Source organism: Nocardia yamanashiensis NBRC 100130 (assembly GCF_001613325.1).
Classification (GTDB): domain Bacteria; phylum Actinomycetota; class Actinomycetes; order Mycobacteriales; family Mycobacteriaceae; genus Nocardia; species Nocardia yamanashiensis.
This window is the reverse complement of the sequence record NZ_BDCD01000037.1, coordinates 1-100,704: the sequence shown is the minus strand read 5'-3', so window position 1 is coordinate 100,704 and position 100,704 is coordinate 1. Positions and strand designations below refer to the sequence as shown.

Sequence of the window (100,704 nt, the reverse complement as noted above, 5' to 3'; positions counted from 1 at the left end):
GGACAGTTCGGCGCGCGCCTCCCGCCCGAGCGCGCACGCGGGTGCGGTGGCGGCCACCAGGCTGCACCGCCGCGGCATCCCGGCGGTGGTCTCCCGCCAGTACCGCTCGTCGCCGGCGAACCGGGTGGAATCCCGGTAGGCCAGCTCCGCCTCGTGCACGTCGAGCAGGGACGCCGCGGTGCCGGGAGGCGCCATCTGCCCGTGCACCGCGGCGTTGTACAGCTCGGCGACCCGGTAGAGCATGGTCACCGAACCGAATCCATCGATGAGGATGTGGTGTGCTCGGGTGTACCACAGGTGATGGTCCTGCCCGACCCGAATGACGGTTGAGATACCGGCTTGTGCCCCTAGCAGGTCGATGGGCGCGGCCGCGTCGGCGCGCATCCAGTCCAGGGCCGCCGCGATCGGATCGGGCCGGTCCCGGAAGTCCAGGAAGCCCACGGCAGGCACCAGATTGGGGTCCACCACCTGGTACGGGCGACCCTCGATCTCGGCCAATCGCAGCACGCCGGAACCGAATTCACGCCCCGCGAGCTTGCCCGCGTCACGCAGCGCCGCCAGGTTCAGCGGCCCCCGCATCTCGATGTACTGCGCTTCGGCCAGCGGCACGCTCGGATCCAGTTGCTGCGCAAGCCACATGCCGTGCTGCGCCGGGGACAGCGGGAACACCGTCGCGGTCTGTTCTGCCGCGAGTTCGCGCGTCATGGCCGGTCACCGTCTGCCGGTCGCGCACGAATCGTCCGGCGCCTCGCGATAGGCCGGAACATAGCTGTCGGGGCGAGAAGTCAAGCGCGCCACCATTACCGAACGGACGTGCGCGGGCAGCATCGGTGCGAACTTGCGCACATATGCGTCCATCCATTCGCGGCGATCGACCAGGAAGGGGAAATCCGTTGTCATCATGCTGCGCACCACCAACATCGGCATCGGCGCGTCCAACGGCCGAAAGTCCTTGTTCCACAGGCCGGGTTGATCGCATCCCGGGTAGAATTGCCCGAACATCGTTCCGCGCTCGACGAATTTGCTCTTGAATTCGTTGTGCATCTCATCGATCAAGGAATAGTCGGTCAAATTCGGGAAGACCGTCACCAGTCCGCGCAGCACCGAAGTGGAACTGCCGTTCCCGGTGGGCAGTTCCGGATACAGCTCCAGTGCGTCCTCGATGATGGCGCGCACCCAGACCCGGCGCGGCGCGGCGGCCGGTACCTGCGCCAACCACAGCAGATCGCGGCGGATAGAAGGACGGACGTACGGACACACGGGCCCGTCGCGTCCCAAGTCGTCATGCGGCTGGGTCAGAAACGAATCTGCCCAAGATCGAAATTCCGCTACCGTGGATCGGGCAGCGGGACAAGAGGATCCGGTGTCCCCCAGTGATACCCATTGCAGCCCCGAGCGGGGGCCGATAACACGCTCGCTCATGACTCACCTCGGCAGATCGACAAGCACCAGCGCCCCCGCGCCGTGCTCGTACATATATAAATAGTGCCCTGGTCATGGGTCGTTAACACGAGTAGCGGCCTACCCAATTTCGCTATACCGCCCCAAATTCGGGGGGCACGCGAATAAAGAAAAGACCGGTCAATCTATGACCGGTCTTTCTGAGACAGCTGGAATTACGCGCCGAGCAGGCGAGTAGCCAGGTAGCCCTCTACTTGATCAAGCGCGATCCGCTCCTGCGCCATCGAGTCGCGCTCACGCACGGTGACCGCGTGATCCTCGAGGGTGTCGAAGTCCACCGTGATGCAGTACGGGGTGCCGATCTCGTCCTGACGGCGGTAGCGGCGGCCGATGGCGCCCGCGTCGTCGAACTCGATGTTCCAGTTCTTGCGCAGCTGCGCGGCCAGATCCTTCGCCTTCGGCGACAGCTCGGCATTGCGCGAGAGCGGCAGCACCGCCGCCTTGACCGGGGCCAGGCGGTGATCCAGGCGCAGCGTGATGCGATCCTCCACGCCGCCCTTGGCCGTCGGCACCTGCTCGACGTGGTACGCGTCGACCAGGAAGGCCATCAGCGAACGGGTCAGACCGGCCGCGGGCTCGATCACGTACGGCGTGAAGCGCTCGCCGGCGGTCTGATCGAAGAAGCTCAGATCCTGGCCCGAATGCTCGGAGTGGGTCTTCAGGTCGAAGTCGGTGCGGTTGGCCACGCCTTCGAGCTCGCCCCACTCGCTGCCCGCGAAGCGGAAGCGGTACTCGATGTCCACCGTGCGGGTGGAGTAGTGGGACAGCTTCTCCTTCGGGTGCTCGTACAACCGCAGGTTCTCCGGATCGATGCCCAGGTCGGTGTACCAGGCCAGGCGGGTGTCGATCCAGTACTGATGCCACTGCTCGTCTTCACCCGGCTTGACGAAGAACTCCATCTCCATCTGCTCGAATTCACGGGTGCGGAAGATGAAGTTGCCCGGGGTGATCTCGTTGCGGAACGACTTGCCGATCTGCGCGATGCCGAACGGCGGCTTCTTGCGCGCGGTGGTCTCGACGTTCTTGTAGTTCACGAAGATGCCCTGCGCGGTCTCCGGGCGCAGGTAGTGCATGCCCTCTTCGGATTCGACCGGGCCCAGGTAGGTCTTCAGCATCATGTTGAAGTCCTTGGGCTCGGTCCACTTGCCCACGGTGCCGCAGTCCGGGCACACGATGAGCTCCATGGACACCGAATCCGGGTCGTCGATCTTGTGCTTCTCGGCGTACGCCTCCTGCAGGTGGTCCTGCCGGTGCCGCTTGTGGCAGTTGAGGCATTCCACCAGCGGATCGTTGAACACCGCGACGTGACCGGAGGCGACCCACACCTGGCGCGGCAGGATGATCGACGAGTCGAGGCCGACCACGTCGTCACGGCTGGTCACCATGGACCGCCACCACTGGCGCTTGATGTTCTCCTTGAGCTCGACACCCAGCGGCCCGTAATCCCACGCCGATCGCGTACCGCCATAGATCTCGCCACTCGGGTACACCAGGCCCCGACGCTTGGCGAGGTTGGCGACGGTGTCCACCTTCGACTTGGGTGCCACTCTGGATATCTCCATCCGGTCCGGAAGATTGCAGGGATGCATCCAGCCTATCTGGCGGGGTCACGTCATTTTTCCCTGGCCCGCCGCAGGAGCGGCGGGCCGGGTATGGCGGGGTGGGCGGCCGATCCCCGCCCGCGGGGGTTCGGGGGCGAAGCCCCTGAGGGGTCAGGGAGTGTCGGATTGACATGCGCACCCTTGCATATAAGAATGGCATCGGTTTCCAATAAGGAGTTGGTACTGATGACCACGGACAGCGGCGCTCCCCTGCGGCGTTCGCACGTTGCGACCGAGGCTCCGGCCGCGATCCCGCACGATCCCTATCCTTACCGGTCTCCGATGCCGCCGGCGGTCCCATCGCGGAACATTCTCGATTCCGCGGGCGAGCTGCTGCGCGCACTGGCCGCGCCCGTGCGCATCGCCATCGTCCTCCAGCTCCGTGAATCCCCGAGATGCGTCCACGAACTCGTCGACACCCTCGGGGTGACCCAGCCGTTGATCTCCCAGCACCTGCGGATCCTCAAGTCGGCGGGCGTGGTCCGCGGCGAGCGCACCGGCCGCGAAGTGATCTACGAACTTGTCGACGAGCATCTGGCGCACATCGTCATCGATGCCGTCGCCCATGCCGAGGAAGGGTGATCCGTGGGAACAACCGAGAAGACGGTCGGCGTGCGCAGCACCCGCCAGCGCAGCGCCATCGCCGCCCTGCTGTCGGATATCGACGAATTCCGCTCGGCGCAGGAGTTGCACGACGAGCTGCGCAAACGCGGTGAGGGCATCGGGCTGACCACCGTCTACCGGACCCTGCAATCACTGGCCGAGGCCGGGCTGGTCGACGTATTGCGCACGGACACCGGGGAATCGGTGTACCGGCAGTGCTCGACCGGGCACCATCACCATCTGGTGTGCCGGCATTGCGGGCGCACCGTCGAGGTCGAGGGCCCGACCGTGGAAGCCTGGGCCGATTCCATCGCGGCCGAACACGGTTTCACCGATATCAGCCACACCATGGAGATCTTCGGCACCTGCCGGGAGTGCTCCGCCGCGCAGGGCTGATACCTGAAAACGAGCAGTGCCCCTTGCGTATCACGCAAGGGGCACTTCGCTTTTCGGGTATGGACCGGCCCGGTCAGGCGGCGGGCACCAACTCCGGCTCCGCCACCGCGGGGGCCGGGCGCGTGGTGCGCAGGTATCCGATGCCGAGCAGCGCCGCCCCGGCGACCGCCCACGCCAGCAGCACCGCGAGCGGGCCGGCGATCGAAGCCTGATCGAAGTAGGCGACCGAGCGGAACAGCGTCGCGGCGGCCCCCGGCGGCATCAACTGGCCGATGGTCCCCCACGGCTGCGGCAGCAGTTCCGGCGCGGACGTGGCCGCGGAGAACGGGTTCGCGACCAGCAGCATGGTCAGCGCCGCGATGCCGATGCCCGCCCGGCCGATGGCGGCGGCCAGGCCCACGACCGTACCGGCGACCGCGAAGGAAACCAGTCCGGCGACGGCGGCCAGGGTCAGGTACGAGCCGGGCAGCAGCGACAACCAGCCCTGCACGATGGTCATGCTGAGCAGGCCGCCGGCGATCGCGAAGGTCAGCAGGCCGGCGCCGCGGGCAGCCACGTTCGGGATCAGCAGGGTCAGCAGGACGCCCGCGGCGATGCAGGACATGACCAGGGGCAGCACCATCGCACCGAAACCGGCGCCGCGCGGGTCATCGGAATCGGCCGCGACCACGTCCTGCACGGCAGCGGCCGGAGTGCCCGAAAGCTGCTGGGCGATGGCCGAAAGCTGTTGCGCCACCATCGGACTGGCAGCGGAGGCGACCAGCACGCGGGGCTGGCCGTCGCCGGTGACGATGGCGCCGTACACATCCCGGGACTCGATGGCGGCCCGCGCCGCGGCGGCGTCCGCGACGGTGCGGATGTCGAAGGCGTCCGCGTCCCGCTCGCCGAGCTTCTGGGCCACCACTCCGGCCTGCGGTCCGGCGACCGCAACGGGTAGGTCACGCGGCCCGACATTGGCGGCGGGCCAGGCGAAGGCGATCAGCATGATCGCCTGGATGAGGGCGGCCACCAGGCCGAGGGCGGCTGCGCGCTGGGTGATGTTCATCAGGCACTCCCCAAGAAAAGCGAATGTTCGTTCTTTGTTGGGACAACCCTGACATCCAGCTGTCACCTTGTCAAGAACGGATATTCGTTTTACTTTGATGGCATGCCCAGAGTCAGTGAAGAGCACCTGGAACGACGCCGGCAGCAGATCCTCGACGCGGCGCAGTCGTGCTTCGCCCGCAAGGGCCTGCACACCACCACCATGCAGGACGTTTTCACCGAATCCGGGCTCTCGGCGGGCGCGGTGTACCGGTACTTCAAGTCCAAGGACGACATCATCGCGGCGCTCACCACCGAGGCCACCGTGGATCTGCGGGCCGCGCTCACCGAAGCCGTCTACAGCGATCCGCTGCCCACTCCCCCGGAACTCATCCGGACCATCGCCACGACCATCGTCCGATTGAGCGAACCGGACGGACCGGTCCGGCTGATCCCGCAGGCGTGGGCGCTGGCCCTCACCGACCCGAATATCGCCGACTACGTGCGCACCAATATCGGCGGCATCCGGCGACTATGGCGGGAGTACGCCGAGCGGATGCGCGAAAGTGGCTGGCTCCCACCCGATACCGATCTCGACGCGGTGTCGATGGCCTTGCTCGGGCTGCTACCCGGGTTCATCCTGCAATATCTCATCCTCGGCGACACCGATCCGGACACCTTCGCGCGCGGCGTCGAACAGCTCTTGCCGGGTTACCGGCATGTCGCGGCTTCGGCGGGTTGATACTGGGCGCATCGTCACATTGAACGGGAGGCAATGTGTTCAGCACACGAACTTCGACCAGGGTGCCCAGGCACCGCCGCGCTGCCCGGTTAGCGGCAGTCTTGCTACTGGGGGTGGCGCCGCTGATATTGGCGGCATGTAACTCCAAGGAAGATCATTCGGGGCATGATCCGAGCGGAACCGCTGCGGCGCAACGGAATGCGAGCAGCACCGCCGGTTCCGGAACCGCGAGCGCCGGTCAGTCGGTGGTGCGCGAAATCGGCAAGACGGGGTGGTGGGACGGGTTCACCATCACGGTCAACAAGGCCACCGTGGTGCCCGGCGGGCCCAACGAGAACTCCAAGCTGCGCATCGATCTGACCTACAAGAACAACACGGGGAAGGCCACCGCCGTGGACTCCTCCATCGTGTTCCTGCAGATCGGCGGCAAGGTCGACAATGTCGCCAACTACGACATCCCCACCGTTCCCGGTAAGGGTTCGGCCGCCGGAACCATCTCCACGACGGTCCCGCAGACCAGCGACTTCGAGCATCTCCTCGATACGGTGAGCGTGGTGTTCGGCCAGGGCCAGGACAATCAGACCAAATTCCCGCTCGCGGCGTCCGCCAAGGCCGAGAGCATTCAGCCCAAGGCCCTGACCGTATCCGGGAAGCTGGTGCAGGCGCCGATCACCGTGGAGATCACCGGCGGGGAACTCGCGCCCAGCTACAAGAAGGGCGAGAACGGGAAGATGACCGTCGCGCTCAATTTCAAGCTGACCTGCGGAACCGGTTGCGCGGCAGGCGGATACAACGTGTGGGACGACGACTTCAAACTGGAGACCTCGGCGGGGACCATCGCGGCGGACGACCGCAGCAATGTGAACGAGCTGCTGTCCTCGGAGAGCCGGACCATCGAGGTGCTGACGCCGGTGGTGTTCGTGCTACCCGCGCCGGGGACCGGGACCTACACGCTGAGCTACAACAACAAGGCGCTCAGCAACGGCGGTGCGACACCGGCCACCCTGGTGATCAACGTCGCCTGAGTGCACGGCGGGTGTGGGGCCCGCGCCCCACACCCCGAGGGCGCGAACCCTTTACGGCACCAGGCCCTTGCGTGCGCGGGCGACGCCGGACAGCACCAGCAGCAGCATGGTGGCCAGCGCTTCGTCGTCCAGGCCGGCGGCAGGGAAGGTGTAGCGCAGCATCACATCCGCCTGCTGGCCGCGGGTGATGACGGTGATCGAGCCGAACTGCAATTCCGCATTGCGGTCGGCGACCTTCTTGTGCAACTGCGCCTTCAGCGGCCGATCCCAGGCCAGCACGCTGGTCAGGGTCAGCACATCCAGGCCCGGAGCCAGATTCACTCCGCGCAGCGAGCACAGCGCGCCGTCGAAGGTGAAGTCCAGCCCGCCGCCTTCGACGCGAACGTTCACGTCGTAATTGGCCAGGACGGCTCCGGCGCGCGCCTGGAGTTCCTCGGCGGAAGTGGGGGCGTCGCTCACTTCACGCCTCCGAACCGGCGATCCCGCTTGGCGTATTCCAGGCAGGCGTCCCACAGGTTCCGGCGATCGAAGTCCGGGAAAAGCGTGTGCTGGTAGACGAATTCGGCGTACGCGGCCTGCCAGATCAGGAAGTTCGAGCTGCGCAGCTCGCCCGAGGGCCGCAGGAACAGATCCACATCCGGCATATCCGGTTCGTCCAGATACTGCGCGAAGGTCGTCTCGTTGATCTTCTCCGGATCCAGCTCCCCCGCCGCCACCCGCCGCGCGATCTCCCGTGCGGCATCGGCGATCTCGGCCCGCCCGCCGTAATTCACGCACATGGTCAAGGTCATCACCGAATTGTCCTTGGTCAGCTCCTCCGCGACCTCCAATTCCTTGATGACGCTGCGCCACAGGCGCGGTCGCCGCCCCGCCCAGCGCACCCGCACCCCCATCTCGTTCATCTCGTCCCGCCGCCGCCGGATGACATCCCGGTTGAACCCCATGAGGAACCGCACCTCATCGGGTGAGCGCCGCCAGTTCTCCGTGGAGAACGCGTAGGCGGACAGCCATTTCACCCCGATCTCGATGCACCCCTCCACCGCGTCCATGAGCACGGCCTCGCCCCGCTCGTGCCCCGCGGTGCGCGGCAGCCCGCGCTCCTGTGCCCAGCGCCCGTTGCCGTCCATCACCAGCGCCACATGCCTGGGCACGAACTCCGCCGGAATATTGGGCGGCGTGGCCCCCGACGGATGCGGCGACGGCGGGCGCACGGTACGTGTCGCCCCGGCTTCGGACTTGCTGCGGTTACCGATCACGCCCCTATCCTGCCCGACGCCCGCCCGCCCTCGGCCCCGACCACGGACTTCCCCCGCAATCTCCACACTCCCCCGACATCCCGAGTCCATCCGCCCAGGTCGTCCCAGCCGCGATAAGCACGGATGACCACTACCCCAGGGCGGCGGCGGATTCGGCGCGTTCGGCCAGTTCGTGCGGGCGGGTGCGTTCGATGAGCGGGAGGGTGCGGAGCTGGCGTTCGAGGTGCCATTGCAGGTGGGCGGCGATGAGGCCGCTGGCCTGGCGGCGGTGGGAGTCGGGGACGGTGTTGACGCCGGACCAGTCGCCGCGGTTCAAGGCGCTCATGTGGTCCAGGACGCCGAGCATCGGGGTGGCCGCGCCGGGCGGACGGCAGTGCACGCAGACCGCGCCGCCCGCCGAGACGTGGAAGGCGCGATGCGGGCCGGGGGTTGCGCAGCGGGCGCAATCGTCCAGAGCCGGGGCCCAGCCCGCGAAACCCATGGCGCGCAGCAGGAATGCGTCGAGGATGAGTTCGGGCGGCCGTTGGGCCAGCGCGAGCGCACGCAACGCACCGGCGGTGAGCGTGTGCAGCCGGGGCGCGGGCGCGCGTTCCTCGCCCGCCAGCCGTTCGGCGGTCTCGAGCACCGCGCAGGCGGTCGTATAGCGCCCGTAGTCGGCGACGATATCGGCGGCGAAGGCTTCCAGCGTCGACACCTGGGTGATGGTGTCGAGATTGCGTCCGGGGTGCAGCTGCACATCCACATACGCGAACGGCTCCAGCCGCGCCCCGAACTTGGACCGCGTCCGCCGCACCCCCTTCGCCACCGCACGCACCAGACCGTGCTGGCGAGTCAGCAACGTGACAATGCGATCGGCCTCGCCCAGCTTGTGCTGGCGAACCACCACCGCATGATCCCGATACAACCGCACCGCAACAGTCTTGCATGCCGTACCGACCGGGTGATGCCGTGTGGGCCGCGAGTTCGCGCGCGGTCGCGAGTTCGCGCCCGGATCGGGGTCAAGTTGAGGCCGACTCATGTTGGACGTGTGACCAGAATCGCGCTACGTTTTGCTGCGACGGCAGGGAGACGGGACTCACATGACGATGGCGTCGATCAGCGAACTCGGGTTGGCCGAGCTGGCGGAGGCTTTGGCGGCGGGCAAGGTCAGCTCGGTGGCGGTGACCACCGCGGCCTTGGATCGGATCGAGGCCAGTCAGGCGGGACTCAATGCCTTCCGGATCGTGCGGCGGGCCGAAGCGCTGGCCGAAGCGGCGGAGGCGGATCGCAAACTCGCCGCGGGTGAGCGGGCTCCGCTGCTGGGCGTGCCGCTGGCGATCAAGGACGACACCGATTTGACCGGTACGCCAACGGCTTTCGGGTGCGGCGGGGATTTTCCGGTGAAGACCGAGGACGCCGAGTCGGTGCGGCGGTTGCGAGTCGCCGGTGCGGTCATCGTGGGCAAGACCAATACCTGTGAGCTCGGGCAGTTGCCGTTCACCAGCGGGGATGCTTTCGGCCACACCCGGAATCCGTGGGGTGCGCAGCACACGCCGGGTGGATCGTCGGGTGGGTCGGCCGCCGCGGTGGCGGCCGGATTGGTGCCCGCCGCACTGGGTTCCGACGGTGCGGGGTCGGTGCGCATCCCGTCGGCGTGGAACAACCTGGTCGGGATCAAACCGCAGCGCGGGCGGATCTCGACCTGGCCGCTGCCGGAAGCCTTCTACGGCCTGACCGTCAATGGGCCGCTCGCCCGCACCGTCGCCGACGCGGCCCTACTGCTCGATGTCGCCGCCGGACCGCATCCCGGCGACCTGCACACCCCACCGGCGGTGAACGCCTCCGCCGCGGTCGGGCGCGATCCGGGCCGCCTGCGCATCGCCCTCTCCCTGCGAATTCCGTTCACCGCCACCCGAACCAAGCTCGATCACGAGGTCGAGGCCCGCGTCCGCGCCACCGCGAATGCGCTGCGCGGACTCGGGCACGAGGTCACCATCGCGGACGTGCACTACGGCGTACTCGCGGGCGCGACCTTCCTGCCGCGTTCGATGGTCGGCATCAATGAAGCGCTGCAACGGCTTCCAGGCGCGAAGGTCGATCCACGCACCGACCACAACGCGCTGGTCGGCCGCATCCTCGCCCCGGCGCTGTTCGCCGCGCGCCGGGCGGAACCGTTGCTGCACAAGCAGATCGGCGGGATCTTCAAGGATTTCGACGTGGTGCTGGCCCCCACCACCGCCACCCCGCCGCCGCGCGTGCACGAGATCGACGGGATCGGCTCCTGGGCGACGGACGAACTCATCACCGCCGCTTGCCCTTACACCTGGCCGTGGAATGTGCTGGGCTGGCCCGCCGTGAACGTTCCGGCCGGGTTCACCGAGACGGGACTTCCGGTCGGCGCGCAGCTCATGGGTCCCGCCAATTCCGAAGAACTGCTGGTTTCCCTTGCCGCGCAATTGGAATCGGATCAGCAGTGGTACCGCCACCGGCCCGCCGCCTGGTGGAACTGATCGGCGGGCGAGTGGGCGCCGCACCCCGGCGCCCACTCCCCGGCCTCAGAAACCGAGCTTGCCCAGCTGCTTGGGGTCGCGCTGCCAGTCCTTGGCCACCTTCACGTGCAGGTGCAGGTAGATGCGCACACCGAGAATGTGCTCGATCTGCTTGCGCGCGTTGGTGCCGACCTCTTTGAGCCGATTGCCGCCCTTGCCGATGATGATGGCCTTCTGGCTGGGGCGTTCGACGTAGAGCAGCGCGTGGACGTCGAGCATGTCCTCGTTCTCCTCGCGCGGCAGCACCTCCTCGATCACCACGGCGAGCGAATGCGGCAGCTCGTCGCGCACGCCTTCCAGGGCCGCCTCACGAATGAGCTCGGCCATGAGCGTTTCCTCGGGCTCGTCGGTCAGCTCGCCGTCCGGGTAGAACGCGGGACCTTCGGGCATCTGGGAGGCGATGACGTCGATGAGCGTCTCGACCTGCTCGCCCTTGACCGCCGACACCGGCACCAATTCGGCTTCGGGACCGAGCAATTGGGACACGGCCATCAACTGATGCGCCACCTGGTCCCGGCTCACCTTGTCGATCTTGGTGACCACGCCGATGAGCTTGGTCTTGGGCGCCATGGTCTTGATCTGCTCGACGATCCAGCGGTCACCGGGACCGATCTTCTCGTCCGCCGGAATGCAGATGGCGATCACGTCGACCTCGGAATAGGTGTCGCGCACCAGGTCGTTGAGCCGCTGCCCGAGCAGCGTGCGCGGGCGATGCAGACCGGGCGTGTCCACCAGGATCAGCTGCGTGTGCGGACGGTGCACGATGCCGCGGATGGTGTGCCGGGTGGTCTGCGGGCGCGAGGACGTGATCGCGATCTTCTGCCCCACCAGGGCATTGGTCAGCGTCGACTTGCCGGTATTGGGCCGGCCGACGAAACAGACGAAGCCGGAACGGAATTCGCCGTCGCCCTTGTTGCCCAGGCTGTCGTTGCTCATTCGAACACCTCCGATTCGGTATCGAGATCGAGTGCGGCCGGAACGTGACGCTCCCCGGCGAGATTGCCGTTTTCGGGTCGCCGCGCGCTGATCGGGTTCTCGACCCCGTATTCCTCCACGGTCTCGAAGACCTTGCCGGTGCGATCGGTGAAGATGACCTTGGCGCCGGCGGTCACCTCGCGCACGGCGAACACGCCCGGATCGGAGAACTTGCCGGCGACCACCACGGCGGCCTCGAAACCCGCGGCGCCGCTGGAGATCGCGGCCGCGACCGCCGCCTGCAATGCGGTCAGCCGCAGCGAATCCAGCGTCACCTCACCGGCCGCGTAGGTGCGCCCGTCGGTATCGCGCACCGCCGCACCGCCATTGCCGCCGGTGCGCCCCATGGCGCCGCGCGCCAGCACCAGCAGCTTGTTGTCCTCGGCATCCAGTTCAGTCATCGCCTTCTCCGTCCTCGTGTGCACCGTTGCCCGGCATGTCTTCCGCCGGTTCGGTTTTCGTCTTCTCGGGCAGCGCCTTGCGCACCACGACCGTGTGCACCCGCACCCGGCCGCGGGCGTCCGCGCCGCCCTCCCCCTTCAATTGCAGGCCGTGGATGACCGCCTTCGAACCGGGCAGCGGCACGCGGCCCAGCGCGTGCGCGAGCAGCCCGCCGACGGTGTCGACGTCCTCGTCGTCGATCTCCATGCCGAACAGCTCGCCCAGGTCCTCGACCGGAAGTCGCGCCGAGACACGGTATTTCCCGTGCCCGATATCCTGTACCGGAGCGACCTCGTGGGTGTCGTACTCGTCGGCGATCTCGCCCACGATCTCCTCGAGAATGTCCTCGATGCTGACCAGTCCGGCGATGCCGCCGTATTCGTCGACCAGCAGCGCCAGGTGATTGCGGCGGCGCTGCATCTCGTCGAGCAGATCGTCGAGGGGTTTGGAGTCGGGCACGAAGACCGCGGGGCGCATGACATCGCGCACCTTCACCTTCTTGCCCCGATCCGCGTACGGGACAAGGTCTTTCAGGTAGACGACGCCGAGAATGTCGTCCACGTTCTCCCCGATCACCGGGATGCGCGAATGCCCGGAGCGCACCGCCAGGGACATGGCCTGGGCGGCGGTCTTGTTGGCTTCGATCCACACCATTTCGGTGCGCGGCACCATGACCGCGCGGGCGGCGGTGTCGCCGAGTTCGAAAACGCTCTGGATCATGCGGCGTTCCTCATCGGCCACCACGCCGCGTTCACCGGCCAGGTCGACCACTTCGCGCAGTTCGATCTCGGAAGCGAAGGGACCGTTGCGGAAGCCCTTACCGGGGGTGATGGCATTACCGATGAGGATGAGCAGCTTGCTGATCGGGCCGAGCAGCCGCCCGATGGCCAGCAGCGGCAGCGACGCGCCCAGGGCGAGGGAGTACGCGTGCTGGCGGCCGAGGGTGCGCGGTCCGACGCCGATGACCAGGTAGTCGACCAGCACCATGACCGCGGCCGTGATGATCAGCGCGGGGGCTTCGCCGAGCCAGTCCAGCAGCACCGCGGCCAGCAGCACGGTGGCGCTGATCTCGCAGGCCAGGCGCAGCAGCACCATGAGGTTCACATAGCGCGGCCGGTCGGCGATGATGCGCGCCAATCGATTCGCGCCGGTGCGCTCGGCGCGCACCAGATCGTCCACCCGGGCCGGGGAGATGGTGTTGAGCGCGGAATCCAGCGCCGCGAACACCCCGCCCGCGGGCACCAGGACAATGGCGAGCAGGAGCAGGACGAACGAATTCACGCGGGGTCCAACGGATCACCGGAGTCGGTGAATCCGGTCTTGCCCAGCAGCCGCCGATCGCGTTCGGCGAGTTCGGCGCGGCGCTGTGCTTCGCGCAGGCTCTCGTACCAGCCTTCCAGGAGCGAGGCCTGGAGGGCGAACATCTCCTTCTCCTCCTCCGGCTCGGCATGGTCGTAGCCGAGCAGGTGCAGGACGCCGTGCACGGTCAGCAGGGCCAGTTCGTGATCCATGGAGTGCCCGGCCTTTTCGGCCTGCTGCGCGGCGAACTCGGGGCAGAGCACGATATCGCCGAGCATGGAGGGGCCGGGTTCGGCGGCGTCGGGCCGCCCGCCGGGCTCCAGCTCGTCCATGGGGAACGACATGACGTCGGTCGGACCGGGCAGGTCCATCCAGCGCTCGTGCAGTTCGGCCATGGTGTCGAGATCGACCAGCACCATGGACAGCTCGGCCGCCGGATGCACATCCATCTGACCGATCGCGAAACGCGCGACGCTGACCAGTTCTTCTTCGGATACCTCGATACCCGACTCGTTGGCGATCTCGATACTCACCCGGTAAGCCTAAACGGCGTTGTCGGGACGGCCGTCCGCAACCCGCGCACGGCCGTCCCGGCGCTCAGTGCCGCGCGGCCCGGCCCGCGGCCCGCCGCTGTGCCCGGTTGCCCGGGTAGTGGACCGCCTGGGGCGCGGATTCGGCCTCGAAGCGGTCGTAGGCGTCGACGATCTCGCCGACCAACCGGTGCCGCACCACATCGCTGCTGGTGAGGTAGGCGATGTGGATGTCGTCGATATCGGTGAGGATCTCGGTCGCCGCCCGCAGCCCGCTGCGCGAGTTGTTGGGTAGGTCGACCTGGGTGACGTCACCGGTCACCACGATCTTGGAACCGAAGCCGAGGCGGGTGAGGAACATCTTCATCTGCTCGGCCGTGGTGTTCTGCGCCTCGTCGAGAATGATGAACGAATCGTTCAACGTGCGACCGCGCATGTACGCCAGCGGCGCGACCTCGATGACGCCCGCGGCCATCAGTTTCGGGATGGCTTCGGGGTCCATCATGTCGTGCAGGGCGTCGTAGAGCGGCCGCAGATACGGGTCGATCTTCTCGTTCAGGGTGCCCGGCAGGAAGCCCAGCCGTTCGCCCGCTTCCACGGCGGGACGGGTCAGGATGATGCGATTGACCTGCTTGGTCTGCAACGCCTGCACGGCCTTGGCCATGGCGAGATAGGTCTTGCCGGTACCGGCTGGACCCACGCCGAAGACGATGGTGTGGGCGTCGATGGCGTCCACGTATCGCTTCTGGTTCAGCGTCTTGGGCCGGATGGTCTTGCCGCGCCGGGACAGGATGTCCAGGCTCAGCACTTCCGCCGGCGAGTCCGAGGACCCCTCGGTGAGCATGGAGTACGTGTGCCGCACGGCTTCGGGGGTGACCACGCGATTGCGCGCGGTGAGCGCGACCAGCTGCGCCACCACCCGCTCCGCGAGGGCCACTTCGGCGGGCTTGCCGGTCAGGGTGACGGAGTTGCCCCGCACATGGATGTCGGCATCGAGGAGACGCTCGAGTTCACGCAGGTTCTCGTCAGCAGAACCCAGGAATCCGAACACCGACTCCGGTGCCAATTCGATGCTGGAACGAACGGTCCGCCCCGCCGGTCCGGACCCGTCGGCGCCGGCCCCGATGCCGGCGATGGGAGTGTTCTGGTCGCCGATTTCGCCTGGTGTTCTCAAAAGTGGCTATAGCCTGCTTTCCGGTCTCGAGCGGTGCGTTATTGATGAAAGTTTAGCGCCGCACACCGACAGCGCCCAGTGAATATGCCGCTACCAGCTGCGCAAACGCGCCGATGGAACACAACCGCCGCGGGCCCGCCGCCATTCCGTCACACACTTCGCCGACGTCGGAACCGGGGATGTCGCTGGGCGGACCTGACGGCAAGCGGCAAGCCGGAGGGGTGCGCGCGGTGCCGGGCGGCCCGCTCGAGCGCGGGCCGGTATACGGACTACCAGCGCGGGGTGAGGGCGCCCAGGGCGCCGAGGGCTACGGCGGCGGCGGTGGAGGTGCGCAGGACCGTCGGGCCGAGAAGCACGATGTCCGCACCTGCGTCGGCGAGGGCCTTCAGTTCCGAGTCGTCCAGGCCGCCTTCGGGGCCGACGATCAGGACCACTTCGGGGACGGCCGTGAAGTCGAGTTCGGTGAGGCGGGCCGCGCCGGATTCGTGCAGGGCGGCGACGATCGCGCCGTTCGCCTTGGCGGTGCGGACCAGCTCCAGCAGTTCACGCGTGGAGTGCAATTCGCCGACGTCGGGGATGTAGGGGCGGCGGGATTGGCGGGCGGCCTGTTTGGCTGCGGCGCGCCATTTCTCGACGCCCTTGCGGGCCTTGGCCTCCCAGTTGGAAACGCAGCGCAGCGCCTGCCACGGGACGATGGCGTCCGCGCCCGCTTCGGTCATCAGCTCGACAGCGAGTTCCGACCGGTCGGACTTGGGGAGCGCCTGGACCACTGTCACCTGCGGGGTGACCGGGTCGGCGGTCCGGCGGTTCAGGACCTTCAGTTCCAGGCGATCCTTCTGGGCCGCGACCACTTCGGAATCGGCGAGAATCCCGTGCCCATCGGAGAGGGTGATGGGCTCCCCGACCCGGATGCGGCGGACGGTCGCGGCGTGGCGGCCCTCCGGGCCGTCGAGGACGGCCGTGGCTCCCGGTTCGGGGATCTCGTCGAGGTAGAAGACGGTGGCGGCCAAGGGATCAGCGCCCGCTGAAGGAAGCGCGCAGGCGGGCGAACAGGCCGGAGTTGTGCTCGGACTGGGCCGAGAGCACCTCGGTGCGTTCGTTGCCGCGCATCGCCTTGTACTTCTCCAGCAGATCCGATTGCTTGGAGTCGAGCTTGGTCGGCACCACGATGTCGAGGTGCGCGATCAGGTCGCCGCGGGAGGTGGCGCGCAGCTTGGGCATGCCGTGACCGCGCAGCACCGATGCCTCGCCGGGCTGGGTGCCGGGCGGGATGGTCAGCTCGACGGGACCGTCGAGGATGGTGTCGACCACGACGGTGGTGCCGAGAGCGGCGTCGACCATGGGCACCCGGATGGTGCAGTGCAGGTCGTCGCCGTCGCGCACGTAGGTGTCGTGCGGCTGTTCGACGATCTCGATGTACAGGTCACCGGCGGGACCGCCGCCGGGGCCGACCTCGCCCTGGGCCGCGAGGCGCACCCGCATGCCGTTGGCCACACCGGCCGGAATCGGCGCGGCGATCTCGCGACGGGCGCGCACCCGGCCGTCACCGCCGCACTTGCGGCAGGGATCGGGAATGGTCTCGCCCGCGCCGCGGCAGGTGGGGCACGGCCGCGAGGTCATCACCTGGCCGAGGAAGGAACGCTGCACCGTCTGCACTTCGCCTGCGCCGCCACAGGTTTCACAGCGCACCGGCTTGGAATTGCCGTTGGTGCCCGCGCCCTGGCACAGATCGCAGAGGATGGCGGTGTCGACGGTCAGATGCTTGGTGACGCCGACGGCGCACTCCTGCAACGACAGCCGGGTGCGCAACAGCGAATCCGCGCCGGCCTGCACCCGCCCGCGCGGCTTGCGCGCACCGCCGCCCTGGTTCATGCCGCCGAAGAACGCCTCGAACACGTCACCGAGGCCGCCGAAACCGGCGCCGGAGAACCCGCCGCCCATGCCGCCGCCCGATTCGAGCGGGTCGCCGCCGAGGTCCACGATGCGGCGCTTCTCCGGGTCGGACAGCACCTCGTAGGCGCTCGACACCTCCCGGAACTTCTCCTGCGCCGACGGATCGGGGTTGACGTCGGGATGCAGTTCACGTGCCAGCTTGCGATAGGCGCGCTTGATCTCCTGGTCGGTCGCGTTACGTGCGACGCCGAGCAGTGCGTAATAGTCCCGTGCCACTTGCGCTCTCTAGTCCTGTTTCGTCTCTCCGCGGCTCACCGTTCGGCGAGCACTTCACCGATGTATCGGGCCACTGCCGCCACCGAGGCGATGGTTCCCGGGTAGTCCATCCGGGTCGGCCCCAATACCCCCATGCCTCCGAGCACCGTACCGGTCACCCCGTAGCCCGTAGTCACCACGGCCGTTCCGCGCATCTGCTCGAGCTTGGTTTCCTCACCGATCTGCACCGTCACGGTACCGGGTTGCTGGGCGGCGGCCAGCAGCTTCAGCACGATCACCTGTTCTTCGAGTGCCTCGAGTACCGAACGCAGAGAACCCGGGAAACCATTCCCCGCGAAATCACCGGCATTGCGGGTGAGGTTCGCGGTGCCGCCCAGCACCAGCCGCTCTTCCGGATGCTCGACCAGGGTCTCCACCAACACCGTGGACACCCGGATCAATACCTCGCGCAGCCGCGGCGGCGCGTGCTCGGGTAGCTCGGCCACCGACGCCGACGCCAATGCCAGCCGTTTGCCGTCCATCGCCTTGCCCAGCATGCCGCGCAGCGCGGCCAGGTCCTCTTCGCTGATCAGATTGCCCAGATCGACCAGGCGCTGATCGACCCGCCCGGTATCGGTGATGACGACCAGCAGCAGCCGCGCCGGATTCAACGCCACCACTTCGATATGCCGCACGGTGGACGCCGACACGGTCGGGTACTGCACCATGGCGACCTGCCGGGTCAGCTGCGCCAGCAACCGCACCCCGCGCCGCAGCACATCGTCGAGGTCGACGCCGCTCTCCAGGAACTCCATGATCGCCCGGCGTTCCGCGTTCGACAGCGGCTTCACCTCGGAGATGTGATCCACGAACTGCCGGTAACCCTTGTCGGTCGGGATCCGCCCGGACGAGGTGTGCGGCTGGGTGATGTACCCCTCGGCCTCCAGCACCGCCATGTCATTGCGGACGGTGGCGCTGGAAACTCCCAGATTGTGCCGTTCCACCAGGGTTTTCGACCCGATCGGCTCTTTCGTCGAGATATAGTCCGCGACGATCGCCCGCAGGACCTCGAGCCGTCGCTGTTCCGTGCTCGACATGGGCCCACCTCCTCGTTCGCCTTCGGGATCCGCCGCGGCCGCCACCGGCTACCGGCACAGGCGTGACCACGCGGATTCCCGGACATCCGAGATCCAGTCTAGTGGCCCGCTTTCCACTTGATACCGCAGCCGATGCTCGGGGTGTGCGGTTCGGGCACCGGCTCGCCGGCCAGCACCAGTTCCACGGCCGCGCGCAGCACCGAACCGTCGGCCGGCAGGCTGTTGCCGGGGCGGGCCTTGTCGAATTCGCCGCGATAGGCCAGCCGGCGCTCGGCGTCGAAGAGGAACAGGTCCGGGGTGCAGGCGGCCTTGTACGCGCGAGCCACCTCCTGGTCCTCGTCGATCAGGTACGGGAAGGTGAATCCGGCCCGCAGCACCTGTTCGCGCAGATGCTCGGCGTCATCGTCCGGATAGTTGACGATGTCGTTGCTCGCGATGCCCACCGTGACCAGGCCGCGTTCGCGCAGTTCGGCCGTCACCTCCCCGAGCCCGTGCTCGATGCGCCGGACGTAGGGGCAATGGTTGGACAGGAACACCACCAGCAGGGCCGGAGCCGCGGCGAAATTAGCGAGGCTGACCTTGGTGCCGTCCACCGCTTCGAGTTCGAAGTCGGGGGCGGGAGAGCCGATCGGGGCCATGAACGATGCGAGCGCCATGGCTCCGATTGTCCGCGAGAGCGCCTGTCAGGCCATCAGTTCGGCGCAGAATGCGCGAATGTCGGCGACCAGCTGGTCCGGGGTCTGCATGGCGGCGAAATGGCCGCCGGAGTCGTAGTCGGTCCAGCGGACGATGGTGTTGAGCTGTTCGGCGAAACGGCGAATGGCCGGGTCGCCCTCGAAATTGGCCACGGCCGTGGGGGTTTTCGAGCGGGTCGGGGTGTGGCGGGAATGCAGGGTTTCGTAATACATCTGCGCGGCGGAGGAACCGGTGTTGGTGAACCAGTACACCGAAACGTCGGCGAGCATGTGATCGCGGTCGATGCGGTCTGCGAGCGTGCCCGTCGTGCCGGTCCAGGCGTGGAACTTCTCGACGACCCAAGCCAGTTGCGCCGCAGGGGAATCCGCGAGACCGAAGCCGAGGGTGTGCGGGCGGGTGCCCTGGATGCGGAAGTATCCGCTGCCGTCGGAGAGGAATTCGCCGAGGCTGGCCAGGCGGCGCTGCTCCAGCGGGGTGAGCGTCGCGGCCACCTCGTCGGGCACCGGGCCGTAGGGGATGAACCCGCCGGTGGCGGCGTTGACGTGCACGCCCAGCACATGTTCGGGGTCGATGCGCCCCAGATCCGGGCCGATGAACGCGCCGTAGTCGCCGCCCTGCACCAGGTAGGCCGGATACCCCAGCCGCCGCATGAGTTCGGCGTAGGCGCGGGCGGTGCGCATACTGTCCCAGCCGGTATCCGGTGCGGGACCGGAGAATCCGAAGTTCGGATGCGAGGGAATGATCAGATCGAAGGCCTGGCTGCCGTCTTCCGGATCGCTCAGCGGCTCGATCACCTCCAGGAATTCCAGCACCGATCCCGGCCAGCCGTGCAGCATGAGCATCGGGGTCGCGCCGGTGCGGCGAGATCTGATGTGCAGGAAGTGAATTCGCGCCCGATCGATGACGGTCGTGTATTGCGGGTAGGCGTTGAGCCGTTTCTCCCAGCCCCGCCAATCGAACCGGTTGGCCCAGTACAACGCCAGCTCCCGGATATCGTCGACGGGCGCGCCGCGCGTCCATCCGACATCGGGAAGCTGTGTGGGCCAGCGGGTTTCACGCAACCGGCGCTGCAGCTGCTCGAGCTGGGCGGCCGGGATCTCGACCCGGAACGGGACGATGTCATCGTCGAACATGACGACTTCCTCTGGGAGGTGGAGTTTGTCTCCACTATCGTCCGCATCCGGTCGGAAAACTGGCGAACGGTCCCGGTTAGGGGAGCAAAACTCCATTCACCCCAGTAAGTCCCTGACCACGGCGTCGGCCAGCAGCCGCCCGCGATCGGTGAGCACCAGGTTTCCGTGCCGGTTCTCGGCCAGTCCGTCGGCGATCACGGCGTCGACGGCCAGTTTCGCGTCCGGCGCGAGGTCGGTGAGCGGCAGCCCCGTGCGCAGGCGGGCGGTGAGCATCACGCGCTCCATGTACCGCTCCGATTCGGTGAGCGTCTCCCATCCCGCGACCGGCAAACCCCCGAGCGCCACCCGATCCGCATAGCGCGCAGGATGTTTCACGTTCCACCACCGCACTCCGCCGACATGACTGTGCGCTCCCGGCCCGGCACCGAGCCAGTCGCCGCCATCCCAGTAACCGAGATTGTGACGGCATCGAGCGGCATCGTTCGCGGCCCAGTTGGACACTTCGTACCACCCCAGCCCCGCCGCCTCGAGCCGCTGATCGATCCGCTCGTACCGCGCGGCCAGCACATCGTCGTCCGGCGCCGGCAATTCCCCCCGCCGCACCCGCCGCGCCAGCGCGGTCCCGTCCTCCACGATCAGCGAATACGCCGACACATGATCGACCCCCGCCGACAGCACCGCATCGAGCGAAGCATCCAGATCCGCATCCGTCTCCCCCGGCGTCCCATAGATCAAATCCAGATTGACGTGCTCGAACCCCGCCGCCCGAGCCTCCTTCGCCGCCGCCACCGCCCGCCCCGGCGTATGCGTCCGATCCAGCACCTTCAACACATGCGCCGCCGCCGACTGCATCCCCAGCGAAATCCGCGTGAACCCACCCGCCAGCAAGGTCTCGAAGAACTCCGGCGAAGTCGACTCCGGATTCGACTCGGTGGTCACCTCGGCCCCGGCCGCCAGCGTGAAGTTCTCCCGCACCGCCCCCAGCACATTCGCCAGCCCGTCCCCACCAAGTAGCGACGGCGTCCCCCCACCCACGAAGATCGTCTCGACCTCCGGCGTAGCACTCGCCAGCCCAGCGAATTGCTCAGCGGCCGTAGCCAATTCCCCCCGCAACGCCTCGAACCACGACTGCGGCGACGCGGAAGTCCCGAGTTCCCCCGCCGTATAGGTATTGAAATCGCAATACCCACACCGCGTCGCACAGAACGGCACGTGAATGTAGATCCCGAACGGCCCGCCGCCGAAATCGCGCAGCACCAGTCCCGGCTGGTCGGCGACAGCAGATTCGGCGGTCTTCGTCATCACACCAGTGTGACGAGTAGCGGTCGTCACACCGCACCGACCCCGGCCGTATCAGCGAGATGGCCGACAACGGCACCGATATCGAACGCGCTGGCGAATACGCTCGCGGGCACATCGCTCGATGGCATCGAATATGTGCTGGTACGGGCACGTGTTCAAGAACTCGAGAAGAATGGGCAAGTCGTCGGCGAACAGTACGGCGGGTACGCGACCAAAACGTTCGACCTAGGGAAGTGAGGAAGACCGTGACCGAGGTGAAGCGCCACCCGATCGAGGTGACGATGTTTGCGGGGCGCGAGCGCGAATATCGCGGATACCTCGCTGAACATCTTCCACGCCTGCCCGAGCGACCCGACAATCTGTACTACGTCCATACCCTCGCCAAGGCCTTGCTGGGTGTGTTGCTGATCGAGGATCCGCAGGCCGGCACGGACGCTACCCAGAGGGCCGCGCGGCTCACCGAACAGGTTGCGACAGGACAGTTCTGGGTGTCCGCAAGCTACTTCGAAAACGGCGCGGAGCCGATCGAGCTGCGATTCGGCGACACCGTCCACCGGATTCCATCGGGTCTCGACAAATCGGCCGATACCGGTGGATGGTTGACGGCGTTCTGGTGGTCGATGATCGCACGCGACGCCGCGTCCGCCGACATGCTTGCCCACTATGACGTGGCCCGCCTGCGAAACACCGGTGGCGTTGCCGATGAATTCCAGTACGAGTGGGTCGCTTCGCTGCAACAGGCACACCTCAGCAGCCCGCTGGAGGTCGCCGATCGGGTCCGCGCGATCGAAACCACCAGTGCGATCGGCGCGCAACAGGTAGTCGACAATCTGATCGAACCCGCCGTCGCCGTGTTCCTTGCCATCGCCGACAGCGATCAGAAACGCTTCGACGCCCTGCTTGCACAAGCGCTGAAGCGACATCGAAAGTACTTCGGGGCCGGCAAGAAACGCACCAGCCTCGACGGCTTCCTTTCCGTTCCGTTGCTCGGTCTCGCATGCTGGGCCCGAGACCGCGGACTGCAGGTGGACGTCGAATCGGAATACATCCCGAAAGGGTTCATCGAGAACCCTAACTGGATGCGGACTTTGGATACTGTCGCTTCGTAGAGCGAGGGCGAGGGGGGACGAATGATGCGGGTCGAGCGCCATCCGACCGGTATCGTGCGGCCGGAGAACAACGGCCTGCTGGTCGCGCGAATGGCGAGTACCTTGCCCGAGATGCGCTCGGATTAAACGCATTTCGTGGATACGCCGGAGCGGGAGGGGCTGGCGGAGCGGTTGGTGCTGGATGATCCGCGCGGGATGGGAACCGGGACCTGGGTGGTGGCGGGCCGGCATGCGGGGCGGTTGGCGGCGGGATATCTGACCGGGACGCCGGTGTCGGGAAGCGATGCGGCTGATCAGGTTCCGGGGTGGGCTAGTGCCTTCTGGTGGGGGTTGATCGCTCGGGACACGGAGACGCTGGTAGCGCTGGCGGGGTATCCGGTGGATCGATTGCGGGGGTTCGACAGCACCGGAGTATTCGGCGAGTTTCAGTTCGAGTGGTTGGAGCTGCTGCAGAGCGCCTGGCTGCACGGGCCGGAAACGGTGGCGAACCGGGTGAACGAGCTGCGGACGGTGGGCCGGGTGGGAACTCAGGAGCATCTGAATCTGCTGTTGCACCCGGTGATCGAGGTGTTCGGACGGTTCTGTGCCGGAGATGAGGCCGGGTTCAATCGGGCATTGGTGACGGCCTTGCACCGACATCGAGAGTTCTTCGATACCGATCGCTGGAGGCAGGAGCTCGACGGCGTCATATCCGCACCGCTGCTGGGGCTGGCCTGCTGGGCACGCGATCGCGGAATACACATCCAGGTCGAATCCGATTACCTCCCTTCTGGATTCCTCCAGCGCCCGGATTGGGCGCGGTCTGCGGAGGTAGCGGCGGCGGAGCAGGCTGAGGCGGCCGCCACCGAGCGAGCATTGCGTCCGTCGCTGCGGGACGAGGCGTATCAGCGCATCAACGCGGTATTGGCCGCCACCGCACCGGCCGATCGCGGCAGCGCGGAGGTGACCGCGACCAGACATGGCCACAAACTGCTGCTGGCCCCGCGCTTCCGGCCGAATGACGGTGAGTCACAACCATTCACGCCGCCACCGGACGCGGTGCGGGAACTGGCCGCCGGATTGTCCCGGCTCTACGCGGACACCAGGGCCGCCGGTGAGCAGTGGCCCCGCAAGTGGCGCTGCGAACTGACCGACGACACCTGGACGGTATGGCACGATCGGCTGTCGCAGCGGTCGAGCCTCCGGAACACTCGCTTCGTTCCAAGTCACGTGGGCAAGGTGGAAGCTCCTAGCCGTACAGCGTGCTTGGACCATTCGACGGCTGCCAACCTTCAGCGGCCGGGCACTAGCACGTTCCCGAGCCACCCCACCCAAACGGACGCCGTCGAAAAGGCCTACGCGCAAGCGGGGTTCGCCACGCTCAGCGATGCACACGGGCGAACGGCGGCGGTGCGGGACGCGATCCGGACGGCGGCGGCAGTTGCGGCGGCCAGGCTGGAGGCGAATCGGACTCCGGCACAGGGGCATCCGGGTACGCCGCCGATCGGTGAATTCTTCGATGCCCTGTGGCCCGCGGTGATCACTCGCGATCGCCGGCTCACCGACTTGCTACTGGGCACCCGCGCCCACACCGGATTCCCACTCGGCGCGGCCGGTGACGATCCCGGGATCCGGTGGGCCGAAGCGTGGAAATCCGTGTGGGCCGAGGGTTTCCGGGCCCAACCGGAGGTCGAGATCGCGCTCGCGGTCGCGGAGGCGGGCGACGACCATGCCCGGCTGATCGTCGCCCCGGCGCTGCGGGTGCTGCACGCCGCGCTGTTCACCTACGGCTCGTTCTACGGCGAACAGCATGTCCTCGACAGCGCCATGGCCGAGGCCCTGGAACACCACCGCGCCTACTGGTCCACACCCGAACGCCGCGACGATCCGCGCGGTTTCATCGCCTGGCCGCTGCTGGCCGTCGCCTGCCAGGCCAGTGACCGCTACCGCGCGCTCGCCGTGGCGTCGGGTTATCTGCCCGCCACGCTGATTCCCGCCGAATGGACTCGCTGGTACCAGCGGGCCTAGTGGTCGACGACCGGGGTGTTCTGGCAGAAGGTGAGCAGCCAGCGGCCGTCTTCCTTGGTCAGGCCGTAGAGCGGGGAGCCTTCGGACTGGAGTTCGCCGTCGTGGTTGAAGTACTGCTGCCGCACCTTCGCCACGGCCACGTCGTCACGAATGAACCGCACGAAGTAGGGCGTGTAGGTGGCGTAGCCGTCCTTGGTCGCGCCGGGCATGACCTGCCGCGTGAAGGCGGAGATCTCGGGGAGTCCGTTGAGGAATTTGCCGCCGCCGGTGGTCCAGATGGCTTCGGGATGGAACAGCGCCAGGAAGGCATCGGCGTCCTCGGCGCGCTGTGCGGCATCGACCGCCGCCACGATGGCGTGGATGGCTTCGATTTCCGCGCTCTGAGCGGCTGTTGTGGTTGTCATGATCAAATCTTGGAACCTGAACCGGGGTATAGGTCAAGCGTCCAGGGGCCATCACGTTCCGATCTATGACTCCTGTCACAAACCGGGCGTGCTATCCAGGGGATTTCCCGGAAAAGTCCGGAAAATCTTGTCGGGCGGTCGGAACGACCCTTCTGACGTGGCACAATAAGCTCCATGACTGGACTTGGAGTACGACTCGTGGCGCGACGCCACGTCGACTTCAAGCGTGTCTGCAGCGCGAGCTGTCTGCCGGGACGCCTCCGGTAGATCGGCTCCCATTCTCTCCGGATACGGCGGACGCACCGCGTCGCCGCACGAGCCGGTTCTGATCTCGGAGGCGTGAGCCAGCCCCTCCCGCCTGCCCGCAAGACCTTCAGGAGCGACCCCCATGACGTCGAGTACCGACGCCACCAGTTCCGATTCCGCTCAGCCCGCCCGGCCCGTCCGACCCGCCTCGGAACGCCGGGTGCGCGCGGACCGTCCGCGTTCGGACGCGCCCGTCGCGCCGCGTGAGCGCACCGGGAAGCCGGTGCGCCGCAAGTCCGAGGGCCAGTGGGCGCTCGGCTACCGCGAGCCGTTGAACGCCAACGAGCAGAGCAAGAAGGACGACAACCCGCTCAATGTGCGGGCGCGCATCGAGAACATCTACTCGAAGGCCGGATTCGACTCCATCGACAAGAGCGATCTGCGCGGGCGCATGCGCTGGTGGGGCCTGTACACCCAGCGCGAACAGGGCTACGACGGCACCTGGACCGGCGACGAGAACATCGACATTCTCGAGGCCAAGTACTTCATGATGCGGGTGCGCTGCGATGCCGGCGCGCTGAACGTGAACCAGCTGCGCACCCTCGGCCAGATCTCCACCGAGTTCGCCCGCGACACCGCGGATCTGTCCGACCGCGAGAACGTCCAGTACCACTGGATCGAGATCGAGAACGTGCCGGAGATCTGGCGGCGGCTCGAAGCAGTCGGCCTGCAGACCACCGAAGCCTGCGGCGACTGCCCGCGCGTGGTGCTCGGCTCACCGCTCGCCGGTGAATCGTTCGGCGAGGTGCTGGACCCGACGCCCGCGATCGAGGAGATCGTCAAGCGCTACATCGGCAAGAAGGAATACTCCAACCTGCCGCGCAAGTTCAAGACCGCCATCTCCGGTCAGCAGGACGTGGTCCACGAGATCAACGACGTCGCGTTCATCGGCGTCGAGCATCCGGAACACGGTCCCGGCCTTGACGTCTGGGTCGGCGGCGGCCTGTCCACCAACCCGATGCTGGCGCAGCGCCTCGGCGCCTGGGTGCCGCTCGACGAGGTGCCGGACGTGTGGGAAGCGATCGTGTCGCTCTACCGCGATTACGGTTACCGCCGCCTGCGCACCAAAGCGCGCATCAAGTTCCTGGTCAAGGACTGGGGCATCGAGAAGTTCCGCGAGGTGCTCGAGACCGAGTACCTGAAGCGGAAGCTGATCGACGGCCCCGCGCCCGAGAAGCCGGAGCGCCCCATCGACCACATCGGCGTGCAGAAGCTGCGGAACGGCTTGAACGCCATCGGCTTCTCCCCCATCGCCGGTCGCGTATCGGGCACCATCCTGACCAAGGTCGCCGACATCGTGGAGTCCATCGGCTCGGATCGGGTGCGGTTCACCCCGTACCAGAAGCTGATCGTGCTCGACGTGCCGGACGACAAGGTGGAGTGGCTGATCGAGGAGCTCGAGCCGCTCGGCCTGCACGGCCGTCCGTCGCACTGGCGGCGGAACCTGCTGGCCTGCAGCGGTATCGAGTTCTGCAAGCTGTCGTTCACCGAGACCCGCAAGCGGTCCCAGGTGCTCGCGCCCGAACTCGAGACCCGCCTCGCCGATATCAACGCCGACCTGGATGTGCCGATCACGGTGAACATCAACGGCTGCCCCAACTCCTGCGGCCGGTCCCAGATCGCCGACATCGGCTTCAAGGGCCAGCTCGTCGACGACGGCGACGGGAATCAAGTGGAGGGCTTCCAGGTTCACCTGGGCGGCAGTCTCGGGCTCGACAGCGGTTTCGGCCGCAAGCTGCGCCAGCACAAGGTGACCAGCGAAGAGCTCGGCGACTACATCGAGCGCGTGGTGCGCAACTTCGTCAAGAACCGGGACGGCGGAGAGCGTTTCGCACAGTGGGCGGTTCGCGCCGATGAGGCCGACCTGCGGTAGTTGGAGGAAACAGCAATGACCACAACCAAACTCGCCGAAGCGGAACTGCGGGCCATCGCGGAAAAGGGCGCGGCCGAACTCGGGCCGGACGCCTCCGCGCAGGATCTGCTGAAGTGGACCGAGGAGAACTTCGGGTCCGGCTACATCGTCGCGTCGAACATGCAAGACGCCGTGCTGGTGCAGTTGGCCTCCCAGGTGCGCCCGGGCGTCGACGTGCTGTTCCTGGACACCGGCTACCACTTCGCCGAGACCATCGGCACCCGCGACGCGGTGGAGCTGGTGTACGGCGTGAACATCGTGAACGTGACGCCGGAACACACTGTGGCCGAACAGGATCAGCTGCTCGGCAAGGACCTCTTCGCCCGCGATGCCGCCCAGTGCTGCAACCTGCGCAAGGTGGTGCCGCTGAAGAAGTCGCTCACCCCGTACAACGCCTGGGTCACCGGCATCCGCCGGGTGGAGGCCCCCACCCGCGCCAACGCTCCCCTCATCTCCTACGACGAAGGCTTCGGCCTGGTGAAGATCAATCCGATCGCCGCCTGGTCGGACGAGGAGATGGCCTCCTACATCGAGGCCAACGGCATCCTCGTCAATCCCCTTGTGGAAGAGGGATATCCGTCCATCGGTTGCGCTCCGTGCACGCGGAAGCCGGAACCGGGATCCGATCCGCGATCCGGCCGCTGGGCCGGGCTCGCCAAGACCGAATGCGGGTTGCACGCCTCATGACTTCAACAGAGACCGAATTCGACACCCTGGCCGCGCTGGAGTCCGAGTCCATCCACATCTTCCGGGAGGTGGCGGGCGAGTTCGAGCGGCCCGTGATCCTCTTCTCCGGCGGCAAGGACTCCACGGTGCTGCTGCACCTGGCGATCAAGGCGTTCTGGCCCGCACCGCTGCCGTTCGCGCTGCTGCACGTCGACACCGGGCACAACCTGCCCGAGGTGCTGGCGTTCCGCGACAAGGTGGTCGAGAAGTACGGCCTGCGTTTGCATGTCGCGAATGTCGAGGACTACATCGCGGACGGCCGCTTGCAGGAGCGTCCGGACGGGATCCGCAATCCGCTGCAGACCGTGCCGCTGCTGGACGCCATCAACGAGAACCGTTTCGACGCGGTCTTCGGTGGCGGCCGCCGCGACGAGGAGCGGTCGCGGGCCAAGGAGCGCATCTTCTCGCTGCGTGACGCGTTCGGTCGCTGGGATCCCAAGCGGCAGCGCCCCGAGCTGTGGAACCTGTACAACGGCAAGCACGCGCCGGGCGAGCACGTGCGCGTGTTCCCCATCTCCAACTGGACCGAGCTGGACATCTGGCGCTACATCGCCCGCGAGGACGTGGAGCTGGCCTCCATCTACTACGCGCACGAGCGCCCCGTGTACCAGCGCGACGGCATGTGGATGACCCCCGGCGTGTGGGGCGGGCCTTCGGACGACGAAGAGCTGCTGATCAAGTCCGTGCGCTACCGCACCGTCGGCGACGGATCCACCACCGGCGCAATCATTTCCGACGCCGCCGACAACGAGGCCATCCTGGCCGAGGTCGCCGCGTCCCGGCTCACCGAACGTGGCGCGACCCGCGGCGACGACCGCGTCTCCGAAGCCGCCATGGAAGACCGCAAGCGAGAGGGTTACTTCTGATGTCCGACCTACTCCGACTAGCCACCGCCGGATCGGTCGACGACGGGAAGTCCACCCTGGTGGGCCGGCTGCTGTACGACACGAAATCCGTGCTGGCCGACCAGATCGACGCCGTCACCCGCGCCTCGGTCGACAAGGGCCTGTCCACCCCGGACCTGTCGCTGCTGGTGGATGGCCTGCGCGCCGAGCGTGAGCAGGGCATCACCATCGATGTGGCGTACCGCTACTTCGCCACGCCCAAGCGCTCTTTCGTGCTCGCCGACACCCCGGGACATGTGCAGTACACCCGGAACACGGTGTCCGGCGCGTCCACCGCGCAGCTGGTGATCCTGCTGGTCGATGCCCGTAAGGGCGTCATCGAGCAGACCCGCCGCCACGCCGCCGTCATGGCGCTGCTGGGCGTGCCGAAGCTGGTGCTGGCCGTCAACAAGATCGACCTGGTCGATGACGCGGCCGGTGTGTTCGACCGGATCCGCACCGAATTCGCCGAGCTCACCGCCAAGCTCGGCTGGGCGCCCGAAGACGTGCAGGAGATCCCGGTCTCCGCGCTCAACGGCGACAATGTGGCCTCGCGCTCGGACAACACCCCGTACTACGACGGGCCGTCGCTCATCGAGCACCTGGAATCCGTTCCGGTGGACGCGGATTCGCACGGCCGCCACGAAATCGGCCTGCGCTTCCCCGTGCAGTACGTGATCCGCCCGCGCACCGCCGAATACCCCGACTACCGCGGCTACGCGGGCCAGGTCGCGGCCGGTGTGGTGAACAAGGGCGACGAGGTCGTGGTGCTGCCGTCCGGCACCCGCACCACCATCGAGCGCATCGACACCCCGGGCGGCGAGCTGGCTTCCGCTCAGCCCGGCCGCTCGGTCACCCTCATCCTGGCCGACAATGTCGACGTCTCCCGCGGCGATGTGATCGCCTCCGCGGCGGGCGCGCCCGAGCCCATCGACACCTTCGACGCCACCGTCTGCTGGCTGGGCGACAAGCCGCTGCGCGCCGGCGCCCGCCTGCTGCTCAAGCACGGCACCCGCACCACCCAGGCCATCGTGGGTGCGCTGGTGGAGCGCTTCGACGAGCAGAACCTGGCCGCCGATCCGAGCCCGGAGTCGCTGTCCCTCAACGACATCGGCCGCATCTCGATCCGGGTCGCCGACCCGATCGTGGCCGACGACTACAGCGTCAACCGCCACACCGGTTCCTTCCTGCTGATCGATCCGGCCGGTGGCAACACCCTGGCCGCCGGGCTGGTCGGCGATGCGCTGACCGCGGTCGAGGTCGGCGCGGAAGTCGGAGTCTGAGGTGAATCCGCCCGGCAACGGCGCAGTTCCGGCCGTCCTGCCGGGCGGAATACGCACCGCCGCAACCACTTCGAGTAGCGCCGGCCCCCGCACGGCCGGATCCCGCGCGGGCGTCGGGTCGCTGTTCGCGGCGGGACCGCTCGCCGAGACCGGCCCCCGCTCCCCCGCCCTGATCGCGGTAGCCCACGGCAGCCGCGATCCGCGCTCGGCCGCGACCATGTACGCCGTCGTCGAGCAGATCGCCGCTGCCCGCCCGGATCTGGACGTCCGCCTGGCGTTCCTGGACCTGAACGCGCCATCGGTCGATCAGGTCGTGGATTCGGTTGCCGCCGACGGCCATTCCCACGCGGTGGTGGTCCCGCTCCTGCTGGGCAGCGCCTTTCACGCCCGCGTGGACCTGCCCGGCATGCTGGACGAGATCCGCGCCCGCCATCCGCGCCTGCGCCTGACCCAGGCCGATGTGCTCGGGGCCGATCCGCGTCTGATCACAGCCCTGCGTGATCGCGTCCTGGAAATGCTCAGCGATCCCGTTCGCAAGGCTGCGCGGCGCATTGGCATCGCGGTGGCGGCGGTGGGTTCTTCGTCCGCCGCGGCGAATGTCCGTACGGCGGAGGTGGCGCGCGCCCTCACGGACCTCACCGGCTGGGATGCCGAGACCTGCTTCGCCACCACGAATCCGAACCTCCCCGAAGCGGTTTCGGCACTGCGAGCCCGTGGCGCGGAACAGGTCATCGTCGCCCCCTGGTTCCTCGCTCCCGGCCTGCTGACCGATCGCCTGATCGCCGCCGCCCCCGACGTCACTCACGCCCCCACCCTGGGCGCGCATCCCCATCTGTCCGAGGTAGTGCTCGATCGCTACCTCGCGGCCACGATCGCCCCGCTGCGCCTCTCGGCCTGACCGCCCGGCGATCTGAAATGCCATCCCGGGAAATCCCTGCTCTTCATGATCAGTGGCACATCAGTGCGGCGACGCGCCGACGGGTCCCACGCTCAGGTGCCACTCGTAGCCCGGCACCGGTAGACGGTGATCGGTTCGTGGCCGACTTGCCATCCGCCGGCTTCCATCGATAGTTTAGGCTTCCCTTACCTGATGGAAGGCCAGACATGCTCCACCCCGGCACCGTTCGCCCGAATACGTGGCTGACGCGCGTTCCCCATGATTCGTGGCGGATGCTGATCGCGTACGGGGTGCTCGCCACCGGCACACTGGCGGGAGCGATTTGGATCGCGGCGCATGCCGCCATCACCCCGGCCGTGCACACCACCGGACTGTTCGTCCACCTCGCTTCACTGGTGCTCGGCTTCGGCGGCGTGCTCGTCGCGGACTCGTTCGCATTGCGCTGGCTGACCGGCCGGGCGAGCCTGGGCGATACCCTGCGGATCGTCAGCGCCCTGCATGTGCCGATCTGGCTGGGGCTGGCCGGACTCGTCGCCAGCGGATGCGTGCTGGAGCCGAACCTCGCCTCCCCGATGACGCAGACCAAGATGGGGCTGGTGCTGGTGTTGACGCTCAACGGCATTCAGGCCTGGGCCTTGGGGCGGCGACTCGATCGGCGCGGTGATGTCCCGCTCACGCCGAAGCTGCTGACCTGGGGCGTCGCGACCGGGGTCGTCTCGCAGGTGTGCTGGTGGGGCGCGACCGCGATCGGGTTCGTCAACGCCCAGCACTGAGCAACAGCCGCACGGCGGGTCGATACGCTGGGCCGATGATCAAGGCTGTGGTGTTCGACGTGGGCGAGACGCTGATCGACGAGACGCGGATCTGGAATCGGTGGGCGGAGCGGATCGGGGTGCCCGGGTTCGCCTTGCTCGGCGCGATCGGCGGGATGGCGGCGACCGGGCGGCCGTTGACCGAGGCGTTCGAATTGCTGCGGCCCGGAATCGATCTGGCGGCGGAGGACGCGGCATGGGCGGCCGCCGAACCGGACAGCCTGCGCAACAACTTCGATGCCGACGATCTGTATCCGGATGTGCGGTCCGCGCTGGATGAGCTGCGGCGGCGGGGGCTGCGGGTGATCATCGCGGGGAATCAACCGCCGCAGGCGAAGTCGGCGCTGGAGCGGATGGAGCTGCCGGTGGATGCCATCTACACCTCGGCGGAATGGGAGCTCGAGAAGCCGGATCCGAAGTTCTTCGTGCGGGTGGCGGAGGTGGCCGGGGTGTCAGCGGCGGAGATCTGCTACGTCGGGGACCGGGTCGACAATGACGTGCTGCCGGTGCTGGCGGCGGGGATGCGGCCGGTGCTGATCCGGCGCGGGCCCTGGGGTTATCTGAGCTCCGAGCTGCCGGATGCCGCCCGGGCCATCGTGATCGACAGCCTCGACGAGCTGCCGGAGCTGCTCGCACCCGCCTGAATCCGAGATACTTGATACGTCAAATGTGAAGGCCGATTACCGCCAGCGACACCCCTCGCGTCCGCGTTGAATATGACATGTCAACGAAAATCGGATCTACCGCAAGGGGAAACGCAGTCATGGGAAATCGCTTCGCGTCCAAGGTTGTCCTGATCACCGGCGCCACCTCGGGAGTCGGCGTCGCCGTAGCGCGGCGCATTGCCGCCGAGGGCGGTGCGGTGGTGCTCGGCGCGCGCGGCAAGGAGGCCGGTGACCGGGTCGCGGAGGAGATCCGCGGCGCGGGCGGCAAGGCGCTGTTCGTGCCCGCCGACGTCACCGTCGAAGCCGATGTGGCGCGGCTGACCGCGGCCGCCGTCGAGGAATTCGGCCGTCTGGACGCCGCTTTCAACAATGCCGGTGCGGTGAACGCGTTCGGCAATGTGGAGACCATCGACGAATCCGGGTGGCGCGCCGACCTCGAACTCAACCTCACCGCCGTGTACTACGGTCTGCGGCATCAGGTTCCGGCGCTGGCGGCATCCGGCGGCGGGGCCATTCTCAACAATGCCTCCAACCTGGGTGTGGTCGGCATGGGGCAGGTCGCGCCGTACGTGGCCGCCAAGCACGGCGTGGTCGGGCTGACCCGGGCCGTGGCGCTGGAGGCCGCGGACCGCGACATTCGGGTCAATGCGATCGTCTCCGGCGCGGTCGACACCCCGGCGTTCCGTAATTCCATGGGCGCCACCCCCGAAGGCGAGGCCGCCATCGCCGCCCTGCATCCCCTGGGCCGCATCTCCCAGCCCGAGGAGATCGCCTCCTTCTGCGCCTACCTGCTCAGCCCGGAAGCGAGCTTCATCACCGGCGCGGCCCTGGCGATCGACGGCGGCTTCACCGCCCGCTGAATCCCCCACGGCCGGAAGGGTATTGAAGCGACCAAGCCCACCACCGCGCTGGGCACATTAGGCGCGGGGTGGGCCGGTCACTTTCGACGCCGGGCTCGATGGAGGGATCGGCTCCACCACCCGTTCGCCGTCTCAGGGGCCGCGACCGAAGTCACGGCCGATCCGGGAAGTCAACGGCCACCACCGTTCACCGCCCGCTCGGGAAGCCGACGGCTACTGTCGTGGTCTGCGAATCGGGTCGCGTACCGCAATGAGCCGTCACCTCCCATTCCGGAAGCCAGCGGCCGCGGGCCGCGACTTCGAGCTCCGAAAGCCAACGGCTGCGGCCGTCACATCCCGCGCGCGGGGCTGACGGGCGCGGCCGCCTCATCCCACGCGCGGGGATAACGACCGAAACCGTCGCTCCCGCAATCGAGTTGCCGGCCGGAGCCGACACCCCCGTATTCGGATTGCCGACCGGGGCCGGCATCCTGCTGTGCGGAGTATTAACGGTGACCACCACCGCCGCCTCCGCCCCCTCCGCCGCCTCCACCGTGCGAACCGCCGGAAGAGGAACCGCCGGAGGAAGATCCACCGGATTTCGAGCCGCCGGAACCGGCGCCGCCCGAGGATGCGCCGCCACCGGAGGAGGCACCGGCGCGGGAACCGCCGCCGGACGCGCCGCCGCCTGCGCCGCCTGAAGCACCGCCGCCGTTGGAGGCTCCGCCGCCGGATGATGCGCCGGCGCCTGCCGAACCTCCGGAAGCGCCGCCGGAGCCGCCCGCACCGGAGCCGCCGGAAGCGCCTCCGCCAGTGGCGGATCCGCCGGACGTGCCGCCACCCGTCGAGCCTCCTGAGGTGCCGCCACCGGTGCTGCCGCCCGTGCCGCCGGTGGAGCCACCCGAAGCGCCACCACCTGTCGCGCCGCCGGACGTACCACCTCCGGTGCCGCCCGATGCGCCGCCGCCTGTGCCGCCACCCGTCGAACCGCCGGAGCCACCGCCTGATCCATCCGAAGCGCCGCCTCCGGTCGAGCCGCCCGAGGTGCCGCCCGTCGAACCGCCCGAGGTGCCACCGCCCGTAGAACCGCCCGAGGTGCCGCCTGTGGAGCCGCCCGTCCCGCCACCGGTGCTGCCGCCAGTGCCGCCGGTGGAACCGCCGTCGGAAGTTCCTCCGCCGGTGGTTGTTCCACCCGAACCGCCGCTCGTCGAGCCACCCGTGGTGCCGCCCGCCGGATCGCCGGTGGTGCCGCCGGGAGTGGTGCTGCCGCCCGTGCCACCGCTCGGGGCCGGTTCGCTGCCGCCCGTGCTGCCGCCTGCGGGATCGCCGGTCGTTCCGCCGGTCGTCCCACCCGTGGTGCCACCGGTCCCGCCGGAAGTCGTTCCCCCGCCGGTGGTTCCCCCAGCGGGGTCACCCGTCGTGCCGCCCGTGCTCGGGGTGCCACCCGCCGGATCGGTTCCGGGAGTGGTCGATCCGGGCTGCGTACCGCCCGGAGTGGTGCCGCCGACGGGCGTGGTCCCGGTTCCCGGCTGGCTGATCGATCCCACCCCGGTGCCAGGCAGGCTCACCGAGGGAATCTGGCCGGGCTGGACGGTGAAGGAGAAGGAGCTGAGGGTGGAGGTGGTGGGGAAGGGCAGGGGATTGGTGAACTGCGCGGGGTTCGCGTAGGTGAGATTCTCGGTGGGGCTGCGGGTTTCGCAGGTGTTGCCGGTGCGGGCGCGTTCGGTGGCGCTGCCGGGCACGGTGCGCGCGATCATCGGGCCCATACCGTAGGGGCGGACCGCGGCGGCGGTGTTGACGGCGTGCACGCGCCCGCCGGAGGTGCCGGCCACGCCGGGCGTGCCGACTTCGTCGAGGAGCAGGACGTCGCCCGCGCCGCTCGTACCGGGGGCGCCGATATCGGCGGGTCCGGGAGCGGCTTGCAGGCCGGGCGGGATGCCCACGGGTCCGCCCAGCACGGTGGCGGCGGACATGGCGAGCGCGGAAGCCACCGCGGCGCCGGAGAACACGGCTGCGCGCGGGGCATAGCGGCCGATGGCCGAACCGGTGTCGGCGCTGCGGTAGGCGGCGATGGCCGCGCCGACCGCCACGGTGTGCGCCGGATCGGGCGACATGATGACGGGGCGGCCGAGATCGGCGAGCACGCGCGCGACTTCGACGGGCCGCGCCGCGCCGCCGATCAGCAGTATTCGGTCGATCTCCCCCATGCCGACGCCGGATCTGTGCACGCAGGCGCGCACCACCCGTAGCGAGTTGCGGATATGCCAGGTGCGCAGCCGGCTGGTGTCGGACGCGGGCACCACGGCCGAAACCGGTTGCGCCGCACCGGGAGCAATACTCCGGGCATAACGGGCGAGAAGGGTACCGAGCGGTCGGCCGCCGTAGTCGTAGGACCGCTCCGCACGACCCAGAATGCCGCGTTCGTCCCGATCCGCCTCGGTCCGCACCACCGCGATATCGAGACTGTTGCCGCCCAGGTCGTAGACCAGCGTCAGCCCGCGATCGGAGATGCCGTACTCGTTGTCGAGCCATTCGACGGCCGCCACCGGTTCCGGCATGAGCAGCACGTCCGCGGCCCCGGACCAGTCCAGCGCGCGCCGCAGGCGATGAATGTGCTTGTCGGAGTAGCAGGCCGGATAGGTGTTGACGGCCGGCGCTTCGGGGGCGTTGGCATGGATGAGCCCGTTGACCACGGCGGCCACCAGGTCGGCGGGCGACCAGATGCGGCCGCCGATGACGACCGGGTCCGGATCACCGGTGAGATCGGCGAAGTCGGTGACCACGGGGGCGAAACGGGGAATTCCCCCGATACTCGGTCCCCCCGCCCGATCGAAGGTGATCGCCGTACGGCGGACACGCACGGCCGGACGTGAACGTTCGCCGGTCGTAGTCGCCCATACGGAGTTCACTGTGCCGATGCTCATGCCAAAGCCAGCAGTCATTCGCTATCCCGTCAACGCACCGAGACCACGGCCCCGAGGGCGTCCCAGCCAGGCGGTCGCGGTCGTTTACCAAACAGCGCGTTCAGGTTAACTGGCACATGCCGGACTCGAATATCGATTTGGGAGAAAAGATTTCGCGTCCAGTAGCGAAGTTGGCGAATCTACAGGTCAGAGAACTGCTCGACCAAGATCGAATCGAACTGGACACCAGCACCATTCGCCGAACCCTGGTTTGTAGCTACAACACAGCGAACGCCGAAGTAATACCAACCGGTATGCGAATGGGGTCCGAAAAAGAAAACCGCAATGTCAGTATGTGCGCGCGGATTACCGATCACTGGTCGGTTGCTGACCCCGAGATCCCAATCCTCGGTGGGTCGCGCCGTCCGTGAGTCGCGGTGTTTTCGGCTCTACTACGCGGGTTGTCGTCGCGAGCAAACGGAGCATTACAACTCGCACAACACATTCCATCGATCGCCTACGAGGGGACGCGTACGGGATCTAACCCATTCGCAGCCGACCGGCTTCCGGATAGGTAGTGACACAAACGAAACCGCCGTCGGCAACAGAGTTGCCGACGGCGGAGGGGATGAGCACCCCGGAAAACGAAACCGCCGTCGGCGATCCGCAGGATCGCCGACGGCGGGGATCGGTGCGCGCTGCCGGCACCCCCGGCAGCCCGACCGATCGGTCTGGGGCGCGGCTCAGCGGCCGCGCACGAGCAATGGCAGGCGACGCCGGGGCGTCTTGTTCACCGCGCCACCGCGGATGGCATGGGGCTGACGCTCACCGACCAGTCGGTCGAATTCACCGGCGGAGCGGGCGGGACGATTCAGGCGGCCCGCGTTGAAATCGTCGACCAGCTGGCGCACGGTCTGCTGGGCGCAGGACTTGTTGGTGCCGATGAATCCGGTCGGACCACGCTTGATCCAGCCGGTCACATAGGACCCCGGGACGACGGCGCCGCCGGATTCCTCCAGCACTCGGCCGTCCAGATTCGGCACCACACCGGCCTTCTCGTCGAACGGCACGCCCGGCAGCGCGACGCCGCGGTAGCCGACCGACGTCAGCACCAGGCCCGCGTCCAGGGTCTCGACGTCCTCGGTGGCGACCGCGTGCACGACCCCGTTGTCACCGGTGACGAGCTCGTTGCGCACCACCTCGACCCCGGTCACCCGATCCACCCCGGTGAACGCCACCGGCGAGGACAGGTACCGGAATACGATCCGCTTGCGCCCGCCCACCGGCCGATCGGCCAAGCCGCGCAACAGCTTCAGCTTGTGCTCGACCTTCTGCGACATGCCCGCGACCGGTTCCGGAACCTCGCCTTCGACCACGATGTCCACGTCCGAGCCCAGCAGGCTGACGAACTCCGGCACGGTGAAAGCGGATTCGGCCGGACCGCGACGGCCCAGGATCACCACTTCCTCGATCTTGCTGCGCCGCAGCGCGGACAGCGCGCGAGCCGAGATATCGGTGGCGGCAAGCTCTTCCGGGTCGGTGGTGAGAATGCGCGCCACGTCCAGCGCCACATTGCCGTTGCCGACGATCACCGCGCGCGGCTGCGACAGATCGAAGAACCGCCCCGCGTGATCGGGATGCCCGTTGTACCAGGCCACGAAATCGGTGGCGGACACGCTGCCCGGCAGGCCCTCGCCCGGCACCCCGAGCTTGCGATCGCTGGACGCGCCCACGGCATAGATCACCGCGTGATGCGCCGCCAGCAGCTCTTCGTGCGAAACATGCTCGCCGACAGTCACATTCAGGTACGAACCGAACCCGGCCTGCGCCGAGATGACGTCGAACAGCTCACCCACCTGCCGCGTCCGGGTGTGATCCGGCGCGACGCCGAACCGGGCCAGCCCGTAGGGGGTGCTGAGCCGATCGAACACCGTCACCGAAACGCCCGGCTGCGTGAGCAATTCGTCCGCCGCGTACATGGCCGACGGCCCCGAGCCCACGATGGCGACCCGCAGCGGCTCGCGCCCCGGCTTCACCTCGGCGGCCGGAATCGGCTGCGCCAGTAGCGGTCTGGGCCGCGCCTGCCGGTAGAAGTCGGCATTGATCTCGATGAACGGCTGCTGCGCCTCGGTCAGCTTGGTCGAGGACATGATGGCGTCCACCGGGCACGCCGTGGCGCAGGCGCCGCAATCGACGCACGCCTGCGGGTCCACGTACAGCATCTCGGCCGTCAGGAAGTCGGGCTCATCCGGCGTGGGATGGATGCAGTTGACCGGGCAGGCGTAGACGCAGGACGCGTCGCTGCAACAGGATTGGGTGACGACGTACGGCACTGTACGTTCCCCTTCTCTACGCGACCTTGCCGGAGCGGATGGGCTCCGAGCGGTACCGGGACTTCGGGCCGTCGATGCCGAGCAGCTTCCAGACCCGCTTGGCGACCGGGTTCATCAGGCCGAGTTCCTCGGCGAGCGCGCGCACGTCGATGAAGTAGTCGGCGAAGACCTGCTTGGCTTCCTTCGACCCGTAGAACAGTTCCTTGCGGACCTTCTCCGGAATGTCGAACTCGGCGAAGAACTTCTTCGGCGGCGTCGCGATGGAGCGGCCCAGGATGAACATGACGATCGGCATGGCGATCGAGAGCACGAAGCGGTTGGCCACATTGCCCTCGGGCACATGGTGCTTGAGGAATTCGTGCGCGAAGGAGATGTGGCGGGCTTCCTCGGCGACGTGAATGCTCATGACGCCCCGCATGATCGGGTGCACGTCCTCGCCGGAGCGCAGGATCTGCTTCTGGATGTGGTCGATCGGCTCCTCGCCGGCGAGCACGGCCATGAAGAAGAAGTTGGGGAACAGCACCGCGACGGGCACGCCGAGCAGGCGCAGCTGGCGCACCAGCGGGCCCATGCCGGGGACGTCGATGCCGATGCGGTTGACCATCTCCTGGAACATCAGGGTGTGGTTGAGCTCTTCGCTCATCTCGTGGGTGCAGTACCGGAATTCCGGGTCACCGTTGGGGAGCGTGAACGAGGTGTGGTTGACCATGCCGCTGATCAGGATGGACTCGAACTGCAGGCCGACCTTGGCGACGTTGGCCTGGCGGTACTTGCCGACGGCGATCTTCTGCTCGTCGGTGAGCGCCTGGTACCAGGGGTGGCGGCCGAGCGGGTCGGCGGAGGCGGGGAGGATCCAGCGTTCGGGCTTGGAGTTCGCGTCGAAGTCCGGGTTTTCCCAGTCGATGTCTTCGTAAGGATCGAAGCTCTTGTTCACCGAGCCTTCAGAGAGCAGGAGCAGCTTGTTGGCGTACTCCATGGCTTCGGCAACAACCGGGTCGTCAACGGGTGTCGTAACCGGGGACATCGTCGTCACCTCTCAGTCAGTGGCGTTGTATCTGTGTCCAATGGTTACACCAAACACGAGTTACGTCAACAACTGCTAGCAGCATGCTTGCACGAGTGAGCGTGGACTGTCGTCCCGATCATGGGGAACCGACCGGTAACCGGGCCAGATATATCTCCGGACCGGGGTGGGCGCCGACGGGGGCCGAGGCTCGGGGGGAGGCTCAGCCCTCGCGGGCGGGGGCGGCGCGTGGCCTCGAAAGGGGTGCGGGGATCGGTCCCCGGCCCCTCTCCTCTCCGAGGGCGGGCCGCCTTGCTTTCTAGATGGCCGCTACCCGGGTGACCCGGCGGAGGAAGCCGGTCAGGGAGTGGGGGCGGTGGGAGGCCGATTCCTGGTCCAGGAGGGCTTGGCGGGCGGCCAGGGCGGCGCCGTCGGCGATGGTGCGTTCGGGGTCGGCGGCTATCACCACCGGGCGCGCGAGTTGTTTGGCCAGGACCTGGGCCACTTCGGGTGGGCGGGCCGCGCCGCCGACCACGAGGACGCGGTCCACGTCAGCCATGGTGACGTCGGCTATGCGGAGGCATTTCCAGACCAGGGCGAGGGAGCGGCCGATGTGTTCGGCGCGCAGTTCGGAAGCGTCGGCGTCGGAGACGGTGCGGGCGACGACGGGGGCGCTGGGTGAGCGCCGGCCGCGGGCGGCGACCAGGCCGCCGAAGGCGCGGCCGCCGTATTCGGCCGAGTGCAGGGGCAATCCGACGATGGGATTGCTGGGGGCACCCGCGCCGACCCGGACGAGGGTGACGTCGAGACCGGAACCGCCGAGGTCGTAGACCAGGGCCAGGCCGGGAGTGAGCGGGCCGCGTTCGGCCTGCAACCAGGTGGTCGCGGCGATGGGTTCGGCCAGCAGGGCGGCTTGGCTCAGCCCGCTGCTGTCGAGCGCGGAGCGCAGGTCGGCCACCAGTCTCTCGGAGTACCCGGCCGGATGGGTGAGGGCGATGCCGGTGTCGGCGCGCCCCTGCTGTCCCGCCGGAGCCTTCCCCAGCACCTCCTCGAGCACGCTGACGGCAACGGTCGCAACGAGATCCGCGGCCGACAGCGCCCGGTGACCGACCCGCGCGACCGGTGCACCCCGTTGGGTGAGATCGGCGAACTCGGTGATGACACGCCCGTGCCGGGGTATGCGGCCGACGCGGGCGGTGCCGGAACTGTCGAAGGTGAGAGTGGTGCGCCACGTGGTGGGCGGTGAGCTGCCCCGGCGAGCCGCGAACGGGACCCCGCGGCCCGGCGGATACTTTCCGGATCGATCGGCGGCTGTCGCGCACACCGTATTGACCGTGCCGATACTCAAGCCCACGCCGAAAGCCATCACATCCACCTCGATCGACGAGTCGTTGACGTCAGACTTCCTGACCCGACCCGGGATTCATGGAACTCCTGCGCCGGATGCTTGCCAACCACCGGACACGAGGTTGTCCGCACGTGCGCCTGTCCGCCGGGAGAACCTCGCTGTCCTGCGCGGGCCCGGTACGGAGCCCGGACACCGGCTCGATCGCGACATGTTTGCCCGACTTCCGTTCTTCGCCGGATCCGGGACAGGTGATGCCGCGCGGTACGGATGACAACTCTCGTAGCTCTCAGGGGTTCCCCCTGAAACCCCACGACAGCAGAGGTATCGAGCCGCACGTGAACCCGAACAGACCTCGCCCGAATCGACCGGCTCCGGGACGATTCCGCCGCGCCGCTCCGCCATTGCGGCGTGCTCGCCAATCGCGCGGGGCGGCGAAAACGTGAGCAGGCGCGCACGGATGCGCGAAACTCCGGGTCCCGCAAGGGATCCCGGAGTTTCGCGGCGATGCGACTACTTGGTGGGCGAGGTCAGGACCGAGGACGACAGCACGGAGACGACGCTGTAGGCCAGGTTGACCAGGTCGGCGGCGACGCCGTTCTGGCCCATGAGCAGCTTGGCGAGCGGGCCCATGAACTGGAGGGCCGTTTGGACCAGGCCGGTCATGGAGTCCAGGTCCAGGTCACCGGTGCCGGTCTTGCTGTTGCCGCCGGGTGACTGGGTGCCTTGATTGTTGCGTCCGCCAGGCGATTGCGTGCCCGCGCCCTGGGACGGTGCGCCCGAGTTGGCGCCCGGGGTGCCGGTACCCGGGGATTGCGCGCCCGGCTGAGCGCCGGCGCCCGGGCTTTGGTTGTGCGGGGCCGCAACGGGCTTCACGGCTCCGGGGACGGTCACGGGTCGGATCTGTTCCGAGGCGGCCGGTTGCGGGACTTCCGGGGCGGCGGGTTGCGCACCCGGCGCGGGTTGCGCCGCGGGCTGTCCGGCGGACGGTTGCGGAACCTGCGGCGCCGCAGCCTGTTCCGGCGCAGCCTGTTCCGGCACCGCCTGCTTCGCATCGGCCGGCTGGGTGGCCGGTTGCGGCGCCACCTGCGGCTCGTTGCCGGACTGCGGTTGCGTTTGCGGCAGTGGCGATTCCGGCGCCGCCTGCGCCGCCACCCCCGGAGCCTGCGCACCGGGCTGTGCGGCGACCTGCGGTTCCACCGGCGCTACCGCACCCGGAACAGCCTGCTGCTCAACCGCATTCGTATCCGGCTGCGTCGGCAGCGCCTGCGGTGCGACCTGATACTGCGCGGGCTGCACCGGCGCGGCGGGCGCACCGGCGGCGGCCTGTTCGGAATCACCGGGGACCGGCACGCCCAGCAGGTAGGACACCACCCCGGTGGTGATGGTGACCGCGTGCTGCAACTGCCCCTCGGGCGATTCGAGAATCTTGGCGTCCTCGGCATTGGCCCCATTGCCCATTTCGAGGAAGACGTCCGGCACGTGCGTCAGCGCCGGTCCCGCGACATCGTTGCGGGTCTGCAGCCCATCGGCCGCGCCGTTGTAGGTGGCGGCCGGGAATCCGGCCTGCAGGTACGCGTCGCGCATGGCCCGGCTGGCGTTCAGCCCGGCCACCGACTGCACCTCGTTCGCCTTGGCGTCCGGTATCGGCAGCTGCGGCACGATGAGGTGGAATCCGCGCGCCGCGCCGGGCGCGCTGTCGGCGTGAATGCTGATGGCGATGTCCGCACCGGACTGATTGGCGGCGGCCGCCCGTTCGTCGATGCACCCGCCCCAGCCGGTGTCGTCCGGCCGGCTGAACACGACGCGCGCCCCGAGCCCCTCGAGCGAGGTCCGGACCAGTTGCGCCACATTCCAGTTCACGGTGTGCTCGGGCACCCCGTTGAGCGTGGACATGCCGGTGGTCTGGCACGGTTTGGTGCCGCCGCGGCCATCGCTGACCTGCTTGGCGACATCCTGATTGTGATTGGGCCCCTGATGTCCGGGGTCCAGGAAAACGGTCTTGCCCAGCAGTCGCTGGGGCAGTTCGGGCAGTACGGGTGATGCCAGTGCGGCGCCCGGAATCAGTCCGGCCACCGTCGAGAATGCCGCGGCCGTGACGGCGGTGCAGATACCGGCCTTGACCATGCTCGGCTTCATATGCGGACGGCGCCTCCGGGAAGAAGCGCCCCTCCCTTCCCACTAGTAACACCAACCCCAAGTGACCACTCTGGCAACATCAGTTACATTCTGGCAAGCGACGTGATCGAACTGTTATCAGTGGTCAGCGGGAAATCGCACTGGCTCAAGGGTGCCCGACAACCGGCGAGCAACCCGTCATTCGACGGATGACGCGCCGGTCGGCAACCGAAAGCGGAGTGGGCTCAGGCCGAGAGAATCCGATCCCCGTCCACGGTGATGGCCCTACCGTCCAGCGCCCGCGGCGCGGGCCCGCCCGCGACCGACCCATCGAGCCGGAAGGTGCTGTTGTGGCACGGGCACTTGATCAGTCCGGCGCTCACCTCGCTGACCTTGCAGCCGAGATGGGTGCAGGTGCTGGAGAACGCCTTGTACTCCCCCGCGCTCTCCTGGGTGATCACAGTGTCCCCGCTGATCAGCCCGCCGCCGACCGGCACATCGGCGGTCTTGGCCAGTTCGGCCCCCTGTTTCTGCTCCTTCACCCCGCCCTGCGGTGCGGCGGAAGCCTTCTCCTCGGCCCCGTAGCTGCTGCACGCGGCGACGGTGAGGGCGGTGGCCGCGACACCCGTGGCGGCCAGGGCGGTCCGGCGGTCGAGCCGGAGTCCGGTGGGCTGTTGCTCGGTCATGGGTTCACTCCTCTATCGCGACGGACCGCCACGGCCCGCCCTTGCTTTGTTCGACGTGTTCGCCGGGCGCCCGGTTCAGCGTTCCGGCGGATTGCTCAGGCACCGAAGCCCTTGACCCGGAAGAACCACACCGCCGAGCTGAACCAGAGCCCGACGAATCCGGTGAAGAGCAGCCCGCCCGCGACCGGAATCACCCAGCCGGGCAGCCCTTTCCGGGTGAGCAGCAGCATCTTGGTGACGAAGATGCCGTAGACGAGGCAGCCGAGCAGCGAATGCACCAGCACCCGGTTGTCGTAGTCGGCGAAGCCGAAGGCGTAGAGGCAGTGCACGGCCACCGGAATGCTGATCAGCACGGCGGCGCGCCCGGACCAGACGTGCCAGCGCCCGGCCCATTGCCCGGGGCGGATTTTCGGCAGCAGCCCGTACATGGCGAGCGCGCTCACGTCCTGGCTCGCGGCCAGCAGCACCACGATGGTGGCCAGCCAGGATTTCACCGCGCCCGGGCTGGAGAATCCGGCCACGCTGATGGCCACGCCGGCCGGGGTGTGCACGCGGCCGTAGATCCCCAGTGCGATGGCCGTGGCCGCACCCGCGCAGACAATCGCCGCCAGGCTCCACGCGGTCGCGCGCCGCGGTTCAGAAATCGTTGTCATCGCCGTGCACCTTCCGTGCATTGGGGGCCAATTCCGGTGCGGCGGCGGTGCTTCCGTCCGGTTTGCGGCGCACCCCGGTCACCGATCCGTCGGGCGCCACGATCCAGCTGTCCCGCCCCGCGCTGGTATTCGCGATGTACAGCCCCGCCGGGGCTTGCGCGGGCGGCGCGGTGAATTCGTACTTCTGCCCGCCCAGCACCAGTGAGCCGCTGAGGGATTCGCCGGCGAGCTGCGCCTCGACGCGCGAATTGCCGCCGCTCAGCACGGCGTGCCCGACGTCGGCCGCGCCCTTGAGCCAGCTCTCCACCGCCGCGCCGTCGCAGGCGTACCCGACGGCCTTGGCCCCGGTGATGGTGATCGACAGCGTGATCGGCCGCGCGGCGGTCTTGATGACGGTGACGTAATCCGCCTGGTCGGGAAATCCGGGCTGGGTGGTGACCGGCGTGGTCGTGGTGGTGGCCGCGGTGCGGGCGGTGGCCGTTTCGCTGCCGCCGTGGGTGGCGGTGTTGGCGATCAGCAGGCCGCCGCCGAGGGCGGCCGCGGCGGCCAGGGTGAGGAGGGGTCCGGCGCGTTTCATGGCGGCTCCTGAGTGGGACATATCGGGGCAAAAGCAATGGTGGGAGCCGTGAAGATCAGCCGGAGCCGATTCGGCGGATCAGGCGCTGATGGGCAACCGGCGCAGCGAGCGCAGCGCATAGTGCACGCGGGTTTTGACGGTGCCGACCGGCACCCCGAGGTCGGCGGCCACCTCGGTGTAGGCCCGGTCGCGCAGGATGACCTGGACGACCGCGTCGCGCTGCGGCGCGGGTAGCTGTTCGAGCAGTTCGGACACCAGCAGGCAGTCGCTGAGCGCATCGGTGAAATCCGGCCCGCTGCTGCGGCCCTCGGTCTGTTCGCCGAGTTCGTCCCAGTTGGTGTCGCCGGGGCGAGCGGCGCGCACCCGGGCGATATCGGTGAGCACGTTGCGTTCGATGGTCAGCAGCCAGGTGCGGACGCTGCCGCGGGCGGGGTCGTAGGTGGCGCAGGCCCGCCAGGCCCGGATGAGGGTTTCCTGGACGGCGTGTTCGGCGAGTCCGGAATCGCCCAGCCGGCGCACGGCCCGCCAGTGCAGCAGGGCCTTGTCGGCGGCGAGCACGGCGGCGATACCGGTGTCGGTACAGAGCCGGGCGCAGTGGCTGGTACAGCCGGGCGGGCCGGTGGGGGTGCCGTCCGCGAGGGGTCGAAGTCTTCTCATGCCCTGAATATCGTCGGCGGACCGGCGAACAGCATCGGTGGTTTCTGCCTATTTCCAACATTCCGGCCAAACCGCTCGGTGTTTTCTGATAGACCCGCTCTCGGGAGATTCGGGGATCTCCGGAACCGTGGTAAGCGTTAACGCCACCACGGCAGGCAGGGAACATAAATAAGGGAGGAAGATCGTGCGGTCACGCGCGTTCGCGATCGCGGGGGCCTGCGCCTCCGCGCTGACATTGACACTCGGCGCCACCGCCGCCGCCGAACCGGCCACCGAGATCACGGTGGACGGTTTGTACCTGGTGAACACCGATATCAGACCGGGTACCTATGTCGCCGACGGGACTCCCGATCCGGCCGTGGGATGTTTCTGGCGGCGCCTGTGGAAGGTGCAGACCGATACCGATTACAACGATCCGAACTTCTACATCATCGCCAGCGATTACACCCGCACCAAACCGGTGCGCGCGGTCATCAAATCCAGCGATGTGGCATTCGAAACCCAGAATTGCGGCGCGTGGCGGCTGGTTCCGGATACCTCCACGGGTTCCTTCGGCGGCTGATTTCGCATTAGGGTGGCGGGCATGACGAGGCGCAGAATTCTTATTACCGGAGCGAGTTCCGGGCTCGGTGCGGGCATGGCGCGTGAATTCGCGCGCCGGGGGCGCGATCTCGCGCTGTGCGCGCGGCGGGTGGGCAACCTCGAGGAGCTGCGCGCCGAACTGCTCGCCGCCCATCCGGGCATCACGGTCGCGGTGCGCGGGCTGGATGTGGACGATCACGCCGCCGTTCCCAAGGTGTTCGCCGAATTGTCCGGCGAGCTGGGCGGTTTGGACCGGGTCATCGTGAATGCCGGTCTGGGCAAGGGCGCGAAGCTCGGCACCGGCCGCGCGGACGCCAATATCGCCACCGCCACCACCAATTTCGTGAGCGCGCTGGCGCAGGCCGAGGCGGCGCTGAGCATCTTCCGGGAGCAGAACGCCGGGCACCTGGTGCTCGTCTCGTCCATGAGCGCCGTGCGCGGACTGCCCGGGAAGAAAGCGGCGTACGCGGCCAGCAAGGCCGGATTGACCGCGCTCGGTGAGGGTCTCGCGATCGAACTGCGGCGCTCCCCGATCCGCGTCACCACCGTGCAGCCCGGATACATCGCCACCGAGATGTCCGATCGCGCCGGGGACGTGAAACTCATGACCCCGCTCGACAAGGGCGTGCACGCCATGGTGGCGGCCATCGAGAAGGAAGCCGTGCGGGCCGACGTACCGCAATGGCCGTGGCGCGTCCTGGGCGCGGTGATGCCGCTGCTGCCGCGCGGGATTATGGCCCGGATGAGCTGACCCGGCACTACCATCGGCCCGATGGCGAAGTTCACCACGTGGGATGGGTTGCGGCTCAACTACACCGCATGGGACGGCGACGGCGTGCCGATCGACACCGTCGCGGGTATCACCGTCCCGGCCCTGGTGCTGGCGGGTACCGAGGATCAATACGCCAAGGAGCCCGGCCGGCTCGCCGCTGCTTTGCCCGACGGCAGCGTCGTCCAGGTGCCCGGCGATCACCTCACCGCCGTGACGGATCCTGGATTCCATTCCGCGCTGGTCGAACTCCTGAGGTGAGATTCCGGCCAGAAACACGCCGGAATGACGAGGGGGTGAAAGCACGCCGGAATGACGAAGTGCGCTAGTACTGGCGGCGGTGCGGCACGAATTCGAGGGTGAGTAAGGCCGCCGCCGCGATGAGCACTTCACGCCAGCGGATCAGTACGAACCGCTGATCGCTGAAGGCATTGAACTTGCGCAGGAATCGGTAGAGCGATTCCAGCCGGATGAGCGGATCGCCCAGTCGCACCGCCACATACACCAGTTGCCCGAGCCGCGAGCGGTGCTTGTCGGCGAACAGCTCCGGAAACGCCGCGAACGCCAGTGAGATTCGGGTGACCCCGTGCGCTCGCGCGTACTCGACCAGGTCGACGATCATCCGCTCGTCCAGGCCGTTGGGTGCGTCCTTGCGCCGCCACGGCACGTCGAGGCTGAGTTCCCTTCCGCTGCCGGAGATTCCGTACCGCTGGAACCCCGCCACCTGCCCGTTCGCGTCCCGCGCCAGCACCACCAGCATCCCGGGATTCCGCCCGTCCAGCAGGTGATCGAGGATCATGGAGAACCCGCGCGTCTGCCGCCCGCTCCCCCATTCGTCGACGATGGCCAGCAGCGTCTCGCGCTCCGGTTCGGTCAGCGCGGCTTCCGGCACGATCTCGGTGGTGACCCCGAAATTCTGGGTGCGGCTGACGGCTTGGCGCAGATTGCGGAACCGCCGTCCCACCATGTCGAAGCTGTCGACCTCGAGCACCACGTCCCGCCCGACCGCGACCGGATGCAGCCCGCGATGCTCGAACGCGCGCCGCTGCCAGGTCTGCACCATTTCCGGGCTCGCCCCCAGCACCGCGATCCGCCAGCCGTGATCACTGGCGAAAACCGAGAATTCCGAAATCAATTCGTTGAACGCCCGCCGATCCCCGATGGGATCCCCCGCCACCACCGCGATCCCGAACCGCGCCCGATACGCGATGGCCGCCGAGGCGTCGGCATTGAAGTAATAGCTCTTGGCCGAATGCAATGCGAACGGCGCGAGCGGATCGATCTCGGTGCGCCGCACCAGCTCCGCCACCCGCGGCAATTGCTCGGGCTGCGGCTTGCTGCTCTGCGGCAGCATCAGCACCAGCCCGCTCACCGCGAGGAACCCGAACCCGACCCCGGGATGTTCGGCCCGGTAACTGAAGTTGGCCACCACCAGCAGCATGGTCGCCCCGGTGAGATGCGGGAGCGTGACCGGCCGCCGCAGATGCAGTCCGCGCGCCACGAACAACCCGGCGATGGACACCGCCACGAACCATCCGTGATCGGTCCCTTCCCGCGGCGCGCGTTCGGCGGCCCACACCAGGACCAGGCTGCCCAGCACCAATACGCCCATGAGCGGCACCCGGGTGCTCGGTCCGGCGGTGAACGCGGTGTCCCGGTAGGCGGTCAGGCCCGCCCCCCGCACCGCCATGCGCTCGTCAGCCACGTGTCCCCCGTTTCACCGCGTTCGGCCCGCTCACCGGTCGTTTCCCCATGGTGACCTCCCTCAGGTCCTCTCGACACACTATGCCGGAGAGACGATTCGGGGCATACGGTTATTCCGGCCACCCCAATCGTGACGTCTCCAGTACCGGATCGGTGATGCCGCCGTGACAGGCCAGATCGTCGGCTTTCCACCCGGCCAGCTGGGCCCCGTCGGAGTAGGCGGATTGGAAGAACCCCATCACGGTCTCGATGGGGTCGGCGGCCGTGCGCGCGGCGTCGTAGGCCAGGTAGGCGTTGTGCCCGGACCCGGATTCGGCCCAGTGCGCGGCGGCCGGGGACAGCGGCAGCGAGGCCAGTCCGGCGGGTTCGGGTGCGGTGTAGGAGTAGAAGGTGGGTTCGGGGACCTTGTCGTCGCCGAACCAGAATCCGGCGCTGATCACCTCGCGCGAGTACGCCTCCCGGGTGACCGGATCCACCGCGTCGGTCATGTCGATCTTGCGGTCGGAGAAGCGCTGCACCGCGAGATCGAAGGTGTGCCAGAACAATTGGACCGGGCTGATCTTGCCGGAGTAGGTGGAACTGAACCGTTCGAGAATCCGCCCGACCTGGCTGTGCACGTGGAAGGCGCGCAGCGCGGCGGCCGGGTCGTAGTGGTGGTGTTCCTCGTCCTCGTCGAAGGGCCGGCCGTGATCGGGCAGGTCGAACGGCGTGGGATGGGCGATGACGACGTGCACGCCGAGTTCCTCGAACGCGTTCATGGTCTCGATGTAGAAGCTGGCGACGGACTGCCCCGCGAGCGGGACCTCGGCCTGGATGCCGGTGGTGGTCGAGATCCGCAGCACGTGGTCGAAGAAGTCGAACTCGCAGGTGAACACGGGTCCGTCGGTGGCGCTGCCGAGCGGGACGGTGGTCCAGCCGCGGGCGGTGAGCCGATAGGTCATATGCCACCAGTGATTGCGCCGGATGCCCTTGGCCAGCGCCACCTTGCCGATGATCTGGGCGTAGCGGTGCAGGGTTTCCTTGGTAGGCCGCCAGGCGTCGAGCGGGATGGCGGGCAGTAGGTCCGCGGTGTGCTCGGTCATCTCTCTACCCGCCTTCTTTCGAGGGACTTGCGGCCCTTGTCATGCTACCCAGCTATTACGTGGCTATGACGTCTGTGCGGCGGTTCGCGCCGCCGCGGTCACCGGCGAGGAGCTGCTCGAACGGCACCGGCTGCTCGTAGGGATCGAGCTTGGCCGCGCTCGGCCGCATAGCCACCTGATCGGCGAATTCCCCGGCCGCGCGCAGGATCCGGCCGCTCAGCCCGCTGTCCACGCCGCCGCCCGTGCCCCAATCCTCCGAGGCCGCGTACACCGTGGTCGGCACCACGACGGCGCGCAGGTAGGCGAACAGCGGCCGGACCGCGTGCTCGAGAGCCAGCGAGTGCCGGGCGGTGCCGCCGGTGGCGGCTGCCAGCACCGGCTTGCCGATCAGCGAATCCGGTTCCAGCACATCGAAGAAGGTCTTGAACAGGCCGCTGAACGAGGCGTTGAAGATGGGCGTGACGGCGATGATCCCGTCCGCGCCCACCACCTTGTCGATGGCCGCCCGCAGGTCACCGGAGGCGAAGCCGGTGACCAGGTTGTCGGCCAGGCCGTGGGCGTGATCGCGGAGTTCGATCACGTCGAATTCCAGCTCGGTGTCGGGCAGTGCGGCCCGAGTGGCGGCGATCAGGCGATCGGCCAGCAAACGGGTCGAGGAGGGCTGGGAGAGCCCGGCCGAAACCACGGCGATGCGGGTCATGCGGTTACCTCGTCCTTCTTCTCGTCGTTCTCGTCGGCGGCGGCACGCGCGGCCACCAGGCTCGCGTGCGTCGGCCCGTCCGGCACGTGCGCCGGGCGCAGCGCGTCGAATTCCTTGCGCAGCACCGGAACCACTTCCTCGCCCAGCAGGTCCAGCTGTTCGAGCACGGTCTTCAGCGGCAGGCCGGCGTGATCCATCAGGAACAGCTGGCGCTGGTAGTCGCCGAAGTACTCGCGGAAGCTCAGCGTCTTGTCGATGACCTCCTGCGGGCTGCCGACGGTCAGCGGCGTCTGCTCCATGAAGTCCTCGAGCGACGGCCCGTGCCCGTAGACGGGCGCGTTGTCGAAGTAGGGCCGGAATTCCTTGATGGCGTCCTGCGAGTTCTTGCGCATGAACACCTGCCCGCCCAGTCCCACGATGGCCTGGTCGGCGCTACCGTGCCCGTAGTGCTCGTAGCGCTGCCGGTACAGCCGGATCAGCCGCTGGAAGTGATGCTTGGGCCAGAAGATGTTGTTGGCGAAGAAGCCGTCACCGTAGTAGGCGGCCTGTTCGGCGATCTCGGGGCTGCGGATCGAGCCGTGCCACACGAACGGCGCGACGCCGTCGAGCGGGCGCGGGGTGGAAGTGAAGCCCTGCAACGGGGTCCGGTACTTGCCTTCCCAGTCCACCACGTCCTCGCGCCACAGCCGGTGCAGCAGATGGTAGTTCTCGATGGCCAGCGGAATGCCGTCGCGAATGTCCTTGCCGAACCACGGATATACCGGCCCGGTGTTGCCGCGTCCCATCATCAGATCCACGCGCCCGCCCGCCAGATGCTGGAGCATGGCGAAGTCCTCGGCGATCTTCACCGGATCGTTGGTGGTGATCAGCGTGGTGGCGGTGGACAGGATGATGCGGTCGGTCTTGGCCGCTACATAGCCGAGCATGGTGGTCGGCGAGGACGGCACGAACGGCGGATTGTGGTGTTCGCCGGTCGCGAAGACGTCCAGGCCGACTTCCTCTGCCTTCTGGGCGATGGTCACCATGGCCTGAATGCGCTCGGCCTCGCTCGGGGTCCGGCCGGTGGTCGGGTCCATGGTGACGTCGCCGACGCTGAAAATTCCGAACTGCACGGGGTCCTCCTCGAGAGCCATCCGCCTTTGGTGGATATGTCAACCTCCTGAACATCCTAGGACGCGCAGGTATTCCGACTTGCCCCAAGGTGACCCGCAACACTGTTGCGGGTGTCACAATTAGTCGCAACCGACCTGGTACAACAGTGAAACGCCCAGTAAGGCAAGATCTTTCGAAGTATCCTGAACATTCCCCGTGCAACGCCGGAGATCTCCGGGCCGGGGAGACGGCCTCGAGCATGGACAGGGGGTAGGTCCGTATGGCGGACAACACCGTCGGGACGGCATACGCCGTGGTCGTCACCGCGGTCTCCGACCCGATGCAGGTGGAGGGTCTGGAGTGGGAGGACGCCGTCGAGTACCTGCCGAGTATCGACTCGCGCGCCATGCAGAGCTGGGTCCGGTCGCAGGAGGCCAAGGGGCAGGCGCCGCGCACCGGCGTGGTCATTCCGGGTCCGCAGCGGCGGGTCGGGCAGCGCCATCCGTATCGGGAGGTGTGCGTGCCGTCGGCGGAATATCAACTCTTCAGCGCGGCGGTGCGAACGCGCCCGCGACCGGCTCCGGAAATCACTCGGACCGAGGACGATTCGCGTCAGCGAGCCGGATTGCTGACGGCGTGAGACATTACGAAGCCCCGGTGGAGTCAGGTCTCCACCGGGGCTTTCGGAGTAAGGTACGGGACAGGCGGCCGGCGCGATGGCGGGGCATTGATCTTTCGCTTAGCAGGCGAATTCATTTGCTTCATGTGGAATGAAGTTGGATCCCGTCGTGCCCGGCTCAGTTCCCGTACTGCTATTCAATCCTTTATTGCGTTGGCGCGCAATCTATTTAATTCACCACCGCCCGGGCACCCAGTCGACCGGGAAGATCGAGGCGTAGACCAGGCGCTCGTGCTCGCGCACCAGCTGACCGGTGATGCCCTCACCGTAGACGGTGGACAGGTGCAGGTCGAGGTAGCTCTCCTCGTCCTTGCTGTTCAATCCGCTCGCCGGGGGCATCCAGGACAGCACCTCGTCACGCTGCCGCGCTCGCGAGTTCGCCAGTTCCGCACGCAGCCCGGCGATATCGCCGGCCTCGAGGGCCTGCGTCGCGGGCAGCGGCCGGTGCTCGTGCCAGGCGGAGACGCCGTAGGCGAAGCACACCAGCGGCATCCACATCTCCGCGAAGTACCGCGGATCCGGCGCGATCTCCAGCCCCGCGAAGCGCTCGCCGAGGAAGAACAGCGCCCCCAGCTGGCCGGGCAGCAACTCCAGGCGATTGCGGAACTGGGTCAGCACCGCGCGCTCGCGGGTCAGGATCTGCTCCAGATGCCCGCGGGCGGGCAGGCGGTACCGGGCGTTCAGCACGGTGATGTCCTGCCACAGCTTGGGAATACCCGGGCTGCCCGCGCAGCGCCAGCGCCTGTGCCCGCAGCTCCAGCGGCAGCACGAAGAACCACTGATCGCGCCCCTCCAGGTAACCGCCCTGCGCCGCCTGCACGCAGCAGGCGTCGTCGAAGCGGCGGGTCTCGCCCGCGCCGAGCAGGGCGGCCGAGCACAGCGCGTGATTCTGCGCGCCCTCCTGGATATAGCCGATGTGCAGCGGCACGATGGCCACGCCGGCGGGGGCGGGATTGCGCAGCTCGACGCTGCCGTAACCCACCACCTGCTTCAGCTTCAGCCCGGAACGCGGCGGCACGATGCCGGGCCGTTCCGGTCCGTGGATCGGGACTATGGTGAGCACGCCCGCGCGCTGCGGGTCACCCAGCCGGTACCCGGTCAGGTCGACCGGGGCGCGCACGAGGGTATCGAGTCTGGTCATGCGTTCGCTCCTTCCAAGCGAGCGTCGAGGAAGCGCAGCGCCGCGGCCCGGATCCATTCCGCTCCCGACGGCCCGTGCGCGAAAACCCACGGCAGCAGCCCGCCGAAATCGTCCTGGTGCCAGAACCCCTGCCGCGGCAGCTCCGGTGCGGGATTGCGCAGGGTGAGATCGTCACCGCCGGTGAACATGGCCTGCGCCAGCAGGATCGGCGTCGTGAACTCGAGCCGCCGCAGCGCCGACGCCACCCGCGCCAGATCGCCCGGCATCCGGTTCTCGTAGCCGTCGGTGACGATCACCACCACGTCCGGCGCGCCGCCCACGTCCGGCCCGGAAACCATTGCGGTGGAGTCGGTTCCGGCGCGCGACGTCAGCTCCATGGCGTCGAGCAGACCGGTCGCGAGATCGGTGGGCGCGGTCTGGCCGTGGCCGACCTCGATGACGGTGAGCCGCTCGCACAGTTCGGCGAGCACCAGCCGCAGCGCTTCGGCCTGGGACAGCAGCGCCCACTCGCGCTCGCCGTAGCCCCGCATGGACTCCGAGGTGTCCAGTACCAGGGCCACGTGATCGCGATTGCGCGGCAGGTCGCGGGTAGCCGCGGCGACGTAACCGGCCAGCGCGGCGCCCAATTCGGTCCCCGATCCGCCCCGGTAGACGTGCACCAGGGCGGCGGCGATCTGTCCGCGATTGCTCACGGTGACGATGGGATCGCGCGCCGGGGCCGGCTCCAGCGGAACCGCCGGCTCGGTCAGCGTGGGCACACCGTGCACGCCGGGCGCGTACAGCTGCGCCACCCGTGCGATGGCCACGCCCGGATTCGCCGTGAACCGCAGCAGCTTTCGCCGCAACGCGGCCGAACCCACGTCCCCCTCGGCGATCATGCGCGCGCACCCGCGCGCCGTCGCCTTGCCGAGCGCGTGCTCGAAGCAGTCGACCAGCGCAGGACGCCGCGCCGGAATCAACAGCTCGGCGTCGGGATGGTCGAGCACGAACGCCAGGACGGCCCGGGTGACGTGCTTGTGGTTGGCCCGCATCCGCCGCAGCGCCAGCAGCACGGTGATCACCAGGTCCGGGCGAACGCCGAAAAGCAGCGCCCGCGTGGCCTTGTCGACGTTCTTCCGCGTCGCCTCGTCCAGTCCCGCGCGGGAGGTCTTCAGCACCTGCAACAGCACGCGGGCGCGCTGCGTCTCCCGCACTCCCGGCACCAGTGCCAGCAGTGCGTAACTCTCCGGGTCGGCGCTGTAGGCCGCTCCGTGGAATTCCGCGTCGTCCCACTTCACGACGCCGGCCCTGGACAGGGTCAGCGCCGTGTCGTGGGTGCGGAGGTGATCGAGGATTCGTGCGGTGTTCATCGACCGAGTGTAGGAATGGTCACACTCGATCAGCTATTGATTTTCCTTGGGGGCCAGGAGGTCTCGCCGCAGCGAGAAACGAGATAGTGGGGTCGCTTCGCCTGCCGTCCCCGGCTGTGGTCCCCCGGCCGGGAGCCGCTATCTCGCTTTCCGGCGTCGTTCCGGCCGTTGTCGCGTTCTCGAGCGGCGACGAGTGGCACATGAGTGAGGGGGTTGTCGGCGTGTCGCATCATTCATGCGCCGTTGATCATGAAGTGGGCGCGTCAGGGGGTGTTCTGGCCGAAGACGATGATTTGACGGACGGCTTTGCCGTCGGCGAGCAGGTCCATTGCCTCGTTGATCTGTTCCAGTTCGATGCGCGCGGAGATCAGGCGCTCGACCGGCAGTCGTCCTTCCCGCCACAGCTGCTCGTAGCGCGGGATGTCGCGGGCCGGGACCGCCGAACCCAGGTAGCTGCCGACAATGGTGCGGGCTTCGGCGGTCAGGGTCAGTGGCGGCAGGGTCACGGTGGCGTTCGGGGCGGGTAGGCCGACGGTGATCGTCATGCCGCCGGGAGCCGTTGCGGCGTAGGCGGTTTCGAATGCGGCGGGGTGGCCCGCGCATTCCACCACGTAGCGTGCGCGGATGCCTTCGGCGCGGACCTGTTCGGGCGTGTAGGTCTCGGCGGCTCCGAGTTCCTTCGCCATGGCCAGCTTCTCCGGCATCCGGTCGACGGCGATGACCCGTTGCACGCCGACGGCTTTGGCGGTGAGCAGCGCGGCCATGCCGACGCCGCCGAGGCCCACCACCATCAGGCTGTCCGCGGCGCTCGGGTCGGCCACATTGAGCACCGCGCCGCCCCCGGTGAGGACCGCGCAGCCGAAGAGGGCGGCCACCTCCGCCGGGACGTCGTCGCCGACGGCCACCACGGAGGCCCGGTCCACCACGGCGTGCGTGGCGAAACCGGAGACGCCGAGGTGATGGCGGACGCGGTCGCCGCCGCGAGACAGGTGCCCGGCGTGGTGCAGCAGCTCGCCCGCGGTATTGCTGCGGGTGCCCGCGGAACAGGGCAGTTGGCCGCCCCGGTCGCAGGCGTCGCAGTTTTCGCAGCGCGGCAGGAAGGACATGACGACTCGTTGTCCCGCAACGAGATCCGCCACCCGCTCCCCTACCTTCAGGACGGTGCCCGCCGCCTCGTGCCCCAGCAGCATGGGCAGTGGACGGGGGCGATTGCCGTCCACCACGCTGAGGTCGGAGTGGCAGACGCCGGCGGCCTCGATGGCGACCAGGACCTCGGTGGGTCCGGGATCGCCGAGTTCGAGGTCGCAGACCGTGATCGGCACGGTGCCGGCGTAGGGCCGCCCGCGTCCGATCTCCTCCAGCACCGCGCCGCGAATGCGCATCAGATTTCGACCATCTGGTGATCGGCGACCTGACCGGCGAGGTAGCGCAGGTGATCGCTGGAGTCGCCGAGCGTGTGCTCGATGGCGGTCAGCCGCGCGGTGTAGTGGCCGACCGGATATTCGGCGGTCATGCCGATGCCGCCGTGCAGCTGGATGGCCTCCTGGCCGATATGCCTGCCGGAGCGCCCGATTCGCAGTTTGGCGCGCGAGGCGACCAGCGGATCGATCATGCCGTCGGCCAGCGACATCGACGCGTACAGGCTCATGCTGCGGGCCAGTTCGAGCGAGACGTACATATCGGCGGCGCGCTGGGTCAGCGTCTGGAAGGTGCGCAGCGGGACGCCGAACTGCTTGCGGGTCTTCAGGTATTCGGTGGTGAGCCGCAGCGCCTCGGACATGGCGCCGACGGCTTCCGCGCCCAGCGCCGCCTGGGCGTGAATGGCGGTGGCGGCGATGAGGGCCGAGCGGTCCTCGGCGGCGCCGAGCAATTCCGCTGCCGCGCCGTCGAATTCGATATCCGCGCCGCGCTGACCGTCATGAGTGGCGAAGGCAGTGCGGCGGACGCCGCTGCCTTCGGGATCGACCAGGAACAGCCCGACGCCGCCCTCCGGCAGTGCCGCGCTGACGATCAGCAGTTCCGCGCAATCGCCGTGCGAGACCGGGTTCTTGCGCCCGGCCAGCTGCCAGCCCTCGGCCCGCGCGATGGCCTGGGTGCCGATCTCGGTGGCGGGCCAGCGCAAGCCGGGTTCGTTGTGCGCGAACGCGACTCGCAGTTCGCCCTCGGCGATCCTGGGCAGCAGGTCCTTGCGCTGCGCGTCGGTGCCCGCCTGGCCGATCAGCCCGCCGGGCAGCAGGGCGCAGTCCAGCAGCGGTTCGGGGGCCAGCCCGCGGCCGAGCTCCTCGAGCACCAGCATGGCCTCGATGGGCCCCGCGCCCATACCGCCGTCCGCCTCGGCGAAAGTCAGCCCGAGCAAGCCGATTTCGGCGAAGGTGGCCCACACCTTCGGATCCCAGCCGAGTTCGGTGGCGATCACCTCGTTGCGGCGTTCGGGGGTGTAGCTGCGGCCGAGCACATCGCGCACGGTGTCACGCAGCATTTCCTGTTCGGTGGAGAGTTCGAAATCCATGGTGTCGCCTCACAATCCGAGGATCGTCGAAGCGATGATGCCGCGCTGCACCTCGTTGGATCCTCCGTAGATCGATGTCTTGCGGTAGTTCAGGTAGGTGGCGGTGCTGCGGTGCGCCCAGTCCGGCCGCGATTCGTCCTCGCGCACCAGCGAATCCGGTCCGGCGATGTCGACCAGCAGTTCGGTGACGGCCTGCTGGAGTTCGGTGCCGCGCAGTTTCAGGATCGAGGACACCGGGTTGGGCTTGCCGTCGGCGGAACCGGCGGCGACCCGCAACTGCACGAGTTCCAGTGCCAGCAGCTCGTTTTCGAGTTCGGCCAGGCGGGCGGCGAACATGGGATCGTCGAGCATGGTGCCCGCGCCCAGGCGGGTCTGCTTGGCGTACTCCTTGGCCAGCCACAGCCGCACCTTGGTCTGGCCGACCGCGGCGATGCCGGTGCGTTCGTTGCCGAGCAGGAACTTGGCGTAGGTCCAGCCCTGATTCTCCTCGCCCACCAGCTGATTCGCGGGCACCCGGACGTTCTCCAGGAACACCTCGTTGACCTCGTGGCCGCCGTCGATCAGCTTGATCGGCCGCACGGTGACGCCGGGGGTATCGAGCGGGAACAGCAGCATGGAGATGCCGGCCTGCTTCTTGGGCGCGTTCGGATCGGTGCGCGCCAGGCAGAACATCCAGTCGGCGGACTGGGCGGCGGTGGTCCAGGTCTTCTGGCCGTTGATCACGTACTCGTCGCCGTCGCGCACCGCGACGGTGCGCAGCGAGGCCAGGTCGGAGCCGGCGTCGGGCTCGGAAAAGCCCTGGCACCACCAGATGTCGAGGTTCGCGGTGGCGGGCAGGAAGCGTTCCTTGAGCTCCTGCGCACCGAAGTGCGCGATGACCGGGCCGATCATATTGGTGTTGAAGGTGAGCGGTTCCGGCACCGAGGCCAGCTGCAGTTCGTCGTGCCAGATATGGCGCTGAACGGGGGTCCAGTCACGACCGCCCCATTCGACCGGCCAGTTCGGCGTCGCCAGCCCGTGCGCGTTCAGGATGCGCTGCGCGGTGACGATGTCGTCCTTGCTCAGTTCCTGCCCGTGCCGGGCGCGATTGCGGATCTCGGCCGGGATCTCGCTGCGGAAGAAGGCGCGCAGCTCGTCCCGGAAGGCCAGCTCGTCCTCGGTGAGTGCCAATTGCATGCCGGGTATGATACACAGAGATTCCAATGTCTCAAATGGCATCATGGACGCAGACATCGAAGGGAGGGCGGGTGCCCGAGCAGAGCAAGGCCGTCGGGGTGGGCGAGCTGCTGGCCTGGCGGCGGCGCACCGACAGCGTGCCCGGCCGCCGTCGCGACGAACACCGATTGGCGCTGGTCATCGAGGGTGGATCGTCGCGCGGGGCGTTCTCGCACGGGATGGCGATGGCCATCGAGGAACTGGGTCTGCTGCCGAGTTTCGACGCCGTGTACGGGGCGTCGGCGGGTGCGCTCAATGGCGCGTGGCTGCTGTGCGGGCGGGCGCGGGAGTCGCGGCGGGCCTGGAATCCCGAGGTCATCAATCGGGTGATCTCACCTACCCGGGCGCTGCGCGGCGGGCGTGTGGTGGACACCGACTATCTGGTGCACACCGTGTACGAGCGCATCGTGCCGATGGACTTCCCGGCGATCCTGGCCAATCCGGTCACCTTCCATCCGATCGCCACCGACGCCGATACCGGCGAGGCGGTGGATCTGCATCCCACGCTCACCAATCCCCGTGCGGTACAGGCGTCTTTGCGCGCCTCCACCTGCCTGCCGCTGCTGGCGGGTCGGCCGGTGCGGATCGGCGAGCGGCGGTACGTGGATGCCGGGCTCTCCGAATCCGTGCCCATCCGAACGGCTTTGGCGCAGGGGGCGACCCGGGTGCTGGTGCTGCGCACCCGGCGCGACGACGAGATCGCCCGTCCCCCTTCGTCCTTGGAGAACCGCGTGGTGACCCGCTTCCTGGCCAAGCACGCCCCCGGCACGGTCGAACCGTGGCTGGCGCGCGGGGCGCGGCACACCGAGGACGAGCGCGAGTTCGCCGGCGATCCGGCGGTCATGCAGATCCGCCCGCCGCGTGGCGCGCCCGATATCGGACGCATCGCCCGCGATCCGGACGTGCTGCAACAGGCCCTGGACCTGGGTCGCGCCGCGACCACGCGGGCCTTGTCGCCGTTCCTGACCCCTATGCTTTCCGCGTGACGCGCGGCGAGGGAACCAGGGCGCCCGGCCGGCCGGCCACGGCCAGCCGGGAGGAAGTGCTGAAAGCGGCCATCGCGGTGTTCCTGGAGGGCAAGCGGCTGGATGTGAACGCCATCGCCGCCCAGCTCGGGGTGGGGCGGGCCAGCATCTACCGCTGGTTCGGGTCGCGGGACGGGCTGCTCGGCGCGGCCATCGCACGGCAGCTGGATCGCATGATCGCGCATACCGATCGGCGCTCGCGGGCCACCGGCGGCGCCCGCCTGCTGGAGATTCTGGACCACACCATTCACTGGCTGGTCGAAGACGATTCGCTGCGCACCTATTTCGACAACGAGTCGACGGCGGCGCTGCGCTTGATCACCCGCAGTGACGGGCCGGTGCACCAGGCGGCGGTGGCCGCGGTGGAGGGGCTGATCGAACGGGCCGAGGAGCAGGGGTATCAGCCGCCGATCGAGCGGGCCACGCTGGCGTACGCGCTGGTGCGGTTGTGGGAGGCGTTCCTCTACAACGACGCGGTAGCCGGGTTCCGGGGTGATGTGGAACGGCTGCGGCAGGTGCAGACGGCACTGCTGCGGGTGTGATCCGGCGGTGTGATGCGAAAAAAAGCGAACGCCCGCCGGTCCGAATGGACCAGCGGGCGTTTCACGCGTTCAGGCGCTGAATCAGGCCAGGCCCCACGACTTCAGGATGTAGGTGATGTTCGCGGTGATCGAGGTGATCGTGCTCGCGAGATCCAGCGCGGCGGAGCCAAGGTTGATGATGGGCATGACGCAACTTTCCGTTCGGTTTCGGGGTTCGAATCCACGGTAGTAATGCGTCAGCCACCTGGCATCATGAAGATGTTCACGGCTGTGAGCTGCTGTTACGCAGGCCACAAACCGGCGAGACCGGCGTATTTGTGAATCTCAGTTCCGCTCGGGCAACTTCAGCCCTTTCAGCGATATCGCATTGAGCGCGACGATGATGCTGGACCCGGACATGGAGATGGCGGCCATCTCCGGGCGCAGGGTGAAGCCGAACGCGGGCTCGAACACACCGGCGGCGATGGGCAGGGCGAGGGTGTTGTAGCCGACCGCCCAGGCCAGGTTCTGATGCATCTTGCGCAGCGTGCCGCGGCCGATGCGCAGCGCGGTCGGGATATCGAGGGGGTCCGAGCGCATGAGCACCACATCGGCGGTCTCGATGGCCACATCGGTGCCCGCGCCGATGGCGATGCCCAGATCGGCCTGGGCGAGCGCGGGGGCATCGTTGACGCCGTCGCCGACCATGGCGACCTTTTTGCCGCCCGCCTGTAGTTCAGTGATCTTGTCGGCCTTGTCGCCGGGCAGCACCTCGGCGATGACGGTGTCGATGCCGAGTTCGGCGGCGATGCGCTCGGCCGTGGCCTGATTGTCACCGGTCAGCATGACCACTTCGATGCCCATATCGTGCAGGTCCGCAACGGCTTTCGCGGAGGTCTCGCGGGGCGCGTCGGCGATGCCGATGACGGCCGCGGGCTTGCCGTCGACGGCGGCCAGCACGGCGGTCTGGCCGGCGCCGGCGATGCGGTCGCGGTCGGCGGCCGAGTCGCCGAGGGGAATGCCCTCGCGCTCGAGCAGCCGCCGGTTGCCGATCACCACGCGGCGGCCGGCGACGGTGGCAATGGCGCCGTGGCCGGGCACGTTCTGGAAATCCTGGGCGCGATTGTCCGGCGCGCCATGCTGTTCCGCGTATCGCACCACGGCTTCGGCGAGCGGATGCTCGGATTCGCGTTCCACGCCCGCCAGCAGCGGCAGCAGTTCGGCTTCGGCGAAGCCGTCGGCGACGGCGATCTCGGTGACTTCCGGTTCGCCCTTGGTGAGGGTGCCGGTCTTGTCCATGACGACGGTCTGGATGCGGGCCGAACTCTCCAGGGCCATGGCGTTCTTGAACAGCACGCCGCGTTTCGCGCCGAGTCCGGTGCCGACCATGATGGCGGTCGGCGTGGCCAGGCCGAGGGCATCGGGGCAGGTGATGACGACGACGGTGATGGCGAACAGCATGGCCTTGGCGAAGGTCGCGCCGGCCAGCAGCCATACCACCAAAGTCAGTGCGCCGCCGACCAAAGCCACCAGCACCAGCCAGAAGGCCGCGCGGTCGGCCAGTTTCTGGCCCGGGGCCTTCGAATTCTGGGCCTGCTGCACCAGATTCACGATCTGGGCCAAGGCGGTGTCGGAGCCGACCTTGGTGGCGCGGACCCGCAGGGTGCCGTTCTTGTTGAGCGTCGCGCCGATGGCGGTGGCGCCGGGTTCCTTGTGCACCGGCAGGCTTTCGCCGGTCACCATGGATTCGTCGACTTCGCTCTCGCCCTCGACGACCTCGCCGTCGGTGGCGATCTTCGCGCCGGGGCGGACGAGCAGGACATCGCCGACGACGACTTCGGCCGTGGGGATTTCGACTTCCTTGCCGTCGCGGATGACCACGGCCTGCGGCGGGGCGAGATCGAGCAGGGTGCGGATGGCGTCGTTCGCGCCGCCGCGCGCCCGCATCTCGAACCAGTGGCCGAGCAGTACGAAGGTGGCGAGCATGGTGGAGGCTTCGTAGAAGACTTCGCCGCCACCGGTGAGGGTGATGGCGAGCGAGTACAGCCAGCCCGCGCCGATGCCGACGGCTACCAGCACCATCATGTCGAGGGTGCGGGCTTTGAGGGCCTGCACGGCTCCGGTGAAGAAGATGCTCGACGAATAGAAGATCACCGGCAGGCTCAGAATCAACGCCCAGATGTCCTGGCGTAGCCCGAACGGCGTGGGCAACTCCAGCCCGAACATGTCCGAGGCCATGGGCGACCACAGCATGACCAGCACCGAGAACACGGCCGCCACCAGAAAGCGATTCCGCATGTCCCGCGCCATGTCGTCCATGGACATGCCCGCGTGCCCCGCATGCCCACCGTGCCCGGCGTGCCCCGCCGCACCGTGATCCATACCCGCATGCCCCGCGTGATCCGTCCCCGCACGGGCGGCATGGTCCGTGCCCTCGTGCGCAGCGTGGTTCATACCCTCGTGCCCGGCGTGGTCCATGCCCTCGTGCGCAGCATGGTCCATGCCTTCGTGCCCGGCGTGATCCACATCCGTATCCGTATGCGCGGCGTGCGCCGTGTGGTCCATTGCTGCGTGCCGCTGCGCACCGGGCTCCGCCATCGGGTCGCAGATGTGGATGGGCACCGATTGCCCGGCGCAGTGCAGGCCGCATTCGCGTACCCACTCGCGCAGGTCCGCCACCGAGGTGCGCGCCGGATCGAAGGTCACCGTCGCGGTTTCGGATACCGGGTTGGGGTCTACGGAGAGCACCCCGGGCCGTCGCCCCAGCACCGCGCGAATGGTGTTCTGCTGGCTGGCCCAGCGCAATCCGCGCATGTCCAGCACCGCGACGCCGTGCCCGTTGTGCTCGTCCATACCGCGCTCCTCACGTCCACGAGATCCCCATCGAAGATATACCCTTCAGGGGTACCGTGTCTGTCGAGCCGGTCGGCGAGCCGGATGCCTAGCGAATCCCCGGGGTGGCGGGGTCGGAACTCAGGCAGCCGAGAATGAAGCAGCCGGCGGGCCAGTTGGAGAACGGCGGCGACATCGGTTTGCCGAGGCATTCCAGCACCCCGCAGCCCGGATACGCCATCGGTCCCAGGCCGAGCGCGGCCAGCGCGCCGTCCGGGTTCGAGATCGACGGATCGCTCACCTGGATGTCCTCGCGCGGGATGAACGGCCCGGGATCGTTCAGCTTCGGTGACACGAAAGCCAATTGGATGGCGCGCAGCACGTCGTACGGGAAGCTGACCGAGCTGCCCGGCACCGCCACCCCGGTCCAGCTGACCACCAGCCCGAGGCTGGGCACGATCACATTGTCCTGCCGCCACATTCCCGACATCTGCACCGCGTCCTCCGGCAGCCCGGGGAACACGTCGACGCAGTCGGGGTCGCGATTGACCACCATCAGGAACCCGTAGCAGGGGTTGGCCGCACGTTGGGAGGCCGTGTTCAGATAGCTCTGCGAGATGATCCGCTTGCCGCCCCAATCACCCCGGTTGGCCACCAGCAGACCGAGTTTCACGTAGTCGTCGGGCGGCAGCACCAGATGCGCGTGCCCGTAGGTGTTTCCACTGCGATCGCGGGCCCAATGGTAGTCGGTGCGCTGAATTCCCAAGGGATCGAACAGCCTTCGCTGCGCGAACGCCTGGAAGTCCTCCCCCACCGCCTGCTGGATCACGTACGCCAGCAGGTCCACGCCGCGCTGGCTGTAACCCCATTTCTCGCCCTGCGGGTTCACGATCGGCATGCCCAGCGCCTGCGCCACCACGTTCGGATCGAGGCCGATCAGCCCGGTGATGCCCTCGGAGGCGACCGCGACCTGCATTCCCGAGGTCTCGGTCAGCAGGCTGCGCACGGTGATCGCCCGATGGTCGGCGTCGCCCAGGCCCTCGGGCAGGTAGTTGCCGATCGCCGCGTCCAGCCCCAATTTCCCGTCGTCGACGGCGATTCCGGCGAGCAGCGCCACCACGCTCTTGGTGCCGCTCCACAGATTCCACGGCACCCCACCGGCTTTGGCGTTGTTGGGCCCGCCCGCGATGAGGCAATTGTTCCGGAAGATCTGCAAGGTGAACCGGGTCGGATCGGCGGCGAAGGCCACCGCCTTGTTCAGCAGTTCCGAATCCACGCCCACCTCTTCGGGTTTCGCGGTTTCGGGCTGGCGTCCCGAGCTGACCTGGCATTGTTTGAGCCCGGTGGTTTCGGCGCGGGCCTGCGGACCGGGTACGCCGACCAGCAGCATGGCCGCCGTAATCATCACCACCACAAGGCTTGTCATCGCCCGAACCGACACCAGGTCTCCTCCTCTGTGCACCTACCCCTGCACATCGGCCCGCTGACCTGCCCGTTATCGGCTCGTGACCCCCGACTTCCCCTGCCCCCATCGCTCGGGGCAGGGGAAATACCTGCTTACGGAACGTCGATCGTGCCCGAGCAGCTGACCGCCGGCACCGGCGCCAGACCGCTGTTCACCACCGTCAGATCGAAGCGCACCGGCCCGCCGCCGATGCCCCAGGCGTCGAAGTTGTTCTGCGCGCCGGTGCCGAACATGGACGACACCGGCGCCGAACCGCTGGCGGTCCCGGTCACGCCGGTGTTCAGATTGGTCCAGGTGATGGTCGGATTGGTGGTGTAACCGCCCCAGATGCTGGCCCCGGTGTGCACCGTCACCGAGGTCCACCCCGGCCGCCCCGCGTTGTACTGCCCCAGATAGACCTTGCCGGAATAGGGCACGTCCACGATATTCGGGCTCAGCCCGACGCAATTCATCGGCACTTCGGCGGAGAAGTCCGCGGACGCCGTGCCCTGCCCGGCAAGCAAACCCGCCGCGACCACGGCCGAAGCGACCGCTGCCCGGCCGATTACCGAATTCCTCGATGCCTTCTCACGCTGCGGCATAAGTCGACGTCTCCCCTCGTAATCATTGATCTCGATGGATATTCGACGCTAACAGCATTCCCGGCAGCGCAGCGTATTCCCCGCTAGCCATCCCGCTGTGCCGCTACGGCACCGCCCGCCGCTCGCGCGGAACCAGCAGCAGAAGCAGCGAAATCACCAGTCCCCCGCCGACCAGATACAAACCCCAGGCTCCCGAGACGAGATCCCGCCACCCGTCCCGCAACTGCTGATCGAACCGGTCATCCAGCCGCCACGCCAGCACACCCAAAGCCGCCAGCCCGACCAGCACCCCCACCCATCCCAATGCCCGCGACCCGGTCAACGCCGACAGCAGGATCACCACCGCCACCCCCAGCAAAACCATGATCAACGTCGTCGGAAACGACAGCTCCTCACCCCCGACCTGCCCCAGCGAAAGCCCCGACCCGAAACCGTCCCGCAAATCCTCGAACCCCACATTCCGGGCATCCACCGTTCCCACCAACGGCCCGAACGCCCCCACCCCCACGGCGATTGCGCAAGCGAACAACAACAGGTGCACGAAAGTACGCATACTCCACGGTATTGCGCCCGGCCCGATCGCGCACTCGTCCGGAGCACATGGCGTACGGCCACCGGGCCACCGCTTTGTTACCTTCTCTCGTCGGCCCTCGTCATAGGTGAGACGACCGAATACGCGGTCGCACCGATGCGCGAAGTGGAGAGCAGGATGCTTACCAACATCATGTACACGACGATCTACGTGACCGATCAGGACCGGGCGTTGCGGTTCTACACCGAGGGGCTGGGGCTGGAGAAGCGGATCGATGCGCCCGGGCCGGAAGCGCGGTTTCTGACGGTCGGGGTGCCGGGGAGCGCGGTGGAGATCATTCTGTGGGCCCACGCGGCGGCCGCCGGGCAGCCCGCGCAGGTGGGCGAGATCGCTCCGCCCGGGCCGGTCATTCTCGAATCGGAGGATCTGCGAAAGGATTTCGAGCTCATGCGGGAGCGTGGGGTGGCGTTTCTGACGGACGAACCCGAGGTGTACCCGTTCGGGGTGCGTATCGAAGCGATCGATCCGGATGGGAACCGGATTTCGCTGCGTGAGCAGCGGAAGTCGTGAGCGGGGATTCCAGCGGCCTCGTCACCGAGGTGTTCGAAGCCCAGCGCGACCGGTTGCGCGCCGTCGCGTACCGCGTGCTGGGCTCGCACGCCGATGCCGAGGATGTGGTGCAGGAAGCCTGGTTGCGGCTGATCCGGCAGGACGCCGGAACCATCGCCAATCTGCCGGGCTGGCTGACCACCGTGGTCGGGCGGCTCAGTCTGGATGTGCTGCGCTCGCGGAGCGCGCACCCCGAAACCGTTTATGGACAGGAGTTTTCACCGCTGGTGGTGACGCCGGACGACGAGCCCGCCCCGGATGAGCAAGCGGCCCTGGCGGATTCGATCGGGCTGGCCATGCTGGTCGTGCTCGATTCGCTCGCTCCGGCTGAGCGCCTGGCTTTCGTGCTGCACGATATGTTCGCGGTGCCCTTCGATGAAATCGCCCGGATACTGGGCAAATCCACGGCCGCCACCAAGATGCTCGCCAGCCGCGCCCGCCGGAAAGTTCAGTCGCCGGAGCGCCCGGCCGAACCCGCTCGCGATCACCGGGAGGTCGTCCAGGCCTTCCGCGCCGCCGCCCTGGGTGGGGACTTCGAAGCCCTGCTGCGCGTCCTGGACCCGAATGTCCGGCTGACCGTGGACACCCCGGACGGCGTGGTCGTCACGCTCGGAGCCACCGCGGTCGCCTCTGGCGCGCGCATGTTCTCCGGTGAGGTCGCCCGATATCGCCCCGTCCTGGTGAACGGCATCCCGGGCCAGATGTCCTGGCGTCCCGACGGAACTCCGTTGTCCGTCATCGCTTTCCAGGTCACCGGCGAGCGGATCACCGCGATTCACATCGTGGTGGATCCGGCCAAGCTCGCCGCGATCCGGCTATGAGTCGACAGCGGAAAGGAAGGTAGCCCACTCCCCGGCGCTGAAAACGAGCGCCGGGCCTTTCGCGTCCTTCGAATCACGGACTCCGACAAGGTCGTTCGCGAGGAAGGCGACTTCCACGCACTGACCACTGCTCTCGCTGTACGTGCTCTTGATCCAACGTGCGCCGGACAGTTCAACGTTCACTGTCGTATCTCCTTGCTACCTGCCGCAACAGGTCTCGGGTCAGGGTCTCGTCCAGCGTGGTCCGCCGCACGGCATCGGCGAAGTCATGGTATCGCTCCACGACGTCACGTTTCTCGATGTATAAGTCGCTGCTCATCGCACCGTCGAGGTAGACGATCGGAGGCTCGTTCGCCTCGCCCCTGCCGTCGATTCCGAAATCGAGCAACACGAAAGGCACTGCGGGCAAGCCCCATACGAATCCGGCCGAGAATGGATGCACCCGCAGACTGACATTGGGCAGTTTGCTGATCTCGGCCAATTGCCGCAGCTGTGCGGCCATCACAGCCGGGCCGCCCACCATCCGATGTAGTGCCGACTCGTGCAGCAGCACCTCCAACACGAGTGGGCGCGCCTTCCGGGTGACGATGACCTGTCGATCCATCCTGACCTCGACTCGGCGATCGATATCGTCAGCGCTGCCTTCCACCAGAAACGAGCTGATCATCGCCCGCGCGTAGGCGGCCGTTTGCAACAAGCCGGGCACCATCTCCTGATACGAGATCAGCTTCCGGGCCGCACATTCCATGCCGACGTACATATTGAACGCGTCCGAGAACAGTCCGCCGAAGGACGTGACTCCGTCCTCGCCTTTGGCGGCTGCCGCACGCGAGGCGAGGCCGACTGCTTTCACTGTTTCATCGGCTTCGACTTCGTACAGCGAGCAGAGTTCGCGCACATCCTGCCGCCGTGGACTGACCGTCTTCCCGGTTTCGAGCCGTTGCAGGGCATTGAAACTGAGCTGCACTTCCCGCGCCGCGGTGACGATCGACAGGCCCCGTCCCTCGCGAGCCTCGCGTAGAAACCGCCCCAACTGCCGCCGTATCAGGGTCGGCGAGGTGGTTTCGTCCGTCTCGGCCATGAATGCTCCCCTTCACTCGAATGCACAGCCGCAGGAATCCGCCTAGTAATCGTCCCGGAATCCGCATCTCGTCATGGCGTTTCCGGCGAACCTGTCTGAATATTCGGATTCCACATATCCACTGGTACGCCGGTGGTCTGCTGACTGCATGGACAGCATGCGCGACACCGAGATTCGCGTTCTGCGCGAAGTCATAGAAGCCGTCGAAAGCCGACTGGTCACCCTCGAATCCGCCGGGGTCACCGTCATCGCCCCGCGGGCTCATATCTACGCGGCCACCATCCAGGCCCTGCTGGCGAGCGCCCGCACCACGGGGCATTACGGGGCGGGCAGTCTCGTGCGAGCCCCGCTGCTCGACGCGATTCTGCCCGGAACCGACGCGGCACCCTGGGACGCGGCGATTTACACGCTGCTGCTCGGCAGCGTCCTGGTCGACTGAACGCCGGTTACCCGGTGAACTCGACGGCGGCGACCATCGCCCGGGCGAGGGTCTCCGGGTCTTCGCCGGCGAAGGACGAATCCACCAGCGCCCCTTCGCGCCAGAGCGAGGCGAAGCCGTGGACCAGGGACCAGGCGGCCAGGGACGCGGCGGGGCGGGAATCGGCGGAGATCTCGAGTCTGCCCACGCCGGAACGGAGTTCGGCGCCGGAGTCGCGGCGGGCGGCGGCCAGGCGTTCGTCGTCGGCGCGCAGCAGGTCGTGGCGGTACATGACGTCGAAATGGCCGGGGTGGGTGCGGGCGAAGCGAATGTAGGCGAGCGCCACCTCGCGGAAATCGCCGGTGGCGGAACGGAGTTCGGCCGCGAGCAGCTCGAAGCCCTGAATGGCCAGCTCGGTGAGCAGCCCCTGGCGATTACCGAAGTGATGGGCGGGGGCGGCATGGGAGACGCCCACGCGCTGAGCGAGCGCGCGCAGCGAGACGGAGTCGATGCCCTCGGTGGCGATCTGCTCGGCCGCGGCATTCAGCAGGGAGGCTCGCAGGTCGCCGTGGTGGTAGGCGTTCTTGGTCACGGGTCGATCGTCCCGCAGAATCTAGACATTGACAAGTTCCCCGGTCGGACCTAATCTTTCCACTGTCAAGATGCTTGCTCGACCCTCAGGAGCCCCCCATGGCACCGCTCATCGCTCTCTTCGTCGTCACCGGAATCGCCCGTATCGCGGGCTGGGCGGGCGTCGACTGGCTGGATTCGTGGCCGCACGCCGTGCGCATCGGCCTGGCGGTCATGTTCGCGCTCACCACGCTCGCCCACTTCCAGCAGCCGCGGCGGAACGGGCTCATCGCGATGGTGCCGCCGCAGTTCCCGAATCCGGCGGCCATGGTGACGCTCACCGGCATCCTGGAAGCGGCCGGCGCGATCGGACTGCTGATCCCGTGGGCCGCCCCGCTCGCCGCCGCCTGCCTCGCCCTGCTGCTGCTGATCATGTTCCCCGCGAACGTCCGCGCCGCCCGCCAGGGCATCGGCATCAAGACGATGCCGCTCCCCGTGCGCACGGTCGTGCAGGTCGTCTTCATCGGCGCATGTGTACTCGCCGCGTTCTAGCCGGTGGTCGGCGGGAACTCCCCGTTGGCCTGGATCTTGGTGCCGTTCAGCGTGAACACCACATCGCTCGGGCCGCCCGAGGGGCAGCACAGCGCGTCGTTGGACTTGATCCAGCGATAGCGCAGCGTGACGCTGGTGCGGGTCTTGCCGAGCACCTCGGTGTAGGTGAACGGGTTCAAGCTCGCGGTGCCGAGATACTTGCCGCCGGTGAAGTACAGGACGTGGTAGTACGGGTGGATATTGCCGGAGCTGACGTACATGTACGACAGGACGCCATCGCAACCGTCGGCGATGGCGTCGCCGCTACCGCCCTCGACATTCCAGCCGCCGGAAGTCGTTGCCTTCAAAGACTTCACGGCCTCGTTGGCCAAACCGGAATTCACATCGAAGCACAGCCCGTGACCGCTCCCGTTGGGCGCGGAGACCGGGGACGCCGTCTGCTTGGTGGTGGCCGGCACGCCGCCGGACTGCTCACCCTGGGTCACCGGCGCGGACCCCGCACCATCGGAGCCCGATCCGCCCTGTCCGGAACCGGAACCACCTGCACCGGAACCACTTCCATCGGATCCGGATCCGCCCTGCGAGCCACCGCCGACTCCACCCTGCGAGCCACCACCGGTCCCGCCCTGGGTCCCGCCGCCGTTCCCACCGGCCGCGCTGGTCGCCACCACCGAGGTCCCCTTGCCGCCCGCGGAACTCGTCCCGCCCGCCTGCGACGCGGAGTTGTCACTACACCCGCTGACCGCCATCACACCGGCCGCGAGCACGGCGAATACCGCTGACTTGCGCTTCATCGAAGAATCCCCTCGGGTTCTGCCAACCACATCGGATACCGCTGTCCTCCACCGCGAATCCGATCGACAGCGGGACCCCCGTCCCGTGCCTCCGGGAGGACTACCCGGGTATCGCCGACCCGCCGAATAGTTGTTACGGCTAACGACTGCCCCCAAAACCTCGGCTACCGTGGAGCACGTTCATCCGATCCAACCGCGGGGAGGACCCTTGCGCTCCATCACACGCGTACTGCTGGCCGGGCTGGTCATCGTCTGCGCCGCCGTACTGCTGCCGGTCCGCGCGCACGCCGAAGCGAACATGGACGACGCCACCGCCCGCAAGGTGGACGAGCTCATCGCCCTGCGCGCGGCCGCGGCCGGAGCGAGCAAGGGCGAACTCACCGATCTGCTCTCGGGCCAGTTCCTCGGCACCCCGTACGGCGCGAACATGCTCGTCGGCTCGGCTTCCCAGGCCGAACAGCTGGTCATCGATCTGCGCCGGGTGGACTGCTTCACCTTCCTCGACTACGTGGAGGCGCTGACCCGTTCGAGCGACCGGAACCAGTTCGTGGCGAACCTGATCGACACCCGGTACGCGGGCGGGCAGGTCGACTTCACCCATCGCAAGCACTTCTTCACCGACTGGGCGCAGGTCCCCAAGACCGTGGCGAGCGATATCACCGGCACGCTGACCGGTGCCGCGGTGACGGTCGGCAAGCATCTCAATGCCAAGGCCGACGGCGGCAACTATTTGCCGGGCCTGCCGGTGGTCGACCGCAACATCACCTACATCCCCAGCGCCGCCGTCACCGACCAGGTGATCGGCGGGCTGCGCACCGGCGACTACGTGGGCGCGTACACCGACCAGCCGGGGCTCGACGTCACCCACACCGGGATCATCGTGCAGACGAACAGCGGGACGGTGTTCCGCAATGCCTCGTCGCTGGCGGCCAACAATCAGGTCGTCGACACACCGCTGCGGGAGTACCTGAACACGGTGCCGGGCATCGTGGTGCTGCGGCCCTGAGAATCGGCGTTTCCGCTGGCTGCGGGGACTCGCACGGCATGCCATCCTGAACAGCATGGGCAGCGAGCGCGACCGGAGCCGGACCTTCGATCTGCTGGCCGTGGCCGGTGCGATCGCGACCCCGGAGGCTGAGCGGGCGGCGGCATTCGACACGCTCGCCCGCACCGAGGACTACCGGAGCATCGAACCGCTGACGGCCATGGTGCTCGATACCCGGTTGCCGATCGACGTCCGCACCCGCGCCTCCGAGGTGGTGTCCGGATTCGATGACATCACCACTGGCGAATCGCGCCGAACCTGGTGGGCGAGTGGCGATCCAGTGGTGCGGCGGCACGCGCTGGGCCTCATGCTCCGCGGCGAGGCGGACATCGTGATCCCGGTGGCCGGGGACGACGCCCATCCGCTCCAGGCCGCCGCCTTGGCATCGATGGCATTCGGGTTCGGCGAGGCCGGATTCATGCCCACCCTGATCCGGGCGCTGCGACACCGGAATCCGGAGATCCGCTGGACCGCGGCGCGCACCCTGCTGTGGGAAGAACCCGTGGCAGCCGAGGACGGGCTCCTCGACGCCGCGCACGACGCCGACCACGAGGTGGCGGCCGCGGCGCTCGACACCCTGCGCTACTACCCCACCCGGCGGGCACTGCGGACGATCGCCGAACTGCGCGGGCACGATGACGAACGGGTGCGCGCCGCCGCCACCGACTCGTTCGAGGAATTGAGCTGGCATTTCGAGGACGCCGCCGTAAATTCGGAAAAGCTTGCGCCACTGCGCGACTGGCTGCGGCCGACGGACGACCTGATTCACCCGGAACCGGAGGAATCGGACGAGGAACCCGGCACACCCACTCCCCTCACCCGTTCCACGCCGTACACCCTGTCGGAAACCGCGCTGCTGGAACTGCTCGACGATCCGGACGGCGATTGGCTCGGCCGCGATCGCACCCTGCGCGGCCTCGACTGGAACGCCTTCACTCCAGATGCCCGGCCGCGCTTGACCGTTCGGCTCACCACCCACCCCGATCCCCTGGTCCGCGAGATCGCAGCCACCGCTTTGTCCGATTGGTCCGCTACCGCAGCGCTCCTGGAACTGACCCGCGACCGCAGCTTCTCGGTCCGCAAATCGGCCGTCTACCACCTGGCTTCGGTACCGCCGGACCCCGCCGTGGCCGAATGCGCCTGGCGATACCTGTCCACCGCGACCGGCATCTCCGCCCAGGAGGCCCTGCGCACCTACGTCGCGCACACGCCCGGCAACGGATTGCGGGAGCAACTCGTCGACCTGGCCCGCACCGACAGCCGTGAAGACGTCCGCTACGAAGCCATCCACGATCTGGTAGATCTCCAGGCGGTCAACGAGATTCGCGCCCTCACGCCGATCCTGGACGAACCGCCCGCCGTCTCCTGGGCCCTGCACCTAGCCCTACTGGACGGTCTCCGAAATCTCGAACTACCCATCACCCCACCGGCCCACCTCGCCACCGTCGACAACCTGGACCTCGCATACAGTCTCGCCAAACTGACGGTTGCGAGAAATTGACCCGCGCCCGGACCCGGCGTTTTCCGTAGCGCAACCTGGCCCGCAACACCACCGACCACCAGCAGGCCGTCATCACTGGATGCGGTCGATCTCCGGCTGATGCCGGAGTTCCGCTCCGGAATTCCGGAGCGGAGAGCGGTTTTCCGGTCCGGAAATCCCTGTCTGCCTGCATGATCCGCGCGAGCACCGGCGGCGCTGGGCCGAGCGGGCGCGACGCCGCCGGAAAGGTGCGATCATGCTGGTGGGAGACCGTGACCGCACGCTTCGGATGGGGATGGACGCTGATGGCGAAACCGGTTCCGACTTCGCGGTTCGCCCGCGGCTCCAAGCTCGGTGCGGCGGTGGCCGCGCAGGCGATGCGCAAGCGGCGCACCAGGATCGCCATGCTGGGGCGATCGGCGGCGGTGCGCGAGCGGCTGGCCGATGAATCGGTGCTGCGGATGGCGCAGGAACTGGTGGGGGTGTTCGGGGAGCTCAAGGGCTTGACCATGAAGCTGGGGCAATTGCTGTCGCTGCTGGACGTGGATCTGGTGCCGCCGGAGCAGCGCGAGGCGTTCCAGCGCACGCTCGCGGTGCTTTTCGATCACGCCCCGGCGGCCGGCTTCGAGGAGATGCGCGGCGTGGTCGAGGAGGACCTGGGCAAGCCGCTGGCCGAGCTGTTCGCCGAGTTCGAGCCGGAGCCGATCGCCGCCGCGTCCATCGGACAGGTCTATCGCGCAAGGCTTTTCGACGGCACCCGGGTGGCGGTGAAGGTGCAGTACCCGGGCATCGATCAGGCGGTCCGGGCGGACCTGCGCAATCTCGGTTTGCTGCGAGTCATGTTGCGGCCCTTGCTACCCGGGTTCACCACCTCCCTGCTGGAGGAACTGCGCTCGAGCCTGTCGAAGGAACTCGACTACGTGGAGGAAGCCCGCACCCAGCAGGAGGTTTCCAGGCGCTACGCCGACCATCCGTTCATCGCTGTGCCGCAGGCGTTTCCGGACTCGAGCACGGCCCGGGTGCTGGTGACGGAGTACGCGCCGGGGCTGGACTTCGACGCCATCCGCGCACTGCCCGACGCCGAACGCAATCGGGTCGGCGAGATCATCTACCGCTACTACATGGGTTCGCTGCACGAGTTCGCGGAGTTCTGCGGCGACCCGCACCCCGGCAATGTGCTGCTGCGGGCGGACGGCAAGGTGGTGTTCCTGGATTTCGGCCTGTACAAACGCATGTCGGCCGAGCACATCGCCTTCGAGGCCGAATGCCAGCGCGCCACCGCCGAGGACCGCGCCGACGATCTGTACCGGCTCATGGCCGAGCGCGGCGTGATCAGCGACGCGGACAGCGTCACCCCGCGCGCCTGCTACGAGTACTTCCTCGCCGCCGGCGAATGGTGCCTGATCGACGAGGAATTGGCGCTCGACCCGGAACTGGCGTGCGGGGCGTTCCTGCACGCCATCGATCCCCGGCTCTCGGAATTCGAGGGCATGCACCGCCAGCTGCTGCCGCCGGAGCACCTGTTCACTCGCCGCACCGACTTCTGGACCTGCGGCACGCTCGGGCAGCTGCGCGCCACCGCGAACTGGCATCGCATCGCCCGCGAGTGGATCTACGGCGACCCGCCGGTCACGGAACTCGGCCGCCTGCACCGGGATTGGCGGCTGGCGCGGCAGCCGTGACACTAACGGGTGTCGGGCACCGGCAGATCCCGCCAGACGCGCCGCTTCTTCCACCGCACCTGGATCTCGCGCACCAGCCGGGTGGCGTCGATGTAGGAGACCACCGCGTCCTGCGGCGAACTGAGATCCCACAGCGCGCTGATCCGCTCGACCATGTCCTCCTCATCGGGGTCCTCGCCCAGTTCCCGGAAGGCCGCCAGGTAGCGGCGCACCAGATCGGCGACGCCCGCGTAATCGCCTGCCTGATAACGCAACAGGCCCAGGCCGAGGAACGCGTACGCCTCGCCCAGCCGATCCCCGATCTCCCGGAAGAGCACCGGCGCCTGCTCGGCGAGCGCGGCCGCACCGACATAGTCCCCGGCCTGATAGCGCAGCAGCCCCAGCCCGATATAGGCGTACCCCTGGCTGACCCGGTCGCCGATGCGTTGGAAGATATCGAGCGCGGTCTCCAATTCCGCGGTGGCGGCGGGATGATCGCCGATGGTGTGCAGCAGGATGGCCAGCCCGGCCCGCGCGAACGCCTGCCCGAACCGGTCCCCGATCTCCTCGTAGATGCCCAGCGCCCGGCGCACCAGCTCCTCGCTCCGCGCGGAATCGCCGGCGGCGAAGCGCAATCGGCTCAGGCTGCTCAGCGCGTACGCCTCCCCGACCCGGTCCCCGATCTCCTGGAAGATGCCCAGCGCCCGCCCCAGCCGCTCCACCGCGACGGTCTGATCGCCCGCCACGAAGCTCAGCCGGCCCAGACTGCACAGCGCGTACGCCTCCCCGACCCGATCGCCGATGGCCTGGAAGATGTCGAGCGCCCGCGCCATCGGGCCTTCCGCACCCGCGTAATCGCCGCCGGCGTACCGCACCAGCCCCAGCGCGATGAGCGTGTAGGCCTCCCCCGCCCGGTCCCCGATCTCCTGAAAGATGGCCAGCCCCTCCTGCATACGCTCGGCGGCCACCCCGTACGCCCCGGTCGAATGCCGGACCAGGCTCAGATCGTTGAGCACGTACGCCTGCCCCACCCGGTCGCCGATCTCCCGGAAGATGGCCAGCGCCTGCTCCATCCGGTTCGCGGCCCCCGGCAGATCACCGACCGCATGCCCGAGCCGCCCCAGGCTGCCCAGCGCGTACGCCTCGCCCAGCCGGTCCCCGATCTCCCGGTGGATGTCCAGGGCCTGCCCGAGCAGCTCCGCCACCCCGGGATAGTCGCCGGTCGCGAAACGCACCGCCACCAGGTCATTGAGCGCATACGCCTCGGCGAAACGGTCGCCCAGCTCGCGATAGCTCTCCAGCGCCTGCCCCACCAGCACGCCGGCCGTCTCGTAGTCGCCGGTCGCATAGGTGACGACGCCGCGCTCGTGCAGCGCGTACGCCGCCCCGAACCGGTCCCCGATCTCGTCGAACAGCGCCGCGGCCCGGCGCATCTGGTCACCGGTGCCCGGATAGTCGCCGATGGTGTACCGCACCACGCCCATCCCGATGAGCGCGTACGCCTGCCCGCCGCGGTCGCCGACCTGTTCGTAGATGGCGAGCGCCTGCCGCAGCAGTTCGGCGGTGCCCGGGTAATCGCCTGTCGCGTAACCCAATCGGCCCAGGCTGCTGAGCGCGTGCGCCTGCCCGACCCGGTCGCCGATCTCCTGATAGATGGTCAGGGCCTGCCGCACCAGATCCGCCGTCCCGGGATAGTCACCGGACGCATACCGCACCAGCCCGAGATCGTTGAGCGCGTCGGCCGTCCCCACCAGATCCCCGCTGTGCTCGGCGATGGTGGCCGCCCGCCGATGCAGCTTGATGGCCAGCGACCACGGCCCGTCCAGCCGCAACAGCCCGGACAGAATGCTGGTCAGCCCGACCACCCGCGCCGACTGATGCCGGGCGGCAGCGTATTCCAGGCACCCGAGCAGGTTGCCGCGCTCGGCCCGCAACCAGGCCAGGGCTTGGGTGCGGTTCGAGAAGTGCGATGCGGCAGCGGGTTCCGCGTCGGCGACGGGTTTGGGATGGGTGTCCCCCGCGAGGTACCGGTCCGCCTGTTCCCCGATGTGCTGATAGTGATCCAGCAGCCGATCCACCACCGCGCGGCGCTCGTCGAGCGGATCCGCTCCGGCCAGCGCGAGCGCGAACTCGCGCAGCAGATCGTGCATGCGATAGCGACCCCCCGCGGGTTCGTCCAACAGGTGATCGGTGAACAGCGCATCCAGTTCACGCCGGGCCGCGCTCACCGGAATATCGTCCAGCACGGCCGTGGCATAGCTGTCGATATCCGGTCCGGGATGCAGGCTCAGCCGCCGGAACAAGCGCTGCCGTTCCGGCGGCAGATCCTGGTACGACATGGTGAACGCGGCGTAGACGGCGCGCTCCCCCGCTTCCAGCTCGCCCAGCCGGTCCTGCGCCATGGCCAGATCGTCGGCCATCTGCGCGATGGTCCAGGAGGCGTGATGGGCCAGCCGCCCCGCCAGCAGCACGATGGCCAGCGGCAGGTAACCGCACAGCCGGGCGATCTCGGCCACTGCGGCTTCGTCACCGGCGCCGAGCGGCCGCCGGGCCAGCGTCCGGAACAGCTCCGCCGCCTTGTCCGGATCGAGGGTGTCCAGGGCGAAGGGCTGCGACCCGTCCAGCGCGACCAGGCGGCGGCGGGAGGTGATCAAGGTCAGGCAGCCGGGCCCGTTCGGCAGCAGCGGCTCGACCTGTGCGTGATCCTGCGCGTCGTCGAGCACCAGCAGAATCCGCTTGCCCGCCACCCGATCTCGCCACAGGCTGCGCCGATTGTCCAGGCTGTCCGGGATATTGCGCGGATCGATGCCCAGATCGGTGAGCAGCCCGCCCAAGACGTCGATGGGTTTGGCGGCCGGCTGCCCGGCGGTGTGGGCGTGCAGGTTCACGAAGAAGCGCCCGTCCGGGAACTGGTCCGCGAGCCGGTGCGCGACGCGGGTCGCCAGCGCCGTCTTGCCGATCCCGGGCATGCCGTCGATGGTGTGGATGGACACCACCCGGCCCGCGCCCGCGACCGCGAGAATCCGCTCCAGTTCCGCTTCCCGCCCGATCAGCGTCTCCACGTCGCGCGGCAGGGTGTCGGTCAGGGTGGGCCGCGGCGGCATCGGCTCCCGCTCGGCCGGGGCCGGTGCGGCGGGCGCCGTGCTCGGTCCCGCCTCGACCACGGCGGCCTCCCACAGCCGCTGCCACGCAACGACATTCGACAGGCCCGCGGCGATCGGCTCCTTGCGGGCCTGCGCCAGGTAGAACAGCGTCGCCAGCACCGGTTCCAGCGAGCCGAACCGCGCCGGCACGTTCTTTCCCGAGCGCCAGTCGCTGATCCGCTGGATGGTCGGCAATCCCCGGGTGCCGCGCAATCGCGCCTTGGTGGTCCGCACCACCTGATCCAGGGTCGGGTTCCCGGCGGCCTCGAACAATTCGGTCATCCGCTGCGCGAATGCTTCTCGCGCAGAACCACTATTCACTTCATCGCCCCCGAAAGCCGATACCGCCACTAAGACAGGCTAGCCGCGCCGATCCCGTCGAGTGACCTGATAAGCCTTGCCCCAGTGGGGGTTCGGTCGCGCTCGGCCGGTCAGAAGACGGCGACCGGGGCCACCGGCGTCCCCGTCGCCCCGACGAACGGTTCCGGGGTCGCGGTGAGCAGGAACTCGTAGCGGCCCTCCGCAGCGCACACCTGCGACAGCTCCTCCAGATTCCAGTTCTGTCCTTGCAGCATGCCCATTTCCACCAGGTGCAGGGCGTGCACGGCCAGCCAGCCGTTCTCCAGTTCCGCCGGGAAGATCTCGAAGGTGAGGGTGTCGTTGGCGACCGCGGCGACGTCGCGGGCGTGGAACCATTCGGGGCAGCGGACCGAGAGGCCGGGGGCGGGCATGGCGTAGGCGGTGCGATCACCGGCCAGGTAGAGCTGGATCTGGCCGGTGCGGATCAGGACGATGTCACCGGCGCGAACCGGCGTACCCGCCAATTCCATTGCGGCGTCTAGATCTTCGGGAGTGACGGCGTGATCGGGGGCCAGGCGGTCCACGCCGTGCGCCCGCGCCACGTCCAGCAGCACGCCGCGCGAGACGATATGGCGGGCCTTGTCGATACCGGAGAACGCCGAACCGCCGTGCGCGGTAATGGAATCGGCGGGACGGCCGTTGTAGATGACGCCCGAGTGCGAGATGTGGGTGAGCGCGTCCCAGTGGGTGCCGGCCTGCAGGCCCATGGTGACGGTGTCATCGCTGGTGGCGATCAGGCCGGGGCCGAACAGTTCCCAATTGACGGCGACCATGGTGTGCAGCGGGTTGACCCGGCCGCGAATCAGCCCGGTCTGAATGCCGTTCTGGTGCAAGGGGACCGCGAGCGGGACGCGCTGCCCGGTGCGGACGGTGGCGGCGGCGGCCCGCACCACCTCGCCGGTGATCAGGTTCAGGGTGCCGATCTCGTCCGCGCTGCCCCAGCGCCCCCAGTTGTTCACGCGCTTCGCGATTTCCCGGAACTCGGCTGGCAATTCCATTGGTGCGGCCCGTCTGTCGATCGAATACTCCCCGAACCTACCGAGCCCTCACGCGGCGTGCGCGACGGCGTCCGCTGGGTGGGCGGGCTCCTCGCGGCGCAGCACCACCGCGCTGACCACCAGGGCCACGGCGAGCAGTCCCGCCGCGACGGCGAAGGCGAGGCGGTAACCGCTGGTCAGGGCGGCGGCTTCGGACGCACCGGCGGCGAGGCGGGTCCCGGTGCGCGAGGCGGCCAGGGTGGACAGCACCGCGATGCCGATGGCCATGCCGATCTGCTGGGTGGTGTTGAACAGGCCCGACGCCAGCCCGGCGTCATCGGCCCGGGCGCCGGACATGCCGAGCGTGGTCAGCGCGGGCAGCACCAGGCCGCCGCCGGACACCAGCACCATCATCGGCAGCAGATCGACGGCGTAGGCGGCGTGCACGGGCAGCCGGGTCAGCCACAGCATGCCGATCAGCAGCAGGACCAGGCCGGCGATCAGCACATTGCGGGTGCCGATGCGGGCGGCGAGCGGAGCCGAGACGAACAGCGACACCCCGCCGATGGCCACCGCCGCGGGCAGCATCGCCAGACCGGTCTGGAGCGCGGTGTAGCCCAGCACCTGCTGCATGTAGAGCGCGACGATGATCTGGAAGGCGAACATGGCCGAGAGCGTCAGCATCTGCACCGCATTGGCCCCGGACACATTGCGGGAGCGGAAGATTCGCAGCGGCAGCAGCGGCGTGGCGGCCCTGGCCTGCCGGATCAGGAAGGCCGCGAGCAGCGCCGCCGACACCGCGCCCAGCGCCAGCGTGCGCCCGGCCGTCCAGCCGTACTCGGCGACCTGCACGACGGTGTAGATCCCCAGCATCAGGCCCGCGGTCACCAGCACCGCGCCCAGGACGTCGGCGCCGGCGGCCAGCCCGATCCCCTGATCGTCCGGCAGCGCCCGCACGGCCAGCGCGATGGTGGCCAAGCCGATCGGCACATTGATGAAGAACACCCAGTGCCAGCTGAGCGCGTCGGTGAGCACCCCGCCCAGCACCTGCCCGATGGAAGCGCCCGCCGCCCCGGTGAAGCTGAACACCCCGATGGCCTTGGCGCGCGGCCCGCTCTCGGTGAACAGGGTGACCAGGATGCCCAGCACCACCGCCGCGGCGAGGGCGCTTCCGACCCCCTGGGCGAACCGTGCGGCGATCAACTGCCCCGGAGTCGCCGCGAGTCCCGCGCCCAGCGAAGCGGCCGTGAAGATCGCGTTCCCGGCCAGGAACAGCCGCTTCTTGCCGATCAGATCGCCCAGCCGCCCGGCCAGCAGCAGCAGTCCGCCGAAGGCGATCAGGTAGGCGTTCACCGTCCAGCTCAGCCCCGCCGCGCTGAAGCCGAGATCGCGCTGGATCGCGGGCATGGCGACGGTGACGATGCTGCCGTCGAGGATGGTCATCAACATTGCCGCCGAGAGCACCAGGAGCGCGAGGCGTTGCGAAGTAGTCACCTGAGCAACGCTAGGCAGCGCCGGTGAGCGTTCCAATGGCCGAATCACTCACTCCAATGCCCGATACGCTCATCATCCGAGCAATGAGCACCGCGACACGCCCGGGACGCGACATGCGACCCCAATGTGCGGTCACGTCGGTCCGTTAGAGTAGATTGGCTCACAATTAGCCATGCGGATAGCGACGAAATCGTCGTAACAAGGCAGTCTGGTCTGCAGAGACCGAGCTATCGAAGTGATCCGCTTGGCTCACCTACAGAAAAGAATGAAGTAAGCAATGGCTCAAGGCAGTGTGAAGTGGTTCAACAGCGAAAAGGGCTTCGGCTTCATCGCGCAGGATGGTGGCGGCCCTGACGTCTTCGTCCATTACTCCGCCGTGTCCGGCTCGGGCTTCAAGTCCCTCGAAGAGGGACAGCGCGTCGAGTTCGAGATCGGCCAGGGGCAGAAGGGCCCGCAGGCCCAGGACGTCCGCGTCATCTAATCGACTCTGAGTCGATCGAGCCTCGCACCCCCGGGTGCGAGGCTTTTGACGTCTTCATACCGGCCGAAACCCGCTGTCCCGCAGCGCGATCCGGCCGATGATACGACGAAGGCCCGGTCCGATGGACCGGGCCTTCGTCATCCGTACCGTCGAACTACCAAGCCATATTGGCGTAGCTCACCAGGGTGCTCTCGCTCTCCTGCGACAGCTTCCAGGTGCCGCCCACGTTCTTCCAGGTCACCGGAATCGGGAAGGTGTAATCGCCCAGGCGGCTGTTCAGCGTCGCCGACAGGGTGTCGCCGTCCACGGTCACCGGCCCTGAGACATCCCAGCTGTACCCCGGAATCCGGCTGATGACCTGCCCGACGCCGGCCAGGCTGCCGCCGTTCCCCGACTCCAGCTCGGCGCTCGACCCGTTCAGCGCGGCCTGCAACTTGCCCTGCAGTTCCCCGGCGGACGGTGTCGCCGGAGCGGCGACAGCAGCCGGAGCGGTGGCGACGACGACGGCGGCGGCCGGCATCAACAGGGCAGCGGCCGCGACCGACGCGGCAACGAGCGAGCGAAGCATGAGAGGCTCTCCTTAGATAGGTTAGCCTAAGCATAAACAGAGGCACCGGGTGCTTGGCAAGCCGATCACGGAGCGGGGAACTGCGATTCGAGCCCGGGCGATGCCGTCGGCGCGGGTCAGCCGGGAGCTTGGACCAGGGTCAGCAGCGAGCGCTTGCGGATGGTGAAGCCGAGGGTTTCGTAGAGGCTGATGGCGGTGGTGTTGCGGGCGAGGGCGTGCAGGAACGGGGTCTCGCCGCGCGCCCGGATACCCGCGCCGACCGCACGGATCAGACGGGTGGCGAGGCCGCGGCCGCGGAATTCGGCATCGGTGCAGACGGCGCTGATCTCGGTCCAGCCGGGCGGGTGCAGGCGCTCGCCCGCCATGGCGACCAGGCGGCCGTCCACGCGGTAGCCGAGGTAGGTGCCCAGCTCGATGGTGCGGGGCGCGTAGGGGCCGGGGTCGGTGCGGGCGATGAGGTCCAGGATCTCGGGGACGTCGGCGGCGGTCAGCACCTCGAGTTCGGGATCGGGCGCGACTTCCAGTGCGCTGCCGTCCATTTGGACCGAATCGAAGGCGTCCAGCACGGTCCAGCCGGGCGGGGGCACATGGCCCGCGCCGCGCAGGCCGGTGGCGCCGCCGGGACCGAGCAGGGTGGCCAGGTCGATCCAGTCCTGATCGTCGAGGACGGGCGGATGACCGACGAAGCGGGCGACTTCCGGGTGATAGCGGCCGATCTGCCCGGACCAGTCCGCGAATCGCCGGTGCGCGCCGCGCAACGAAGTCCGGACCGGATCGTCGAGCGGGTGCAGCGCGACATCGATGGTCGATTCAGTGGTCACCATCGCACGTTAGCGAGGGACAGGACCGGCGGACACCGGTTGTGATCACCGCGATTCATGGCACTATCAGTCGATGACCGCGGATTACTACGATCTCGGCAGTTACACCCGACCCGTCACCACCGTTTCCGATACCGCGCGGCTGTGGTTCGACCGGGGCCTGATCTGGACCTACGCCTTCAATCACGAAGAGGCCGTACGGTGTTTCCGGCAGGCCGCGGCGGCCGATCCGGAATTCGCGATGGCGTACTGGGGCGTGGCATTCGCGCTGGGACCGAACTACAACAAGCCGTGGGAATTCTTCGACGCGACCGAGCTGGCGGAGACGGTCGCGAGCACGCACGGCGCGGTGGCGCGGGCGGTCGAGCTGGCGGCGGGCGCGTCGCCGGTGGAGCGGGCGCTGGTGCAGGCGCTGGCCGCCCGGTATCCGAGCGGGACGCCCGACGACGGTGCGGGCTGGAATCTCGCCTACGCCGAGGCAATGCGCCTGGTGTACAAGCAGTTTCCGGATGATCTCGACGTCGCGGCGCTGTGCGCGGACGCGTTGATGAACCTGACGCCGTGGGCCCTGTGGGATCAGCGCACCGGGGCGGCCGCGGCGGGCGCGCACACCCTGGAAGCGAAGGCGATCCTGGATCGGGCGCTGGAAACCGAAGCGGGGCAGGAGCATCCGGGTCTGCTGCACCTGTACATCCATCTGATGGAGATGTCGGCGACCCCGGAATCCGCACTGGCCGTGGCGGATCGGCTGCGCGGGCTGGTGCCCGACGCCGGGCATTTGGAACATATGCCGTCGCATCTGGCGGTGCTGTGCGGCGACTATCGCGGTGTGGTGGCGATGAACTCGGCCGCCATCGCCGCGGACGAGCGGTATGCGCGGCAGGCGGGCGGGATCAACTTCTACACGCTGTACCGGGCGCACAACTACCACTTCAAGATCTACGGGGCGATGTTCCTCGGGCAGTCGGCGACGGCGCTGGAAACCGTTGCGCGACTGGAGCGGTCGATTCCCGAGGAACTGCTGCGGGTGCCGTCGCCGCCCATGGCCGATTGGCTGGAGAGCTTCCTGTCCATGCGGGTGCACGCCTTCATCCGGTTCGGCAAGTGGGCGGAGATCCTCGAGCTGCCGCTGCCGCAGGATCCGGAGCTGTACTGCGTCACCACCGCGATGCTGCACTACGCCAAGGGCGTCGCGTATTCCGCGACCGGCCGTATCGCCGAAGCCGAGGAGCAGCAGCGCCTGTTCGAGACCGCCGCCGCTGCCGTCCCCGAATCCCGGACCCTGTTCAACAACACCTGCCGCGATATCCTCGCCATCGCCGCCGCCATGCTGGAGGGCGAACTGCGGTATCGAAAGGGCGAGTACGACAAGGCTTTCGAAGCGCTGCGCCGCTCCATAGAACTCGACGACAACCTGCCCTACGACGAACCCTGGGGCTGGATGCAGCCGACCCGCCACGCCTACGGCGCGCTACTGCTGGAGCAGGGGCACGTCGCCGAGGCCGAGGCCGTCTACCGCGCCGACCTGGGCCTGGACCACACGCTGCCGCGCGCCGCCCAGCATCCCGGCAATGTCTGGAGCCTGCACGGCTATCACGAATGCCTGGTCCGGCTCGGCAAATCCGAGGCCGCCGAGATCATCGCGCAGCAGCTGAAACTCGCCGCCGCCGTGGCGGACGTGCCGATCGAGGCGTCGTGTTACTGCCGGCTGCGCCCGGAGCACTGCTGCCATTGAGCGCGATCGCCAGCCCGTAGGCCAGCGTCGCCGCGTACACCAGCATGTAGGCGTTCTCCAGGACGGGCTCGGAATGCCAGGGCTTCGGCAGCAGGAAAATGCCCACCGAGGCATAGGTTTCGGTCCACTGGTACGCCCACGCGCCGGTGGACACGAACAGCGCGCCCGCCGCCGCCCACCACACCGGGCGGGCCTGCGCGCGGTGCGCGAGATGAACGAACAAGGGCACGAACCACACCCAGTGATGCCCCCACGAGAACGGCGACACCGCGCACGCGGTCATCCCGGCGATGGTCGCGGACAGCAGGATCTCACCGCACCGGTACAGGCGGATCGTGAGCCAGAAGCTCACCAGCGCAACCATTCCCGACAGCACCGCCCACAGCCACAGCGGTGCGGCCCCGGCGGTCAGGTGGGCGAGCACGCCCCGGATCGATTGATTGGCCGGAGCCGTATCGTCGGCGATGCGATCGGATTGGAAGAACGTGGACAGCCAATACCGCCGCGAATCATCGGGCAGCACGATCCACGCCAGCGCGACCGTACCGACGAACACCGCGAGCGCCGTGACCGCCGAACGCCATTGCCGCAGTGCGAGAAACTGCACGATGAAGAACCCGGGCACCAGCTTGATCCCCGCCGACAGGCCCGTCCCGATCCCCCGCAGCGCACTCCCCTCGGCCCGCGCGAAATCCCACAGCACCAGCAGCAGCAACACCAGATTGATCTGGCCGTAGAACAGCGTGGTGCGCACCGGCTCCATGAACGTGCAGATCAAGGCGAGCAAGCCGCTGATCACCGCGAGCCGTGGAGTGAGCCGGTATCCGAGCATGCGCCAGCACAGCAGCACGATTCCGTACAGCACACCCAGATTCGCCAGCAGCGCGGTATGCGCCACCCACGCCGCCGGCACCCCGACCGACGGAATGAACGCGATGGCCGAGAACGGCGTGTACGTGTACAGCAGCCCGCCGACGGTGAGGTCGGTGTACAGCGACTGCCCGTGCAGGATCCGCCACGCGCCTTCGCGGTAGATCAGCGCGTCGAGTCCGCCGGCGAGGATGCCGGCCTTCTCGAGCCAGGGGTCGACCGTGGTGAACAGCAGCGTCACCGCGAGCACGGCGCCGGCGGCGAGCACCGGCAGCGTCGATCTCGAGCGTGCAACCTCCACCGACCGCGCCTCGACCACGAACGATCACCCTACGGAATGCGCGGCCGAGATCATGACCCCAACTCCGGGGTGGTCGCCGTGGAGTTGCTCACTGCCCGAACGGCGAACCGTCGATGGGGCAGGTGGTGTCCGCGGCGGGCAGTTGCGCGGAGAACAGGTAATCGCGCTTCACCCGTTCGGCGCAGGCGCTCGGCACGTACATGCTGCTGTGGCCCGCGCCCTCGATCACCACCACCCGGGCCTCGGCGAGCTGGGCCGCGCCCGCGCGCGCACCGGCCAGCGGGGTCGCCGGATCGAATCGGCTGTTCAGCACCAGGATCGGCGCGGCCGTGCGGCGATTCCACGGACCGGTATAGCGGTCGGCGTCGTGCCCCTGCCAGAACGCGCAGGCCATGGTGTCGAAGACGCCGATCCGGCCGAAGTACGGCACCCGCTGATCCTCGGTGACCGCGGCGCGGCTGTAGGCGGCGAGATCGGTGGGGACGGCGCTGTCACTGCATTGGATGGTGTAGAACGCCTCGGTGCGATTGCCCGTGTATTTCTCGCCGCCGGCGATGGGCAGGACGCCGGGCAGCCGGGTGCCCGCGTCGAACAGCGCCTGCAACAGCACCGCCAGGTCCGGATAGGCGGCGGGGCGGGAAAGTTCCGCCGCCGCATTGACGATGGCGGAGTAGGTGTAGGGCTGCCCGTCCAGGCGGATGGGCGCCAGGCGGGCGCGTTCGGTGATCACCTTCCACTTCAGGGCGGGGTCACCGGCGGCGAAGGCGCATTTGTCACCGGCGGCGGCGCACTGTTTCAGGAAGGCGTCGAAGGTCTGGGCGATGCCGGTGGCGACATCCTGGCGGGCATCCAGGGGCAGGGTATCGCCCTGTCCCGCATGGCCGTTCGCGCTGCCTTCGAAATCCATGGAGCCGTCGAAGGCCATGGCGCGGACGCGGCCGGGGAACATATTGGCGTAGGTCGCGCCGACCTGGGTGCCGTAGGAGATGCCGTGATAGGTGAGCCGCGCATCGCCGACCGCGCGGCGCAGCAGGTCCAGATCGCGGGCGGTATTGGCGGTCGAGGCGTGGTGCAGGATCGGTCCGGCGAGCTGGGCGCAGCGGTCGGCGAGTTCCCGATTGCGGGCGAAGAATTCGGCTTCCCCGGCGGGGTCGACGGGCATGTCCGGGATGGAGCCGAGGAACGCCAGCTGTTCCTCGGTGTTCGGGAAGCAGCGGGTGGGCGCGCTGCCGGCGACCGAACGCGGGTCCCAGGAGACGATGTCGAAGCGGGCGCGCAGTTCGTCGGAGAAGAGGAAGGGCCAGCGGGCGCGTTCGCGCAGCCGGTCCACGCCGGAAGCGCCGGGGCCGCCGAAGTTCACGAACAGGGTGCCGATGCGGGCGGCCGGATCGCTCGCCGGGAGTTTGATGACCGCCAGGTCGATCTGGTCGGCGTGCGGTTCGTGGTAGTTCAGCGGGACGCGGGCGCGCGCGCACTGGAAGCCGTCGGCGCAGTCGTCCCATTGCAGTACCGGGGTGTCCGCTTGCTCCGCGAGTTGATCGAGATAGGGATCCGGGCCGTCGGCGGCGTGCGCGGGCGCGGGGGTGCCGGCCAGACCCGCGCCGAGCAGTAGGGCGAAGGCGGCGATCCGGATGCGGCGAAACCTGGTGTGGCCCAAACGCAGATCCAAATCGAGAACCTTCCGCACGCTAACGAACTATCCGCGCCCACCCTGCCATACGGCACCCCGCATCGCGCAAGAGGCAAGGCGAATCGAACCGATCGCAGATTGCGAAAGGGAAGGTTTCAGTCGACGGCCTCCGCCCGGGCCTGGATATCCTCCAGCACATTGGTATTGACGCCGCGCTCGCCCAGATCCGCGGCGAGGGTGGTGAGTTCCTGGCGGGCCAGTTCCGGATCACCGTTGCGGATGTGCAGATCGGCGCGCAGGGCGACCAGATTGTTGTAGGGCAGGTTGGCGGCAGGGGTGCCGGCCGCGCGCAACTGTCGCAGGCCCGGTTCGGTGATCGCCAGTGCGGCAGCGGGATCGGCGCGGTGGCGGCGCACCATGCGATCCACCTCCGGGGTCAGCTCGCGGCCGAAGAAATCGCGGCCCACGCTGCGGGCGACGGTGGTGGCGAGCTTGGCGCCGAGCGGTTCGGCGGCGAAACGCTCGGCGGCCTCGGTCAGGACGGCCATGCCGGCGGCGAGATGGGTGGACATGGAACCGCCGAAGCTGAGGGCCAGACCTACTTCCCGGCTGAAGAATTCGGTGGCGAAACGATCCAGCTCCGGGGTCGCGGGCTGGCCGATGCGCACCACCAGGGTGTTCGACACCGCCTGCTGGGTGGCGCTCGCGCACACGGCCCGGACCTGATACTGGCCGGGCTGATCGAAGACGAAGCCGCGGCGGCCGAAGGTCAGCGGGACCAGTTCGCTGTAGCGGTCCGGACCGGGTTCGCCGCCGGCGGGCGCGAGTCGCACGGGTTCGGGGTCGCCGTAGAGGCACATGACGGAATCGAATTGCACTGTGCTGCCGTCGGGCCGGAGCACGAACACGGTGGTGGCGCCGTACCGGGGGTCCAGGCGGGCGTCCACGGTCTGCGCTTCGGCCAGCTGATTGCGCAGGCGGAATTCGATCTCGACCGGTTCCATGTACGCGAAGTAGGGCTGGGCGCGCAGCAGCAGTTCCAGGGGCTGCTCCGGTCCGGCTTCGGCGGTGCGCCAGGACGGGGATTCCAGATGGCCGCCCGAGGCCCACGGATCGCCGCCCATGATCACCGCGGCGCGATCGCCGTGCCGCAGGTGCACCAATTCCTGGTCGTCGAAACGGAATCGGAAGTTGGCCCAGAACTTGTCGGCGCCGTTGAGCTGGTCGTATTTCCAGTCGTAGTTCATCCAGGACAGGGCGTTGGGGCGGGATTTGTCCCAGGAGTGCAGGAAGTTGAAGGCGTGGCCGGCCTCGTGCACCCAGGTGTAGAGGAACTGCCGCATGGCTTGGGCCTGCGCCTGGTTCTGCGGGGCGGTGACCAGATCGGCGAACCAGCTGTGCTTGCGGAAGACCGCGAAACCCTGGCGGTCCGGGGAGCGGCCCGCACCGCCGAAACCGGCCGCCGCGTCGAACATGACGCCGCCGACGGACGGGGCGTCGAAGGTGCCGGCTTGCAGGCCCCACAGGTTCCAGGACGGCCAGGCGCTGGGGAACCGGCTGAAGGCGGTTTCCATGGCGTCGTGCAGTTCGGCCGGGCTCCAGCGGGCGAAACCCGAAGCGCTGTCGTCGATTACGGTGCGATCCGGGTTGATGGCCACCGCGGCGCCCGCCTCGCGGTAGGCGGATTCGATGGTGAGGGTGCGGCGGCTGATGTCGGCCGGGCGATTGGGGTGGCTGTGCGTATCGTAGGACGGCACATGCGGTTCCACGTTCACCGAGGCGGCGTAGTCGAGTTCGAGCAGGACTTCCCGGAAGGAATCGGACCGTAAGTCGCACACATAGGTCGCCGAAACCGTTCCGCCGGTGCCGAATTCGACCGTCGCCGGGCCGACCACCCCGCCGCTGCGGGGCACGGTGATCCGCACCTGCGTCGCCGGATTGGAAGCCCGGTGCCAGTACCGCACCGCCCCCGTGACGGTCACCCGCTCGTCCGCCCAGCTCACCACCGGCGCGTCGACGATCCACGACTCCAGATAGTTCGACGTCCCCGCGGCATCGGCCGGCTGCTGGAAGAAGTCCCCGCTCACCCGGTTCAGCACCGGCGAATCGAGCGAATAACGCACATCCACATCGATCCGCAGTTCCAGCACGCTCTGCTGCGCCCCACCGGTCCCCGCCCCCTGGTACCGCCCGCTGATCGGCGCTCCGGCCGCCGCCACGTCCCCGGAATCGCTGCCATCAGCCATGATTCGCCTCCCTCGACCGGTTTCAGACCCCCATTATGATCAAGGTAGCTCGACGGGGCCGCGCAATTGGCGAGCGACCGCGGGGAACCAGCCCAGGTCGTAGCGTCCGCCTTCGGCATGGAACGCGTCGCGCAGTTCGTACCAGTGCAGACCGGGATGCCGGTGGTGCACCCCGTGCAGGTTGAAGCTCAAGGCCAGCCGTTCCATGACGCGCGGCATGCGCAGATTCATGGCGTCGAGCGGAGCGGCCAGGTCGGTGCCGTAGTGATAGGCGTTGTCGGACAGGGAGATTATGAGCGCGCGGCCCCCCAGCGCGGCCACCAGCATCCAGGCATGCTCGCCATACGCGAGGAAGGCCGCCGCGTACAGGGCGACAATGGCGACCGCATCGGTACGGAACTGCCCCAGCACCTTCGCCTGCGCGAGGCGCTCGAACAACAACCCCGCCACCGAATCCGGCGCTTCCAGCCGCTGTCCGACCCGGCGGACAGCGGCAGCGGGCAACAACGCCAGCGGCAACGCGATGACTTCGAGCAGATACAACCCGCCGAACAATCGCAGGTAATACCCCGCCGCGGCCCCCATCCAACTGGTGGTGGCCGGATCATAGATCTCGGTCCGCTCACGAGTCCGGCTGTACCGATGGTGAAGCAGATGCCCCGCCTTGAGCATCGCGAACGGCGACCCGTACAGGATCGCAAGCCCCCGCCCGCAATTCTCGTTCTGCCTGCGCACCGCCAGCAGCGTCCCGTGAATGGCTTCATGAATCCCCAATTCCCCCATAACCCCAGCTCAGCCAAGGAATGTCACCAAATGTCCGAGCGCCGTTCACCTGCCGTCGGCCCCGCCGGCCGTACGGGGCCGGTCGGGGTCAGTGGTCGCGGTGGGTCATGGCTTGGGCGAGGGTGCGGAGGTCGGTGGTGGCGGGGTGGGTGGGGAGGGCTTGGAGGGCGGTGCGGGTGCGGCGGTGGGTGGCGCGTTCGGCGCCGGTTTTGCCGCCGCAGGCTTCGATGAGGAGTTTGAGGTAGGTGAGGTCGGCGGGGGTGGGGGTGGCGTCGGAGTTGTAGTAGGTGGCCAGTTCTACGGCGGCGGGGGTGCGGGCGGTGAGGGCGATGGCTACGGGGAGGGTGAATTTGCGGCGGGCGAGGTCGTTGCCGACGGGTTTTCCGGTGCGGGCGGGGTTGCCCCAGATGCCGAGGAGGTCGTCGGTGTATTGGAAGGCGAGGCCGAGGTCGCGGCCGAAACGGTCGAGGGCTTCCAGTTCGGAGAGGGGGGCGCCGGCGGCCAGGGCGCCCAGGGCGCAGGCGGTTCCGATGAGGGCGCCGGTTTTGCCCATGGCCATGTGCTCGTAGTCGGTGAGGCCGGCGCGCGGAGTGGATTCCAGGGCGCAGTCTTCGAATTGGCCCTGGCAGACCTCGATGACGGCGGAAGCCAGGCGGGTGATGGCGGGGGCGGAGACCGCGGTGGGCAGATCGGCGCCCAGGATCTGGATGGCCAGGGCGTGAAGGGTGTCGCCGAGCAGCAGGGCGTTGGGGATTCCCCAGATGCGCCAGACGGTTTCGCGGCCGTGGCGGGTGGGGTCGGCGTCGACTATGTCGTCGTGGATGAGGGTGAAGTTGTGGATGAGTTCGAGGGCGGTGGCGATGGGCGTGGCGGATTCGGCTGGTGCGCCGCAGGATCGGGCGGCGGCGTAGGTGAGGGCGGGGCGAAGATATTTGCCCGCGTTCCCTCGCACCGGTGCGCCGGAGGGATCGCACCAGCCGAAGTGGTAGGAGCTCATCAGGCGCAGCGGGGCGGGGAGGGTGGCGACGGCGCGGCGGAGTTCGGGTTCGCAGCGGTCCCGGGCGGCGGTGAGCAGGGTGGCGGCGGGGGCGGGTGGCACGTGCATCGTCGTCATGGCGAAATCCCTTCTCGTACTGAGGGTTCTGAAAGTGCGTGGAGCGCCGCGAGCCGAGCGGGCGTCAGGCGCGAGCGGTCAGGCGCAGGCGCAGGCCGCCGGGTTGCAGTGCGCCCGCGGCGACCAGCCGGACCGGGCTGGACGGGACCGGATGCACCGAGAAACGGGTGAGAATCCGGGCCAGCACCAGGGTAGCCTCGATGACGGCGAAGGTGTCGCCCGCGCATTTGCGGGTGCCGCCACCGAAGGGGATCAAGGCTTTTCGCGGCACGCCGTGACCGGGCAGCCAGCGGTCGGGTTCGAAACGCTCGGGGTCCGGGAACAGGTCGGGACGGTGATGAATGAGATAGGGGCTGTAAGCGACCGAGGATCCGGCGGGAACGAGTTCACCGCCCAGCATGGTGTCGGCGGTCGCGACCCGGCTCAGAATCCAGGCGGCCGGGTATTTGCGAAGGGTTTCGGTGAGCACCCGCCCCAGCAGCGGCAATTGGTCCACATGGTGATGGGCGGGCAGCTCCGAGCCGAGGACGGCGTCGAGTTCGTCCTGCACCCGGCGCTGCAGGCGCTGATCGGCCGAAAGTTCGTGCAGCGCCCAGGAAACCGTGGTGGCGCTGGATTCGGTGCCCGCCATCAGCATGAGCGTCAGCTGATCCACCACGCCCGCGCGATGCTCGGAGCGGGCTTCGCGCGCCGCCGGATCGGCTTCCAGCAGGGCGGCCATCAGATCGCCACCGGCGCAGCGGCCGTCGCGGACATAGCCGTCGATCAGCTCACCGACCATGTCGCGCAGGCGATTCCGGACCTGGTCGTAATGCCGGTTGACCGGCATGGGCAGCCGGGTGAGCGCGGGCGGCAGGAACATGCGGACGAAAATGCCCTCGACGTAATGCGTGATATCGGTGATGGTGCGGTCCAGCACCGCCGGGGCGAGCGTGACGCCGAAGACCAGCGCGGCAGCGCATCGCGCGCCGATGCGCAGCATGTCGCGGAAGGCGTCGATCTCCATACCGTCCGACCACCCGTCGGTGACCGCGGCGGTCTGCTCCACCATGGTGCGGGCGTAGCCGGGCATGCGGTGCTTGTGGAAGATCGGCTGCACCTGCCGGCGCTGCGCGGCGTGCACGGCATGCGGGCAGGTGCCGACATTGTCGCCGGTCAGCTCCCGCAGGCGGCTGTAGAAGAAGCCGCCCTTGTCGAAAGCCCGCGGTTCGTGCAGCAATTCGTGCGTGCTCTCCGGTGTGCACGCCACATAGCAGGAATTGCCGCCCAGCCGCAGCCGCACCACCTCACCGTGCTCGGGCAGGGATCGCAAGAGCGCCAAGGGATCCCGGAGCAGGGCGAGGCTGTGGCCGAGCAGCGGCAGTGCGCCCGGGGCGGTGGGAATCGTGGCGCGGGGGCCGGGCGCGAGCAGGGGAAGTGCCATGGTGAACCTCCTGGCGACGAGAACGAATGGGGGTTTGGCGAACGATTCGGGGACTACTCGACGACCATCAGCGTCGGCGTGGTGCACAGCCGGAGGGCATCGGCGCGGCGGTACCGGTCCGAACGCAGCGACCAGTCGAGATTGCCGCGCATCCAGCACTTCATACCCGCGACATAGACGCGCACGGCCAGCTCGTCACGCTCGGTGAGCCCGCGCCAACCCGCGCACATGCGCGCCAGATCGGCTTCGGCGCAATGGAATTCCTCGATATCGAGCGCGACCCGCCGGTACACCTCGGCAATGGCGTCCGGCAGCTCCAGCCGCTGCTCGACGGCCAGTGCGAGCACGCCGTTGGTGACCTCGCCGATGGCCAGCTCCTTGCGCAGCGACAGCACATCGTTGACCCACACCACCACGTCGGCCGCCCGGTCGAACATGCGGCGGAGCGGATCGCTGCGCTGCACCAGACCGGGAAGTTCCAGCCCCGCAGCGTATTCCAGCAGATGCAAGCACGGCGTGATGCCGCCGGAATGCCGGCGCAGCTGCGTGTACGGCAGCACCGCCGGCGTGTGCCGCTCCCGCCGGTTGATCGCCTCGTAGGCGAAGGATTCCAGGAAGGCGGCCATGGAATCGACGAATCGCAGTCGCCAGGGCAGGCTTTGGGCCGCCCGGATCGGCTCCCAGACGGCGGCCAGCTGCCGCACCAGCGCGGTCGGGTACGCGGCCGCGCCGGGACCGTCCAGGGGCAGAGCGGTCAGCACCCGCGCCACGGCCGCCTCGTCCGCGCCCGCGGCGGCGCCCGGCCCGTCGTACCAGTCGTCGATGACGAAGGCCCAGGTGAACCAGCCGGCCAGCGCTTCGAGCCGGTCCGGTCGCACGTACGGGTAGGTGCGCATGATCAGGTCGCCCAGCCGGGTGGCCGCCAGCCGCTGCCGCTGGGCCGGGGTCTCGAGCAGCCCGAAATCGTCGGCCCAGGCCAGGATCACCCGTTCCAGATGATCGCGGTAGCGCGAGACCCGCACGGGCAGCGCGTAGATGGGGTGATCCACCGGCGGCATGCAGTCGAGACCGGTCAGATTGCTGAAGTATTGCGGTGCACCTGTCGGACACGGCGGTTTCATGGCGACCATTAGCGCCGATGGCTCATAACCGGCACTGAATCCACACTTCATTGCAACGAAAGAGCCGATAAAGTGCCTGGTCGAGCCTCAGTTCACGCGCAGGTCGCCAGAAATTAGCCAATGCCGCCGCCGCGCCCGCGCGGTCGGGACGATCAGGGAAATTCGGGCGCGAACAGCACGGAGGTCAGACTCGACAGGCCACTCTCGGCGATATCGGCGCGCACCCGCTCCAGCACCGCCTCCGCCGCCTCGTGATGCGCGACCGCCGCTTCGAAGTTCCCCAGCGCCGCGGCGAGCAGCCCGAGAATCCGGTCGGCCGGGCCGAATACGCCCGCCAGCGTCTCGACGCCGATGATCGTCCCCGCATGCGGCGAGAGCGCGTCGTAGAGCGCCGCCCACTCGTCCTCGAGGTCGAGGGCCAGCGCCACATACGCCCGGCACAGGTACTCCACCGCCGGGTACAGCTCCGGTTCGATGGACGCGTACCGCTCGTAGAGCGCCCGTGCCCGTTCGTGTTCGTCGGTGTACAGCAGCACGTGCGCGAAGATCGGCCCCATCACCTCGGGGGCCTGATGGAAGGCCCGGGCCGCCCGGTAGGCCGCCACCGACATATCGCGGCGCGCCCAGCCCAGCGTGGCGACAGCCCCGACCCGGAGCAGCCCCGCCTCGGTGACGCCGAGCAATTCCATCCGGTCGTCCAGCGCGCGATAGGCGCGTTCGGTCTCGGGCAGGTCGTCTTCGATGATGGCGCAGGCCAATTCGAGCCCGCTGGCCGCCAGCACCACCAGCGGCAGTTCGGCTTCCGTCGCGGAGGCGATGAGCTGTTCGATCTGCTTGCGTGCCTCGTACAGGTCCAGATCGGCCAGCGCCCGGCGCAGCAGCACCGCGTGCCCGCAGGTGCGGTAGGCGGTCAAACCGGTGCGGTCGACGATATCGAGCATTTCCCGGGCCAGGTCCGCGTCCTCCGCGTGGCCGAAGCGAATTCCCGTCACCGCGGCGATGCCCGCGCACAGCAGTTCCGGATCGCCGATGCTGCGCGCCAATTCGAGGGCTTCGTCCGCGCAGCGCCGGCTGCGGCCGGGCGCGCGGTAGTCGCTGGCCCCCTCGTAGGCGATCACGGTCAGCAAGCGCACCCGATCGGGCGGCGGAATGTCCTCGGCGAGACAGTCCAGGGCGGCGGTCACCACGATCTGCGCCGGATCGGGCGGCTCCACCGCCGGGTACAGCACCGGCGCGCGCCAGCAGGTGACGGCCTGCACCAGCAGGTCGCGATCGCCCAGTTCGCGGGCCAGCGCCACGGTCCGGGCGCGCGCCGCCCGCGCCTGACTCCAATGCCCCTGGAAGCCAAGGGCATTGACCAGCGCGCAATGCGCTTCGATCACCGCGCCCCGTTCCGCGGGCGAGGCCTGACCCACCGTATGCCCGGCGAGCTGATGCAGGTCGATCATCGACCGCCACAGCCGTTCGGTATCGGCCGCCATGCCCCGGTCGGTGCTGCGCCGCGCCGCCTGCCGCACGTATTCGATGGCGCGCAAAGCGGTTTCGGGTCGCGCGCCGAGCGCCGCGTGATGGGCGAGCATATCCGGATCGCCGCCCAGGCCCGGAAACTCGTCGGCGTGCTGCTCCAGCAGTTCCAGTGCGGCCCAATGCATCCGGACCCGGCGCAGCCGCGGGATCCCGAAGTAGACGGTGTCGCGGATGAGCGCGTGATCGAAGGTGATCCGCCCGGTGCGATCGGTGCGCACCAGCGCAACGGATTCGGCCTCGGCGATCAGGTCGATGAGCTCGTCCTCGGGGATGGCGGTGGTCAGGCTCAGCATGCGCATATCCACGCCCTCGCCCCAGATGGACAGCCGGGTCAGCGTGGTGCGGGCCTCGGCGGAGAGCCGGTGCAGGCGGGTGGCGATGAGTTCGCGGATGGATTCCGGGATCTCGGCCGGATGCGGCTCGTCCTCCTGCGCCGCAGCCAGTTTCGCGATCTCCCGGATGAAGAGCGGATTGCCGCCGGTGCGCCGGTGCAGCGCCATCAGCGCCGTCGGGGACATCTCGGGCAGTCCGGCCGCGCGGGCGGCCTCGCGGGTGGCGTCGGGGGCCAGGCCGGTGAGCTCCAGCCAGTCCGCGGTGCAGTGGGTGAGCGCCGCGGCGGTGGCGTGCAGGCTCGACCCGGCTTCCGAACCGCGCAGGGTGATCACCAGGAACACCGGTTCGTCGCGCAGCCAGCGCACCAGCTGACGCAGCACCTGCAAGGTGGCGGTATCGGCGCGATGGGCGTCCTCGACGAGGATGGCGACCGGCCGGTGCGCGGCCCGTTGCGCACACAGCGCCGCCACCGCCCGCGCGATGGCGAAAGCCTCACCGGAGACCAGGGTTTCGGCCGCGCCCGCGTCCAGCGCGGTGAGCACCTCGGCCCACGCCCAGGCCGGTGGCGCGCCGTCCACCTCCGGGCAGCCGCCGTGCAGCAGCAGCCAGCCCGCCTCGGCCAGTTCGGCGAGCGCGGTCTCGGCCAGCGTGGACTTGCCCGCACCGGCCTCGCCCGCGATCCACACCACCTGGAGGTGACCGGCGGCGGCGGTCTCGGCGCTGTCACGCAGGGCCGCCAGCTCGTCGGCGTAACCGCTGTGCGAGAGGGATTTCCGCACCCGGATGGCGGGCAGCGGTTCGGGCGCGGGCGCGGGGACGCCGATGGTGAGCGCCTCGGCGTGGCCCAGAATGGCGGTTTCCAGATCGCGCAGCGCCGGACTGGGATCGATGCCGTATTCGTCGCCGAGGTAGGCGCGGGAGCGGCGCAGCGTGGCCAGCGCCTGGGCCTGCTGGCCGATGCGGTACTGCGCGGTGGCGAGCAGCCGCGCGATCTCCTCGCGTTCGGGATGCCGGTCGAACAGGGCACGCAGTTCGATGGCGACCTCGGCCGGGCGATTGAGCTCGAGTTCGATGGCGGCGCGCAATTCCGCGGCGGTCAGGCGCAATTCGGTGAGGCGGGCGGCCTCCTGCTCGGCCCAGCCGAAGGTGGTCAGCCCTTCGAAGGCGGACCCGTTCCAGCAGGCGAGCGCGGCGTCGAGCAGGCGGCGACCGGTGAGCGGATCGTCCGATTCGGTGCGGCGGCGCTGTTCGAATTCGCGGATGCGGGCCTCGAATTGCCAAGCGTCGACCGAGTCGACGTCGAAACGCAGTGCGTAACCGGACAATTCGGAAACCAGGTAGCGCGAGGGGGCGCGGCGCGGGCGATCCGGTTCCAGCAGCCGGCGCAGGGTGTGAACGTGCACCTGCAGGACCGAGGCGGCGGTGGCGGGCGGCGAGCCCTCCCACAGATCCGCCACCAGGCGCTCGGCGGGCACGGCTTTGCCGCCGGCCACCACCAGCCGCGCCAGCACGGCGCGCACCATTGGCGCGTTGAGTGCGACGGGTTTGCCGTCGATGCTGAGTTGCAACGGCCCGAGTACGCTCACCCGCGGTTCGGCCATTTCAGCTATCAACTCCCCGGCGTGCCGAGAGGTCACGGAATGCGCTGCCGGAGTGCATTGATCAATGGTGACACGGTTCCCGGTCGAACGGCGCAAATCCGCTGACATAGCAACTTTCAGGCAAACGTCCACTTTGCCAAACGTCCGACCGGTTTGCGAGACCGTATCCAACCGATGGCGCAATTGTTGCCGTCGTGGCGCATTCGGCACTATTGCGTTCCGCTCCGATAACGGAAGCTGATTACGGACCCGGGACGCGGCTGACCGCCCAACGGCGCGTCCCGGGCCTGCCAAACCAGCGGCCGACGCCGGCGATGACGGCGAGAACCACACCGCCCAAAGCGACTGTTCGGTCGAATTTCACTGTTTCACAGGCGAGTCCGGCTCGCGGTCCGGTCAGGCGATGCCGCCCGATACCCGCCGGTCGGCGATCATCTCCCAGCGGCGAGCGGCCCGGCGAATCGATTCGGGGCCGGCGTAGCCGAGCAGTTCGGCCTGCCGGGCGCGGCCCAGGTGCTCGCCGGCGCGGTCGGCATTGCGCAGGCGGGCCAGGCGGGCGCGGTCCAGTTCCTGCCGCCAGGTGGTGCCCGCTTCGGTCAGCCTGCGCTGCAAGGTTCTTCGGCTCACCAGCATGCGGCGGGCGACGGCGTCCAGCGAGGCGTCACCGGCGGCCAGGGCGGCGGCCAGCGCCGCCGCCACCTGGGCGGCCCACGCGTCGCCGAGCGCGGGCGGGGGCGGGACCGTGGCGGCGACCTTCTCCAGAATGCCGAACAGCACCGGGTCGGCGGTGGCCAGCGGCACGTCCATATCGGTGGCGCGCAACGTGATCGAATCCTCCGAAGCGTCGAATTCGATTGCCCGCGTGCCCATCAGGTCGTACATCTCGGTGTAGTTGCGCGGCGCCGGCTGCCGCAGCCGGACGCTCACCGCGTCGAACGCGCCCGCCGCCACCACGCGCGGGCGGCCCAGCAGGGAGCCGACCGCCCACAGGTGGGTCAGGTCGCGGGCCTTGTCGTCGCCCTCGATGATTTCCAGCCCGACGGTCAGGTTCCCGTTGTCCTCCTCGGTGAAGGACAGCTGGTGATTGGTGCTGACATCGCTGATGTACGGCCCGACGATGGCCAGGCCCGCGCCGATGGTCGCCGACGCCGAGAACAGGTAGTCGCACAGGCCGCCCGCGCCGAGCGCGTACCGGCAGCCGATGCGGGCGGGCACGATGGGGTCGTCGAGGGCCCGCGCCGCCACCTCCCAGAGCCGGATGTAGGAGTCGCTCGGCAATTGGATATCGCCGTCGTCCATGGTCCAGGCGGGAATACGGGCCTCGCGCAGCAGCCATTGCGGATCCAGGCCGTTGGCGGCCAGCTGCGAGATGGCGAACCTGTGCAGCGACAGGCGATATGTGGTCTCCAAGGCTCCTCCGGCCGTGCGCACAGGATCACCGTTGACATCGGAAACCTAGTCCCCTGTCGCGTGTTCGGGGGCAACACCGGACGAATAGCCGGAAAAAGCGGCCGAAATGCCGTCGAGCCCCGATGACGCGCCGGAAGTAGTGCGCGCGGCCGGGGCGCCGTTGCCGAACCGGCCGCACTTGATGCACGCCCTTGCGGTGCTGTCGCGACAGCGCGGGCGCCCTCCGAGTATCCGCCCGGCCGCACCCGCACCCCGCCGCCGAATGCGCCACCCTCCGAACAGTCGCGCCAATCTCGCTGAGCGGCGGCGGCTTTCCGAACCCGCCGCCCGGTCCGACCTAGCATCGAGACGCGGAGTCCACACCGGGTGCAGGAAGGGGGTGACGACGTCGGACCACCCGATCGTGCCACGATTCCTGCTCCAGCAGGCCGAACAGGACGGAGTCGATCCGGTCCGGCTGGCCCGTGCGGCCGGCCTGCGGAACTGGATGCTCGACGCGCCGAACGCGCGCGTCTCCTGCCTGCAGTGCCAGCGGCTGTGGGAGCACGCCGAATACGCCCTCGGCGACCCGGATTTCGCGCTGCGCGCCGCCCTGCGCTATCGGGTGGGCAGTTTCGAGCTGCACGACTACCTGTTCGCAACCGCCCCCACCCTCGATATCGCCTACGCCACCGTGAGCCCCTACATCGGCCTGCTCACCACCAATTTCGGCTTCACCCGCACCCTCGAGACCGACCATGAGACCCGATTCGAGCTGACCATGATCGACGGCGAGGGCCGCGGCCGGGACCTGGCCCTGCAATTCTGTGCCGCCGCCCTGATCACCCGCGCGCGCGTCACCACCGATCTCCCCGTCGCCCCCATCCGCGTCAGCTTCCAGCACCCCGCCCCGAGATCCTCGAGGATGTTCCACACCGCCTTCGGCAGCGCGGCACTGGAATTCGACGCCCCGGCCACGTCGATCACGCTGCGCCGGCGCGACCTGGATCTGCCCTTGCACACCGCGGACCCGGCCCTGGCCACCATTCTGCTCAACTACGCCGACCGCCTCCCCCTGCCGCTCGGCCCCACCGAATGGCGCGACCGCCTCGCCGAGGTCCTGGAGAGCGCCCTGCGCTCGGGTGCGCCCACCCTGCTGGAAGTCGCCTGCCTGATGGGCATCAGCACCCGCACTCTGCAGCGCAAACTCTCCGAATGCGATACCACCTGGCGCCGCGAACTGGATCGCGCCCGCCGGGGATCCGCGGCGAGCGCGCGGACCAGGCAGCGCATCCCCTAGCGCCACCGCTTTCGGAAAACCCAACATTTCAGACCGTGCTCCGACTTAGACTGCGCGCCGTGGAAGTCCACACCCCGTGAGCCAGGAAGGAGCCAGCCGTGGCGCCCCCGAAGAAATACTCGGATTCGCTGCGGGCGCACGCCGTCCGAATGTATAGGGAGGCCGACCCCAAGCCGACCTTCCGCGAAATGGCGGCGCAGCTCGGCGTCCATCACGAAGCGCTGCGCCTGTGGATCCGCAATGCCGAGCCCGAGCACAGCACCATCGAATCGACCGGCTGCGACCCGCTCACGCTGGAGAACAAACGGCTGCGCAAGCGCGTGGCCGAACTCGAACGCGTCATCGCCATCCTGCGCACGACCAGACCCTTCGCACCCGAACTCGGCCGCGTCTCGATGCGCTGACGCGACGGATCCTCAGGCCCGGACCAGCGGGCGGCCGCGGTGCGCGCGAGCGAAATGCCCGCGCGACCGGCCGTTCCAGCCGTGCCCTCCTCGGCGATCCGGCGCCGTAGCGTGCGGACGCTCAGCCCCGGCGGACCGGCCACCGCGGTCTGGTCCGCCACGCGGCCGGCCAGCAATCCGAATCCCGGTGTCGCGCAGGACTCCCCCGCCACTCCAACATCCTCGCAGGAATCGCGGCGTGGGGTGAGCGGACTTGCCGACAACCGCGGCGGGTGCGAGCGGGTGGCAGCCTAGGTGGTGGGCTGTCGCAAATCAATGGCAAGCCGAAATGCGATACGGCACAAAACTAGCCAAGCGTCCATCTCTACCCTCAGGTAAGCTACCGGCCGGTAGTCGATTCAAGTTACGGTCCAGCGTGGGATCGGTGGACTGTCCGGCGGGGAGGTCGGGCGCGGCAAGGCAGGGTAGGGTGCAGGTGTTGATCAGCAGGTTAAGGTTGCCATTCGCCGTGCGGCGCAACGTGATATCGAAGAGCCGCACTGGATACGACTTGAATGTCGTTGCGCGCGTGCCGATGTAATCCGTCGCACTGCGGCAAATCAGCGGGGTGAGTTCCCGCACAGCACTTCTCGGGGGGATTCGAGTTACCGAGGAGACTCCGTGTCTGACATTTCCACCGTCGTGGACATCCCGGCCGCCCGCCGTGAGCGCCGGCGCCGCCGAT

92 protein-coding genes and 2 pseudogenes are annotated in these 100,704 nt (G+C 68.4%); 34 read left to right on the top strand and 60 right to left on the bottom strand.

Going from position 1 to position 100,704, the window contains the following annotated elements; all coding sequences use genetic code 11:
- The 3 genes from NY1_RS35145 to NY1_RS35135 form a co-directional block, all read right to left on the bottom strand.
- Nucleotides 1-705: condensation domain-containing protein (locus tag NY1_RS35145; RefSeq protein WP_157762643.1), on the bottom strand; the 705-nt coding region annotated here is incomplete at its 3' end.
- A gap of 6 nt (nt 706-711) precedes the next feature.
- The gene (locus NY1_RS35140; protein ID WP_233041175.1) at nt 712-1,422 is read right to left on the bottom strand and encodes a DUF6875 domain-containing protein; all 711 of its coding nucleotides are present in this window, start codon (nt 1,420-1,422) and stop codon (nt 712-714) included.
- 194 nt (nt 1,423-1,616) lie between these two features.
- Entirely contained in the window at nt 1,617-3,008 is a 1,392-nt protein-coding gene (locus NY1_RS35135) for a glycine--tRNA ligase (RefSeq protein ID WP_067721476.1), read from the bottom strand.
- A gap of 336 nt (nt 3,009-3,344) precedes the next feature.
- Here NY1_RS35135 and NY1_RS35130 point away from each other — a divergent pair, with 336 nt between their 5' ends.
- Complete coding sequence (locus tag NY1_RS35130; RefSeq protein WP_067721488.1) at nt 3,345-3,644, top strand: ArsR/SmtB family transcription factor; 300 nt, start codon at nt 3,345-3,347, stop codon at nt 3,642-3,644.
- A 3-nt stretch (nt 3,645-3,647) separates the two neighbouring features.
- Nucleotides 3,648-4,061 (top strand): Fur family transcriptional regulator, encoded by a 414-nt coding sequence (locus NY1_RS35125; protein WP_067721475.1) that lies wholly within the window; start codon nt 3,648-3,650, stop codon nt 4,059-4,061.
- Between the two features lie 73 nt (nt 4,062-4,134).
- Here the strand turns inward: NY1_RS35125 and NY1_RS35120 are convergent, their stop codons facing one another.
- A complete protein-coding gene (locus tag NY1_RS35120) occupies nt 4,135-5,106 on the bottom strand; it encodes a hypothetical protein (protein ID WP_067721474.1) in 972 nt (323 codons plus the stop codon).
- A gap of 102 nt (nt 5,107-5,208) precedes the next feature.
- On the opposite strand from NY1_RS35120, the gene NY1_RS35115 reads away from it, so the two are divergent.
- Together NY1_RS35115 and NY1_RS35110 are read left to right on the top strand one after the other, a co-directional pair.
- On the top strand, nt 5,209-5,826 hold the full coding sequence (locus NY1_RS35115) for a TetR/AcrR family transcriptional regulator (protein ID WP_067721473.1): 618 nt from the start codon (nt 5,209-5,211) through the stop codon (nt 5,824-5,826).
- 245 nt (nt 5,827-6,071) lie between these two features.
- Nucleotides 6,072-6,851: a hypothetical protein gene (locus tag NY1_RS35110; RefSeq protein ID WP_157762642.1), complete on the top strand. Its 780-nt coding sequence runs from the start codon at nt 6,072-6,074 to the stop codon at nt 6,849-6,851.
- A 51-nt stretch (nt 6,852-6,902) separates the two neighbouring features.
- Here NY1_RS35110 and NY1_RS35105 read toward each other — a convergent pair whose 3' ends face one another.
- From NY1_RS35105 to recO, 3 genes are all read right to left on the bottom strand, one after another.
- A complete protein-coding gene (locus tag NY1_RS35105; protein ID WP_067721471.1) occupies nt 6,903-7,310 on the bottom strand; it encodes a YbjN domain-containing protein in 408 nt (135 codons plus the stop codon).
- A complete protein-coding gene (locus NY1_RS35100; protein WP_067721470.1) occupies nt 7,307-8,107 on the bottom strand; it encodes an isoprenyl transferase in 801 nt (266 codons plus the stop codon). The genes NY1_RS35105 and NY1_RS35100 overlap by 4 nt, the downstream gene beginning before the upstream one ends.
- A 130-nt stretch (nt 8,108-8,237) precedes the next feature.
- Nucleotides 8,238-9,017 (bottom strand): DNA repair protein RecO, encoded by a 780-nt coding sequence (gene recO / locus NY1_RS35095; RefSeq protein WP_067721469.1) that lies wholly within the window; start codon nt 9,015-9,017, stop codon nt 8,238-8,240.
- A 169-nt stretch (nt 9,018-9,186) separates the two neighbouring features.
- Between recO and NY1_RS35090 the strand changes: the two genes are divergently transcribed.
- Nucleotides 9,187-10,596 (top strand): amidase, encoded by a 1,410-nt coding sequence (locus NY1_RS35090; protein ID WP_067721468.1) that lies wholly within the window; start codon nt 9,187-9,189, stop codon nt 10,594-10,596.
- A 45-nt stretch (nt 10,597-10,641) separates the two neighbouring features.
- Here the strand turns inward: NY1_RS35090 and era are convergent, their stop codons facing one another.
- The 11 genes and pseudogenes from era to hemW form a co-directional block, all read right to left on the bottom strand.
- Nucleotides 10,642-11,571, bottom strand: coding sequence for a GTPase Era (era, locus tag NY1_RS35085; RefSeq protein ID WP_067721467.1), 930 nt, complete (start codon nt 11,569-11,571; stop codon nt 10,642-10,644).
- Nucleotides 11,572-11,681: 110 nt separating this feature from the next.
- A pseudogene (locus NY1_RS35080) lies at nt 11,682-12,011 on the bottom strand (cytidine deaminase-like protein); the annotation flags it as partial.
- On the bottom strand, nt 12,004-13,332 hold the full coding sequence (locus tag NY1_RS35075) for a hemolysin family protein (protein WP_067721465.1): 1,329 nt from the start codon (nt 13,330-13,332) through the stop codon (nt 12,004-12,006). The gene NY1_RS35075 and the pseudogene NY1_RS35080, both read right to left, overlap by 8 nt.
- Nucleotides 13,329-13,883: an rRNA maturation RNase YbeY gene (gene ybeY / locus NY1_RS35070; RefSeq protein WP_067721464.1), complete on the bottom strand. Its 555-nt coding sequence runs from the start codon at nt 13,881-13,883 to the stop codon at nt 13,329-13,331. Before ybeY ends, NY1_RS35075 begins: the two co-directional genes overlap by 4 nt.
- Nucleotides 13,884-13,947: 64 nt before the next feature.
- Nucleotides 13,948-15,015, bottom strand: a complete 1,068-nt coding sequence (locus NY1_RS35065; RefSeq protein WP_067721487.1) for a PhoH family protein — start codon at nt 15,013-15,015, stop codon at nt 13,948-13,950.
- A gap of 308 nt (nt 15,016-15,323) precedes the next feature.
- A complete protein-coding gene (locus NY1_RS35060; RefSeq protein WP_067721463.1) occupies nt 15,324-16,064 on the bottom strand; it encodes a 16S rRNA (uracil(1498)-N(3))-methyltransferase in 741 nt (246 codons plus the stop codon).
- A gap of 4 nt (nt 16,065-16,068) precedes the next feature.
- Entirely contained in the window at nt 16,069-17,223 is a 1,155-nt protein-coding gene (dnaJ, locus tag NY1_RS35055; RefSeq protein WP_067721462.1) for a molecular chaperone DnaJ, read from the bottom strand.
- Nucleotides 17,224-17,258: 35 nt separating this feature from the next.
- A complete protein-coding gene (gene hrcA, locus NY1_RS35050; RefSeq protein ID WP_067721461.1) occupies nt 17,259-18,299 on the bottom strand; it encodes a heat-inducible transcriptional repressor HrcA in 1,041 nt (346 codons plus the stop codon).
- A 98-nt stretch (nt 18,300-18,397) separates the two neighbouring features.
- The gene (locus NY1_RS35045) at nt 18,398-18,955 is read right to left on the bottom strand and encodes a thioredoxin family protein (protein ID WP_067721460.1); all 558 of its coding nucleotides are present in this window, start codon (nt 18,953-18,955) and stop codon (nt 18,398-18,400) included.
- Nucleotides 18,956-18,982: 27 nt separating this feature from the next.
- Entirely contained in the window at nt 18,983-20,128 is a 1,146-nt protein-coding gene (locus NY1_RS35040) for an epoxide hydrolase family protein (protein WP_067721459.1), read from the bottom strand.
- Between the two features lie 96 nt (nt 20,129-20,224).
- Nucleotides 20,225-21,430, bottom strand: a complete 1,206-nt coding sequence (hemW, locus tag NY1_RS35035; RefSeq protein WP_084535914.1) for a radical SAM family heme chaperone HemW — start codon at nt 21,428-21,430, stop codon at nt 20,225-20,227.
- Nucleotides 21,431-21,675: 245 nt separating this feature from the next.
- Between hemW and NY1_RS35030 the strand changes: the two genes are divergently transcribed.
- Together NY1_RS35030 and NY1_RS35025 are read left to right on the top strand one after the other, a co-directional pair.
- Complete coding sequence (locus tag NY1_RS35030; RefSeq protein ID WP_067721458.1) at nt 21,676-22,539, top strand: immunity 49 family protein; 864 nt, start codon at nt 21,676-21,678, stop codon at nt 22,537-22,539.
- Nucleotides 22,540-22,674: 135 nt separating this feature from the next.
- The gene (locus NY1_RS35025) at nt 22,675-24,546 is read left to right on the top strand and encodes an immunity 49 family protein (RefSeq protein WP_067721457.1); all 1,872 of its coding nucleotides are present in this window, start codon (nt 22,675-22,677) and stop codon (nt 24,544-24,546) included.
- On the opposite strand, the gene NY1_RS35020 is transcribed toward NY1_RS35025, so the two are convergent.
- Nucleotides 24,543-24,950 carry an SgcJ/EcaC family oxidoreductase gene (locus NY1_RS35020; protein WP_067721456.1) on the bottom strand — a complete coding sequence of 136 codons (408 nt, stop codon included), beginning with the start codon at nt 24,948-24,950 and terminating at the stop codon, nt 24,543-24,545. The two genes, NY1_RS35025 and NY1_RS35020, sit on opposite strands and share 4 nt — an antisense overlap.
- Nucleotides 24,951-25,124: 174 nt before the next feature.
- Here NY1_RS35020 and NY1_RS45470 point away from each other — a divergent pair, with 174 nt between their 5' ends.
- From NY1_RS45470 to NY1_RS34980, 9 genes are all read left to right on the top strand, one after another.
- The gene (locus NY1_RS45470) at nt 25,125-25,217 is read left to right on the top strand and encodes an Ms4527A family Cys-rich leader peptide (RefSeq protein WP_369690467.1); all 93 of its coding nucleotides are present in this window, start codon (nt 25,125-25,127) and stop codon (nt 25,215-25,217) included.
- Nucleotides 25,218-25,338: 121 nt separating this feature from the next.
- Complete coding sequence (locus NY1_RS35015; protein ID WP_084535910.1) at nt 25,339-27,129, top strand: nitrite/sulfite reductase; 1,791 nt, start codon at nt 25,339-25,341, stop codon at nt 27,127-27,129.
- Nucleotides 27,130-27,144: 15 nt separating this feature from the next.
- Nucleotides 27,145-27,855: a phosphoadenylyl-sulfate reductase gene (locus NY1_RS35010; protein WP_067721455.1), complete on the top strand. Its 711-nt coding sequence runs from the start codon at nt 27,145-27,147 to the stop codon at nt 27,853-27,855.
- A complete protein-coding gene (cysD, locus tag NY1_RS35005; protein ID WP_067721454.1) occupies nt 27,834-28,760 on the top strand; it encodes a sulfate adenylyltransferase subunit CysD in 927 nt (308 codons plus the stop codon). The genes NY1_RS35010 and cysD overlap by 22 nt, the downstream gene beginning before the upstream one ends.
- Nucleotides 28,760-30,061 carry a sulfate adenylyltransferase subunit 1 gene (locus NY1_RS35000; protein WP_067721453.1) on the top strand — a complete coding sequence of 434 codons (1,302 nt, stop codon included), beginning with the start codon at nt 28,760-28,762 and terminating at the stop codon, nt 30,059-30,061. Before cysD ends, NY1_RS35000 begins: the two co-directional genes overlap by 1 nt.
- Nucleotides 30,062-30,182: 121 nt before the next feature.
- On the top strand, nt 30,183-30,959 hold the full coding sequence (locus NY1_RS34995) for a sirohydrochlorin chelatase (protein ID WP_267888484.1): 777 nt from the start codon (nt 30,183-30,185) through the stop codon (nt 30,957-30,959).
- A 272-nt stretch (nt 30,960-31,231) separates the two neighbouring features.
- Nucleotides 31,232-31,732, top strand: coding sequence for a hypothetical protein (locus tag NY1_RS34990; protein WP_233434620.1), 501 nt, complete (start codon nt 31,232-31,234; stop codon nt 31,730-31,732).
- A 35-nt stretch (nt 31,733-31,767) separates the two neighbouring features.
- Complete coding sequence (locus NY1_RS34985; RefSeq protein WP_067721452.1) at nt 31,768-32,415, top strand: HAD family hydrolase; 648 nt, start codon at nt 31,768-31,770, stop codon at nt 32,413-32,415.
- A gap of 119 nt (nt 32,416-32,534) precedes the next feature.
- Nucleotides 32,535-33,296, top strand: coding sequence for an SDR family NAD(P)-dependent oxidoreductase (locus tag NY1_RS34980; protein ID WP_067721451.1), 762 nt, complete (start codon nt 32,535-32,537; stop codon nt 33,294-33,296).
- Between the two features lie 485 nt (nt 33,297-33,781).
- Here the strand turns inward: NY1_RS34980 and NY1_RS34975 are convergent, their stop codons facing one another.
- On the bottom strand, nt 33,782-36,136 hold the full coding sequence (locus NY1_RS34975; protein ID WP_067721450.1) for an acetate and sugar kinases/Hsc70/actin family protein: 2,355 nt from the start codon (nt 36,134-36,136) through the stop codon (nt 33,782-33,784).
- Nucleotides 36,137-36,315: 179 nt separating this feature from the next.
- Between NY1_RS34975 and NY1_RS43310 the strand changes: the two genes are divergently transcribed.
- Complete coding sequence (locus NY1_RS43310; RefSeq protein ID WP_157762641.1) at nt 36,316-36,609, top strand: hypothetical protein; 294 nt, start codon at nt 36,316-36,318, stop codon at nt 36,607-36,609.
- Between the two features lie 312 nt (nt 36,610-36,921).
- On the opposite strand, the gene NY1_RS34970 is transcribed toward NY1_RS43310, so the two are convergent.
- From NY1_RS34970 to NY1_RS34935, 8 genes are all read right to left on the bottom strand, one after another.
- Nucleotides 36,922-38,511, bottom strand: coding sequence for an FAD-dependent oxidoreductase (locus tag NY1_RS34970; protein WP_067721449.1), 1,590 nt, complete (start codon nt 38,509-38,511; stop codon nt 36,922-36,924).
- A 16-nt stretch (nt 38,512-38,527) separates the two neighbouring features.
- Nucleotides 38,528-39,535, bottom strand: coding sequence for an AurF N-oxygenase family protein (locus NY1_RS34965; RefSeq protein ID WP_067721448.1), 1,008 nt, complete (start codon nt 39,533-39,535; stop codon nt 38,528-38,530).
- 298 nt (nt 39,536-39,833) lie between these two features.
- Nucleotides 39,834-40,880: an Hsp70 family protein gene (locus NY1_RS34960; RefSeq protein ID WP_157762640.1), complete on the bottom strand. Its 1,047-nt coding sequence runs from the start codon at nt 40,878-40,880 to the stop codon at nt 39,834-39,836.
- Between the two features lie 492 nt (nt 40,881-41,372).
- Entirely contained in the window at nt 41,373-42,998 is a 1,626-nt protein-coding gene (locus tag NY1_RS45580; protein ID WP_067721446.1) for an N-acetylmuramoyl-L-alanine amidase, read from the bottom strand.
- A gap of 224 nt (nt 42,999-43,222) precedes the next feature.
- Nucleotides 43,223-43,663 carry a Rieske (2Fe-2S) protein gene (locus NY1_RS34950; protein WP_067721445.1) on the bottom strand — a complete coding sequence of 147 codons (441 nt, stop codon included), beginning with the start codon at nt 43,661-43,663 and terminating at the stop codon, nt 43,223-43,225.
- Nucleotides 43,664-43,758: 95 nt separating this feature from the next.
- Nucleotides 43,759-44,316, bottom strand: coding sequence for a DUF6529 family protein (locus NY1_RS34945; protein WP_067721444.1), 558 nt, complete (start codon nt 44,314-44,316; stop codon nt 43,759-43,761).
- A complete protein-coding gene (locus NY1_RS34940) occupies nt 44,300-44,893 on the bottom strand; it encodes a hypothetical protein (RefSeq protein ID WP_067721443.1) in 594 nt (197 codons plus the stop codon). Before NY1_RS34940 ends, NY1_RS34945 begins: the two co-directional genes overlap by 17 nt.
- Nucleotides 44,894-44,971: 78 nt before the next feature.
- A complete protein-coding gene (locus NY1_RS34935; protein ID WP_084535908.1) occupies nt 44,972-45,550 on the bottom strand; it encodes a sigma-70 family RNA polymerase sigma factor in 579 nt (192 codons plus the stop codon).
- Nucleotides 45,551-45,734: 184 nt separating this feature from the next.
- Here NY1_RS34935 and NY1_RS34930 point away from each other — a divergent pair, with 184 nt between their 5' ends.
- The 3 genes from NY1_RS34930 to NY1_RS34920 are packed head-to-tail and all read left to right on the top strand — an operon-like array spanning nt 45,735 to nt 47,162.
- On the top strand, nt 45,735-46,112 hold the full coding sequence (locus tag NY1_RS34930; RefSeq protein ID WP_067721442.1) for an Rv1352/Rv1906c domain-containing protein: 378 nt from the start codon (nt 45,735-45,737) through the stop codon (nt 46,110-46,112).
- Between the two features lie 21 nt (nt 46,113-46,133).
- The gene (locus NY1_RS34925; protein ID WP_067721441.1) at nt 46,134-46,883 is read left to right on the top strand and encodes an SDR family oxidoreductase; all 750 of its coding nucleotides are present in this window, start codon (nt 46,134-46,136) and stop codon (nt 46,881-46,883) included.
- Between the two features lie 21 nt (nt 46,884-46,904).
- Nucleotides 46,905-47,162: an alpha/beta fold hydrolase gene (locus tag NY1_RS34920; protein WP_067721440.1), complete on the top strand. Its 258-nt coding sequence runs from the start codon at nt 46,905-46,907 to the stop codon at nt 47,160-47,162.
- Between the two features lie 64 nt (nt 47,163-47,226).
- On the opposite strand, the gene NY1_RS34915 is transcribed toward NY1_RS34920, so the two are convergent.
- The 4 genes from NY1_RS34915 to NY1_RS34900 form a co-directional block, all read right to left on the bottom strand.
- Nucleotides 47,227-48,606, bottom strand: coding sequence for a bifunctional lysylphosphatidylglycerol flippase/synthetase MprF (locus NY1_RS34915; RefSeq protein ID WP_233434619.1), 1,380 nt, complete (start codon nt 48,604-48,606; stop codon nt 47,227-47,229).
- 109 nt (nt 48,607-48,715) lie between these two features.
- Nucleotides 48,716-49,687 carry a DUF5996 family protein gene (locus tag NY1_RS34910; protein ID WP_067721438.1) on the bottom strand — a complete coding sequence of 324 codons (972 nt, stop codon included), beginning with the start codon at nt 49,685-49,687 and terminating at the stop codon, nt 48,716-48,718.
- 55 nt (nt 49,688-49,742) lie between these two features.
- Nucleotides 49,743-50,387, bottom strand: a complete 645-nt coding sequence (locus tag NY1_RS34905) for an FMN reductase (protein WP_067721437.1) — start codon at nt 50,385-50,387, stop codon at nt 49,743-49,745.
- The gene (locus tag NY1_RS34900; RefSeq protein ID WP_067721481.1) at nt 50,384-51,499 is read right to left on the bottom strand and encodes an LLM class flavin-dependent oxidoreductase; all 1,116 of its coding nucleotides are present in this window, start codon (nt 51,497-51,499) and stop codon (nt 50,384-50,386) included. Before NY1_RS34900 ends, NY1_RS34905 begins: the two co-directional genes overlap by 4 nt.
- Before the next feature lie 260 nt (nt 51,500-51,759).
- Between NY1_RS34900 and NY1_RS34895 the strand changes: the two genes are divergently transcribed.
- Complete coding sequence (locus NY1_RS34895) at nt 51,760-52,119, top strand: hypothetical protein (protein ID WP_067721436.1); 360 nt, start codon at nt 51,760-51,762, stop codon at nt 52,117-52,119.
- A gap of 213 nt (nt 52,120-52,332) precedes the next feature.
- On the opposite strand, the gene NY1_RS44300 is transcribed toward NY1_RS34895, so the two are convergent.
- The 6 genes and pseudogenes from NY1_RS44300 to NY1_RS34870 all read right to left on the bottom strand — a co-directional run bounded on the left by NY1_RS44300 (nt 52,333) and on the right by NY1_RS34870 (nt 58,333).
- The gene (locus NY1_RS44300) at nt 52,333-52,845 is read right to left on the bottom strand and encodes an ARPP-1 family domain-containing protein (RefSeq protein ID WP_218028529.1); all 513 of its coding nucleotides are present in this window, start codon (nt 52,843-52,845) and stop codon (nt 52,333-52,335) included.
- Between the two features lie 106 nt (nt 52,846-52,951).
- Nucleotides 52,952-53,299 (bottom strand): annotated as a pseudogene (locus NY1_RS45575) (ARPP-1 family domain-containing protein); the annotation flags it as partial.
- The gene (locus NY1_RS34885) at nt 53,296-54,648 is read right to left on the bottom strand and encodes a vWA domain-containing protein (protein WP_067721435.1); all 1,353 of its coding nucleotides are present in this window, start codon (nt 54,646-54,648) and stop codon (nt 53,296-53,298) included. The gene NY1_RS34885 and the pseudogene NY1_RS45575, both read right to left, overlap by 4 nt.
- 263 nt (nt 54,649-54,911) lie before the next feature.
- Nucleotides 54,912-56,030 (bottom strand): zinc-binding dehydrogenase, encoded by a 1,119-nt coding sequence (locus NY1_RS34880; protein ID WP_067721434.1) that lies wholly within the window; start codon nt 56,028-56,030, stop codon nt 54,912-54,914.
- Entirely contained in the window at nt 56,030-57,157 is a 1,128-nt protein-coding gene (locus NY1_RS34875; protein WP_067721433.1) for an acyl-CoA dehydrogenase family protein, read from the bottom strand. The genes NY1_RS34880 and NY1_RS34875 overlap by 1 nt, the downstream gene beginning before the upstream one ends.
- Before the next feature lie 9 nt (nt 57,158-57,166).
- Complete coding sequence (locus NY1_RS34870; RefSeq protein ID WP_067721432.1) at nt 57,167-58,333, bottom strand: acyl-CoA dehydrogenase family protein; 1,167 nt, start codon at nt 58,331-58,333, stop codon at nt 57,167-57,169.
- A 71-nt stretch (nt 58,334-58,404) separates the two neighbouring features.
- Here NY1_RS34870 and NY1_RS34865 point away from each other — a divergent pair, with 71 nt between their 5' ends.
- The gene (locus tag NY1_RS34865; protein WP_233434618.1) at nt 58,405-59,358 is read left to right on the top strand and encodes a patatin-like phospholipase family protein; all 954 of its coding nucleotides are present in this window, start codon (nt 58,405-58,407) and stop codon (nt 59,356-59,358) included.
- Nucleotides 59,355-59,939 carry a TetR/AcrR family transcriptional regulator gene (locus NY1_RS34860; protein ID WP_067721431.1) on the top strand — a complete coding sequence of 195 codons (585 nt, stop codon included), beginning with the start codon at nt 59,355-59,357 and terminating at the stop codon, nt 59,937-59,939. The genes NY1_RS34865 and NY1_RS34860 overlap by 4 nt, the downstream gene beginning before the upstream one ends.
- Nucleotides 59,940-60,263: 324 nt before the next feature.
- Here the strand turns inward: NY1_RS34860 and NY1_RS34855 are convergent, their stop codons facing one another.
- The 4 genes from NY1_RS34855 to NY1_RS44295 form a co-directional block, all read right to left on the bottom strand.
- Nucleotides 60,264-62,771 (bottom strand): heavy metal translocating P-type ATPase, encoded by a 2,508-nt coding sequence (locus NY1_RS34855; RefSeq protein ID WP_067721430.1) that lies wholly within the window; start codon nt 62,769-62,771, stop codon nt 60,264-60,266.
- 88 nt (nt 62,772-62,859) lie between these two features.
- The gene (locus NY1_RS34850) at nt 62,860-64,176 is read right to left on the bottom strand and encodes a serine hydrolase domain-containing protein (protein WP_067721429.1); all 1,317 of its coding nucleotides are present in this window, start codon (nt 64,174-64,176) and stop codon (nt 62,860-62,862) included.
- Between the two features lie 131 nt (nt 64,177-64,307).
- Nucleotides 64,308-64,796 (bottom strand): hypothetical protein, encoded by a 489-nt coding sequence (locus NY1_RS34845; RefSeq protein ID WP_067721428.1) that lies wholly within the window; start codon nt 64,794-64,796, stop codon nt 64,308-64,310.
- 103 nt (nt 64,797-64,899) lie between these two features.
- Nucleotides 64,900-65,349 carry a hypothetical protein gene (locus NY1_RS44295; protein ID WP_067721427.1) on the bottom strand — a complete coding sequence of 150 codons (450 nt, stop codon included), beginning with the start codon at nt 65,347-65,349 and terminating at the stop codon, nt 64,900-64,902.
- A 156-nt stretch (nt 65,350-65,505) separates the two neighbouring features.
- On the opposite strand from NY1_RS44295, the gene NY1_RS34835 reads away from it, so the two are divergent.
- Nucleotides 65,506-65,898, top strand: coding sequence for a VOC family protein (locus tag NY1_RS34835; RefSeq protein ID WP_067721479.1), 393 nt, complete (start codon nt 65,506-65,508; stop codon nt 65,896-65,898).
- Nucleotides 65,895-66,758, top strand: coding sequence for a sigma-70 family RNA polymerase sigma factor (locus NY1_RS34830; RefSeq protein ID WP_067721426.1), 864 nt, complete (start codon nt 65,895-65,897; stop codon nt 66,756-66,758). Before NY1_RS34835 ends, NY1_RS34830 begins: the two co-directional genes overlap by 4 nt.
- Here the strand turns inward: NY1_RS34830 and NY1_RS34825 are convergent.
- Together NY1_RS34825 and NY1_RS34820 are read right to left on the bottom strand one after the other, a co-directional pair.
- A complete protein-coding gene (locus NY1_RS34825) occupies nt 66,753-66,941 on the bottom strand; it encodes a DUF397 domain-containing protein (RefSeq protein WP_067721425.1) in 189 nt (62 codons plus the stop codon). The genes NY1_RS34830 and NY1_RS34825 overlap by 6 nt on opposite strands.
- A complete protein-coding gene (locus NY1_RS34820) occupies nt 66,931-67,839 on the bottom strand; it encodes a helix-turn-helix domain-containing protein (protein ID WP_067721424.1) in 909 nt (302 codons plus the stop codon). Before NY1_RS34820 ends, NY1_RS34825 begins: the two co-directional genes overlap by 11 nt.
- A gap of 148 nt (nt 67,840-67,987) precedes the next feature.
- Between NY1_RS34820 and NY1_RS34815 the strand changes: the two genes are divergently transcribed.
- Entirely contained in the window at nt 67,988-68,278 is a 291-nt protein-coding gene (locus NY1_RS34815) for a hypothetical protein (RefSeq protein ID WP_067721423.1), read from the top strand.
- 7 nt (nt 68,279-68,285) lie between these two features.
- On the opposite strand, the gene NY1_RS34810 is transcribed toward NY1_RS34815, so the two are convergent.
- Entirely contained in the window at nt 68,286-68,849 is a 564-nt protein-coding gene (locus NY1_RS34810; RefSeq protein ID WP_067721422.1) for a TetR/AcrR family transcriptional regulator, read from the bottom strand.
- 98 nt (nt 68,850-68,947) lie between these two features.
- Between NY1_RS34810 and NY1_RS34805 the strand changes: the two genes are divergently transcribed.
- Nucleotides 68,948-69,379 (top strand): DoxX family protein, encoded by a 432-nt coding sequence (locus NY1_RS34805; protein WP_067721421.1) that lies wholly within the window; start codon nt 68,948-68,950, stop codon nt 69,377-69,379.
- Here NY1_RS34805 and NY1_RS34800 read toward each other — a convergent pair.
- The gene (locus tag NY1_RS34800; RefSeq protein WP_067721420.1) at nt 69,376-70,173 is read right to left on the bottom strand and encodes an LppP/LprE family lipoprotein; all 798 of its coding nucleotides are present in this window, start codon (nt 70,171-70,173) and stop codon (nt 69,376-69,378) included. The two genes, NY1_RS34805 and NY1_RS34800, sit on opposite strands and share 4 nt — an antisense overlap.
- A 208-nt stretch (nt 70,174-70,381) precedes the next feature.
- Between NY1_RS34800 and NY1_RS34795 the strand changes: the two genes are divergently transcribed.
- The 3 genes from NY1_RS34795 to NY1_RS34785 all read left to right on the top strand — a co-directional run bounded on the left by NY1_RS34795 (nt 70,382) and on the right by NY1_RS34785 (nt 74,380).
- Nucleotides 70,382-71,179 carry a DUF1460 domain-containing protein gene (locus NY1_RS34795; RefSeq protein ID WP_067721419.1) on the top strand — a complete coding sequence of 266 codons (798 nt, stop codon included), beginning with the start codon at nt 70,382-70,384 and terminating at the stop codon, nt 71,177-71,179.
- 55 nt (nt 71,180-71,234) lie between these two features.
- Nucleotides 71,235-72,719, top strand: coding sequence for a HEAT repeat domain-containing protein (locus NY1_RS34790; RefSeq protein WP_067721418.1), 1,485 nt, complete (start codon nt 71,235-71,237; stop codon nt 72,717-72,719).
- Between the two features lie 284 nt (nt 72,720-73,003).
- Nucleotides 73,004-74,380, top strand: coding sequence for an ABC1 kinase family protein (locus NY1_RS34785; RefSeq protein ID WP_067721478.1), 1,377 nt, complete (start codon nt 73,004-73,006; stop codon nt 74,378-74,380).
- Nucleotides 74,381-74,382: 2 nt separating this feature from the next.
- Here NY1_RS34785 and NY1_RS34780 read toward each other — a convergent pair whose 3' ends face one another.
- From NY1_RS34780 to NY1_RS34770, 3 genes are all read right to left on the bottom strand, one after another.
- On the bottom strand, nt 74,383-77,784 hold the full coding sequence (locus NY1_RS34780) for a tetratricopeptide repeat protein (RefSeq protein WP_067721417.1): 3,402 nt from the start codon (nt 77,782-77,784) through the stop codon (nt 74,383-74,385).
- Between the two features lie 149 nt (nt 77,785-77,933).
- The gene (locus NY1_RS34775; protein WP_067721416.1) at nt 77,934-78,860 is read right to left on the bottom strand and encodes a cyclase family protein; all 927 of its coding nucleotides are present in this window, start codon (nt 78,858-78,860) and stop codon (nt 77,934-77,936) included.
- A 48-nt stretch (nt 78,861-78,908) separates the two neighbouring features.
- Nucleotides 78,909-80,333, bottom strand: a complete 1,425-nt coding sequence (locus NY1_RS34770) for an MFS transporter (protein WP_067721415.1) — start codon at nt 80,331-80,333, stop codon at nt 78,909-78,911.
- 277 nt (nt 80,334-80,610) lie between these two features.
- Here NY1_RS34770 and NY1_RS34765 point away from each other — a divergent pair, with 277 nt between their 5' ends.
- Complete coding sequence (locus NY1_RS34765) at nt 80,611-80,814, top strand: cold-shock protein (protein WP_067721414.1); 204 nt, start codon at nt 80,611-80,613, stop codon at nt 80,812-80,814.
- A 154-nt stretch (nt 80,815-80,968) separates the two neighbouring features.
- On the opposite strand, the gene NY1_RS34760 is transcribed toward NY1_RS34765, so the two are convergent.
- Nucleotides 80,969-81,382 carry an MTB12 C-terminal domain-containing protein gene (locus NY1_RS34760; protein WP_067721413.1) on the bottom strand — a complete coding sequence of 138 codons (414 nt, stop codon included), beginning with the start codon at nt 81,380-81,382 and terminating at the stop codon, nt 80,969-80,971.
- Between the two features lie 116 nt (nt 81,383-81,498).
- Nucleotides 81,499-82,203: a GNAT family N-acetyltransferase gene (locus tag NY1_RS34755; protein ID WP_084535918.1), complete on the bottom strand. Its 705-nt coding sequence runs from the start codon at nt 82,201-82,203 to the stop codon at nt 81,499-81,501.
- Between the two features lie 73 nt (nt 82,204-82,276).
- Between NY1_RS34755 and NY1_RS34750 the strand changes: the two genes are divergently transcribed.
- On the top strand, nt 82,277-83,938 hold the full coding sequence (locus NY1_RS34750) for a tetratricopeptide repeat protein (protein WP_067721411.1): 1,662 nt from the start codon (nt 82,277-82,279) through the stop codon (nt 83,936-83,938).
- On the opposite strand, the gene NY1_RS34745 is transcribed toward NY1_RS34750, so the two are convergent.
- From NY1_RS34745 to NY1_RS34705, 9 genes are all read right to left on the bottom strand, one after another.
- Nucleotides 83,841-85,109, bottom strand: a complete 1,269-nt coding sequence (locus NY1_RS34745) for a glycosyltransferase 87 family protein (RefSeq protein WP_233434617.1) — start codon at nt 85,107-85,109, stop codon at nt 83,841-83,843. The genes NY1_RS34750 and NY1_RS34745 overlap by 98 nt on opposite strands.
- Nucleotides 85,110-85,197: 88 nt before the next feature.
- The gene (locus NY1_RS34740; RefSeq protein WP_067721477.1) at nt 85,198-86,778 is read right to left on the bottom strand and encodes an alpha/beta hydrolase; all 1,581 of its coding nucleotides are present in this window, start codon (nt 86,776-86,778) and stop codon (nt 85,198-85,200) included.
- A 116-nt stretch (nt 86,779-86,894) separates the two neighbouring features.
- Nucleotides 86,895-88,985, bottom strand: coding sequence for a hypothetical protein (locus NY1_RS34735; RefSeq protein WP_067721409.1), 2,091 nt, complete (start codon nt 88,983-88,985; stop codon nt 86,895-86,897).
- Between the two features lie 39 nt (nt 88,986-89,024).
- Entirely contained in the window at nt 89,025-89,768 is a 744-nt protein-coding gene (locus tag NY1_RS34730) for a fatty acid desaturase (protein WP_084535902.1), read from the bottom strand.
- An 88-nt stretch (nt 89,769-89,856) separates the two neighbouring features.
- Nucleotides 89,857-90,882, bottom strand: a complete 1,026-nt coding sequence (locus tag NY1_RS34725) for a polyprenyl synthetase family protein (protein ID WP_067721408.1) — start codon at nt 90,880-90,882, stop codon at nt 89,857-89,859.
- A gap of 64 nt (nt 90,883-90,946) precedes the next feature.
- Nucleotides 90,947-92,305: a cytochrome P450 gene (locus NY1_RS34720; protein ID WP_067721407.1), complete on the bottom strand. Its 1,359-nt coding sequence runs from the start codon at nt 92,303-92,305 to the stop codon at nt 90,947-90,949.
- A gap of 53 nt (nt 92,306-92,358) precedes the next feature.
- Nucleotides 92,359-93,426, bottom strand: coding sequence for a terpene synthase family protein (locus NY1_RS34715; RefSeq protein WP_233434616.1), 1,068 nt, complete (start codon nt 93,424-93,426; stop codon nt 92,359-92,361).
- 152 nt (nt 93,427-93,578) lie between these two features.
- On the bottom strand, nt 93,579-96,887 hold the full coding sequence (locus NY1_RS34710; RefSeq protein WP_067721405.1) for an ATP-binding protein: 3,309 nt from the start codon (nt 96,885-96,887) through the stop codon (nt 93,579-93,581).
- A gap of 396 nt (nt 96,888-97,283) precedes the next feature.
- Nucleotides 97,284-98,297 (bottom strand): AraC family transcriptional regulator ligand-binding domain-containing protein, encoded by a 1,014-nt coding sequence (locus tag NY1_RS34705; RefSeq protein ID WP_067721404.1) that lies wholly within the window; start codon nt 98,295-98,297, stop codon nt 97,284-97,286.
- A gap of 379 nt (nt 98,298-98,676) precedes the next feature.
- On the opposite strand from NY1_RS34705, the gene NY1_RS34700 reads away from it, so the two are divergent.
- Both NY1_RS34700 and NY1_RS34695 read left to right on the top strand, forming a co-directional pair.
- Nucleotides 98,677-99,576: an AraC family transcriptional regulator gene (locus NY1_RS34700; RefSeq protein WP_067721403.1), complete on the top strand. Its 900-nt coding sequence runs from the start codon at nt 98,677-98,679 to the stop codon at nt 99,574-99,576.
- 98 nt (nt 99,577-99,674) lie between these two features.
- Complete coding sequence (locus tag NY1_RS34695) at nt 99,675-99,980, top strand: transposase (RefSeq protein WP_067721402.1); 306 nt, start codon at nt 99,675-99,677, stop codon at nt 99,978-99,980.
- The last annotated feature ends 724 nt before the right edge of the window (nt 99,981-100,704 follow it).

Bases quoted from the DNA above. Each gene is read 5' to 3' on its own strand.
- NY1_RS35140 (WP_233041175.1), bottom strand. From the start codon at position 1,422: ATGAGCGAGCGTGTTATCGGCCCCCGCTCGGGGCTGCAATGGGTATCA.
- NY1_RS35130 (WP_067721488.1), top strand. From the start codon at position 3,345: ATGCCGCCGGCGGTCCCATCGCGGAACATTCTCGATTCCGCGGGCGAG.
- NY1_RS35120 (WP_067721474.1), bottom strand. From the start codon at position 5,106: ATGAACATCACCCAGCGCGCAGCCGCCCTCGGCCTGGTGGCCGCCCTC.
- NY1_RS35115 (WP_067721473.1), top strand. From the start codon at position 5,209: ATGCCCAGAGTCAGTGAAGAGCACCTGGAACGACGCCGGCAGCAGATC.
- NY1_RS35090 (WP_067721468.1), top strand. From the start codon at position 9,187: ATGACGATGGCGTCGATCAGCGAACTCGGGTTGGCCGAGCTGGCGGAG.
- era (WP_067721467.1), bottom strand. From the start codon at position 11,571: ATGAGCAACGACAGCCTGGGCAACAAGGGCGACGGCGAATTCCGTTCC.
- hrcA (WP_067721461.1), bottom strand. From the start codon at position 18,299: ATGTCGAGCACGGAACAGCGACGGCTCGAGGTCCTGCGGGCGATCGTC.
- NY1_RS35045 (WP_067721460.1), bottom strand. From the start codon at position 18,955: ATGGCGCTCGCATCGTTCATGGCCCCGATCGGCTCTCCCGCCCCCGAC.
- NY1_RS35040 (WP_067721459.1), bottom strand. From the start codon at position 20,128: ATGTTCGACGATGACATCGTCCCGTTCCGGGTCGAGATCCCGGCCGCC.
- hemW (WP_084535914.1), bottom strand. From the start codon at position 21,430: ATGACGAAGACCGCCGAATCTGCTGTCGCCGACCAGCCGGGACTGGTG.
- NY1_RS35020 (WP_067721456.1), bottom strand. From the start codon at position 24,950: ATGACAACCACAACAGCCGCTCAGAGCGCGGAAATCGAAGCCATCCAC.
- NY1_RS45470 (WP_369690467.1), top strand. From the start codon at position 25,125: ATGACTGGACTTGGAGTACGACTCGTGGCGCGACGCCACGTCGACTTC.
- NY1_RS35015 (WP_084535910.1), top strand. From the start codon at position 25,339: ATGACGTCGAGTACCGACGCCACCAGTTCCGATTCCGCTCAGCCCGCC.
- NY1_RS35010 (WP_067721455.1), top strand. From the start codon at position 27,145: ATGACCACAACCAAACTCGCCGAAGCGGAACTGCGGGCCATCGCGGAA.
- cysD (WP_067721454.1), top strand. From the start codon at position 27,834: ATGCGGGTTGCACGCCTCATGACTTCAACAGAGACCGAATTCGACACC.
- NY1_RS35000 (WP_067721453.1), top strand. From the start codon at position 28,760: ATGTCCGACCTACTCCGACTAGCCACCGCCGGATCGGTCGACGACGGG.
- NY1_RS34990 (WP_233434620.1), top strand. From the start codon at position 31,232: ATGCTGATCGCGTACGGGGTGCTCGCCACCGGCACACTGGCGGGAGCG.
- NY1_RS34985 (WP_067721452.1), top strand. From the start codon at position 31,768: ATGATCAAGGCTGTGGTGTTCGACGTGGGCGAGACGCTGATCGACGAG.
- NY1_RS34980 (WP_067721451.1), top strand. From the start codon at position 32,535: ATGGGAAATCGCTTCGCGTCCAAGGTTGTCCTGATCACCGGCGCCACC.
- NY1_RS43310 (WP_157762641.1), top strand. From the start codon at position 36,316: ATGCCGGACTCGAATATCGATTTGGGAGAAAAGATTTCGCGTCCAGTA.
- NY1_RS34965 (WP_067721448.1), bottom strand. From the start codon at position 39,535: ATGTCCCCGGTTACGACACCCGTTGACGACCCGGTTGTTGCCGAAGCC.
- NY1_RS34960 (WP_157762640.1), bottom strand. From the start codon at position 40,880: ATGGCTTTCGGCGTGGGCTTGAGTATCGGCACGGTCAATACGGTGTGC.
- NY1_RS45580 (WP_067721446.1), bottom strand. From the start codon at position 42,998: ATGAAGCCGAGCATGGTCAAGGCCGGTATCTGCACCGCCGTCACGGCC.
- NY1_RS34950 (WP_067721445.1), bottom strand. From the start codon at position 43,663: ATGACCGAGCAACAGCCCACCGGACTCCGGCTCGACCGCCGGACCGCC.
- NY1_RS34945 (WP_067721444.1), bottom strand. From the start codon at position 44,316: ATGACAACGATTTCTGAACCGCGGCGCGCGACCGCGTGGAGCCTGGCG.
- NY1_RS34940 (WP_067721443.1), bottom strand. From the start codon at position 44,893: ATGAAACGCGCCGGACCCCTCCTCACCCTGGCCGCCGCGGCCGCCCTC.
- NY1_RS34935 (WP_084535908.1), bottom strand. From the start codon at position 45,550: ATGAGAAGACTTCGACCCCTCGCGGACGGCACCCCCACCGGCCCGCCC.
- NY1_RS34925 (WP_067721441.1), top strand. From the start codon at position 46,134: ATGACGAGGCGCAGAATTCTTATTACCGGAGCGAGTTCCGGGCTCGGT.
- NY1_RS34920 (WP_067721440.1), top strand. From the start codon at position 46,905: ATGGCGAAGTTCACCACGTGGGATGGGTTGCGGCTCAACTACACCGCA.
- NY1_RS34910 (WP_067721438.1), bottom strand. From the start codon at position 49,687: ATGACCGAGCACACCGCGGACCTACTGCCCGCCATCCCGCTCGACGCC.
- NY1_RS34905 (WP_067721437.1), bottom strand. From the start codon at position 50,387: ATGACCCGCATCGCCGTGGTTTCGGCCGGGCTCTCCCAGCCCTCCTCG.
- NY1_RS34895 (WP_067721436.1), top strand. From the start codon at position 51,760: ATGGCGGACAACACCGTCGGGACGGCATACGCCGTGGTCGTCACCGCG.
- NY1_RS34885 (WP_067721435.1), bottom strand. From the start codon at position 54,648: ATGAACACCGCACGAATCCTCGATCACCTCCGCACCCACGACACGGCG.
- NY1_RS34880 (WP_067721434.1), bottom strand. From the start codon at position 56,030: ATGCGCATTCGCGGCGCGGTGCTGGAGGAGATCGGACGCGGGCGGCCC.
- NY1_RS34875 (WP_067721433.1), bottom strand. From the start codon at position 57,157: ATGGATTTCGAACTCTCCACCGAACAGGAAATGCTGCGTGACACCGTG.
- NY1_RS34870 (WP_067721432.1), bottom strand. From the start codon at position 58,333: ATGCAATTGGCACTCACCGAGGACGAGCTGGCCTTCCGGGACGAGCTG.
- NY1_RS34855 (WP_067721430.1), bottom strand. From the start codon at position 62,771: ATGGACGAGCACAACGGGCACGGCGTCGCGGTGCTGGACATGCGCGGA.
- NY1_RS34850 (WP_067721429.1), bottom strand. From the start codon at position 64,176: ATGACAAGCCTTGTGGTGGTGATGATTACGGCGGCCATGCTGCTGGTC.
- NY1_RS34845 (WP_067721428.1), bottom strand. From the start codon at position 64,796: ATGCCGCAGCGTGAGAAGGCATCGAGGAATTCGGTAATCGGCCGGGCA.
- NY1_RS44295 (WP_067721427.1), bottom strand. From the start codon at position 65,349: ATGCGTACTTTCGTGCACCTGTTGTTGTTCGCTTGCGCAATCGCCGTG.
- NY1_RS34835 (WP_067721479.1), top strand. From the start codon at position 65,506: ATGCTTACCAACATCATGTACACGACGATCTACGTGACCGATCAGGAC.
- NY1_RS34820 (WP_067721424.1), bottom strand. From the start codon at position 67,839: ATGGCCGAGACGGACGAAACCACCTCGCCGACCCTGATACGGCGGCAG.
- NY1_RS34815 (WP_067721423.1), top strand. From the start codon at position 67,988: ATGGACAGCATGCGCGACACCGAGATTCGCGTTCTGCGCGAAGTCATA.
- NY1_RS34805 (WP_067721421.1), top strand. From the start codon at position 68,948: ATGGCACCGCTCATCGCTCTCTTCGTCGTCACCGGAATCGCCCGTATC.
- NY1_RS34800 (WP_067721420.1), bottom strand. From the start codon at position 70,173: ATGAAGCGCAAGTCAGCGGTATTCGCCGTGCTCGCGGCCGGTGTGATG.
- NY1_RS34790 (WP_067721418.1), top strand. From the start codon at position 71,235: ATGGGCAGCGAGCGCGACCGGAGCCGGACCTTCGATCTGCTGGCCGTG.
- NY1_RS34785 (WP_067721478.1), top strand. From the start codon at position 73,004: ATGGCGAAACCGGTTCCGACTTCGCGGTTCGCCCGCGGCTCCAAGCTC.
- NY1_RS34780 (WP_067721417.1), bottom strand. From the start codon at position 77,784: ATGACCGAATTGTTCGAGGCCGCCGGGAACCCGACCCTGGATCAGGTG.
- NY1_RS34775 (WP_067721416.1), bottom strand. From the start codon at position 78,860: ATGGAATTGCCAGCCGAGTTCCGGGAAATCGCGAAGCGCGTGAACAAC.
- NY1_RS34765 (WP_067721414.1), top strand. From the start codon at position 80,611: ATGGCTCAAGGCAGTGTGAAGTGGTTCAACAGCGAAAAGGGCTTCGGC.
- NY1_RS34760 (WP_067721413.1), bottom strand. From the start codon at position 81,382: ATGCTTCGCTCGCTCGTTGCCGCGTCGGTCGCGGCCGCTGCCCTGTTG.
- NY1_RS34750 (WP_067721411.1), top strand. From the start codon at position 82,277: ATGACCGCGGATTACTACGATCTCGGCAGTTACACCCGACCCGTCACC.
- NY1_RS34735 (WP_067721409.1), bottom strand. From the start codon at position 88,985: ATGGCTGATGGCAGCGATTCCGGGGACGTGGCGGCGGCCGGAGCGCCG.
- NY1_RS34730 (WP_084535902.1), bottom strand. From the start codon at position 89,768: ATGGGGGAATTGGGGATTCATGAAGCCATTCACGGGACGCTGCTGGCG.
- NY1_RS34725 (WP_067721408.1), bottom strand. From the start codon at position 90,882: ATGACGACGATGCACGTGCCACCCGCCCCCGCCGCCACCCTGCTCACC.
- NY1_RS34720 (WP_067721407.1), bottom strand. From the start codon at position 92,305: ATGGCACTTCCCCTGCTCGCGCCCGGCCCCCGCGCCACGATTCCCACC.
- NY1_RS34715 (WP_233434616.1), bottom strand. From the start codon at position 93,426: ATGAAACCGCCGTGTCCGACAGGTGCACCGCAATACTTCAGCAATCTG.
- NY1_RS34710 (WP_067721405.1), bottom strand. From the start codon at position 96,887: ATGGCCGAACCGCGGGTGAGCGTACTCGGGCCGTTGCAACTCAGCATC.